General features: G+C 54.2%; 105 protein-coding genes and 2 tRNA genes (1 of these 107 running past the window's edge). 43 read left to right on the top strand and 64 right to left on the bottom strand.

Translation table 11 applies throughout. The annotated features are described in order from the left end of the window. A protein-coding gene (locus tag JKP81_RS15840; protein WP_200552472.1) for an MFS transporter crosses the window boundary here: on the top strand, positions 1 to 280 show its 3' portion. The gene continues 929 nt to the left of window position 1, outside the view; 280 of the gene's 1209 nt are visible here — the last part of the coding sequence; the start codon falls outside the window, past its left edge; its stop codon occupies positions 278 to 280. Further along, complete coding sequence (locus JKP81_RS15835; protein ID WP_200552471.1) at positions 277 to 642, top strand: DUF4440 domain-containing protein; 366 nt, start codon at positions 277 to 279, stop codon at positions 640 to 642. Before JKP81_RS15840 ends, JKP81_RS15835 begins: the two co-directional genes overlap by 4 nt. Positions 643 to 710: 68 nt before the next feature. On the opposite strand, the gene rpoS is transcribed toward JKP81_RS15835, so the two are convergent. The 13 genes from rpoS to cysG all read right to left on the bottom strand — a co-directional run bounded on the left by rpoS (position 711) and on the right by cysG (position 11991). Then, positions 711 to 1703 carry an RNA polymerase sigma factor RpoS gene (gene rpoS, locus JKP81_RS15830; RefSeq protein WP_002442472.1) on the bottom strand — a complete coding sequence of 331 codons (993 nt, stop codon included), beginning with the start codon at positions 1701 to 1703 and terminating at the stop codon, positions 711 to 713. Between the two features lie 124 nt (positions 1704 to 1827). Beyond that, a complete protein-coding gene (gene nlpD / locus JKP81_RS15825) occupies positions 1828 to 2952 on the bottom strand; it encodes a murein hydrolase activator NlpD (RefSeq protein WP_200552470.1) in 1125 nt (374 codons plus the stop codon). 115 nt (positions 2953 to 3067) lie between these two features. Further along, positions 3068 to 3694 carry a protein-L-isoaspartate(D-aspartate) O-methyltransferase gene (locus JKP81_RS15820; protein ID WP_017457717.1) on the bottom strand — a complete coding sequence of 209 codons (627 nt, stop codon included), beginning with the start codon at positions 3692 to 3694 and terminating at the stop codon, positions 3068 to 3070. Beyond that, on the bottom strand, positions 3688 to 4449 hold the full coding sequence (gene surE, locus JKP81_RS15815) for a 5'/3'-nucleotidase SurE (RefSeq protein WP_200552469.1): 762 nt from the start codon (positions 4447 to 4449) through the stop codon (positions 3688 to 3690). The genes JKP81_RS15820 and surE overlap by 7 nt, the downstream gene beginning before the upstream one ends. Next, positions 4430 to 5479, bottom strand: coding sequence for a tRNA pseudouridine(13) synthase TruD (truD, locus tag JKP81_RS15810; protein ID WP_200552468.1), 1050 nt, complete (start codon positions 5477 to 5479; stop codon positions 4430 to 4432). The genes surE and truD overlap by 20 nt, the downstream gene beginning before the upstream one ends. Further along, entirely contained in the window at positions 5476 to 5955 is a 480-nt protein-coding gene (gene ispF, locus JKP81_RS15805) for a 2-C-methyl-D-erythritol 2,4-cyclodiphosphate synthase (protein ID WP_017457714.1), read from the bottom strand. The genes truD and ispF overlap by 4 nt, the downstream gene beginning before the upstream one ends. After that, the gene (ispD, locus tag JKP81_RS15800) at positions 5955 to 6665 is read right to left on the bottom strand and encodes a 2-C-methyl-D-erythritol 4-phosphate cytidylyltransferase (protein WP_200552467.1); all 711 of its coding nucleotides are present in this window, start codon (positions 6663 to 6665) and stop codon (positions 5955 to 5957) included. The genes ispF and ispD overlap by 1 nt, the downstream gene beginning before the upstream one ends. Before the next feature lie 19 nt (positions 6666 to 6684). Next, positions 6685 to 7014 carry a cell division protein FtsB gene (gene ftsB, locus JKP81_RS15795; RefSeq protein ID WP_200552466.1) on the bottom strand — a complete coding sequence of 110 codons (330 nt, stop codon included), beginning with the start codon at positions 7012 to 7014 and terminating at the stop codon, positions 6685 to 6687. A 161-nt stretch (positions 7015 to 7175) separates the two neighbouring features. Then, a complete protein-coding gene (locus tag JKP81_RS15790; RefSeq protein WP_200552465.1) occupies positions 7176 to 7505 on the bottom strand; it encodes a DUF3561 family protein in 330 nt (109 codons plus the stop codon). 110 nt (positions 7506 to 7615) lie between these two features. Then, positions 7616 to 8221: an adenylyl-sulfate kinase gene (gene cysC, locus JKP81_RS15785; protein WP_200552464.1), complete on the bottom strand. Its 606-nt coding sequence runs from the start codon at positions 8219 to 8221 to the stop codon at positions 7616 to 7618. Beyond that, on the bottom strand, positions 8221 to 9648 hold the full coding sequence (gene cysN / locus JKP81_RS15780; RefSeq protein WP_200552463.1) for a sulfate adenylyltransferase subunit CysN: 1428 nt from the start codon (positions 9646 to 9648) through the stop codon (positions 8221 to 8223). The genes cysC and cysN overlap by 1 nt, the downstream gene beginning before the upstream one ends. Positions 9649 to 9657: 9 nt before the next feature. Then, positions 9658 to 10566 carry a sulfate adenylyltransferase subunit CysD gene (gene cysD / locus JKP81_RS15775; protein WP_017457708.1) on the bottom strand — a complete coding sequence of 303 codons (909 nt, stop codon included), beginning with the start codon at positions 10564 to 10566 and terminating at the stop codon, positions 9658 to 9660. 9 nt (positions 10567 to 10575) lie between these two features. Then, positions 10576 to 11991 carry a siroheme synthase CysG gene (gene cysG, locus JKP81_RS15770; RefSeq protein WP_200552589.1) on the bottom strand — a complete coding sequence of 472 codons (1416 nt, stop codon included), beginning with the start codon at positions 11989 to 11991 and terminating at the stop codon, positions 10576 to 10578. A gap of 236 nt (positions 11992 to 12227) precedes the next feature. Between cysG and JKP81_RS15765 the strand changes: the two genes are divergently transcribed. Continuing rightward, on the top strand, positions 12228 to 13262 hold the full coding sequence (locus JKP81_RS15765; RefSeq protein WP_200552462.1) for an aminopeptidase: 1035 nt from the start codon (positions 12228 to 12230) through the stop codon (positions 13260 to 13262). 112 nt (positions 13263 to 13374) lie between these two features. Here the strand turns inward: JKP81_RS15765 and rlmM are convergent, their stop codons facing one another. The 4 genes from rlmM to JKP81_RS15745 all read right to left on the bottom strand — a co-directional run bounded on the left by rlmM (position 13375) and on the right by JKP81_RS15745 (position 16397). Continuing rightward, positions 13375 to 14475 carry a 23S rRNA (cytidine(2498)-2'-O)-methyltransferase RlmM gene (gene rlmM / locus JKP81_RS15760; protein ID WP_200552461.1) on the bottom strand — a complete coding sequence of 367 codons (1101 nt, stop codon included), beginning with the start codon at positions 14473 to 14475 and terminating at the stop codon, positions 13375 to 13377. Continuing rightward, a complete protein-coding gene (locus JKP81_RS15755) occupies positions 14468 to 14863 on the bottom strand; it encodes a DUF423 domain-containing protein (RefSeq protein ID WP_020455036.1) in 396 nt (131 codons plus the stop codon). Before JKP81_RS15755 ends, rlmM begins: the two co-directional genes overlap by 8 nt. Positions 14864 to 14903: 40 nt before the next feature. After that, positions 14904 to 15818, bottom strand: a complete 915-nt coding sequence (gcvA, locus tag JKP81_RS15750) for a glycine cleavage system transcriptional regulator GcvA (RefSeq protein WP_017457703.1) — start codon at positions 15816 to 15818, stop codon at positions 14904 to 14906. A gap of 351 nt (positions 15819 to 16169) precedes the next feature. Then, positions 16170 to 16397 carry a YgdI/YgdR family lipoprotein gene (locus JKP81_RS15745; protein WP_017457702.1) on the bottom strand — a complete coding sequence of 76 codons (228 nt, stop codon included), beginning with the start codon at positions 16395 to 16397 and terminating at the stop codon, positions 16170 to 16172. 192 nt (positions 16398 to 16589) lie between these two features. On the opposite strand from JKP81_RS15745, the gene csdA reads away from it, so the two are divergent. Together csdA and csdE are read left to right on the top strand one after the other, a co-directional pair. Continuing rightward, complete coding sequence (gene csdA / locus JKP81_RS15740) at positions 16590 to 17798, top strand: cysteine desulfurase CsdA (protein WP_200552460.1); 1209 nt, start codon at positions 16590 to 16592, stop codon at positions 17796 to 17798. Beyond that, a complete protein-coding gene (csdE, locus tag JKP81_RS15735) occupies positions 17795 to 18244 on the top strand; it encodes a cysteine desulfurase sulfur acceptor subunit CsdE (protein WP_200552459.1) in 450 nt (149 codons plus the stop codon). The genes csdA and csdE overlap by 4 nt, the downstream gene beginning before the upstream one ends. Here the strand turns inward: csdE and tcdA are convergent. Then, a complete protein-coding gene (gene tcdA, locus JKP81_RS15730) occupies positions 18229 to 19041 on the bottom strand; it encodes a tRNA cyclic N6-threonylcarbamoyladenosine(37) synthase TcdA (protein WP_017457699.1) in 813 nt (270 codons plus the stop codon). The two genes, csdE and tcdA, sit on opposite strands and share 16 nt — an antisense overlap. A gap of 67 nt (positions 19042 to 19108) precedes the next feature. After that, the gene (gene mltA, locus JKP81_RS15725; protein WP_200552458.1) at positions 19109 to 20215 is read right to left on the bottom strand and encodes a murein transglycosylase A; all 1107 of its coding nucleotides are present in this window, start codon (positions 20213 to 20215) and stop codon (positions 19109 to 19111) included. 206 nt (positions 20216 to 20421) lie between these two features. On the opposite strand from mltA, the gene JKP81_RS15720 reads away from it, so the two are divergent. Continuing rightward, positions 20422 to 20498: transfer RNA gene (locus JKP81_RS15720), tRNA-Met, on the top strand. A gap of 51 nt (positions 20499 to 20549) precedes the next feature. Continuing rightward, positions 20550 to 20626, top strand: a tRNA-Met gene (locus tag JKP81_RS15715). A 79-nt stretch (positions 20627 to 20705) separates the two neighbouring features. Here the strand turns inward: JKP81_RS15715 and amiC are convergent. Beyond that, positions 20706 to 21959: an N-acetylmuramoyl-L-alanine amidase AmiC gene (amiC, locus tag JKP81_RS15710; RefSeq protein WP_200552457.1), complete on the bottom strand. Its 1254-nt coding sequence runs from the start codon at positions 21957 to 21959 to the stop codon at positions 20706 to 20708. Positions 21960 to 22185: 226 nt separating this feature from the next. Between amiC and argA the strand changes: the two genes are divergently transcribed. After that, positions 22186 to 23517, top strand: a complete 1332-nt coding sequence (gene argA, locus JKP81_RS15705; RefSeq protein ID WP_200552456.1) for an amino-acid N-acetyltransferase — start codon at positions 22186 to 22188, stop codon at positions 23515 to 23517. Between the two features lie 30 nt (positions 23518 to 23547). On the opposite strand, the gene recD is transcribed toward argA, so the two are convergent. The 12 genes from recD to rppH form a co-directional block, all read right to left on the bottom strand. Beyond that, on the bottom strand, positions 23548 to 25383 hold the full coding sequence (gene recD, locus JKP81_RS15700; protein ID WP_200552455.1) for an exodeoxyribonuclease V subunit alpha: 1836 nt from the start codon (positions 25381 to 25383) through the stop codon (positions 23548 to 23550). Continuing rightward, positions 25380 to 28928, bottom strand: a complete 3549-nt coding sequence (gene recB / locus JKP81_RS15695; RefSeq protein WP_200552454.1) for an exodeoxyribonuclease V subunit beta — start codon at positions 28926 to 28928, stop codon at positions 25380 to 25382. The genes recD and recB overlap by 4 nt, the downstream gene beginning before the upstream one ends. After that, positions 28909 to 31809, bottom strand: a complete 2901-nt coding sequence (gene ptrA, locus JKP81_RS15690; RefSeq protein ID WP_200552453.1) for a pitrilysin — start codon at positions 31807 to 31809, stop codon at positions 28909 to 28911. Before ptrA ends, recB begins: the two co-directional genes overlap by 20 nt. A gap of 153 nt (positions 31810 to 31962) precedes the next feature. After that, positions 31963 to 35334 carry an exodeoxyribonuclease V subunit gamma gene (gene recC / locus JKP81_RS15685; protein WP_200552452.1) on the bottom strand — a complete coding sequence of 1124 codons (3372 nt, stop codon included), beginning with the start codon at positions 35332 to 35334 and terminating at the stop codon, positions 31963 to 31965. Between the two features lie 12 nt (positions 35335 to 35346). Then, complete coding sequence (locus JKP81_RS15680) at positions 35347 to 35670, bottom strand: prepilin-type N-terminal cleavage/methylation domain-containing protein (RefSeq protein ID WP_200552451.1); 324 nt, start codon at positions 35668 to 35670, stop codon at positions 35347 to 35349. After that, positions 35655 to 36062 carry a DUF2509 family protein gene (locus tag JKP81_RS15675; protein WP_200552450.1) on the bottom strand — a complete coding sequence of 136 codons (408 nt, stop codon included), beginning with the start codon at positions 36060 to 36062 and terminating at the stop codon, positions 35655 to 35657. Before JKP81_RS15675 ends, JKP81_RS15680 begins: the two co-directional genes overlap by 16 nt. Further along, a complete protein-coding gene (locus tag JKP81_RS15670) occupies positions 36059 to 36622 on the bottom strand; it encodes a prepilin peptidase-dependent protein (RefSeq protein ID WP_200552449.1) in 564 nt (187 codons plus the stop codon). The genes JKP81_RS15675 and JKP81_RS15670 overlap by 4 nt, the downstream gene beginning before the upstream one ends. Next, complete coding sequence (locus JKP81_RS15665; RefSeq protein ID WP_200552448.1) at positions 36616 to 37077, bottom strand: prepilin peptidase-dependent protein; 462 nt, start codon at positions 37075 to 37077, stop codon at positions 36616 to 36618. The genes JKP81_RS15670 and JKP81_RS15665 overlap by 7 nt, the downstream gene beginning before the upstream one ends. Positions 37078 to 37261: 184 nt before the next feature. Further along, positions 37262 to 38056 (bottom strand): thymidylate synthase, encoded by a 795-nt coding sequence (gene thyA, locus JKP81_RS15660; RefSeq protein WP_200552447.1) that lies wholly within the window; start codon positions 38054 to 38056, stop codon positions 37262 to 37264. 6 nt (positions 38057 to 38062) lie between these two features. After that, positions 38063 to 38938: a prolipoprotein diacylglyceryl transferase gene (gene lgt / locus JKP81_RS15655; RefSeq protein WP_017457686.1), complete on the bottom strand. Its 876-nt coding sequence runs from the start codon at positions 38936 to 38938 to the stop codon at positions 38063 to 38065. 155 nt (positions 38939 to 39093) lie between these two features. Then, a complete protein-coding gene (gene ptsP / locus JKP81_RS15650; protein ID WP_200552446.1) occupies positions 39094 to 41340 on the bottom strand; it encodes a phosphoenolpyruvate--protein phosphotransferase in 2247 nt (748 codons plus the stop codon). A gap of 12 nt (positions 41341 to 41352) precedes the next feature. Further along, positions 41353 to 41883 carry an RNA pyrophosphohydrolase gene (gene rppH, locus JKP81_RS15645; RefSeq protein ID WP_017457684.1) on the bottom strand — a complete coding sequence of 177 codons (531 nt, stop codon included), beginning with the start codon at positions 41881 to 41883 and terminating at the stop codon, positions 41353 to 41355. A gap of 681 nt (positions 41884 to 42564) precedes the next feature. Between rppH and mutH the strand changes: the two genes are divergently transcribed. The 4 genes from mutH to JKP81_RS15625 all read left to right on the top strand — a co-directional run bounded on the left by mutH (position 42565) and on the right by JKP81_RS15625 (position 45574). Further along, entirely contained in the window at positions 42565 to 43260 is a 696-nt protein-coding gene (gene mutH, locus JKP81_RS15640) for a DNA mismatch repair endonuclease MutH (RefSeq protein ID WP_200552445.1), read from the top strand. A 65-nt stretch (positions 43261 to 43325) separates the two neighbouring features. Beyond that, the gene (locus JKP81_RS15635; RefSeq protein WP_017457682.1) at positions 43326 to 44039 is read left to right on the top strand and encodes a TerC family protein; all 714 of its coding nucleotides are present in this window, start codon (positions 43326 to 43328) and stop codon (positions 44037 to 44039) included. A gap of 146 nt (positions 44040 to 44185) precedes the next feature. Further along, complete coding sequence (ygdR, locus tag JKP81_RS15630) at positions 44186 to 44404, top strand: lipoprotein YgdR (protein ID WP_007370351.1); 219 nt, start codon at positions 44186 to 44188, stop codon at positions 44402 to 44404. 129 nt (positions 44405 to 44533) lie between these two features. Further along, positions 44534 to 45574 (top strand): NADP(H)-dependent aldo-keto reductase, encoded by a 1041-nt coding sequence (locus JKP81_RS15625; RefSeq protein ID WP_200552444.1) that lies wholly within the window; start codon positions 44534 to 44536, stop codon positions 45572 to 45574. 3 nt (positions 45575 to 45577) lie between these two features. On the opposite strand, the gene lplT is transcribed toward JKP81_RS15625, so the two are convergent. Then, positions 45578 to 46771, bottom strand: coding sequence for a lysophospholipid transporter LplT (lplT, locus tag JKP81_RS15620; protein WP_200552443.1), 1194 nt, complete (start codon positions 46769 to 46771; stop codon positions 45578 to 45580). After that, on the bottom strand, positions 46764 to 48923 hold the full coding sequence (gene aas, locus JKP81_RS15615; protein ID WP_200552442.1) for a bifunctional acyl-ACP--phospholipid O-acyltransferase/long-chain-fatty-acid--ACP ligase: 2160 nt from the start codon (positions 48921 to 48923) through the stop codon (positions 46764 to 46766). Before aas ends, lplT begins: the two co-directional genes overlap by 8 nt. Before the next feature lie 603 nt (positions 48924 to 49526). On the opposite strand from aas, the gene galR reads away from it, so the two are divergent. Beyond that, positions 49527 to 50531 (top strand): HTH-type transcriptional regulator GalR, encoded by a 1005-nt coding sequence (galR, locus tag JKP81_RS15610; protein WP_200552441.1) that lies wholly within the window; start codon positions 49527 to 49529, stop codon positions 50529 to 50531. On the opposite strand, the gene JKP81_RS15605 is transcribed toward galR, so the two are convergent. Genes JKP81_RS15605 through JKP81_RS15585 form a run of 5 tightly spaced genes read right to left on the bottom strand, consistent with a single transcriptional unit; the run spans position 50504 to position 54885 of the window. After that, positions 50504 to 50968, bottom strand: coding sequence for a GNAT family N-acetyltransferase (locus tag JKP81_RS15605; protein WP_200552440.1), 465 nt, complete (start codon positions 50966 to 50968; stop codon positions 50504 to 50506). The two genes, galR and JKP81_RS15605, sit on opposite strands and share 28 nt — an antisense overlap. Continuing rightward, the gene (locus JKP81_RS15600) at positions 50965 to 51738 is read right to left on the bottom strand and encodes a GntR family transcriptional regulator (protein ID WP_065370137.1); all 774 of its coding nucleotides are present in this window, start codon (positions 51736 to 51738) and stop codon (positions 50965 to 50967) included. Before JKP81_RS15600 ends, JKP81_RS15605 begins: the two co-directional genes overlap by 4 nt. Before the next feature lie 56 nt (positions 51739 to 51794). Further along, positions 51795 to 52112, bottom strand: a complete 318-nt coding sequence (locus tag JKP81_RS15595; RefSeq protein ID WP_020455064.1) for a PTS sugar transporter subunit IIB — start codon at positions 52110 to 52112, stop codon at positions 51795 to 51797. A 9-nt stretch (positions 52113 to 52121) separates the two neighbouring features. Continuing rightward, the gene (locus tag JKP81_RS15590; RefSeq protein WP_200552439.1) at positions 52122 to 53549 is read right to left on the bottom strand and encodes a glycoside hydrolase family 1 protein; all 1428 of its coding nucleotides are present in this window, start codon (positions 53547 to 53549) and stop codon (positions 52122 to 52124) included. 7 nt (positions 53550 to 53556) lie between these two features. Beyond that, a complete protein-coding gene (locus JKP81_RS15585; RefSeq protein WP_017457673.1) occupies positions 53557 to 54885 on the bottom strand; it encodes a PTS sugar transporter subunit IIC in 1329 nt (442 codons plus the stop codon). 275 nt (positions 54886 to 55160) lie between these two features. Here JKP81_RS15585 and JKP81_RS15580 point away from each other — a divergent pair, with 275 nt between their 5' ends. Next, positions 55161 to 56174, top strand: a complete 1014-nt coding sequence (locus JKP81_RS15580) for a LacI family DNA-binding transcriptional regulator (RefSeq protein WP_200552438.1) — start codon at positions 55161 to 55163, stop codon at positions 56172 to 56174. Here the strand turns inward: JKP81_RS15580 and lysA are convergent. Continuing rightward, complete coding sequence (gene lysA / locus JKP81_RS15575) at positions 56171 to 57433, bottom strand: diaminopimelate decarboxylase (RefSeq protein ID WP_200552437.1); 1263 nt, start codon at positions 57431 to 57433, stop codon at positions 56171 to 56173. The two genes, JKP81_RS15580 and lysA, sit on opposite strands and share 4 nt — an antisense overlap. A 123-nt stretch (positions 57434 to 57556) precedes the next feature. On the opposite strand from lysA, the gene JKP81_RS15570 reads away from it, so the two are divergent. Next, positions 57557 to 58483, top strand: coding sequence for a LysR family transcriptional regulator (locus tag JKP81_RS15570; protein WP_200552436.1), 927 nt, complete (start codon positions 57557 to 57559; stop codon positions 58481 to 58483). On the opposite strand, the gene JKP81_RS15565 is transcribed toward JKP81_RS15570, so the two are convergent. Next, positions 58480 to 59172, bottom strand: coding sequence for an aspartate/glutamate racemase (locus tag JKP81_RS15565; RefSeq protein WP_086873586.1), 693 nt, complete (start codon positions 59170 to 59172; stop codon positions 58480 to 58482). The two genes, JKP81_RS15570 and JKP81_RS15565, sit on opposite strands and share 4 nt — an antisense overlap. A gap of 169 nt (positions 59173 to 59341) precedes the next feature. Here JKP81_RS15565 and JKP81_RS15560 point away from each other — a divergent pair, with 169 nt between their 5' ends. The 6 genes from JKP81_RS15560 (at position 59342) to JKP81_RS15535 (ending at position 65727) form a co-directional block, all read left to right on the top strand. Further along, positions 59342 to 59668: a cupin domain-containing protein gene (locus JKP81_RS15560; RefSeq protein WP_017457668.1), complete on the top strand. Its 327-nt coding sequence runs from the start codon at positions 59342 to 59344 to the stop codon at positions 59666 to 59668. A 506-nt stretch (positions 59669 to 60174) separates the two neighbouring features. Next, positions 60175 to 61065, top strand: a complete 891-nt coding sequence (locus JKP81_RS15555; RefSeq protein ID WP_025263850.1) for a carbohydrate ABC transporter permease — start codon at positions 60175 to 60177, stop codon at positions 61063 to 61065. Next, entirely contained in the window at positions 61058 to 61960 is a 903-nt protein-coding gene (locus tag JKP81_RS15550; RefSeq protein WP_017457666.1) for a carbohydrate ABC transporter permease, read from the top strand. Before JKP81_RS15555 ends, JKP81_RS15550 begins: the two co-directional genes overlap by 8 nt. Positions 61961 to 61972: 12 nt before the next feature. Continuing rightward, positions 61973 to 63100: an ABC transporter ATP-binding protein gene (locus JKP81_RS15545; protein ID WP_200552435.1), complete on the top strand. Its 1128-nt coding sequence runs from the start codon at positions 61973 to 61975 to the stop codon at positions 63098 to 63100. A gap of 140 nt (positions 63101 to 63240) precedes the next feature. Then, positions 63241 to 64530, top strand: a complete 1290-nt coding sequence (locus tag JKP81_RS15540; RefSeq protein ID WP_200552434.1) for an ABC transporter substrate-binding protein — start codon at positions 63241 to 63243, stop codon at positions 64528 to 64530. A 66-nt stretch (positions 64531 to 64596) separates the two neighbouring features. Next, positions 64597 to 65727 carry an oligogalacturonate lyase family protein gene (locus tag JKP81_RS15535; RefSeq protein ID WP_200552433.1) on the top strand — a complete coding sequence of 377 codons (1131 nt, stop codon included), beginning with the start codon at positions 64597 to 64599 and terminating at the stop codon, positions 65725 to 65727. Between the two features lie 33 nt (positions 65728 to 65760). On the opposite strand, the gene JKP81_RS15530 is transcribed toward JKP81_RS15535, so the two are convergent. The 3 genes from JKP81_RS15530 to kduI all read right to left on the bottom strand — a co-directional run bounded on the left by JKP81_RS15530 (position 65761) and on the right by kduI (position 69155). After that, positions 65761 to 67179 (bottom strand): sugar porter family MFS transporter, encoded by a 1419-nt coding sequence (locus tag JKP81_RS15530; protein WP_200552432.1) that lies wholly within the window; start codon positions 67177 to 67179, stop codon positions 65761 to 65763. A gap of 317 nt (positions 67180 to 67496) precedes the next feature. After that, entirely contained in the window at positions 67497 to 68258 is a 762-nt protein-coding gene (gene kduD, locus JKP81_RS15525) for a 2-dehydro-3-deoxy-D-gluconate 5-dehydrogenase KduD (protein ID WP_086873579.1), read from the bottom strand. Positions 68259 to 68318: 60 nt separating this feature from the next. Next, positions 68319 to 69155: a 5-dehydro-4-deoxy-D-glucuronate isomerase gene (kduI, locus tag JKP81_RS15520; RefSeq protein ID WP_200552431.1), complete on the bottom strand. Its 837-nt coding sequence runs from the start codon at positions 69153 to 69155 to the stop codon at positions 68319 to 68321. Between the two features lie 500 nt (positions 69156 to 69655). On the opposite strand from kduI, the gene JKP81_RS15515 reads away from it, so the two are divergent. Continuing rightward, positions 69656 to 70831 carry an oligogalacturonate lyase family protein gene (locus tag JKP81_RS15515; protein WP_200552430.1) on the top strand — a complete coding sequence of 392 codons (1176 nt, stop codon included), beginning with the start codon at positions 69656 to 69658 and terminating at the stop codon, positions 70829 to 70831. 373 nt (positions 70832 to 71204) lie between these two features. Here JKP81_RS15515 and JKP81_RS15510 read toward each other — a convergent pair whose 3' ends face one another. The 5 genes from JKP81_RS15510 to JKP81_RS15490 form a co-directional block, all read right to left on the bottom strand. Then, positions 71205 to 71885, bottom strand: a complete 681-nt coding sequence (locus tag JKP81_RS15510) for a porin (RefSeq protein WP_200552429.1) — start codon at positions 71883 to 71885, stop codon at positions 71205 to 71207. Positions 71886 to 72360: 475 nt separating this feature from the next. Next, positions 72361 to 73542 (bottom strand): acetyl-CoA C-acetyltransferase, encoded by a 1182-nt coding sequence (locus tag JKP81_RS15505; protein WP_200552428.1) that lies wholly within the window; start codon positions 73540 to 73542, stop codon positions 72361 to 72363. Positions 73543 to 73699: 157 nt separating this feature from the next. After that, positions 73700 to 74512 carry a MetQ/NlpA family ABC transporter substrate-binding protein gene (locus JKP81_RS15500; RefSeq protein ID WP_200552427.1) on the bottom strand — a complete coding sequence of 271 codons (813 nt, stop codon included), beginning with the start codon at positions 74510 to 74512 and terminating at the stop codon, positions 73700 to 73702. Positions 74513 to 74530: 18 nt separating this feature from the next. Next, positions 74531 to 75199, bottom strand: coding sequence for a methionine ABC transporter permease (locus tag JKP81_RS15495; protein ID WP_200552426.1), 669 nt, complete (start codon positions 75197 to 75199; stop codon positions 74531 to 74533). After that, positions 75192 to 76214 carry a methionine ABC transporter ATP-binding protein gene (locus tag JKP81_RS15490; RefSeq protein ID WP_200552425.1) on the bottom strand — a complete coding sequence of 341 codons (1023 nt, stop codon included), beginning with the start codon at positions 76212 to 76214 and terminating at the stop codon, positions 75192 to 75194. The genes JKP81_RS15495 and JKP81_RS15490 overlap by 8 nt, the downstream gene beginning before the upstream one ends. A 395-nt stretch (positions 76215 to 76609) precedes the next feature. On the opposite strand from JKP81_RS15490, the gene JKP81_RS15485 reads away from it, so the two are divergent. Continuing rightward, positions 76610 to 77980 (top strand): cystathionine beta-synthase, encoded by a 1371-nt coding sequence (locus JKP81_RS15485; RefSeq protein ID WP_200552424.1) that lies wholly within the window; start codon positions 76610 to 76612, stop codon positions 77978 to 77980. A 10-nt stretch (positions 77981 to 77990) separates the two neighbouring features. After that, a complete protein-coding gene (locus JKP81_RS15480) occupies positions 77991 to 79133 on the top strand; it encodes a PLP-dependent aspartate aminotransferase family protein (protein ID WP_045512523.1) in 1143 nt (380 codons plus the stop codon). Positions 79134 to 79153: 20 nt separating this feature from the next. On the opposite strand, the gene JKP81_RS15475 is transcribed toward JKP81_RS15480, so the two are convergent. Next, complete coding sequence (locus JKP81_RS15475) at positions 79154 to 80482, bottom strand: sensor domain-containing diguanylate cyclase (RefSeq protein ID WP_200552423.1); 1329 nt, start codon at positions 80480 to 80482, stop codon at positions 79154 to 79156. Positions 80483 to 80506: 24 nt separating this feature from the next. Between JKP81_RS15475 and JKP81_RS15470 the strand changes: the two genes are divergently transcribed. After that, complete coding sequence (locus tag JKP81_RS15470; protein ID WP_200552422.1) at positions 80507 to 80869, top strand: hypothetical protein; 363 nt, start codon at positions 80507 to 80509, stop codon at positions 80867 to 80869. 488 nt (positions 80870 to 81357) lie between these two features. Here JKP81_RS15470 and JKP81_RS15465 read toward each other — a convergent pair whose 3' ends face one another. Then, on the bottom strand, positions 81358 to 83001 hold the full coding sequence (locus tag JKP81_RS15465) for an EAL domain-containing protein (protein ID WP_200552421.1): 1644 nt from the start codon (positions 82999 to 83001) through the stop codon (positions 81358 to 81360). Positions 83002 to 83568: 567 nt separating this feature from the next. Here JKP81_RS15465 and JKP81_RS15460 point away from each other — a divergent pair. The 9 genes from JKP81_RS15460 to oxyR all read left to right on the top strand — a co-directional run bounded on the left by JKP81_RS15460 (position 83569) and on the right by oxyR (position 96897). Further along, on the top strand, positions 83569 to 83961 hold the full coding sequence (locus JKP81_RS15460) for a hypothetical protein (protein ID WP_200552420.1): 393 nt from the start codon (positions 83569 to 83571) through the stop codon (positions 83959 to 83961). Positions 83962 to 84151: 190 nt separating this feature from the next. Continuing rightward, positions 84152 to 86269, top strand: coding sequence for a UDP-forming cellulose synthase catalytic subunit (bcsA, locus tag JKP81_RS15455; protein WP_200552419.1), 2118 nt, complete (start codon positions 84152 to 84154; stop codon positions 86267 to 86269). Next, positions 86259 to 88577 (top strand): cellulose biosynthesis cyclic di-GMP-binding regulatory protein BcsB, encoded by a 2319-nt coding sequence (locus JKP81_RS15450; RefSeq protein WP_200552418.1) that lies wholly within the window; start codon positions 86259 to 86261, stop codon positions 88575 to 88577. Before bcsA ends, JKP81_RS15450 begins: the two co-directional genes overlap by 11 nt. Continuing rightward, complete coding sequence (locus JKP81_RS15445; RefSeq protein WP_200552417.1) at positions 88574 to 92275, top strand: cellulose biosynthesis protein BcsC; 3702 nt, start codon at positions 88574 to 88576, stop codon at positions 92273 to 92275. Before JKP81_RS15450 ends, JKP81_RS15445 begins: the two co-directional genes overlap by 4 nt. A 12-nt stretch (positions 92276 to 92287) precedes the next feature. Further along, positions 92288 to 92749, top strand: a complete 462-nt coding sequence (gene bcsD, locus JKP81_RS15440) for a cellulose biosynthesis protein BcsD (protein WP_234455676.1) — start codon at positions 92288 to 92290, stop codon at positions 92747 to 92749. Between the two features lie 46 nt (positions 92750 to 92795). Beyond that, on the top strand, positions 92796 to 93755 hold the full coding sequence (locus JKP81_RS15435; RefSeq protein ID WP_200552416.1) for a sensor domain-containing diguanylate cyclase: 960 nt from the start codon (positions 92796 to 92798) through the stop codon (positions 93753 to 93755). A 34-nt stretch (positions 93756 to 93789) separates the two neighbouring features. Next, entirely contained in the window at positions 93790 to 94719 is a 930-nt protein-coding gene (gene galU / locus JKP81_RS15430) for a UTP--glucose-1-phosphate uridylyltransferase GalU (protein WP_234455675.1), read from the top strand. 42 nt (positions 94720 to 94761) lie between these two features. Continuing rightward, positions 94762 to 95772, top strand: coding sequence for a glycosyl hydrolase family 8 (locus JKP81_RS15425; RefSeq protein ID WP_200552415.1), 1011 nt, complete (start codon positions 94762 to 94764; stop codon positions 95770 to 95772). Between the two features lie 210 nt (positions 95773 to 95982). After that, the gene (gene oxyR, locus JKP81_RS15420) at positions 95983 to 96897 is read left to right on the top strand and encodes a DNA-binding transcriptional regulator OxyR (RefSeq protein WP_200552414.1); all 915 of its coding nucleotides are present in this window, start codon (positions 95983 to 95985) and stop codon (positions 96895 to 96897) included. Positions 96898 to 96953: 56 nt separating this feature from the next. On the opposite strand, the gene JKP81_RS15415 is transcribed toward oxyR, so the two are convergent. Next, positions 96954 to 97331 (bottom strand): hypothetical protein, encoded by a 378-nt coding sequence (locus JKP81_RS15415; protein ID WP_200552413.1) that lies wholly within the window; start codon positions 97329 to 97331, stop codon positions 96954 to 96956. A gap of 483 nt (positions 97332 to 97814) precedes the next feature. On the opposite strand from JKP81_RS15415, the gene JKP81_RS15410 reads away from it, so the two are divergent. The 3 genes from JKP81_RS15410 to JKP81_RS15400 all read left to right on the top strand — a co-directional run bounded on the left by JKP81_RS15410 (position 97815) and on the right by JKP81_RS15400 (position 99229). Further along, positions 97815 to 98531 carry a nitroreductase family protein gene (locus tag JKP81_RS15410; RefSeq protein ID WP_234455674.1) on the top strand — a complete coding sequence of 239 codons (717 nt, stop codon included), beginning with the start codon at positions 97815 to 97817 and terminating at the stop codon, positions 98529 to 98531. Between the two features lie 137 nt (positions 98532 to 98668). After that, complete coding sequence (locus JKP81_RS15405) at positions 98669 to 98914, top strand: type II toxin-antitoxin system CcdA family antitoxin (protein WP_200552412.1); 246 nt, start codon at positions 98669 to 98671, stop codon at positions 98912 to 98914. Between the two features lie 3 nt (positions 98915 to 98917). Beyond that, positions 98918 to 99229, top strand: coding sequence for a CcdB family protein (locus tag JKP81_RS15400; RefSeq protein ID WP_200552411.1), 312 nt, complete (start codon positions 98918 to 98920; stop codon positions 99227 to 99229). A gap of 56 nt (positions 99230 to 99285) precedes the next feature. Here JKP81_RS15400 and JKP81_RS15395 read toward each other — a convergent pair whose 3' ends face one another. After that, entirely contained in the window at positions 99286 to 100407 is a 1122-nt protein-coding gene (locus tag JKP81_RS15395; protein WP_200552410.1) for a cupin domain-containing protein, read from the bottom strand. A 64-nt stretch (positions 100408 to 100471) separates the two neighbouring features. Beyond that, positions 100472 to 101404, bottom strand: coding sequence for a LysR family transcriptional regulator (locus JKP81_RS15390; protein WP_200552409.1), 933 nt, complete (start codon positions 101402 to 101404; stop codon positions 100472 to 100474). A 103-nt stretch (positions 101405 to 101507) separates the two neighbouring features. Here JKP81_RS15390 and JKP81_RS15385 point away from each other — a divergent pair, with 103 nt between their 5' ends. Next, positions 101508 to 102575: an SDR family oxidoreductase gene (locus JKP81_RS15385; RefSeq protein ID WP_200552408.1), complete on the top strand. Its 1068-nt coding sequence runs from the start codon at positions 101508 to 101510 to the stop codon at positions 102573 to 102575. 240 nt (positions 102576 to 102815) lie between these two features. On the opposite strand, the gene JKP81_RS15380 is transcribed toward JKP81_RS15385, so the two are convergent. Together JKP81_RS15380 and JKP81_RS15375 are read right to left on the bottom strand one after the other, a co-directional pair. Further along, entirely contained in the window at positions 102816 to 103001 is a 186-nt protein-coding gene (locus JKP81_RS15380) for a hypothetical protein (protein ID WP_200552407.1), read from the bottom strand. Positions 103002 to 103130: 129 nt separating this feature from the next. Then, a complete protein-coding gene (locus JKP81_RS15375) occupies positions 103131 to 103706 on the bottom strand; it encodes an ABATE domain-containing protein (RefSeq protein ID WP_200552406.1) in 576 nt (191 codons plus the stop codon). Between the two features lie 139 nt (positions 103707 to 103845). Here JKP81_RS15375 and JKP81_RS15370 point away from each other — a divergent pair, with 139 nt between their 5' ends. Further along, the gene (locus tag JKP81_RS15370) at positions 103846 to 104727 is read left to right on the top strand and encodes an alpha/beta fold hydrolase (RefSeq protein WP_200552405.1); all 882 of its coding nucleotides are present in this window, start codon (positions 103846 to 103848) and stop codon (positions 104725 to 104727) included. Positions 104728 to 104767: 40 nt separating this feature from the next. Here JKP81_RS15370 and JKP81_RS15365 read toward each other — a convergent pair whose 3' ends face one another. Further along, positions 104768 to 105529, bottom strand: coding sequence for a class I SAM-dependent methyltransferase (locus JKP81_RS15365; RefSeq protein ID WP_200552404.1), 762 nt, complete (start codon positions 105527 to 105529; stop codon positions 104768 to 104770). A gap of 109 nt (positions 105530 to 105638) precedes the next feature. Between JKP81_RS15365 and JKP81_RS15360 the strand changes: the two genes are divergently transcribed. Then, positions 105639 to 106418: a helix-turn-helix transcriptional regulator gene (locus JKP81_RS15360; protein WP_200552403.1), complete on the top strand. Its 780-nt coding sequence runs from the start codon at positions 105639 to 105641 to the stop codon at positions 106416 to 106418. Between the two features lie 88 nt (positions 106419 to 106506). Here JKP81_RS15360 and JKP81_RS23635 read toward each other — a convergent pair whose 3' ends face one another. Both JKP81_RS23635 and cspA read right to left on the bottom strand, forming a co-directional pair. Continuing rightward, entirely contained in the window at positions 106507 to 106698 is a 192-nt protein-coding gene (locus tag JKP81_RS23635; RefSeq protein WP_071908221.1) for a cold-shock protein, read from the bottom strand. Positions 106699 to 106707: 9 nt separating this feature from the next. Continuing rightward, positions 106708 to 106920, bottom strand: coding sequence for an RNA chaperone/antiterminator CspA (cspA, locus tag JKP81_RS15350; protein ID WP_017457639.1), 213 nt, complete (start codon positions 106918 to 106920; stop codon positions 106708 to 106710). Positions 106921 to 107304: 384 nt separating this feature from the next. Here cspA and uxuA point away from each other — a divergent pair, with 384 nt between their 5' ends. The 3 genes from uxuA to JKP81_RS15335 all read left to right on the top strand — a co-directional run bounded on the left by uxuA (position 107305) and on the right by JKP81_RS15335 (position 111168). Next, positions 107305 to 108372, top strand: a complete 1068-nt coding sequence (uxuA, locus tag JKP81_RS15345) for a mannonate dehydratase (RefSeq protein ID WP_200552401.1) — start codon at positions 107305 to 107307, stop codon at positions 108370 to 108372. Positions 108373 to 108438: 66 nt separating this feature from the next. After that, positions 108439 to 109773, top strand: a complete 1335-nt coding sequence (locus tag JKP81_RS15340) for a gluconate:H+ symporter (RefSeq protein ID WP_200552400.1) — start codon at positions 108439 to 108441, stop codon at positions 109771 to 109773. A 186-nt stretch (positions 109774 to 109959) separates the two neighbouring features. Then, positions 109960 to 111168, top strand: a complete 1209-nt coding sequence (locus JKP81_RS15335) for an MFS transporter (RefSeq protein ID WP_200552399.1) — start codon at positions 109960 to 109962, stop codon at positions 111166 to 111168. Between the two features lie 56 nt (positions 111169 to 111224). On the opposite strand, the gene JKP81_RS15330 is transcribed toward JKP81_RS15335, so the two are convergent. The 5 genes from JKP81_RS15330 to JKP81_RS15310 all read right to left on the bottom strand — a co-directional run bounded on the left by JKP81_RS15330 (position 111225) and on the right by JKP81_RS15310 (position 114647). Beyond that, entirely contained in the window at positions 111225 to 111497 is a 273-nt protein-coding gene (locus JKP81_RS15330) for a GNAT family N-acetyltransferase (RefSeq protein ID WP_017457635.1), read from the bottom strand. An 11-nt stretch (positions 111498 to 111508) separates the two neighbouring features. Then, a complete protein-coding gene (gene yjdI, locus JKP81_RS15325) occupies positions 111509 to 111739 on the bottom strand; it encodes a 4Fe-4S mono-cluster protein YjdI (protein WP_017457634.1) in 231 nt (76 codons plus the stop codon). A 77-nt stretch (positions 111740 to 111816) separates the two neighbouring features. Further along, positions 111817 to 112311, bottom strand: a complete 495-nt coding sequence (locus JKP81_RS15320; protein WP_200552398.1) for an ATP-binding protein — start codon at positions 112309 to 112311, stop codon at positions 111817 to 111819. A 212-nt stretch (positions 112312 to 112523) separates the two neighbouring features. After that, positions 112524 to 113741 (bottom strand): flagellin lysine-N-methylase, encoded by a 1218-nt coding sequence (gene fliB, locus JKP81_RS15315; protein WP_200552397.1) that lies wholly within the window; start codon positions 113739 to 113741, stop codon positions 112524 to 112526. 108 nt (positions 113742 to 113849) lie between these two features. Then, positions 113850 to 114647 (bottom strand): hypothetical protein, encoded by a 798-nt coding sequence (locus tag JKP81_RS15310; protein ID WP_200552396.1) that lies wholly within the window; start codon positions 114645 to 114647, stop codon positions 113850 to 113852. Positions 114648 to 115343 lie beyond the last annotated feature (696 nt).

The raw sequence follows: 115343 nt of genomic DNA, 5'->3' as shown, positions 1-115343 counted from the left end.
GTGCAGCAGCACCGCGCAAAGCAGCGCCTTTTTGACGATTACCCATCATGAAATGCCCGATGCTAGCGCGCTGTGGAATCTTAACCGGCAACTGAGCTTCTTTCTCGGGACAACCTTGCTGGCGTTCGTGTTGAGCGCGTTACAGCATCTGTTTCCCCCCTTACTGGCCTGGCGCGGCACGTTTATTACCGCTGCCGCCTTTTCCTTGTTACCGCTGGTGGCCGCCCTGCGACTGAATAACCAACAAACTCTGCACTATCTGCATCAGGAGAAACCATGAAAGCCTATGTTACTGAAATTATTGACGCGCATATCGCCATCGAAAACTGGCTCAGCCGGGGTGAAGGTGAACTGGAGGCATTGATGGCGCGCTTTGCCGAAAACTTCTCCATGGTGACACTTTCCGGCGTATTTCTGGACTATGCGGCGCTTGCCGGTTTTTTCCAGGCGCAACGCGGTAGCCGTGCGGGGCTAAAGATTGTTGTCGATAACATCGAACCGCTGGCGGAGTGGGACGGCGGCGCGGTAATCGGCTATCGGGAAACGCAGGGCGAGCATGTGCGCTGGTCGACGGTGGTGTTTCAGTTTCAGCAAGGGCGCGTGTCGTGGCGTCATTTGCATGAGACGGCGCAGGCAGCGTAACGGCAAATAGAAAGCAAAGAAAAAAGGCCGCGTCATCTGCGAGCGGCCTTTTTGTCGTGAAATGGTGCTTATTCGCGGAACAGCGCTTCGATATTCAGCCCTTGCGTTTGCAGGATTTCACGCAGACGACGCAGACCTTCAACCTGAATCTGGCGGACACGTTCACGAGTGAGACCAATTTCGCGGCCTACATCTTCCAGTGTCGCAGCTTCATAACCCAGCAGACCGAAACGACGCGCCAGCACTTCACGCTGTTTGGCGTTCAGTTCGAACAGCCATTTAACGATGCTTTGTTTCATATCATCGTCTTGCGTGGTGTCTTCCGGGCCGTTGTCTTTCTCATCGGCCAGGATATCCAGCAGCGCTTTTTCAGAATCACCGCCCAGCGGCGTATCAACTGAGGTAATGCGCTCGTTGAGACGCAGCATACGGCTGACATCATCAACAGGTTTATCCAGCTGTTCGGCAATCTCTTCTGCGCTCGGCTCGTGGTCCAGCTTATGGGACAACTCGCGTGCAGTACGCAGATAGACGTTCAGCTCTTTAACAATGTGGATTGGCAGACGAATCGTACGGGTTTGATTCATGATTGCCCGTTCAATGGTCTGACGGATCCACCAGGTGGCATACGTTGAGAAACGGAACCCACGTTCCGGGTCGAATTTCTCAACGGCGCGGATCAGCCCCAGGTTACCCTCTTCAATCAGATCCAACAGCGCCAGACCACGATTGCTATAACGACGGGCAATTTTCACCACCAGACGCAGGTTACTTTCGATCATGCGACGGCGAGAGGCTACATCACCACGTAGCGCACGGCGTGCGAAATAGACTTCTTCTTCGGCCGTTAAGAGCGGGGAGTACCCAATTTCCCCAAGGTACAGCTGAGTAGCGTCTAAAACCCGCTGGGTAGCACCCTGCGACAACAGCTCCTCTTCAGCCAGGTCGTTATCACTGGGTTCCTCTTCTACTAAGGCTTTCTCATCAAAAGCCTCTACTCCGTTCTCATCAAATTCCGCGTCTTCATTTAAATCATGAACTTTCAGCGTATTCTGACTCATAAGGTGGCTCCTACCCGTGATCCCTGGGCAAAGCACCTGAAGACTACTCATTTTGCCGGCTGCAGCGGCATCTGCGCACGCTGCAACGACTCAAATGGGGAGCACTTCATTCACTTTGACCGATTTATCGCTGCGGCAAATAACGCAGCGGGTTTACGGATTTCCCCTTGTAACGAATTTCAAAATGCAAGCGTGTAGAACTGGTGCCGGTGCTACCCATGGTAGCGATTTTCTGCCCCGCCTTAACTTCTTGTTGTTCCCGGACCAGCATAGTGTCGTTATGGGCGTAGGCACTCAGGTAATCATCGTTGTGTTTTATGATGATCAAATTACCGTAACCGCGCAGTGCGTTACCGGCATATACAACGCGCCCATCTGCGGTCGCGACGATAGCCTGTCCTTTACTGCCCGCAATATCGACACCTTTATTGCCACCTTCGGTCGCAGAGAAGTTATCGATAACGTTGCCCTCAGTCGGCCAGCGCCATGATGCAATCGGCGAGCTGGTTGATGTACTGCTGGCAGTCGGTTCGGTTGAGCTTACAGAAGGAGCCGTAACAGGCGCTGTGACGATAGTCGCAGGCTTATTGTTCGGCAACATTTTGTTAGCACTTTGTTCACCTGAATCTTCAGAATACGTAATTGTCGGTTTCGAAGCAACCACTACGGTTGAATTTTGTGCAGGTTTTGAGACGATTCCTTGCGCAGAAGCATCGGCGCGAGTTATGGCGTTACCACCAGTGATTGGCGTACCGGATGCGTTGCCAACCTGTAATGTTTGTCCGACTTCCAGACCGTACGGGGCGGCAACGTTATTTCGCTGCGCGAGATCACGGAAATCGTTCCCGGTGATCCACGCGATATAAAACAGCGTATCACCACGTTTAACGGTGTAGGTGCTGCCGCCAGTGTAGCTGCCTTTAGGAATATTGCCATACTGGCGGTTATAGACGATATGACCATTCACCGTCTGAACGGGCTGCTGTGCGACGGGTTGGATCTGCGTCGGCTGAACGGCAGGACGCTGTACCGGCTGAATTTGCGGTTGCTGCGCGGACGTGCCAAGTTTTGGCGGCGGTGTGATTAACATACCGGAACTGGAATTATTACTGCTGGCGCTCTTCATGCCGCCAACGGAACTGACCGGGGCCGGAGCATTAGTGGAATTTGAACACCCTGCCAGCCAAAGTGAAACCAGTGATAATGCCGCAACACGGCTTACGGTTAATTTTGGGCTTCCCGCGCTCATTTATCCCCCAACAATATATAAATTACCAATGACTTAAAGATAACCGCGAACATTTACGGCAAATGTGCTCACCATACGCTGTTATCGCCTGAAAAACCCAGGAAAACTCTGTTTCTCAGGCCAGTTCGCCTTTCACCAGCGGAACAAAGCGTACGGCTTCAACGGTATCAATAATGAATTCGCTTCCCCGCCGACGAACCCGCTTCAAATGCTGGAGTTCATCGCCCACGGGCAAAACGAGAATACCGCCGTCATCAAGCTGCGACATCAGCGCAGCCGGGATTTCCGGCGGTGCAGCGGTCACGATAATGGCGTCAAACGGCGCACGAGCCTGCCATCCCTGCCAGCCATCACCATGACGAGTAGAAACATTATGTAAATCAAGCTGCTTCAGGCGGCGACGCGCCTGCCATTGCAACCCTTTGATGCGTTCAACCGAGCAAACATGATGCACCAGGCGCGCCAGAATTGCGGTCTGATACCCCGAACCGGTGCCAATTTCCAGCACCCGCGAGGCCGGCGTCAGTTCCAGTAGCTCGGTCATTCGCGCCACCATATAAGGCTGCGAAATGGTTTGCCCTTGACCAATAGGTAACGCGACGTTATCCCACGCTTTGTGTTCAAACGCCTCGTCGATAAATTTCTCGCGCGGCACTTGTGACAACGCCTCAAGCACCTGCTCGTTTTTAATGCCCTGCGCGCGTAATTGATTGAGAAGATCTTGTACGCGTTTGCTTACCATTGCCTGTTCACCCCGGCACGATCCAACCAACCCGACACCACATCATGCGCGCTGTAAGCGGTTAAATCCACATGCAGCGGCGTCACGGAAACATAACCTTCATCAACGGCGGCGAAATCGGTGTCCGGCCCGGCATCGCATTTCTCACCAGGCGGGCCAATCCAGTAGAGCGTGTTACCGCGCGGATCTTGCTGTGGAATTACCTGATCCGCCGGATGGCGGCTACCACAACGCGTAACGCGAATGCCTTTGATCTCATCCAGCGGCAGATCCGGGACGTTAATATTCAAAATACGGCCGGTTCGCAGCGGTTCGCGGCTTAACGCACGTAAGATGGAACAGGTGACCGCCGCGGCGGTGTCATAATGCGTGTGCCCGTTAAGCGACACCGCCAGCGCGGGGAATCCCAGGTGGCGCCCCTCCATCGCGGCGGCAACCGTACCGGAGTAAATGACATCATCGCCAAGGTTCGGCCCGGCATTAATGCCAGACACCACCACATCCGGGCGCGGACGCATCAGCGCATTAACGCCCAGATAAACGCAATCGGTCGGCGTGCCCATTTGGACGGCGATATCGCCGTTTTCAAAGGTAAAAGTACGAAGCGAGGATTCAAGCGTCAGCGAATTAGACGCACCGCTGCGGTTACGATCGGGAGCGACGACCTGAACGTCGGCAAACTCTCTAAGAGCCTTTGCCAGCGTCTGGATACCCGGCGCGTGGATCCCGTCATCGTTACTCAGCAATATTCGCATAATCACCCGATGTGTTGATAAGTTCCCTGACGACACTGGTGGCAAAACTGCCCGCCGGAAGCCAGAACCGTAATTCGACGGTGACGTCATCCCACCAGTTCCAGCTTAATTTTTGCGGGTAGAGCAGCATCGCGCGGCGCGCGGCTTCGACTTTCTCCCGCACCAGCAGCGCCTGTAGATCCGGCGTATCAGCAACCGCCTGTCGTTCAAACGCCAGCGCGTCACGCTGTGTGCCCCACTCACCGCTGCCTGGCAGCGACGCGGTAATCATCAGCGCTTTCGCCTCAACGCGCGTTTGCAGTTCCGCCTGCTCTTCACACGTTGCAACAAACCAGCTGCCGCGCCCCGCTAATTGTAGCGCATCACCGTCAACAACTTGATTAAAGTCTGTTTTTTTCAACCGCTCACTGACGATTTGATTAAACAACGCGCTACGCGCCGCCGACAACCAAAAACTGCGCTTGTTACGATCGCGCACCGGCGCATCGCTCTGCGCCCAGCGAAGCGCGCCTTGCAGGTTGCTGCCGCCGATGCCAAAGCGCTGAGCGCCGAAATAATTCGGAACACCTTTCTCCGTGATGGCCTGCAAACGCGCGTCAACATCCGCACGGTCGCTAACTTCGCGCAGTACCAGCGTAAACGCATTGCCTTGCAGCGCACCGAGGCGCAGCTTGCGCTTGTGACGGGCATACTCCAGCACTTTGCAGCCTTCAAGCTGAAAGGCGCTGAGATCGGGCATCGCGTTACCCGGTACGCGGGCACACAGCCACTGCTCAGTGACTGCGTGTTTATCTTTTTGCCCGGCAAAGCTCACTTCACGCGCGTGGATTTTAAGGAATTTGGCCAGCGCATCGGCCACAAAACGCGTATTGCAGCCATTTTTCAGGATGCGCACCAGAATATGCTCGCCTTCGCCATCAGGCTCAAAGCCAAGATCTTCCACCACCATGAAATCTTCCGGATTGGCTTTTAGAACGCCGCTTGCCACCGGTTTGCCATGCAAAAATGTCAGGTTATCAAAATCAGTCATTTCGCCGCCTTCACCAATAGCGCCACCGCTTCACAGGCGATGCCTTCGCCGCGACCGGTAAAGCCGAGTTTCTCGGTGGTGGTGGCTTTGACGTTGACATCATCCATATGGCAGCCGAGATCTTCAGCGATAAATACGCGCATCTGCGGAATATGCGGCAACATTTTCGGTGCCTGGGCGATGATGGTGACATCGACGTTGCCAAGCGTATAGCCTTTCGCCTGAATACGCCGCCAGGCTTCACGCAGCAGCTCGCGGCTATCCGCGCCTTTGAAGGCTGGATCGGTGTCCGGGAACAATTTGCCGATATCGCCGAGCGCCGCCGCGCCGAGCAGCGCGTCTGTCAACGCATGCAGCGCAACATCACCATCGGAGTGAGCCAGCAGGCCTTTTTCGAAGGGAATGCGCACACCGCCAATGATAATCGGGCCAACGCCTCCAAAGGCGTGTACGTCAAAACCGTGTCCAATGCGCATTATGCTTTCTCCTGGAGGTCTGCATGGGTCAAGTAGAATTCTGCAAGTCGTAAATCTTCGGGTCGGGTGACTTTAATATTATCCGCGCGTCCGGCGACCAGCTCCGGGTGAAAACCACAATACTCCAGCGCTGAGGCTTCATCAGTAATGACAGCGCCTTCATTCAGCGCGCGGGTCAGGCAATCGTGCAGCAACGGCAGCGGGAAAAACTGTGGCGTTAGCGCATGCCATAAGTCGTTGCGCTCAACGGTGTGAGCAATCGCGGTTTTACCGGGTTCGGCGCGCTTCATGGTGTCGCGCACCGGGGCGGCAAGAATTCCGCCCACGCGACTGGTTTCACTCAGCGCCAGCAGGCGGTTCAAATCATCCTGATGCAGACACGGCCGCGCGGCATCGTGCACCAGTACCCACTGCGCGCCCGAGGCGGCCTTCAGGCCCGCCAGCACAGAATCCGCACGCTCTGCGCCACCGTTTACCACGGTGATTTGCGGATGGCTGGCAAGGGGTAATTGCGAGAAACGTTCATCGCCAGGGCTGACCGCGATAATCACGCGACTAACGCGCGGATGGGCGAGCAACGCGGCGACCGCGTGCTCAAGAATGGTTTTATCACCGATGGAGAGATACTGCTTAGGACATTCCGTTTGCATGCGGCGGCCAAATCCGGCGGCCGGCACCACGGCACAGACGTCCGGGATCATTGCTGACATGTCGTGAGTCCGGGATTATTTAAGGTCTGTTCTGCGTATTTTGTGTGTTTTGCGCTGAGCCCGACGCGCGCTTTGAGGCGTCCGGCACCAGACGATAAAATGTTTCGCCCGGCTTCGTCATCGTTAATTCGTTGCGAGCGCGTTCCTCAATCGCTTCCTGACCGCCATTGAGATCGTCAATTTCGGCGAAAAGCTGATCGTTACGCGATTTTAATTTGGCGTTTGTCGCCTGCTGTGCCGCCACATCTTCGCTGACGCGGCCGTAATCATGCAGACCATTCTTGCCGAACCACAGCGAATACTGTAGCCAGACCAGCAAAGCCAGCAATAGCAGCGTTAGTTTACCCATCCTGCCCCCTGAAAAACGGCATCATCATCCCATAACTTTCCGTCAGACTCCACTCCAGCCGGGTGATGCCGCACAAGCGCCAGACTTTACCATAAATGTCTGTCGATCCGTAGCCGGACACATTGCCTTAATGAGCGTTACGGTTTGACGCAGGGATTGCGTTACCCCATCAGCCACATAAACAGCACGCCGAACATGGCGATCACCGTCAACAGTGTCGCCACGCTGCTGTAAACCAGCTTGCCATCGAGGAGCGAATGCAGCGCAATGCCGACCACAACGGATACGGGCATCAGGGCGAGAAAAAAAGGCCAGGTGTATAGAAAGAAAAATAGCGTATTGGAGCCGTAAATCATGAACGGGATGCCGAGCGCCAGCAGCCATGCGACAAAGCCCACAACCGCTCCAGGGAACGACCATGTGGTGGCTTCATCGGTGGTGGTCGTCAACGACTGCGACCGTGGAATGGTGATGTTCTGACTGTTGCGCATATCTGATCCTGTTGCCTGTACGACCGGTAACGGAAATACACACCCTCATTCAGGCGGCACAAACATCAACGCCGTGAAACCTGAAGATGGCGTGTATCGCCAGTACCGTCTCAGGATCTGATAATATCGCCCTGCCGGAGGAGGTCTAATAATTGGCTGACCAAATTTGTTACCAATTGTTCGCCGTCCAGGTGTACTTCCGGGGATTGTGGCGCTTCGTAAACTGAATCGATGCCAGTGAAGTTGCGAAGTTCACCCGCGCGCGCTTTCTTGTACAACCCCTTAGGATCGCGCGCTTCGCAGATCTCCAGCGGCGTATCAACAAACACCTCGATAAACCGCCCTTCTCCCAGGCGCTCGCGCACCATTTGCCGTTCGGCGCGGTGCGGCGAGATAAACGCGGTGAGTACGACCAGACCGGCTTCAACCATCAATTTGGCCACTTCGCCCACGCGGCGGATATTCTCTTTGCGATCGGCGTCGCTAAAGCCTAAATCGCTGCACAGCCCGTGGCGCACATTGTCGCCATCCAGCAAATAGGTGCTGACGCCCGCGCGGTGCAGCGCCTCTTCCAGCGCCCCCGCGACGGTCGATTTTCCCGAACCGGAAAGGCCGGTAAACCACAGCACAACCCCACGGTGACCATGAAGTTGCTCGCGCGCATCAGGCGTTACCGGATGCGCGTGCCAGACGACATTTTCGTCATGCTGCGCCATCACTTGCCTCCCAGCAGATCGCGTGCGCCCCAGTGCGGGAAGTGCTTACGAATAAGCTGATTCAGTTCCAGTTCGAACGCGCTGAACTCGGATGTGCTGGCCTGTTTCTGAACATGAACATCACGCACCATTCCTGCGCCAACGGTCACGTTACTCAGGCGGTCGATAAAGATAATGCCGCCGGTCACCGGGTTCTGCTGATAAGCATCCAGCGTCAGCGGTTCATCAAACGTCAGATCCACCAGCCCAATACCGTTAAGCGGCAACGTTTCTACCTGGCGCTGCGTCAGATTGTTGATGTCCACCTGGTAGTAAATGCCATCAACACGGGCGCGCGTTTTTTTGCCTGCCACTTTGATGTCATAACTCTGACCCGGTTGCAGCGGCTGTTCCGCCATCCACACCACATCCAGCGATGCGCCCTGCACCGCAGGCAGCGTTTCCTGCGCATCCAGAATCAAGTCGCCACGGCTGATATCGATCTCATCTTTTAGCACCAGCGTAATCGCTTCATCCGCTGCGGCTTCCTGTAAATCACCGTCAAACGTTACGATGCGGGCGATGGTCGACTCGACGCCAGACGGCAGCACTTTGATGCGCTGGCCGACTTTCACCACGCCGGAGGCGAGCGTACCGGAGAAACCACGGAAATCGAGGTTTGGGCGGTTCACATACTGCACCGGGAAGCGCATCGGCTGCGTATCCACCACACGCTGGATTTCTACGGTTTCCAGCACTTCCAGCAGTGTCGGGCCGCTGTACCACGGCATTTTCGCGCTCTGGCTGGCGACGTTATCCCCTTCCAGCGCCGACAGCGGCACAAAGCGGATATCGAGGTTGCCTGGCAGTTGCCCGGCAAAAGTCAGGTAATCCTGACGAATGTTGTCGAATGTCTCTTCGCTGAAGTCCACCAGGTCCATTTTATTGACGGCAACCACCAGGTGTTTAATGCCGAGCAGCGTGGAGATAAAGCTGTGGCGGCGCGTTTGATCCAGCACGCCTTTGCGCGCGTCGATCAGCAAGATCGCCAGATCGCAGGTTGACGCGCCGGTCGCCATATTACGGGTGTACTGCTCATGCCCCGGCGTATCGGCGATGATAAATTTGCGTTTTTCGGTAGAGAAATAGCGGTACGCCACATCAATGGTAATGCCCTGTTCGCGCTCCGCTTGCAGGCCATCTACCAGCAGCGCGAGATCGAGTTTTTCACCCTGCGTGCCGTGACGTTTGCTGTCGTTGTGCAGCGTGGAGAGCTGATCTTCGTAGATCTGGCGGGTATCGTGCAGCAGACGGCCAATCAGTGTACTTTTGCCATCATCGACGCTGCCGCAGGTTAAAAAGCGCAGCAGGCTTTTGTGCTGCTGGGCATGAAGATATGCTTCGACGCCGCCTTCATTGGCAATCTGTTGTGCAATCGTGGTGTTCATGGCGGCTCCTTAGAAGTATCCCTGACGTTTTTTCAGCTCCATGGAGCCGGCCTGGTCGCGGTCAATAACGCGCCCCTGACGTTCACTGGTCGTGGAAACCAGCATCTCTTCGATAATCTCCGGCAGCGTTTGCGCGTTTGATTCCACCGCGCCGGTCAGCGGCCAGCAGCCAAGCGTACGGAAACGCACCATCCGTTTTTCGATCACTTCACCGGGCTGCAGATCGATCCGGTCATCGTCGATCATCATCAGCATGCCGTCGCGCTCAAGCACCGGGCGTTCCGCCGCCAGGTACAACGGAACAATGTCGATATTTTCCAGGAAGATATATTGCCAGATATCCAGCTCGGTCCAGTTAGAAAGCGGGAACACGCGAATACTTTCGCCTTTGTTGATCTGGCCGTTGTAGTTATGCCATAGCTCCGGGCGCTGGTTTTTCGGATCCCAGCGGTGGAAACGGTCGCGGAAGGAGTAAATGCGCTCTTTGGCGCGCGATTTCTCTTCGTCACGACGTGCGCCGCCAAACGCCGCATCAAAACCGTACTTGTTCAGCGCCTGCTTCAGCCCTTCGGTTTTCATGATATCGGTGTGTTTGGCGCTGCCGTGTACGAAAGGGTTAATGCCCATCGCCACCCCTTCCGGGTTTTTATGCACCAGCAGTTCGCAGCCATAGGCTTTTGCGGTACGGTCACGGAATTCGTACATCTCACGGAATTTCCAGCCGGTATCCACATGCAGCAGCGGGAACGGGAGCGTACCTGGGTAGAAGGCTTTGCGTGCCAGATGCAGCATCACACTGGAATCTTTGCCGATGGAGTACATCATCACCGGGTTGGAAAATTCGGCGGCCACTTCGCGGATAATATGGATGCTTTCCGCCTCCAGTTGTCGCAGGTGAGTGAGTCGTTTTTGATCCATAACCATTCCTTAAGCCAGATTAATCACGGAGGCGTCGAACGCCTCCGTCGCTGTCGTATGCCGGAACCAGGCGAGTTCGCGATGCAACCCAACCACCTCGCCTACCACCAGCAGGGCAGGCATCGGGGCGGCTTTCGCCAGTTCCTCAAGTTGTTCTAATGTGCCGGTAGCAACGTGTTGATCCACGCGCGTACCGCGGGAAATCACCGCCACCGGCGTTGTTTCGTCACGCCCGTGGGCAATCAGCTGTTCGCTGATTTCAGCCGCCTTCATCGTGCCCATATAAATCGCCAGCGTCTGGCGGCTCTGCGCCAGTTGCGACCAGTCAAACGGCGCGCTGTCGGCTTTATAATGGCCGGTTACAAACGTAACGCTCTGGGCAAAATCCCGGTGCGTCAGCGGGATGCCTGCATAGGCTGTCGCACCCGATGCTGCCGTAACGCCCGGCACCACCTGGAAGGGAATACCCGCCTCAGCCGCCGCCTGTAGCTCTTCGCCGCCGCGTCCAAAGATAAACGGATCGCCACCTTTCAGACGCACCACCGTTTTTCCCTCGCGCGCCGCGTCCACCAACATGCGGTTGGTATCATGCTGCGCGACAGCGTGCGAACCGGCACGTTTACCGACGCAGATTTTTTCTGCATCTCGCCGCACCAGTTCCAGCACCGCATCGCTCACGAGGTGGTCATAAAACACGACGTCTGCCTGCTGGATAACCTGCAAACCCCGCAACGTCAGCAATCCGGCATCGCCTGGCCCGGCACCAACAAGAATGATTTCACCGCCCCCGGAACCCGGTTGCGCTAACTCTGCTTCCAGCGCTTTTTCCGCTGCCGGTTCGTCGCCCGCCGCCATCAGGCTGGCAAAACGCCCGCGAAAAGCCGTTTCCCAAAAACGACGCCGCTCATCGGTAGTACGACGAAACGCCTTGATGCGCGTCCGCCAGCGCCCGGCAACTTCTGCCATGCGTCCGAGATTTCCCGGCAGCAGCGCTTCTATCTTTTCACGCAGTAACCGCGCCAGCACCGGCGCGTTACCGCCGGAAGAGATAGCCACCAGTAACGGCGAACGATCCACAATCGACGGGAAAATAAAGGAGCACAGCGGTTGGTCATCCACCACATTCACCAGACGGTGACGCGCATTGGCGGCGTCGAACACCTGGCGATTCAGTGCTGAATCGTTGGTCGCGGCAATCACCAGGAAAACCGCGTCCAGCTGTGATTCGTCAAACTCGGTAGCCAGCCAGTGAATGGAGCGCGCATCGGCAAGTTGCTGCAACTGCGGTTCCAGCCGTTGCGCTACCACTTGCACATGTGCGCCAGCCCGACGCAAAAAAGCGATTTTGCGCGCGGCGATTTCGCCGCCGCCAATCACTAAAACGGGGCGGTCTTTTACAGCAGCAAATAACGGCAGGTAATCCACAACGCAGTAACTCACTCAAGGCCAGCAATAGAGGGACTATAGGGGGCGGTTTAGAACGAATGAAATTACGAATTGGAATGAGTAGTTCCGCAAAGGAATAACGCTTGTGCAAAGCAAATATCAAAAAGTGCTTAACATCAACATTTTCGGAAGGTTAAGAAGAAATGAAATTGTGTAAAGCGGGTCACAGTTTCATACTAAGCGCGGTAAAAATTCTGCTGCTTAAAGGACTCCCTATGTTTTCCGCATTGCGCCTCCGTACCGCTGCCCTGGCGCTCGGCGTATGCTTTATCCTCCCGGTTTCTGCCCGCACCGCTCAACCCGGCGACTTTGCAACTGAGCAGGCTCGTCACATTGCCACCCTGTTCCCGGGACGAATGACCGGCACCCCCGCTGAAATGCTCTCTGCGGATTACGTTCAGCAACAATTTGAACAAATGGGCTACCAGAGCGATATCCGTAAATTCAAAACCCGTTACCGCTATACGGCGAAAGATAACCAGCAGAACTGGCAAAACGTTACCGGCAGCACGGTGATTGCCGCGCATGAAGGCAAACTGCCGCAGCAGATCATTATTATGGCGCACCTCGATACCTACGCACCGCGCAGCGATGCGGATGTCGACAACAACCTCGGCGGTTTAACGCTGCAGGGTATAGATGATAACGCGGCGGCTGTAGGCGTGATGCTGGAACTGGCGCAAGCGCTGAAGCAGACGCCAACGCAATACGGTATTCGTTTTGTCGCCACCAGCGGCGAAGAGGAAGGCCAGCTTGGCGCAGAGAGTTATCTTGCACGAATGAGCGAAAAAGAGCGCAAAAACACGCTGCTGGTGATCAATATGAATAACCTGATCGTCGGCGACAAGCTCTACTTTAGCAGCGGGAAAAACACCCCGGCTTCAGTGCGCAAACTGACGCGGGATCGGGCACTGGCCATTGCCCGTTCGCACGGCATTCAGGCGCTGAGCGCCCCGGTCACAGCCACCAAAAGCAACCACAGCGCTAATGATGCGCAGGTGTTTGATCAGGCCTCTATTCCGGTGTTGTCGGTGGAAGCGACAAACTGGTCGCTGGGTCTGAAAGACGGCAACCAGCAGCGCGCTAAATCGAAAACTTTCCCGGAAGGCGTCAGCCACCATAATCCCCGGCTGGATAATCAGCAGTATATCGACCAGGCGTTACCGGGGCGCATTGAGCGCCGCAGCCGCGACGTGGTGCGAATCATGCTGCCGCTGGTGAGCGAACTGGCGAAAACCACCAAAAATTAACGCCAGCAAAGCTGGCGTTATCTTGCAGATTTCCCGCTCCCACCCCGTGCGCAAAAACCGAAACGAAAAGGCTTTTGCGCACAGGGTGCATTAGAGCGTGGTGAACCGACGGCTAGCGCTCGTCACGACGCCCACCTACAGCAGCCCACATTCTGCGCACATGCACCGTCACTTCTTCACGGTCATGATACAGCTGACGCGCCTGAATCTGTGCGGCGATGTTATGTTCATCCAGCTGCGCCTGAATATACGCCAGGTTGTTCGACACCTCTTCGTAGCGCTTTTTCATTGGCAGCTTGAGGTTGAAAATGGTTTCCCGGCACCAGCCATTAGTCAGCCATTGCGCCATCAGCGCGGCGACTTTCGCCGGTTTCTCCACCATGTCGCACACCATCCATGAGATGTTATTGCGGTTCGGGCGATAGCGGAAACCATCTTCACGCAGCCAGGTCACCTGGCCGGTATCCATCAGGCTTTGCGCCATCGGACCGTTATCCACTGACGCTACCCACATGTTGCGTTTCACTAGCTGATAGGTCCAGCCACCCGGACACGCACCGAGATCCACCGCGTACATACCATTTGCCAGGCGTTCGTCCCACTCGTCTGCCGGAATAAAGACGTGGAACGCCTCTTCCAGTTTCAACGTTGAACGGCTTGGCGCATCGGACGGGAACTTCAGACGCGGGATGCCCATATAGAACGGCGAGTTGTTATAGGAGTACGAATAACCGGTGTAGCAACAGCCCGGCGCAATAAAGAACACGTGAACGACCGGGCGCTTCACTGAATCGCTACGCGCCAGGATGCCCGCTTCCCGCAGCGCACTGCGCAGCGGAACGGTAAACTTGCGGCAGAACTTCATCAGCTCTTTACTTTCGTTGGTATCGGCCACTTCGACACGCAAATCGCCGCCTTTATCCACGACGCCCTGCAACATGCCGACGATCGGCGTAATGCGATCTTCCTGCGGTAAGTCGCGCAGCAGCTCGCCCACGACAAACATCTGGCGAGCAAAAATCAGCGAACTGAATGGCAGCTCGCGCGCCAGTTTGTCGGCGTCGTTTTCCTGATAGCACTCAAAAACAACATAACCCGCGTTCTCTTTCACACGCGCGAAACCGAACACCTCAAGGCGACCGGCTTTATCGGTAATTTCTGCTGCGCACTCTTTCTCAAAACCCGGGCGGCACAACAACACCACTTTATTCATGAACAACGCCCCTACGTTTCAGACGAATTGCGCCAACTAACATTAATGCCCAGCCGATGAGAAAACAGACGCCACCGACCGGCGTAACAAACGCCCACAAGCGTAAATGCGAGAGCGCCAGGCAATAAAGGCTGCCGCTAAACAACACGGTGCCGAACGCCAAAAAAACGCTGCTCCAGTAAAACCAGATGCTGATGCGGCGCTGCATCGCCACCGCAAGCCCAAGCACCGCGAGCGTGTGGAACGCCTGATATTCGAGCCCGGTCTGGATCCAACTCATCTCCACCACGCCCAAAGATTTACGTAACACGTGCGCGCCGAAAGCCCCCAGCGCGACAAACACAAAACCGCTTACCGCGGCAAAAATCAGCATAAAACGGCTGGTCATGTGAGTACCCTAAAAGTCATACGCGCCGTACGCGCGCGAATTATTGTTCGTAACGGAAACGGAACTTTTCCTGTTCGCTGGCCGCCTTTGCCAGGATCCACTGACGAAAGGCGGCTATTTTACCCAGTTCTGCCTGGCTGTCATGACAAACCAGATAAAACGCGTTCTTACTGACCAGAACATCATTAAACGGGCAGACCAGACGGCCTGCTTCAATTTCAGACTGCGCCATTACATTGTTGGCCAGCGCGATCCCCTGTCCATGGATGGCAGCCTGCAGCACCATAGAGCTGTGGCTGAAAATAGGTCCCTGCTGAACGTTAAGATTAAGACCTAACTGGCGCGTATAAGTTTGCCAGTCGCGACGAGAAGCGTCATGCAGCAAGGTGTGATGTGCCAGATCCTCTGGCTTTTTCAATGCTTTATCACCGGTGAGTAATAATGGCGAGCAGACCGGCAGCAAGTATTCTGCGTACAATTTTTCCACACGCAAGCCAGGCCAGTTGCCGCGACCGTAAAAAATCGCCACGTCGACATCGTCCGCCAGTTTGTCCTCTTCGCGGTCAACCGCCTGGATACGCACGTCGATTCCCGGATAAGCTGAGTTAAAGCTAGAGAGCCTCGGCACCAGCCATTGAATGGCAAAACTGGGCAATAAACTTACAGTGAGCGCGCCTTTTGCACTGCGTGCTTGTAGCTTTCGCGTAGCCTCATTGAGCTGGGAAAATATCTCTTTGATATCCTGAAAATAACTCTGACCTTCTTCGGTGAGCAGCAGCGAACGGTTGCGTCGACGGAACAATTTCAGGCCGAGAAAATCCTCGAGAGACTTGATTTGGTGGCTTACTGCGGCCTGCGTCACAAAAAGCTCATCGGCGGCACGAGTAAAACTCAGATGGCGGGCAGCGGCATCAAAAACACGTAATGCATTCAGTGGTGGTAATCGCTTGGACATGGTTATCAGGCTTAGATGTAAAGGCAATTTAACAAACAGGAAACAGTGTTTAACCTATTAGTTTTTTTTATCTGAGCCATTATAAATTGTCCGTTGAGCTTCTACCAGCAAATACCTATAGTGGCGGCACTTCCTGAGCCGGAACGAGAAGCTTTTTTTGGAATGCGTGTTCTGAAGGGCTTTTGGCTTACGGTTGTGATGTTGTGTTGTTGTGTTTGCAATTTGGTCTGCTATTCAGACCCCGGTAGCGACGCTACCCCTTTTTCACTTCCTGTACATTTACCCTGTCTGTCCATAGTGATTAATGTAGCACCGCAAGATTGCGGTGCTTTTTTTTGCCTGAAATCAGGGTTATTTCTCCAGCGCGACCATCTCTTTGACGTCGGTACGGTTGATCTGTTGCTCATTACCGTTGGCGTCTTTATAAGAGATCATGCCGGTCTGATCGTCGGTTTTCGGTTTACCTTCCGAAATAATCGTACGACCATCGTTGGTATGTAATGCATAGTTCGGGCTGGAACAGGCGCTCAGGGCAAAAGCAAAAGCACATGCAGAAATAATTGCGGCAGCCTTTTTCATCTTCTTCTCCTTCTGGCAATTAATGCTGTGAAATACTCTTCATGGAAGAGTCTCGAACGATTAACTAACACTATTCAGCATAACCTGCTTACCGAACTCTGCCAGGACAAACAGATAATTCCGATGGTTATCAACTGCCTTGCTACGACCGAAAAATTGCGCGACGATCTGAGGAATTAGATGAGGAATCGCATGAACGCATTTAACCCAGCGCACTTTCGCGCGCAGTTTCCGGCGCTTGCCGATGCGGGCGTCTATCTCGACAGCGCCGCTACCGCCCTGAAGCCGCAAGCCGTGATTGATGCCACGCAACAGTTCTACAGCCTGAGCGCTGGCAACGTGCATCGCAGCCAGTTCGCGCAGGCGCAACAGCTCACCGCCCGCTATGAAGCCGCGCGCGAACAGGTTGCTGCCCTCCTTAACGCGCCGTCCGGGAAAAATATCGTCTGGACGCGCGGCACCACTGAAGCCATCAATATGGTCGCGCAATGCTACGCCCGCCCGCGTCTGCAAGCCGGGGATGAAATCCTCGTCAGTGAAGCGGAACACCACGCGAACCTCGTGCCATGGCTGATGGTCGCGCAGCAGACCGGCGCAAAAGTGGTGAAATTACCGCTGGGTGCTGATCACCTGCCGGATATCGCGCTGTTACTGCAGTTAATTACCCCGCGTAGCCGGATCCTGGCGCTCGGACAGATGTCCAACGTCACCGGTGGCTGCCCGGATCTGGAACGTGCCATTACCCTGGCACATGCGGCAGGCATGGTGGTGGTGGTTGACGGCGCACAAGGCGTGGTGCATTTCCCGGCGAACGTGCAGCGTCTGGATATCGATTTTTACGCCTTCTCCGGCCACAAGCTATATGGGCCAAACGGCATCGGTGCGCTGTACGGCAAAGCGGAACTGCTCAATGAAATGACCCCGTGGCTCGGCGGCGGCAAGATGATTACCGAAGTGACGTTTGATGGATTCACCACGCAACCCGTGCCGTACAAGCTGGAAGCCGGGACGCCTAACGTCGCGGGGGTGATTGGTTTAAGCGCCGCGCTCGAGTGGCTGGATACGCTGGATATCGCCCAGGCGGAGAGCTACAGCCGAGGTTTAGCCACGCTTGCGGAGGAGCAACTGGCGCAGCGCCCGGGTTTCCGCTCTTTCCGCTGCCAGGATTCCAGCCTGTTGGCCTTCGATTTCGACGGTATTCACCACAGCGATATGGTGACGCTACTTGCCGGTTACGGTATCGCGCTGCGCGCCGGTCAACACTGCGCGCAACCATTGTTGGCGGCGCTGGGGGTCAGTGGTACGCTGCGCGCTTCATTTGCCCCCTATAATACGCAACACGATGTTGATGCGCTGATAGTCGCTGTTGATCGCGCGCTCGACATTCTGGGGGATGCATGACCAGCCCAGCTTTTGCCGGACATCCGTTCGGCACGGTGGTAACCGAAGAGACACTGCGCCAGACATTTGGCGCGCTCAACCAGTGGGAAGAGAAGTATCGCCAGTTGATCCTGCTCGGTAAGCAGTTACCCGCCGCAACAGATGAATTAAAAGCGCAGGCGCGGGAAATTCCCGGCTGCGAAAACCGTGTCTGGCTGGGTTCCACGCTCGGCGCGGACGGAAAAATGCACTTTTTTGGCGACAGTGAAGGCCGCATCGTGCGTGGATTGCTGGCAATTCTGCTCACCGCAGTAGAAGGCAAGCACCCGCAAGCACTGGTGGAAAACGATCCGCTGGCGCTGTTCGATGAGCTGGGCTTACGCGCCCAGCTAAGTGCGTCACGTAGCCAGGGGCTGGCGGCGCTGGCCGCCGCCGTGCAGGAAGCAGCGCGTCAGGCGCTGGCCTGACGTTCCGCTTTCGCCATCAATTTTTTCAGGGCATGGGAGACCGCGATAAAACCAAATGTCGCGGTCACCATGGTCGCCGCGCCGAAACCGGCAGCGCAATCCATGCGTTTTGGCCCTTCCGCCGTGCTTTTCATTGCACACACGGAGCCATCCGCCTGCGGATAAACCAGCGCTTCGGTGGAAAACACGCAATCCACGCCCAGCTTGCCTTTGCTGTTCTTGACCACGCCAAAATCGCTTTTTAACCGCTCGCGCAGTTTCGCCGCCAGCGGATCCTGAATGGTTTTCGCCAGATCGCTCACCTGGATCTGTGTCGGATCGATCTGCCCACCCGCGCCGCCGGTCGTTACCAGCGGGATCTTATTGCGTCGGCAGTAAGCAATGAGCGCCGCTTTTGGGCGCACACTGTCAATCGCGTCAATCACATAGCTGTAATCACGGCTCATTAACTGTGCGACGTTATCGGCAGTGACAAAATCATCGACCACCGTCACCAGGCACTCCGGGTTTATCTGGCGAATACGTTCCGCCATCACCTCGGCTTTCGCCAGCCCCACATTTTCACGCAGAGCATGGATTTGCCGGTTAGTGTTCGTCACGCAAACATCATCCATATCAATCAGCGTGATAGCGCCAATGCCGGTGCGCGCCAGCGCTTCTGCCGCCCATGAGCCAACACCGCCAATGCCCACCACACAGATGTGCGCGTCGGCAAACCACTGCAGCGCTTTTTCACCATACAACCGCGCGGTGCCGCCAAAGCGCTGGCGCCAGGCGTCACTGATTACTGCTGACATAAACAAACCTCAAGATGAAACGAAAGACCCTCTTCCGGAGCCGGAAGAGGGTGCGAGTGTAGCACACTCAGCCGCTGAACACGCCGCCGCCAGCGCCGGTTCCGGGGGCGTTTTTCAACACCCATACGCGGCCATAATGGTTGTACCATCCGGCGCGATGACCCGCATCCGGGCCAATGCCCTGATAAATATCAAAGTGCTGGCCTTTGATTGCGCCACCGACATCCAGCGCCACCATCAGGCGCAGTTCATATTTGCCGTTGAATTTGCCCTTGTTATCAAGCTGCGGCACTTCCGCCAGCAGCGTCGTGCCCGGCGGAATAATCGACCGGTCGGAAGCGACAGAAGCGCGACCGATCAGCGGCACCGCGCTGGCACCTTTTACCGGCGCCCAGGATTGCGGTTTAAAGAAGACGAACGAGGCGTTCTCTTCCAGCAACGCGCGAACTTCCGCTTCGCTGTGTTTTTCGCCCCATTCGCGAATCGCCTGCATCGACATATCTTCGCGCTTCACTTCACCACGGTCGATCAGCACTTTGCCGATGCTGCGGTAGGCGTGACCATTTTTTCCGGCATAGCTGAAGAAGTTAAGCGGGCTGCCGTCGCCAAAATCGATATAGCCGCTGCCCTGCACATCCATAATAAAGTTGTCCATCAGCGAGTTGCTGTACGCCAGCACATAGCTGTCGCTGAGCGCGCCGGCGTAGATTTCCGCGCGGGACGGCAGGCGGCCGCGTTTAGACGGCATACGGTAAATCGGGTACTGAAACTCGCCCTGGCGTGTATGTCGCGCCTGCACAACAGGCGTGTAATAACCGGTGAATTGCACGTTGCCATAGTTGTCGGTGCCTTCCATTTGCCAGGCGTCGAGGCCAAACTGGCGCAAATTACGCGTATCGCCACCGGACATCAGCCACGACTGAATCGCGTTATAGACGCCGCTCTGGCTGCCGTAGAGGCGCGGTGAGGCGCTACGAATTTGATTAACCTGCTCGGAGAAGTCTCCGGCATTGATTGGCGCACCTACGGCGTCAGGTTGATTGACCAGGGAAAAAGGCTGGGAAAATTTTCCGTCTTTATACTGTTGACCACGATCGGTCGGTTTTGAAGAGCAGGCCGCGAGAATTGCCACCATTGCGCCTGTGAGTGCGAACTTAACCCAACGTCCTTTCATTATCTCTCATCTTCTGATTAACCCGGAGCGGGGTGAAGATAACAAACCCCACCCGCTAATGAAATGCGCCAGCACGACTCGGCGCTAATTTAGTGCAAAAAATAAACGGATTGTATTGTTTTTACACATAATCCCGCCAATTATGCGATCCAGGCAAAAAAAAGGTTGCATCAATAAGTTTGCAGAGTATAGTGCGCATCCACGGACGCGGGGTGGAGCAGCCTGGTAGCTCGTCGGGCTCATAACCCGAAGGTCGTCGGTTCAAATCCGGCCCCCGCAACCAATTAAAATGTGAAGAAAAAAGTTTACATGACGGAAGTGTAAACAAGACGGACGCGGGGTGGAGCAGCCTGGTAGCTCGTCGGGCTCATAACCCGAAGGTCGTCGGTTCAAATCCGGCCCCCGCAACCAACACAATAAACACCTTAACAGGTGTTTTTTTGTTTCTGCGGTTCGCAAAAAGAAAATGGCGCTTTTCAGCGCCATTCTGTTATCCCCTTCTCGCCAGCGTCGCGCCATCCGCGAAGTAGGCTTTAATCCCTGCCAGAATCGACTCTGCCACTTCCTGCTGGAATTTCGCCGTCTTCAGCTTACGCTCCTCTTCCACGTTACTGATAAACGCGGTTTCCACCAGAATTGACGGAATATCCGGCGCTTTCAGCACTGCGAAGCCAGCCTGCTCAACCTGATTTTTATGCAGGTTGTTGATATTACCAAGCTTGTTGAGCACCGCTTTGCCAAACTTCAAGCTGTCGTTAATGGTTAACGACTGCACCATATCGAACATGGTGTGATCCAGATAGCGATCGCCGCTTTTGCTCACCCCACCGATTAAGTCCGACGCGTTCTGCGTTTCCGCAAGGTATTTCGCGGCGGTACTGGTCGCCCCTTTGGTCGACAGGGCAAAAACGGAAGAACCGCTTGGCTGTCGGCTGCTGAAAGCATCAGCGTGAATCGACACAAACAGGTCAGCGCGCTGTTTTTGCGCCTTAGCAACGCGCACTTTCAACGGAATAAACACATCCTCGTTGCGCGTCATATAGGCTTTCATATTGCTCTCTTTCTCGATCAGCGCATGCAGCCGACGCGCGATTTGCAGCACCACATCTTTTTCCCGGGTGCGATATTTTCCCGTCGCCCCCGGATCTTCACCGCCGTGACCGGGATCGAGCATGATCACAATTGGCCTGTCACGTCCGGCTCTCCCCGGTTTCGGGCCGCTCTCTGCGGGCGGTACCTGCTGCTCAAGATCGCCTTTGTTGTACTCTTCAAGCAGCGCCAGCAGCGGATCCTGCACATCTTTCGCATTCGCCGGGTAGAGATCCATCACCAGACGCTCTTTAAAACCGGCCACCGGCGCCAGTGCAAACAGCTGCGGCTTCACGTCCTGTTTCAGTTCAAACACCATGCGCACGGTCTGCGGATCGAACTGCCCTACCCGCGCGGATTTGATATAAGGATCGTCGCCACGGATCTGCGCGCCCATGCCTTTTAACACCGAGTTAAGATGCACACCTTCAAGATCCACCACCAGCCGGTCGGGGTTACTCAACGCGAACTGCTTATATTTGACGACATGGTTCGATTCCACCGTCACGCGCGTATAGCTTGACGCTGGCCAGACGCGAACCGCCACCACCTGGCTGACTGCAGCCAAACCAATTTGGCTCACGCTTAATAACCACATGGCCCCCGCGCCTTTTAAAAACCTGCGGCGACTCAGCGCTGATTGACTTCCCGACATGCTTCTCCCGAGCAATTTTTATATACGTAATAATATTCGTCAAAATTGACGGAAAACTTTAACGAATGATGCATAAACTGTCATCTATTAAAGGGTAAACATATGTCTGCCTGCGGGCTGCGGCGAGGAACATTTGTTATACGACTACAAAATTTGCACTTGCACGCGACGGCAGAAAAGAATAAAAATACACAATTTACGAATAATCATGCATTGAGGACAGGCCGTGGTAAAAGAGCGTAGAACCGAACTGGTGCAGGGATTTCGCCACTCCGTTCCCTATATTAATGCCCACCGTGGCAAGACGTTTGTCATTATGCTCGGCGGTGAAGCCATTGAGCATGAAAACTTTTCCAGTATTGTCAATGACATCGGCCTGCTGCATAGCCTGGGTATCCGGCTGGTGGTGGTCTACGGCGCGCGTCCACAGATTGACGCTAATCTCGCCGAGCACAACCATGAGCCGATTTACCACAAACATACTCGCGTTACCGACGCTAAAACGCTCGAACTGGTTAAGCAAGCCGCCGGGTTGCTGCAACTGGACATCACCGCACGTTTGTCAATGAGCCTCAACAATACGCCGCTGCAAGGCGCGCATATTAATGTCGTCAGCGGCAATTTTATTATCTCGCAACCGTTAGGCGTGGATGATGGCGTCGACTACTGTCACAGCGGCCGTATTCGTCGCATTGACGAAGAGGCGATTCACCGCCAGCTTGCCAGTGGCGCGATTGTGCTGATGGGGCCGGTGGCAGTTTCGGTCACTGGCGAAAGTTTTAATCTGACCTCGGAAGAGATTGCCACTCAGCTTGCGATCAAACTGAAAGCGGAAAAGATGATCGGCTTTTGTTCATCGCAAGGTGTGATGAATGATGAAGGCGAAATCGTTTCTGAGCTGTTCCCGAATGAAGCGCAGGCGCGCGTCGAGACGCTGGAAGCACGTGGCGATTACCACTCCGGTACCGTGCGTTTCCTGCGTGGCGCGGTCAAAGCCTGTCGCAGCGGCGTGCGCCGCAGCCATTTAATCAGTTATCAGGAAGATGGCGCATTGTTGCAGGAACTCTTCTCGCGCGACGGTATCGGTACGCAAATTGTCATGGAGAGCGCCGAGCAGATCCGCCGCGCCACGATCAACGATATCGGCGGGATCCTGGAACTTATCCGCCCGCTGGAACAGCAAGGTATCCTTGTGCGCCGCTCCCGTGAACAGCTGGAGATGGAGATCGACAAGTTCACGATTATCGAGCGCGATAACCTGACCATCGCCTGTGCGGCGCTTTATCCCTTCCCGGAAGAGAAAATCGGTGAGATGGCCTGTGTCGCGGTTCACCCCGATTACCGCAGCTCATCGCGCGGGGAAGTGCTGCTGGAGCGCATTGCGGCACAGGCAAGACAGATTGGCCTGAGCAAACTGTTTGTGCTGACGACCCGCAGCATTCACTGGTTCCAGGAGCGCGGTTTCACGCCAGTGGATATTGATTCCCTGCCGGAAACCAAAAAAGAGATGTACAACTACCAGCGCCGGTCAAAAGTGCTGATGGCCGATCTCACCTGAGCTTTCGCCCCCGCCTTCTGCGGGGGCTTTTTACATCCGCGAACGAAAGAGTGAATCCAGCCCGCTGCGCCGTTCAGTGCGGGTCGCAATCGCCTGCCCCAGCACGCGTTCATCGGCATACACCGACAAGCGATTACGGGCGCGGGTAATCGCGGTGTAAACCAGTTCACGCGTTATCACCGGCGCAATCTGTCCGGGCAGGATCAGTGCAGCATGATCAAACTCCGAACCCTGCGATTTATGTACCGTCATCGCCCACGCGGTATCATGCTCCGGCAAGCGGCTTGGCAACACCGGTTTGATCTCGCCATCCGGCATCGGGAACCAGACGCGGATCCCCTGCCCTTGATCCAGCGTGATACCAATATCGCCATTAAACAGCCCCAGTGCCGAATCGTTACGCGAAATCATCACCGGTCGCCCGTGATACCAGCGCGAATGCGCCAGCCGGGTAATCTGGTGCTGACGTACCAGCGCCAGCTCCAGCCGCTCATTCAGCCCGCTGACGCCAAACGGCCCTTCACGCAAGGCGCAGAGCAGCTGGTATTCGCCAAAGGCGGCAATCACCTCTTTCGGCCCGGCGTGGCTTCGCACCAATGAGAGAAAGCGCGCATAACCCGCCAGCGCATCGTCAATCATGCCCTGATACTCTTCCGCGCTGTTCAGGGCTTTACGCTCAATGTCAGCAAAGCCCTGGCTGAATACCGCTTGCATCGCGCGTTTATCGCCCCGGTTGACGGCGGCGGCGAGCTGGCCAATCCCCGAATCACTGCCAAAGCGGTAGCTTTTTTGCAGCAAACAGAGGCAGTCACGCAAGCTGCCTGCATCGGCAATACCTTCGGGAACTGGCGTACCTGTCAGACGCGACAATTGCGCTGCACGTTCAGCGCTATACCCGGCATTGACCCACGCACAGATATCACCCAGCACCGCGCCGGCTTCCACCGAAGCCAGTTGATCGCGATCGCCAAGAAAAATCACCCGCGCCCGAGAAGGGAGCGCATCGATTAACCGCGACATCATAGGCAAATCAATCATGGACGCTTCATCGACCACCAGCACATCCAGATGCAACGGGTTACCCGCATGGTGACGCATGCGCTGGCTGCCGGGCTGCGCACCAAGCAACCGGTGCAGCGTGCTGGCCTCATCCGGCAGCATCGCTTTTTGTCGTGCATCCAGTTGCAACTGGCGTAGCGCATTGCCCAGCGATTCGGTCAGGCGCGCGGCGGCTTTCCCGGTTGGTGCGGCAAGGCAAATACGGCACTTATCGCCGTCCACCGTCTGCACCAGCGCCGCGAGCAGTTTCGCCACGGTCGTGGTTTTTCCGGTTCCTGGCCCACCGGAAATCACCGAAATCCGCCGGGTAAGCGCTACGGCGGCGGCCACTTTTTGCCAGTTGATTTCTGTTCCCGACGAGGAGGGAAATAGCCTCTCGAGCGTCTGCGCCATTCGCGTTTCATCGATATCCTGCAATGGTGCCTGTGCGGCAAAAAACGCGGCAACCCGCCGCTCGTGGCACCACATACGGTTCAGGTAGAGGCGGGAATCGGTAAGAATCATCGGCGTAGCGGCTTCGCTTTCGCTCACCGCGGGCGAACTCAGTAAGACGTTATCCCAGTCATCCGGGTTGCCCGCGAGGGCGAATAACTCGCTAAACAGCGACGAGTCTTTGCCGTATATCTCCGGCGTAAGACGCGCGAGCGGCAGGCATACGTGCCCTTCACCGGTGTCATGGCTGAGCAACGCAGCAGCCAGCATCACGGCAGGTTCCTGCTCCGTGGCGACCGTCAACGCAAACTGCACATCCAGCGCGCGCAGCAGCTTTTGCTCCACCGCTTCCTGCAGCAAACTTTGCATACTCATGGCGCAACCTCCGGCGCAACGCCTGCGAACAGGTCGTCCATTTGTGTAATCAATTCAACATCAGGCCGGATAGTGAAAATCCCCTGCTGCGGATTTTGCGCATCCACGCCACGCAGGAAGAGATAAATCACGCCACCGAAATGGTGTTCATAGTCATACCCTGTAATGCGATGGCGTAAAAAGCGGTGCAACGCCAGGCTGTAAAGCTGGTACTGCAAGTCGTAGCGGTGCGACTGCATCGCCGCCGCCATGGCTGCTTGCGTGTAGGCTTCAGCGCTCTCGCCCAGCCAGTTAGATTTGTAATCCAGCAGGTAATAACGCCCGTTGTGGCGAAACACCAGGTCGATAAACCCTTTCAACATGCCGCGCACATCGCGAAAATCGAGCGGCGGGCAGCCAGCCGATAGCGGATCATAACGCCGGATGAGCTCATCCAGCGCCTCCGCGCTCAGCATGGCGCTAATCGGCAGGTAAAACTCCATCTCCACCTGCTTCTCTTTGTTCGTCAGTTGGCTCAGGGAAATGCCCGTTTGCGCCAGTGGCACATGTAACACTGTTTCCAGCCATCGGCTTAGCACTGGCTGCCAGTGTGCTTCGTAACCGCCCACCAGCAATTTCTCTGCAACCCAGGCGTCAGCGACCGGCTGCGTAAAATCCAGATCTTCAAACAAGCTGTGCAAAAATGTCCCTGGTGCCGCACCGCGTGGAAACTGGTGCGGCGTTAATACTGGCTCCTGCAACGCCTCTCGCTCTCCGGCTGCGTCGATATCCAGACGCGGCAACAGATCCTGAGCGATGCCATGAGCACGCTGCTGCAACCCGGAATAGCTGGTGACACGCCAGTCATCGCTGATGCGCCGCGTGATTTCACGCGCACTCAGCGTCGGTGATTCCGTTTGCGGCAGCTGCCAGCGCCCGGCGTCCGGCATTGACGGAATGCAAAGGGCAATATCGTCATTACACAATTCCTGTAAAACGTTACGTAGCGCTGCGGCATCCAGCGCTTCGCCTTTTTGCAGAAGCCGCCCCAGCGCGCTCTGGTGAAAATCACTGGCGCCGGTTTTTTCGCCACGACGACGAAACAGTGGGGCAACCCCCAGGCTGCAATGCCAGACCGAACGAGTCAAGGCCACGTACAGCAAGCGCAGGTCTTCGGCCAGACGCTCTGCTTCAGCCAGCGCGACACTCTCTTCGGCATGGCTGAGATCGAGCACGGCGGCAAAGGAGTCACGATCATGGTAAAAGCCCTGATCCTGAATGCGGAAATTGGCGATAAACGGCAGCCAGACCAGCGGATACTCCAGCCCTTTCGATTTGTGGATGGTGACAATCTGCACCAGGTGTTTATCACTCTCCAGCCGCAATTGCTCGCTCGAGGCGTTAGCATTCGGCTCAGCGATACGCTGCGCCAGCCAGCGGGTAAGCGCATGTTCACTTTCCAGTTGCGTACCCGCCTCCTGCAACAACTCGCTGATATGCAGGATATCCGTCAGCCGTCGTTCACCGCCGGGGGTTGCCAGTAAGTTTTCGGCCACCTGTCGCGCGCTCATCAGCCTGCGCAGCATCGCCATCACACCGCGTTTTTGCCACAGCTCGCGATAGCGGGAAAACTCTTCGACAATCTCATCCCACGCCAGCTCATTCTGGTTGAGCGCATCAATATCCAGCGCGGTAAGCCCCAGCAAGGAAGTCGCCAGCGCACTGCGCAGCGTACTTTCGCGCTCCGGCGCCAGCACCGCCTGCAAAAGCCACAGCAACTCCTGCGCTTCCGGTGTTTCAAAAACGCTGTCACGGTTGGAAAGGTACACAGACGGGATATTCAGTAACGTCAGTGCATCGCGGATAAGCGAGGCTTCATGGCGGCTGCGCACCAGCACGGTAATATCCGACGCTTTGACCGGCCGCGCGTTTTCCCCTTCATACAGCAGCGCTTCGCCCCGCAGCCCGGCGCTCAGCCAGTCGCGGATTTGTGCTGCGCATAACTGCGCCATAAATCCCTGATAATCCCCGACGCTTACGCCGTCACCCTCCATCAGCCACAGCTTCATCGCAGGCTGCGTTTCTCCCTGATACGCAAAGCGTAAGCCTGCGTTTTTGCCGGCTGCTTTTACCGGCAGGAACGGGATCTGGCGGAAAATGAAAGCGTCTTCCATCCGGCTGAAGAGCTGGTTGACGCTGGCAATCATGCCTGGCGACGAGCGCCAGTTGGTATCCAGCGTATAGCGGGCACTCACTTCATCGCGCGCTTTCATATAGGTGAAAATATCCGCGCCGCGAAACGCGTAGATGGCCTGTTTTGGGTCGCCAATCAGCAATAAACCGCAATCCGGCTGTTTCAACCAGATGCGGCTAAAAATACGGTACTGCTGCGGGTCGGTATCCTGAAACTCATCGATCATCGCAACCGGGAAACGGGTACGGATTGCCGCAGCCAACGCTTCGCCGTTCGGGCTTCGCAGGGCATCATCAAGGCGGCTGAGCATATCGTCAAAGCCCAGTTCACCGCGTCGGCGTTTCTCTTTTGCCACCGTTTCACGAATCTCACGCATCGCGCTGGTCAGCACCAGATCGTTAAGCGTCAATGACTGCGCCAGCAACTTTTCAATGGCGACAAAAAGCGGGTGTTCTGGCACAACGCCGTCAGGTTTTGTGCGTTCAGTAAGAAAGGACTGCGTGAATTTTTCCAGCGCGTCCGGCAACAGGTAACTGCGGGTCTCCTCCTGCGCCCAGGTGGAGATTTTCTCGATCCACTTCGCCTGGTTGCCACGGTTAAATTTACGCCGGTCAATACCGGAGTTTTCGAGCAGAGGCTCGATTTCATTAACACAAGCGCTCCACTGACGCTTCACCTCGCCAATCTGCGCAATAATTTGCTGATGGCGCGACGCCAGCGTTTCGTCTGCCGCTGGCGGCGTTTTAATTTGCGGCGCTTCCCCTTGCAGATAGCGATCGATCGCTTTCAGCAGATCCTGCGGTCCTTTCCACGAAGCATGGATAACTTCAGCAATTTCACGCGTCAGCGGGTAGCAGTGACGACGCCAGAAATCCGCACAGGCCTGGTAACGCAGTAACGACTCATCTTCCAGCAGTTGCAGTTCAAACAGCATGCCGGATTCGAAGGCATTCAGGCTCAGCATGCGCTGGCAAAAACCGTGGATCGTAAAGATGGCCGCTTCGTCCATTTGCCGCTCTGCCAGCAGCAGCCACTGTGCCGCCTGTTGCTTATCGGCAATCTCGTCCAGCAGACGGGCGTACAGCGGGTTATCGGTCGTTTCGCGCAGGCAAGCAATGCGCAGCTCATGGATGTTACTGCGAATGCGGCCGCGCAGCTCTTCTGTCGCGGCCTCGGTGAACGTCACCACCAGCAGTTCTTCAACGCTGAGCGGGCGCGGGTAGGCGGTGCTGCCGCCTAACCCTAATAGCAGCCGCAAATAGAGCGCGGCAATGGTAAAGGTTTTACCGGTACCCGCAGAGGCTTCAATCAGGCGCTCGCCGGTGAGCGGCAAGCGCAGGGGATCAAGGGTCTCAGCGGTCGTTTCTCTCATCTTTCTCGGTCATCTTCGGTAAGGTTTGCTGCAACGCGCTGGTGCTATCCCAGACCTTCCAGCCTTGCGGGCGGGCATAATCTGCTTTACCGCTCTGGCTACCGGAGATCTGCGACAGGATCGCCATACCTTGCGGCTCTACCACCGCCTGATGGAAGAAATCGGCAAGTTTTTGCGGCGTCAGCAGTTTTATCTGAGCGACTACTTTATCACGCGAATCGAAGCGCATATTGCCACGATCGAAATCTTTGCTGAGTTTGGAAGCTTCTTCACTTAACGTTTGCGGCGCTTGCGTAAGTTGCGCGATGACGCCCTGCTGAAGCTGCGCAAACTCTTCCGGCTTCATTGCCCGTAATTTCGCTTCTGCGGTGGGGAAGAATGCCTTGTAGCGCTCCCAGAGATAGGCTGGCTGCTTGTCGTTGCTTTGCAACAGGAATCCCATCCCCCACTGGCGACCTACGCTCATTGGGAAGGCGAACACGGCGTAACCCAGTTGTTCTTCCGTGCGCAGTTGGTTATAGAACCACGGCTGCACGATTTGCCCTAACATGGCGCTGTACGCCGAACTGCTGAACTCATCAAAACCGGTAGGTACAAACACCGCCGCGAGTGCGGAGTCCGTGCTGTTTCCCGCTTTTTCAAAGCTCACATTCTGCTGCTTGTCCACCACGACGTTCTGGTTTCGGCACCACACCGTACCGTTAGCGCCAAGCTGTTTTTGCACGTCATGAGCGAGGTCTTTCGTCTGCTGTTCGCTCAGGTTACCCACCACCAGGAATTCCGGACGCGCATTATTTTTCAGCGCATCGCGGTAGTGCAAAATATCCTGCAAGGTAATAGACGGCAGTAACGCGCGGCGCTCTTCACGCTGGAAATAGGGCACCTGCGATAACATCTGGATCGGCATGATTGCCTGATCGAACGCTTTGCCTTTTTCGGCGGAATCCATCATCTGCGCATACCAGGATTTGGCCTGGGCAAGCTGTTCTTCCGTCGGCGTATAGCTGAAATAACCCGCCAGCAGCGCCTGGAAAAGCTGCGGCAAACGCTGGGTATACCCGTTGGCGTTAAGCATTAAACCGTTATTGGCATTGGTGGAAAAACTGATGCCACCGACCGCAGCCTGATTGCTGAGCTGATCGAGTGCCAGCCCCGCCAGATAATCATTAAGGGCAAATATCACCTGGTTTTTCGCGCTATCCATCGCCTGCGGGTTACGCAACACCACGCTGACATCCGCTTTGGGCTCGTTGGCGAAATATTGGCTTGGCATATACACCACGCGCAGTGTCGGCTCATCGACAATCAGTTCAGGGTGTTCGTACTGCTTCGCTGGTTTTATCAGCGTGAAGTCGTCCGGAATGTAGGGATTCAACTCCGGAAATTTCAGCGCGATACGGCTCTGGCGCGTCTGCCAGTCGGCGTAAGTTTCCGGCGTGATCTTATTCACCTGGTAAGGTGCTTCAACAAAATAGGCCGTTTTATTGTGCGGCTCATCCGGGCTGATGTACCAGATACGCGCATTTTGCGGCGTCATCTCATCAAGACGAGCCTGCACTGCTTTGGCATCGAACCGATCGGCAATGTTAACCGAATCCAGCGTATGGGCGACAGGCACGCGGATCATGGTGTCCGCCAGCCACTCGACGTAATCCATATCGCGGGTAATAGAGGGATAGCGGAAATCGAGATTGAGAATATGTGCCAGCTCGTCGAAATAACGCTTATCAACGCCCTTTTCGCGCAACAGTTGCAGATAGCTGAAAATGGCGGCCACGACTTCGCCACGATTGGCCTGACCTTTATCGGTCAACGTTGCGGATATGGCCAGCACACCGCTGTTGCCATTCACCACCGGATCGGAATCACCGCGAATCCCTTCTACCAACCCCTGACTTTGTAGCCAGTCCGAGAGCGTGCCCGGGCTGCGGTTACCAATCAAATAGGTGATAAGCTCGTCCGTTTTGCTGCGAAAGGCGGCAGTATTGTTATCAATACGAAACTCCACACGCAGCACTTTACGCGGCACCGCCGGGACATAGTGGATGATGATGCCTTTCTGCGCGTCGGTCACCACGGGAACCGTGATGTCCGGCTTGTCGATATTTTTATTCGGTACACGGCCATACGTTTCGACGGCAATTTTCGCCAGATCAGCTAATGGACGGTTACTGTAGATCACCGCCTTCATCAGGTTGGCCGAGTAGTATTTATCGCGAAACGCCAGCAAAGCGGCATGAACAGGGCTGCCCGGCTTATCGCTCAGGGTTTCAAGGTTACCGCCGGAGAAGCGCGCGCCAGGGTGTGCCGGGTTGATGGTTTCCGCGCTGACCTGCGCCATACGCATACCGTCACGGGTACGGGCCATTGTCAGCTCGGCGTTGACCGCGTTGCGCTCGCGTGCACCATATTTTTTATCCAGCATGGGAGCGGCAATGGCATCGGCTAAACGGTCAACAGCCCCTTCCAGCGCATTGTTTTCCACTTCCAGATAATAAGCGGTGCGATAAGGCGCGGTGCTGGCATTGTGGCTGCCGCCATGCAGCTTAAGGAATTCGGCCAGACTATCGGGCTGCGGGTATTTTTTCGAACCCATCAGTGTCATGTGCTCAAGATAGTGAGCAAGGCCGGGGTGCGCATCCGGATCTTCCAGCGAGCCGACCGGCACTACCAGAGCAGAGAGCGATTTGACCGCCTGCGCGTCGGACACCAGCAACACGACCATGCCGTTATCAAGGCGTATCGCCTGATATTGACGGGTATCTTTGTCGCTCTTACGGATAGTTTCCTGAACAGGTTGCCAACCGTTGTCTGCCTGACTGAATGAAGCCCAGAGGGCAAAAAACAGGACGAAAGCTTTTAACCAGGTGCTGCGGGGCATTCACGAACCTCATCATTAACTTTTCCGGCTCGCCCAGGGATAATCGAGAAAGCCGGGTAAACCTGTGCTGGCTGAGCCAGCACTCTTGTTATATCAGTCCGTGACCGTCGCGCATGATAATGGATGCAACCACTTCGCGCAATTTTTATACAATCAATCGGACTGGTTGTGTCGATAAAGCGGTAACAGAAAACGCTGCGCTTGTTCGGTAATTTCAGCGTAATACTCAGGTTCAAGGGTTCGCCACAGGCGCTGATACCAGACATCATCGCCTTCACCGCGCACCACCATGTTGCCTTCATACGCCTGCAGGAATTTACTCTGCGCTTTTTGTAACGTCTCTTCGTCCTTTAACATGGCATCATTTGCCGCGTCATAACAGACTTTTATCCATGCGCCGCCGCTTTCCGGCAACAGCAGAAGCGGTTTCACCATGCCTTCCCGATAGCCTTCAATCAGCGTTGCCAGATATTCCCGCGCCTTATCAGCAGCTAGCGGGGGAAAACACCATTCGCCCTCTTTGCGAACGAACAAGCGGCTGGTGCCGGTGCCGCCGCTGGCACAATAGACAAGATGTTCCAGCCAAAGTTGCAGGCCTTGCGAAACGTTCAACAAGGCTGGACGCCAGCGCAATAGTCCATCTGGCTGCACACGCGGCAGCCATCCGGTGAGATGAACGCCTGCGCAATGCAGGTCAATTTCGAGGCTGTCAGAAGGCTGGCGATATTCAATAACGCGGTTAGCCAGCTCCTGCATCTCCTGACATTGAGATTCCCAGATAATTTCACCGAACGCCCCATAAGGCAGTACACCAGCCGCGCGGTAGCGGCGAAACAGCTTCTCTGCGTCTTGCTCTTCGACCAGCGTATTTAATATCTCCTGATTGAGTTGATAACGGCTCAGGCCATCAAGGATAAACGGCTCAGCATCCGGAATTTCACTCTCCTCCGGGCGGAAATTAACGCGCAGGCGCATCTGGAAAAAAGCGCGCACCGGGTGCGCCCAAAAACGCTGGAGCTGATCAACAGTGAGTGTCTCAAGCGGCACGTCATCCAGCGCTTGAATAAACTCGGCATGCGCCTGGCCCTGCGAACTCGCGGCCGGTAGCCAGTCGCGGACATAACTTTGCCACTCGTCAACCGTATAGTTTGCCGGATCAAACGGCATCCGCGTATGCAGATGCGTGATATGTGCCTTTACCCGCTGCTCGCTTTCGTCGCAGTTAAGCAATGCATCACCAGGCAGGTAGTGGCTCTGCCCAATGTAATCCACCAGCTCCTGCACCAACACCGAGGGAAAGCGCTCTTTATTATCCTGGATAGAGCGGCCGATATAGCTGATATAGAGCTGCTGTTGTGCAGAGTTAAGTGCTTCGAGGAACAAGTAGCGGTCATCATCCCGACGGCTGCGGTCGCCACGCTGCGGCTTTTGGCTCATCAGGTCAAACCCCAGCGGAGGCAGCGCACGAGGGTAGACGCCATCATTCATGCCCAGCAGACAGACCACTTTGAAAGGAATAGAGCGCATCGGCATCAGAGTGCAGATATTCACAGGCCCCGCGAGAAAACGCTGACTTATACGCTCCTGATCGAGGCGCTGAGCCAACTCGTCACGCAGTAACGAAAGCGGGATCGCTTCGTGGTAATTGGCACCAACGCCCTGCGCGATAATGTCCTGCCACTGCTGTTCAATCAGAGCCAGTGCGGCTTCTGTCTCCTGGTCTGGCAGGAAAAAGTCATTGAGCATGTCGCGGCAAACCGGGAGCCACTCCTCCAGCGGCCGCGCTTCAGACAGGCCGCGACGCCAGATGTTAAGCTGCATCAACAGTTCCGCCAGATGGCCGACTAACTCCGCGATAAGCCCGCTGGATTCGTCATACGGTAAAATCGACTGCCATTCACCCTGGCGGCTTTCCATCGCATAACCGAGCAGCATTCGCGTCAGGCCAAATTGCCAGGTGTGCTGCCCGGTCGGTGGTAATTCCAGCTCACGTACGTTGTCGTCGTCCATTCCCCAGCGAATGCCGGACTCATTGACCCATAAGCGCAGGTAACGTAGCCCCTCTTCATTGATGTTGAAACGCGCCGCCAGCACCGGAACATCCAGCAGCGCCAGCACATCTTCACTAACAAAGCGGCTGTCAGGCAGGGAGAGCAAACTGATAAAGGCCTGCAGCGCAGGATGAGCCTGCCGCGCGCGGCGGTCGGAAATAGCATAGGGAAGATAACGCTCACCAGTGGCGCTACCGAAAACCGCCTGAATATACGGGCTGTAGCTGTCGATATCGGCGACCATGACCACGATATCGCGAGGCGTCAGCTCAGGATCCTCTTCCAGCATCGTTAGCAGCCGGTCATGCAGAATCTCTACTTCTCGCTGCGGGCTGTGGCAGATATGCACCGTTACGCTGCGATCGTTGGGATCAAGCAGCCGTTTTTTATCACTGCGGGAAAACTCTTCTGCCGTTACTCCTGCAACCGCACCATTTTGCAGTTCCAGGATATCGTACTTAATGTTTCGCAGCAGCGAGCCGGGCGTAATATCGACGAAAGCATCCAGTTCTTCATAATGCTCCATGCCCGCCAGCAGGAAAATGTTGTCCCGCCCCAACTTGCCCCACGAAGCCAGCAAGGGATTACCAACATCCTGCTCACCATCGGCATTGAACAGACCTTCGGCGTTTTGTGTATCACGGAACAGGGGAAACTGTCGGTTTTCCCGGTGATGCCGACGATTACGGGTGATCAGTTTCGCCAGAAACGCCGGATCTTTGATGTCGCCCCAGTAGTAGCGACAGGGATTCGTAAATAAAAGATGGACATCAATATGCTTACCCAGCGCCTGAAGCGCTTGCAAATAGATGGGCGGCAGCGCGGAAATCCCACAAATAAAGACGCGCGAAGGCAAACCGGCGGGTCGCTGCGCAGCCGATTCAAGCTTATCGATAAAACGCTGATAGAGATTGGCGCGGTGCCAGTGTGGCTGCCCCAGCGCGGCAGTATGTTCCACCAATGCGCGCCACAGCGGTGCCTGCCAGCGCTGCGCTTCATCCAGCCCGTCGATCTGTTCACCCGCTTCCCATCGCGTCAGCCACTCCGGGCGGTAAACGAGATATTGATCGTAAAGATCCGCCACCCGTGAAGAGAGCTGGAAGAGTTTACGTTTGTCATCGTCGTCATTCAGATAATGGCGCAGCATGGTGAACGCGTCTTGCTCCAGCATGCCGGGCAGCAGCGACATGAGCTTCCAGCTCATGCTCTGTTTGTTAAACGCGCTCTCTTTCGGAATGCCGTCCAGTACGGTGACGAACATCTCCCAAATAAAGCTCGCTGGCAGCGGGAAGGTAATATTGGCGGCAATACTGAACTTCTGCGCGAGCGTCATTTGCAGCCATTGCGCCATGCCCGTGCTTTGTACCAGCACAACTTCAGGCTCAAAGGGATCGTCGAGCCTGTTATGCTCAACAATAAACTCCATCAATGCTTCCAGCACATCCAGACGATTGGAGTGGTAAACCCTTAACATAAGCGCTCCTGACTACTGACTGTTCGGACAAAATAATCGCGTCATTTTCCCCTGCCTGCCCGCCGGCGAACTAACGGTAACGTTGATGCTGACACATCCCCCGGTGGTTGTCTGCCCCCGCTGAACTTGCCAGCCTGGCGGTAACGATGATACTTCTGGTTGCGCCTGTTCCCAGGCGTAGCGCCATAGCTGTCGCCACTGGCTGGTGGATACAAACCCTGAGGCCATCGCACGATGATAACCGCCAAGCGCGGTAACAACCATCACCATTAACACCATAGCCAGCAGAACTTCGGTAAGGCTAAAGCCTCGTTGTTTATTTACGGCAACCGGCATAGCGCTTCCTCTTTCAGTGGACAAAAATCACTCCAGCCATGAGGCAAAAAACGGACCTGCGCCCCCTCCACACGCCCCAGATGCCACAGCGATGTTTTAGCGTTCGCGACAATCAGTAGCGCAGCCCCATCGGTAAAAACGCGTAAACAACTGCGAACATTTTGCCCGGCGCTTTGCTGGCACTGCTGCGCGGGCTGAGCAGGCCAGGTTTGATGACGCGCCCACTCCATGGCTGAAGAGATTTCCGCAGCATTGCGTATCCCCTGGTTTTCATTATTCACGCGCCAGATATGGCTGCTCAATTGCAGGTTTAAGCCGTGCAACATCAGGCTACCCAGCAGCAATAACAACAATACCAGCCCCATTGACGACATCCCTCGTTGCCGGTTCATAAATTGTACCCGGTCACGCTTAAATCAGCGGTAAAGGGTTGCCCGACATTCCCCGGAACACGCGCTGAGAGTGTGATCGCAAGCTGTGGCGCAAACCCCGGCGTCTGACGCTGAGCGACATGAAAACGCTCAATGCTCATTTGAGCAGGATCGGTAATTTTTTCCCAACCCCGGCCACTGCAGGATGTTGCTCCGCGCATGATTTCCAGCGCGCCACTTTGCAGCCGAAAGCCGGTTTGTTCCGGTTCACTGCTTCCCGATGACTCCCAGCGCCCATTGCTGTTGGCGTCCCACTGAGCAATAACACAATCGCCGCTACTACTGATAACCAGCGGCTGGCCACTACAGCTACCATTGCAATATCCCGCTCGCTGGAGATGTTTTGCGATGCCACGCAGTTGCAGCCAGAGATCGTCTTCCACCGTCTGGATACGCGTGTGCTGCGTTACTGCCAGCTGTAGCGCCGGTAAAAAACGGGCAGACGCCAGTAACAGCACGCTGCCGATTGCCATCGCCAGCACGGTTTCCAACAGTGAAAACCCTTTTTGCCTGTCTAACATAGATTCTCCGCTGATGGCTGACACATTCTGATCCTGCCCCATGCCGAAACCACCACTCGCCACTCCCCTGCACTGCTACGCAGCCGAATATTGCCGGGCCAGGCAGTGTTGCGCAGTCCAAAGAACCCCAGCGAAGGTGTCACATCAACTAGCGTGACGTCAGGCCATTGAGGCTGCAGTGAGTAAGCATTCTGCACAGCGCAGTTTTGCGACGGCGAATTCACCAGGCACCAGCGTTCGCCTTCGCGAATGCCGTATACCAGCTGCGAACGATTGTGTCCGTTGGCATCATCGCGCAGACGTTCAAGCAAATGTCGCACCTGCAACGCGGTTTGCCATAGCCGCTGCTGCGCCTGCCAACTCAGCCAGCCAGAGATACCCGCTCCGCTCAGGATAACAATCAGCACCATTGCGATGAGGGTTTCAATCAGGGTGAAGCCTTCTTCTTTTTTCATGGCGGCAGTGTGTCGTTAGCATGCATTCAGATCGAGGGGCAAACAGAGAGATTACGAGGCAGTACGAAAGAAATACATCACGTTGCAGTGAGTTGCAGAAGAGGCGGAAGCAGGGACGAAGAAACGATTATCGGGCAAAAAAAACCGGTACGTTGCCGCACCGGTTATGACATGTTGGTAGAAATCAGATAGCGACAGGTGCTTTGATGGCCGGATGCGAATCGTAGCCTTCGATTTCGAAGTCTTCGAAACGGTAGTCAAACAGCGAGCCAGGCTTACGCTTGATAACCAGTTTCGGCAGCGCACGCGGTTCACGGCTTAATTGCAGACGTGTTTGTTCCAGGTGATTGCTGTAAAGGTGGGTGTCGCCACCGGTCCAGACGAAATCCCCCGGTTGCAGATCACACTGTTGGGCCATCATATGCACCAGCAACGCGTAGCTAGCGATGTTGAACGGCAGACCAAGGAACACATCGCAGGAGCGTTGGTAGAGTTGGCAGGAGAGCTTGCCGCCCGCCACGTAGAACTGGAAGAAAGCGTGGCATGGAGCCAGCGCCATTTTGTCCAGCTCACCCACGTTCCACGCGGAAACAATAATACGACGTGAATCCGGGTCGTTTTTCAGCTGGTTAATCACAGTCGTGATCTGGTCAATATGGCGACCGTCCGGCGTTGGCCACGCACGCCACTGTTTGCCGTAAACCGGGCCAAGATTGCCCTCTTCGTCGGCCCATTCGTCCCAAATGGTGACTTTGTTTTCCCGCAGATAGGCAATATTGGTGTCGCCCTGCAGGAACCACAGCAGCTCATGAATAATTGAACGCAAATGGCAGCGCTTGGTGGTCACCAGCGGAAAGCCGTCCTGCAGATTAAAACGCATCTGATGGCCAAAAATAGACAGCGTGCCTGTCCCGGTGCGGTCGTTTTTCGGAGTGCCTTCATTCAGCACCTTTTGCATCAACTCTAAATACTGTTTCATGGTTCCTCAGGAAACGTGTTGCGGCGAACGATGGCGGTACGCCCAAATCATCATGATTGCGCCTGCAACGATCATCGGAATGGAGAGGATCTGCCCCATGCTGATGTATTGCACCCACTCGCCGGTAAACTGCGCGTCGGGCTGGCGGAAGAACTCAACGATGATACGGAACGCGCCGTAGCCAATCAGGAACAAGCCGGAGACCGCGCCGGTCGGGCGAGGTTTGCGAATAAACAAGTTAAGGATGATAAACAGCACAACGCCTTCCAGCGCCAGCTCGTAAAGCTGAGACATATGGCGCGGCAACATGCCGTAAGTATCAAACAGAGATTGCCACTCCGGATGTGAAGGCAGCAGCGCCATATCTTCCGCGCGTGAGCCAGGGAACAGCATGGTATAGGGGAATGACGGATCAACGCGTCCCCACAGCTCACCGTTGATAAAGTTACCCAGGCGTCCTGCGCCAAGGCCAAACGGGATCAGCGGAGCAATAAAATCGGAAACCTGGAAGAAGCTGCGTTTGGTGCGTCTGGCGAAGATAACCATCACCACAATCACGCCAATCAAACCGCCGTGGAAGGACATGCCCCCGTCCCACACGCGGAACAGATAAAGCGGGTCGTCCAGGAAAACCGGGAAGTTGTAGAACAGCACATAGCCGAGACGGCCGCCGAGGAAAACGCCGAGAAAGCCCGCGTAAAGCAGGTTTTCCACTTCGTTTTTTGTCCAGCCACTGCCCGGGCGATTCGCCCGGCGTGTTGCCAGCCACATCGCAAAAACGAAGCCCACCAGGTACATTAATCCGTACCAGTGGAGAGAAACTGGTCCAATGGAAAAAATCACCGGATCAAAGTCCGGAAAATGCAGATAGCCACTGTTCATCTGTCACCACAACTTGTTGTTATTCCGCCGAAAGTGGACAGCGGTTCACCTACGCGACCGCAATTGCTGGTCGCTCCAAAGCTGCGAATCATAGCATAAGGCACCGCGAGCGGGTGGCGGCGAAGTTGTAAAAGTTATGTATATCCCTGAGCCAGCTAAATTCCGCCGCGAATCAGGCCGCCCAACCCACGCCGTTCCATAAATGCGGCGATTTGATGGCGTACTTCGGTCGCCAGTTGCGCATCCAGCGTACGTCTCGCCAGCGTTTGCGCCTCTTCACAGTCAATGCGCCGTAGCAAATATTTAATGCGCGCCACTGAGCGTCCGTTCATGGAGAGATGGCGGTACCCCAGACCAATAAGCACGGCGACGCACATCGGATCACCGGCCATTTCGCCGCACAGACGGATATCAATACCTAACCGTTCTGATTCATCGGCAATCATCGCCAGCGCCCGCAGCACCGCCGGGTGCAAGCTGTCGTACATATTTGCCACGCGGGTATTGTTACGATCGACGGCCAGGATGTATTGCGTCAGATCGTTGGTGCCAATCGAGATAAAATCAACGCGGTTCGCCAGGTGCGACAGCATAAACACCATTGACGGCACTTCCAGCATCACACCGATACGTGGCTTAGGGATGGCGTAACCGATCATCTCTTCCACTTCACGCCCGGCGCGCTCAATCAGTCTGCGCGCTTCATCGATTTCGTCGATGCTGGTTATCATCGGCAGCAGAATACTAAGATTCCCGGTTGCCGCATTGGCGCGCAGCATGGCGCGCACCTGCACCAGGAAGATTTCCGGCTGGTCGAGGGTAATCCGAATGCCGCGCCAGCCAAGGCAAGGGTTCTCTTCGCTGATGGGCATATAAGGCAATTGCTTATCCGCGCCGACATCCAGCGTACGCAGCGTCACGGGCTTATCGTTAAACATCTGCAACATGCCCTGATATTGCGCCACCTGTTCCTCTTCGGACGGGAAACCGCTTTGCAACATAAACGGAATTTCGGTGCGATAAAGCCCAATTCCGTCGATGCGGTTGCCAAGTTTCTCTTCATGTTCCGGGCTTAAACCCGCGTTCAGCATCACCTTCACCCGCTCGCCGCTTTTTAGCTGCGCGGCCAGGTTAACATCGTCTTCGGCAAGGCGACTGAGTTCATTCTCTTCGCTGATAAGCCGCTGGTATTCCTGCAACAGCACCGGTTCAGGATCCACCAACAACTCGCCGCGATAACCGTCCACCACCAACATACGACGTTGCAGCACGGCGGGCTGAATATCGGCCCCCATTACCGTCGGGATGCCAAGCGCGCGCACCATAATCGCCGCATGCGAGTTTGACGCGCCATCGCGCACTACCACGCCCGCCAGCCTGTCGTGCGGCAACTCCGCAAGCGTGGTGGCGGAGAGTTCCTCGGCAACCAGGATAAAGCGCTCCGGCCAGCTGTTTGGCCCGGAAATGGAGTCATCGAGGTGGAATAACAAACGCTGACCCAGCGTGCGCAAATCCCCTGAACGCTCTTTCAGGTAGCCATCGCTAAGCGCTGCGAACTGTTCAGCAAAACTTTCAATAACGGTTTTTACCGCCCATTCGGCCACCACGCCCCTGTCGACTTCTTCAAACAGCTCACGGCGCAGGCGCGCGTCGGAAAGCAGGTGTGAATAGAGATCGAAAATTGCTGCCGTCTCTTTTTGTGCTCCGGCGGCGAAACGTTTGCTGTAACGGCGAAATTCATTGGCAGCTTCTTCCAGGGCTGCCGTGAGCCTTTCACGCTCAAGCGAGGTATCAAGCGTCGAGGCCGGATAAACCTGCTCCATTAACGGCAGCGTTTCATCGACCCAACCTTCAGCGATAGCAACACCCGGCGCTGCCGGCAAGGCGCGAATTCGCGTCTGCCGATACTGACCAAACAGCGCGTTTAACTGTGACTGGGAGAGAATGGCCGCCATCTGGGTGGCAAGCGTGACCAGAAAGGATTCTTCACTTTCATCGTACTGGCGTAGCTCACGCTGTTGTACCACCAGCACGCCAAGCAACTGGCGGCGCTGAATAATAGGTACGCCAAGAAAAGCGCGAAAGCGCTCTTCTTTAACAGCGGGGATATATTTAAAACTGGGGTGTTTTTGCGCATCCGCCAGGTTGATGGGTTCCGCCAGCCTGCCTACCAGACCGACAATCCCCTGATCGAATGCGAGCGTGACGGTGCGACCACGCGGCTTTTTTAAACCGCGCGTCGCCATCAGGTAATAACAACGCCGGTCGTGATCTGCGAGATAGACCGAGCACACTTCGGTTTCCATCGCCAGACAAACGTCGGTAACCAATATTTCCAGCGCTTCGTTAAGGCGTGGCGCGCTGGCGACTTTCTCAACTATTTCTCGCAGTCGGGTGAGCATAATATGGGTGGCTTAACCTCGTTTACGTCGCCAGGCAGGCGCACTTTGCGGCTTCGGAGGCGTTTCCTGAAGCGACATCACCGCGCTTGCAAACTCTTTCATCACCCGCCGGTAGACATCGCGTTTAAACGACACAACCTGGCGAACAGGATACCAGTAGCTCACCCAACGCCAGCCATCAAATTCGGGCGTACTACTGGTCTGCATGTTGATCTCACTGTCGTTACCGATCAACTGCAAAAGAAACCATTTTTGTTTCTGGCCGATACAAACCGGCTTTGTGTCCCAACGCACCAAACGTTTCGGTAACTTGTAACGCAACCAGTTACGCGTAGAAGCAAGGATACGAACATCTTTTCGACTTAAGCCCACTTCCTCGAACAGTTCCCGGTACATTGCTTGTTCCGGAGACTCGCCAGGGTTAATTCCTCCCTGGGGAAACTGCCATGAGTGCTGTCCAAAGCGTCTGGCCCACATGACCTGACCTTGTCGATTACAGATTACGATTCCAACATTTGGGCGGTAGCCATCGTCATCAATCACCGGACTACCTCAAAAAAAGTCTGAATAAAGCGATTGTTTCACACTCCCGGAAAACGGTAAACCACTCTATGACAGGGATACGAACGAATAACATTTGAATAACTCACAGTAATCATCAAAGTTATAAACAGAAAGCGATGCTGACGACGGTTTTTATTCACCTTTTCTGTGGATAGAGTTGTGAAAAAGTATGGAATTACCCAGGGAAAACCCGGAACAGTCTGAATAGACCCGTTCTACGCGAAATAAATAACATACAGAAATTCATGAAGTTAAATAGATTTCCAACCGATAACAGCTCCATAATGTGACGATCATCACCTTAAGGATCCTGGCGCTGATGAAAGATCGAACAGAGCCGAATTTATCCACAGATTATGCCAATAAGTTAGGCACATTTTGTGCAGAATTTCGATTTTCATCGCACGTCAAGGCTGTAAATCGAAACAGTAGTGGCACTTTTCCCCAGTTATCCCACTTTTCTGTGGATAACATGGTGTAAGATCCTGTTCATTGTCAGTGACCAGATTTGGAAAACCCAACACATAGTTGCGCAACTCACGAAAACCCTCTCTAAATTACCTTATAAATCATACGATTGCTCACACCATGCAGAAAAAGGTACACTGCCTGGCTACGGTGCAAAACTAGCGGTTACTTTTTAGACAAAAGGTTTTTAACATGTTCGCGTTGGCTCCTTTCACTTCACCGCCTGAAACAGAAGCGCAATTGTTGACCCAGGCGCAGCGCCTGGCGGGCTATACGCTCGGCGAACTGGCCGCGCTTGCAGGCTTGCCCGTTCCGCGCGATTTAAAGCGTGATAAAGGCTGGACAGGTGTTCTACTGGAGCTGTGGCTCGGTGCCAGCGCAGGCAGTAAACCCGAGCAGGATTTTGCCGCGCTGGGCGTTGAGCTAAAAACCATTCCGATCGATAACCTGGGACGCCCGCTGGAGACCACGTTTGTTTGCGTGGCTCCCCTTACCGGCAACAGTGGCGTCGTGTGGGAAACCAGCCATGTGCGACATAAGCTCAAGCGCGTCTTATGGATCCCTATTGAAGGTTCACGCGAGATCCCGGTGGCGGATCGACGCGTCGGATCGCCGCTGCTCTGGAGCCCAACTGCGGAAGAAGAGCAGCAGTTACGGCTCGACTGGGAAGAGTTGATGGACTTGATTGTGTTAGGCCAGGTGACCCGCATTACCGCCCGTCACGGCGAAGTTTTGCAACTGCGTCCGAAAGCTGCCAACAGTAAAGCGCTAACCGAAGCCATCGGCGAACATGGCGAAACCATTCTCACCTTACCGCGCGGCTTTTACCTGAAAAAGAACTTCACTGGCGCACTGCTGGCGCGTCACTTTTTGCTCTCACCACATTAAATTTTTGCCTAAGCCACAGCGGTGCTTATAATTAGCGCTTCTTTTTTTGGCAGGACTTTATAGAGATGTTATTTGCATGGGTAACCGATCCCAACGCCTGGCTCGCGCTCGGTACGCTGACGCTGCTGGAGATCGTTTTAGGGATCGACAATATTATTTTCCTCTCTCTGGTGGTTGCGAAGCTGCCTACCGCGCAGCGTAATCACGCTCGTCGGTTAGGTCTGGCTGCGGCGATGATCATGCGGCTGTTACTGCTGGCGTCTATCGCCTGGGTGACAAGGCTGACACACCCGCTGTTCAGCGTGTTTGATCACAGCGTTTCCGCCCGCGATTTGATCTTGTTCCTCGGTGGGCTGTTCCTTATCTGGAAAGCGAGTAAAGAGATCCACGAATCGATCGAAGGGGAAGAGGAAGGATTGAAGACCAATGTGCATTCGTTCTTTGGCGCGATTGTGCAGATTATGCTGCTGGACATTATCTTCAGTCTCGACTCGGTGATCACGGCGGTGGGGCTGTCCGATCATCTGTTCATTATGATGGCGGCAGTGGTTATCGCCGTTGGCGTGATGATGTTTGCCGCGCGTCCGATTGGCGAATTTGTTGACCGCCACCCGTCGGTCAAAATGCTGGCGCTGTCGTTTTTGATCCTCGTTGGCTTTACGCTGATTCTGGAAAGCGTCTCCATCCATGTACCGAAAGGTTACATCTACTTTGCCATGTTCTTCTCCATCGCGGTTGAAACGCTCAACCTGATGCGAAATAAGAAGAATCCGCTGTAAACAAAACGCTTCCTCAACCGGGGAAGCGTTTTTTAGCTTTAATCTGCCTTTAACCACTTTTTTCAGATTATCCTGCTTTTTCGTCTCCAGACAGCAAGTTATTACTAAACTTGTTGTCAGACGCATGCCACCAGAGGATCAGAACGATGAAGAAATGGGCAGTGATTATTTCCGCAGTGGGGTTAGCTTTCGCCGTTTCCGGATGCAGCAGTGATTATGTGATGGCGACAAAAGATGGCAGGATGATCCTGACGGACGGTAAACCAGAAATTGACGATGATACCGGGCTGGTCAGCTACCGCGATCAGCAGGGCAATAAAATGCAGATTAACCGCGATGACGTATCCCAGATTATTGAACGCTAAGAAATTGCTATAAAGGTCAGTCACCTGCTGGCCTTTATTTGATTTTTCTCTTTCCCTTTTTCCTCCCCTCTGCCATGTTTATATTCCTTTGTCAGCTCAACTGACGTTGTACTTTTAAGGAAGCCGGCTATGCAGTATCACCGTATCCCCCACAGTTCGCTTGAAATAAGCACCCTGGGGCTGGGCACTATGACGTTTGGTGAACAAAACAGCGAAGCCGACGCCCATGCACAGCTCGATTACGCCGTCAGCCAGGGCATCAACCTGATTGACGTTGCCGAGATGTACCCTGTTCCGCCACGTCCGGAAACGCAAGGTTTGACGGAAACCTATGTCGGCAACTGGCTGGCGAAACGCGGCAACCGTGAAAAACTGGTTATCGCCTCCAAAGTCAGCGGTCCAGGCCGCAACAACGACAGCGGTATTCGCCCGAATCAGGCGTTGGATCGCAAAAACATCCGCGTAGCGCTCGACGATAGCTTAAAGCGCCTGCAAACCGATTATCTCGATCTTTACCAGGTACACTGGCCGCAGCGCCCGACCAACTGCTTTGGCAAGCTGGGTTACAGCTGGGTTGATAGCGCACCGGTCGTGACGCTGCTGGAAACACTGGAGGTGCTGACCGAGTGCCAGCGCGCCGGGAAAATCCGCTATATCGGCGTTTCAAACGAAACGGCGTTTGGCGTGATGCGTTATCTGCAATTGGCCGAGAAGCATGAGCTACCACGCATCGTGACAATTCAGAACCCGTACAGCCTGTTAAACCGCAGCTTTGAAGTGGGTCTGGCGGAAGTGAGTCAGTATGAAGGTGTTGAATTGCTGGCTTATTCTTGCCTGGCGTTTGGTACGCTAACCGGCAAATACCTCAACGGTGCGAAACCCGCTGGCGCACGCAACACGCTGTTTAGCCGCTTTACGCGTTACAGCGGTGAGCAGGCGCAAAAAGCGGTCGCGGCGTATGTGGATATCGCGAAGCGCCACAATCTGGATCCGGCGCAAATGGCGCTGGCTTTCGTGCGGCGTCAGCCCTTTGTCGCCAGCACCCTGCTGGGCGCGACGACGATGGAGCAACTGAAAACCAACGTGGAAAGTTTGCATCTCGATCTCAGCGCAGACGTGGTGGCTGAGATCGAAGCGGTGCATCAGGTTTACACCTACCCGGCACCATAACGATTAACGGCGGCGCTGCCAGATCCACAGCGCCGCAATTGCCAGCGCGAAAATCACGCCAAAGCCAACGCCGGTACCAATTACCGGTACGCCCGCTTTCACCGCCAGCGAGTACAGGCCCAGCATCAGCAACATGGCCATGTTTTCGCCGAGGTTCTGCACCGCAATCGCATTGCCCGCGCCAACCGACTCTTTACCAATGGCTTGCAACAGCGCGTTCAGCGGCACCACAAAGAAACCGCCCAACATGCCGATCAACATCAGCACGCCGTAGGCTGGCAGTAACGCGTGTTGTAAGGAGAACAGCACCACCGCCACACCAATAAGAATGCCGGCAGGCATACAACGCGCCACGGTTTCCAGTGTAACCAGCTTCGCCGCCAGCCCGGCACCGGCCACAATACCCACAGCGACCATCGCGTTAAGGTACGTTGGCGTCGCGTTATCCGTGATCCCAAGCGCCACTGGCACCCACAGCACCAGCAGGAAACGCAGCGTCACGCCCGCGCCCCAGAACAGACTAGTCCCGACCAGAGAAAAGCGCGTTTCACCGTTGCGCCACAGGCTTTTACAGGCGGTGAAGAAGCTGGACGTCATCGGTGTAAAGCGCCAGGATTGCCCCGGACGTGCAGCAGGCAGCTTCGGGATCAGCAGATTGGCGATCACCGCGCCCGCATACACCAGCGCACAAACGCCGAGTGCTACCAGCACATGCCAGTCGGCCAGCACACCGCCAGCCATCGAGCCGAGTAAAATGGCGGCGATGGTCGACGATTCCATCAAACCATTCGCTTTCACCAGCTTATCGCCGGTAGTGATTTCGCCAAGAATGCCGTACTTCGCCGGGGAATAGGCTGCCGCGCCCACACCTACCAGCAAATAGCCAACAAAGGGATTGATGCCGACGCAAATACTCGCCGCGCCAATCAGTTTCAGGCCGTTGGCAAACATCATCACCCGGCCTTTGGCGAAGCTGTCGGCGACCTGCCCGACAAAGGGTGCGAAAAGAATGTAAGCGCCCACAAACACCATCTGCAAAATCGGCTGGCTCCAGTCGGGATAAAACTCCGCTTTCAGCAGCGCCAGCGTGGCGAAGAGCAGCGCATTGTCGCCAAACGCGGAGAGAAACTGCGCGGCAATCACCGCCATCATCCCGCGCGACCACAGCGAGGAGTTAGTGCTTACTGACTCATGCATCTGTCGATTCTTCCTCTTCAATCATCCTTTTCAGGGTCACAAAATCAGGTTTGCCACTGCCCAGCACGGGCAACTGTTTCAGGAAGCGAATATCGCGCGGTACGGCAAGCTCCGGCACGCCTTGCGCCCGCGCCTGCTGTTGCAGCTTATCGCGCGTCAACTCGCTGTCGGTGGTGAACATCACCAGCGCCTCGCCTTTGCTGGCATCGCTCTTGACCACCGTGGCATGCAGTTTTTCCGGCGACACCGCCAGCGCCAGTTGTTCGACAATCTCCAGTGAGATCATCTCGCCGGCGATTTTGGCAAAACGCTTCGCCCGCCCCTGAATCTGCACAAAGCCCTGCTCATCGAAACGCACGATATCGCCGGTGTCATACCAGCCCGCTTCCATGTCGCCATTGATATTTTCCGCGGCTGGCGCTTCCAGCACGCCAGGATTTTCCACACGCAGATAGCCGGTCATCACGTTGGGCCCTTTCAGTTGCAGGCGACCGCCGTCTTCAATGCCCGGCACCGCCATTAACCGCGCATCCATCCCCGGTAAAATCCGCCCGACAGTGCCGGGTTTTGCCGCCATCGGCACGTTAATGGAAACCACTGGCGCACATTCGGTCACACCATAACCTTCAAGGATGCGCAGACCAAATTTGTCCTGCCACAGCTGGCGGGTGCTATCCTGCAACTTTTCAGCTCCGGCCACCACATAGCGCAAACGGAAGAAATCATACGGGTTGGCAAAACGCGCATAATTGCCAAGGAATGTCGAGGTGCCAAACAGCACGGTGCAGTTACGGTCATACACCAGTTCAGGAACAATGCGGTAGTGCAGCGGGCTCGGATAAAGGAACACCTCCGCACCGGTGAATAACGGCGTGAATAACCCCACCGTCAGACCAAACGAGTGGAACAGCGGCAGCGCCGACATAAAGCGGTCATTGGCGGTGAAATCCGCGATGGTTTTGATCTGCTCAACGTTCGCCAGCAAGCTTTTATGGCTATGCACCACGCCCTTCGGATTGCCCTCAGAACCGGAGGTGAAGAGGATCAGCGCCGGGTCTTCCGGTTTTTGCGGCAGTTGCGCTTTTAATGGCGTCAACAGATGGCGGAAAATCCACAGCTTGTCTTCCCTGGTGACATCGCCTTTCAGATCTTCCAGGTAAACCCAGCGCACCTGGGTGAGTTGCTCCGGCAGATGCCACAGCTTGCCTTTATCCATAAACGTACGGGATGTGAAGATGGTTTTGATCTGCGCTGCCGTAATCGCACTACTTAACCCTTTCACGCCGGCGGTGTAGTTCATCATCGCCGGAATGCGTGCACGCGCAACCGCGCCGAAAATCACCGCCGCGCTGATCCCGGCGTTTGGCAACATCAGGCCGATTTTCTCGCCCGGCGCGCTGTATTTATCCAGGATACGGGCAACAAACAGCGATTTGGTCAGCAGCTTGCGGTAGCTATCCGGGGTGAAATTGATGTCTTCAACACAGTGCTTATTGGCACCATAGCGATACTGCGCGGAAAGCAACGCTTCGAACAGGGTTTCGCGCGGGCGCACAGCCATGCGCGCTTCCATCATGATTTGGTGCAGCATCTCACCCGCCAGCTTGCGACGGTCACGCGCACGCGGCGCATCCGGCATCGGTAAATGCGTAGGCGGCAAAATATGCAAAGTAATACGTGGGAACAGGCGCTGCTTTACCAGCCCTTTAAGGCGGCTGAAGTAGGTTAGCTCCGCGCCATCAATACGCAGTGGGACCACCGTCGCACCCGATTTTGCCGCCACAAACCCAGCCCCGTCGTAAATTTTCATCAATGATCCGGAAACCGAAATACGCCCTTCCGGGAAAATCACCACCGGGCGCCCCTGTTCCACCAGCCGCACCAGGTGCTTGATCGACATCGGCTTGGTCGGATCCAGCGGCACGAAATCAATAATCGAGCTAATCCAGCGCATGTACCACTGGCTGCTGATAGAGGTGTAGACCGCGAAAACCGGGCGCACCGGCAGGAATAACGCCAGCAAAATGCCATCAATAAAAGAGACGTGGTTAGGGGTAATGAGCACCCGTTCGCCTTGCAGCGCCTGCGTGTTGCCGGTCAGTTGTACGCGAAACAACACACGGAACAGGCCGCGGAAAAAGCCCAGTAGCATTTCAACTCCTTTTGCCAGTAAATTAAGCACGTTATCAAATTGTGGCAGATTACATGAGAAGTGCGGCGGGTTAAAACGTGGGCGAAAAAAAACCTGCGCGTCCGCGCAGGTTGGTGCTAGAAATGAGTACGAAAAGCGTACCGAATAAATCACCAATCAATACCTCTGGGACCTTGATTGTCGCGTGCGGCACCGCGCCTCACCAGCGGGAAAAAGCAAGAGAGTGAGCCGAAGTGAAACGAGGTGTGTCCATTCGCGATTACTGTTACAGAGTTAGGTAAAAAAAAACCTGCGCATCTGCGCAGGTTGGTGTAATTCGAGTGTGCAACCCTGGGGGCCGCGTTCACCTATCAATACCTCTGGGAGTTCTACTCTGTCACGGGGGGATACCTGCCACCAGCAGACAATCGAAACAGCCCTTCGCAAAGTGTAACTAAAGGTTGTGCCTGAATTACTTTGCAATTTCCCGCGTGTAACGTTTTCACTGATTTCCTTCGCGTCAGCTCACGTTTGCAGATACCTGCCGGGCAGCTTCCTTGATTACACATCTCTTTTCCGTAACACTATGCAGCGTGTAAACGCTTACCCAAAGGAAGGTGCGTAATGGCGACTATCAAAGATGTCGCGCGGCTGGCAGGAGTTTCGGTCGCAACGGTTTCCCGCGTGATTAACGACTCGCCAAAAGCGAGCGAATCCTCGCGCCAGGCGGTGCAAAGCGCAATGGATGCGCTCAATTACCACCCGAATGCCAATGCCCGCGCGCTGGCGCAACAGTCCACCGAAACCGTAGGTCTGGTGGTGGGCGACGTGTCGGATCCCTTTTTCGGCGCAATGGTGAAGGCTGTCGAGCAAGTTGCTTCAGCCACCGGGAATTTCTTGCTGATTGGCAACGGCTACCATAACGAAGAGAAAGAGCGCAAAGCCATTGAGCAACTGATTCGCCACCGCTGCGCGGCGCTGGTCGTGCATGCCAAAACCCTGCCTGACGATGAACTCGCTTCGCTGATGAAACAGATGCCGGGCATGGTGTTAATCAACCGCATTTTGCCAGGGTTTGAACAGCGCTGTGTGGCGCTTGATGACCGTTACGGTGCCTGGCTGGCCACTCGCCATTTGATCCAGCAAGGCCATACGAAAATTGGCTATCTTTGCTCCAACCACGCGATTTCTGATGCGGAAGATCGTCTGCAAGGCTATTACGACGCGCTAAAAGAGAATGGTTTGCCCTGCAACGACCGGCAGGTGACGTTTGCCGAGCCGGATGAGAGCGGCGGCGAACAGGCGATGACCGAGCTGCTCGGTCGCGGGCGTAACTTTACCGCCGTCGCCTGTTATAACGATTCTATGGCCGCGGGGGCGATGGGTGTGCTGAATGATAACGGCATTGAGGTGCCGCGTGAGATTTCCCTGATTGGGTTCGATGATGTATTGGTGTCGCGCTATGTTCGCCCGCGCTTAACCACCGTGCGTTACCCGATTGTCACCATGGCAACGCAAGCCGCTGAACTGGCGCTGGCGCTGGCGGAAAACCGCCCGCTGCCGGAAATCACTTACCTTTTCAACCCAACGCTGGTGCGTCGTCATTCGGTGATTGCGCCGCAAGAGTAGCGATACAGGTGCACGGTCTTGTGCGGATAGTCGAGACCGTCGCCAATGTAGCGCCAGCCAAAACGCTCGTAAAAATCGCGACACGCCGAGTAAAGATGCAGCTCATGAAAACCCATCGCTTTCGCTTGCTCAATCACATGACGCTGTAACTGCCCGGCCACCCCCTGCCCGCGAGCGCTCTCTTTCACATATAGCGCCGCCAGCCACGGGAACAGATCCTGGCGGCTGATTAAATCGCAGCGCCACAGCCCGACGGTGCCCAGCAGTTGCTCCCCATCAACCAGAACAAACGTCAGTGGCAACTGCCCGGGCGTCTGGCTGTGCGCGATAATAGAGGCGAAAAAATCACGCGGCAGCGAGTCGCCAAACTCACGCCATAACCAATCCACCACCTGCTCTGCAAAGTGTGGCGCGTCGTAAAGGGGAATAATCTTCATACGATCTTTCCCTGAAAAATCGGTACTGATTCAAACAGGTAGCCGTCAAAGTCAGGAGCATCCTCGTCTGAAAGCTCCAGCAGGCTCTTTTTGACATTTTCCAGGTGCTGCCACATCGCTTGCCAGGCGCCCATCACATCGCGGCGACGCAGCGCTGCCAGCAGGGTCTGCCGGTCACCCAGCCATTTCAGACGATAGGGACGGCTGGCGATATGCACGTTGAATTGTTGCCACAGCGGGCTGCTGTCCATGTGATGCCAGATACTCTCCACCGTCGCCAGCAGCATCTGGTTTTGCGATGCACCCGCCAGCACAAGGTGGAACATTTTGCTGTTGTCCTGCGAGGTATCGTTCATCGCGATGGCGCGCTGCTCTTGCTCAAGAATGCGCCGAAGATTGTCGATATCCGCGCGCGTCGCCATTTTGGCGGCAAAGGCGGCGATATTGCTCTCCAGCAACTGACGCGCCTGTAAGATCTCAAACGGGCCAACATCGCTACTTAAAAAGCGCTCCTCTTCGTTTTCATGCTCCTGCGGAATACGCATCACATACACGCCGGAGCCCTGGCGAATATCCACCGTGCCTTGCAGTTCAAGCATCAGCAGTGCTTCACGCACGATGGTACGGCTAACGCCATATTTTTCGGCGATATTGCGCTCCGGCGGCAGGCGGGAACCCACGGGGTAATGCCCCTGGATTATCTGCTCGCGTAAATCTTCGCCAATCTCCTGGTACTGTTTTTTTTCCGGCGGGACGACGGCCTTCTCCACAATATCACCTGCAAGTCTGAGTTATCGCGCAGGCCGGGGCGCCCGGCCTGTCGGCGCTATCTTACCAAAGCCAGCGCCTGATCGAGAACTTTCGCGCCGTTTAAGGTGCCGTAAGCCACCGAATCGATCACATCAATCGGAATGCCATATTCGTCAGTCAGTTTTTTATTCTCCGCCAGCTTAAAGCGCACCTGCGGTCCCAGCAGCACGGCGGTTATCTCGGTGGCATAACTTTGCAACTCGTCGCGCAGGGATTGCTCGGCAATGGCGTAGATCTTCAGCTCAAGGCCGCGCTCCGCCGCCGCTTTTTCCATTTTGGTCACCACCAGCGATGTGGACATCCCGGCGGAGCAGCACAACACAATACGTTTCATGGTGGCTCCTTATTTCCATCCGTCATCAATAGTCAGGGTCAACTGGCGTTCATCGCGCAGCTTGCGAAACCAGCCGGCAGACTTTTTCGCCCGGCGGTCACGGTTGTTTTGCAGGTCAATCTCAATCAGGCCATAGCGGTTTTTAAACGCGTTCATTGGCGAAACGTTATCGGTAAACGCCCACAACATGTAACCCTGGCAGTTCGCGCCCGCTTCTCTGGCGCGCAGCGTCTGGTATAAATGCGCGGCAATAAAATCAATGCGGTACTCGTCCTCAATGGTGCCCGCCGCGTTGCGAAACTGTCCTTCGTTCTCAATGCCCATGCCGCTTTCGGCGACAAACCACGGAATGTTGCCGTAGTCGTTTTTGATGCGCATCGCCATGTCATAAATGATCTCCGGCAGGATCTCCCAGCCGCGAGATTTGTTCATTTTTCTGCCCGGCAACTCAAAAGGCTCGTAGTAGTACGCCGGGTGAAAAGGTGTTTCCGGGTGCCAGGCGCGCGACGGTGCTTTTACCCGGTGCGGGTAATAAAGGTTAATGCCCAGCTCATCGACGGTGTTATCGCGGATAATCGCCAGCTCTTCCTCACTGTAATCCCACTGTACCTGGTGTTTTTCCAGCAACGGGAACAGCTCCGGTGGATAGTGGCCTTTCACCATCGGATCAAGAAAGACGCGGTTATAGAACAGATCGTAGCGCTCGGCGGCCAGCACATCGTGCGGCGCGCGTGAACGCGGATAAGTGACTTCCGGGTTGAGAATGCAGCCCACGGTGCCCTGATAACCCTTCTCACGAAACAGTTTCACCACTTTCGCGGTGGCCAGGTTTTTATGGTGATTCCACTGCATCCAGGTGCCGGTGTTCTGCTCATAAGGCCAGCGCAGCGCATCCAGGTAGACGCGGGTTTGCACCACAATCGGCTCGTTAAAGGTGAACCAGCGGGTCACTTTTTGATGAAAACGCTCAAACACCTTTTCGACATACAACAGATACAGCTCAACCACTTTTTTTGACGCCCAGCCGCCGTAGGTTTCCAGCAAATAGCCCGGCAGTTCGTAATGTTCCAGGCAGATCATCGGCACAATGCCGTGGCGCTGCATCTCGTCAAACAGTTCGTCGTAATAGGCGGCATAGCGTTCATCAACCACGCCGTTTTCATAATCGGTGAGAAAGCGCGACCAGTTGATCGAGGTGCGATAGTGGGTCAGCCCCGCCTGTTTCATCAGTTGCACATCTTCACGAAAGCGCTGGTAAAAGTTGGTCGCCACCGCCGGGCCGTAGCCGTCGTGCCAGACGTGACGATCGTTTTTGTACCAGAGATCGGGCCAGGAATCCTGGCCCTCCCGCTTGTCTGTCCAGCCTTCGGTTTGCCAGGCTGAGGCCGCCGCGCCCAGAATAAACGACGGCGGTATGGCAATTGTTTTCGTGCTCATGACATCCTCAGGCGTTGTTAGTGGCTTCGGCTTGCAGCTGCGCTTGTTCGGCGCGGCGAGAAGCAATTTTCACAAACGGCAGATAGATAATGACGGAAGTGATAATGCAGATAAGCTGCGTTACCACCGCGCCCATTGAACCGGCGGTCGACAGCCAGGCGTTGATCAACGGCGGCGTGGTCCACGGCACCATCACCACTGCTTTGCCGGCAAAACCGGTCACCGTGGCAAAGTAACCGATCGAGCCGGTCACCAGCGGGGTGATGATGAACGGGATCGCGAGGATCGGGTTGAGCATGATCGGCATACCGAAAATCACCGGCTCGTTAATATTAAATACCCCAGGCCCGATGGAGAGTTTGGCGATCTCTTTCATCTCTTTACGCTTGGTGGCGATCATCACTGCGATCAGCAGGCCGATGGTTAAACCCGAGCCGCCGATACTCATATAAACGTCCCAGAACGGCATGGTGATGATATTCGGCACCTCTTTGCCCTGCTCAAAGGCGCTCATATTGACGGTGATGGCACCCAGCAGCAGCGGTTCGCGAATAGGCTTAATCATCTGGTTGCCGTGAATACCGATAACCCAGAACAGTTGCGCCACAAACATCAGTAGTAAAATGCCCGGCAGGCTTTGCACCACGCGCTCCAGCGGCTGCTGCACTACCTGATAAACGGCGTCATACAGGTACATGCCGGTCACCTGGTGGAAAACAAAACCGAAGGTGGCAATTACCGTGGTGGTGATGATCGCCGGGATCAGCGCGGAAAACGACGCGGAGACGTTGGGCGGCACGGTGTCCGGCATTTTTATCTTCAGCCCGTCGCGGTTTTCCAGCCAGCAGTAAATTTCCACCGACAAAATAGCGATAAACATGCCGAGGAACAGGCTACGGGTATCGGAGAACTGGCGCAGCAGCACGTCTTTCACCACGTGCATCTGCCCGTCTACCAGCATTTCCACTGTGGTTGGCGTGACGCAGATAAAACAGATCACCGCCAGCAAACCGGGAAACAGCGTCTTAATGCCGTTGATACGCCCGAGCTCAATACCGATTAAGAACACCGCGCCAATGTTAAGGAAGTTCAGCGTGGCGTAGTTAATCGCACTGGTAATCGGCTTCAACGCTGCGAGAAAGGAGAGTGACTGGAAGCTGGCGAGGCCATTTTTTGGATCCAGCACCATGTTGGAGATCAGGACAGAAAATGCGCCGACGATGATCACCGGCATCAGGGTAATAAACGACGCTTTGATCGCCATGATATAGCGATAGCTGTTGAACTTTGTCGCAAAACTACCCAGAGAATCGATGAGCTTTTCTTGTAGGGCCATGAGTTAACACCTCAGTAAAGGGGCTTTTTTATCGATGCAGGGATACAGCACAGTCCCATTTGGCATACCAAAAATAGCGATGCGTGGCGGAAAGTTCTGTGACGAGCCTCCCAACCCGCTTACTGGTATTCCAAAACGAGACGAAAGCCAACATTGGCATACCACCTTACCGTTAGCAGGGATTTCCGATACTTAGCGCAAACCGTAACGGCTGGCCTTAACCCGTGAAATGAGTGTGGTAAACTGCGTTTCATTACGCGAAACGAGAACTCGTCATGGTCACAATGCTGGATGTCTCACTGCGCGCGGGCGTTTCGAAAGCAACGGTTTCCCGCGTGCTGAATGGTACGGGTCAGGTAAAAGAGAGCACCCGCAATCAGGTTTTTAAGGCGATGGAGGAGCTGGATTATCGCCCCAACTTTCTTGCCCGCTCGCTGGCAAACCGCACCAGCAACAGCATTGGCCTGGTGGTGTCCAGCTTTGACGGTTTTTATTTTGGCCGCTTATTGCAGCAGGCGTCGCGCCAGGCGGAATTACACGGCAAGCAGCTGATTGTCACCGACGGTCACGATACGCCCGAACGGGAAGAGCTGGCGGTGCAGATGCTGGCAGACAGGCGCTGCGACGCCATTATTCTTTACACCCGCTTTATGAGCGAAAAAGCGATCTTAACGCTTATTGACGCCACGCCAATGCCGCTGATTGTCATCAACCGCGAGCTCTTCCAGGCGCATGATAAATGTGTGTTCTTCGAGCAGCAGGACGCGGCCTTCCAGGCTGTGGATTACCTGATTACACAGCATCACCGGGATATTGCCTGTATCACCGCGCCGATCCACACGCCGACCGGTAAAGCACGGTTGATGGGTTATCGCAAGGCGCTGGAAAAACACGGCATTCGCTGGGATCCGGCCAAAGTGAAATACGGTGACTCGACCATGACGCGCGGGTATGAACTGTGCCAGCAGATGTTGCAGGAAGGGGTGAAATTCAGCGCGCTGTTCGCCTGTAACGACGATATGGCGCTGGGTGCCTCAAAGGCCATCTGGCAGGCGGGTTTGCGTATTCCGCAGGATATTTCGCTGTTCGGCTTTGATGACGCACCAAGCGCCCGCTGGCTGGAGCCGGGCCTGTCGACGGTCTATTTGCCGATCGACAACATGATCACCACCGCGATTGATCAGGCGATCAAACTGGTGAACAACGAACAGATCGCCGCGATCCCACCGTTTACCGGCACGCTGGTGTTGCGTGAATCGGTCGCGGCGGGACCGGGCAGTAAGGCTTAGAGCAGCTCCAGACCGATCAGCTCTTCGATGGTCTGGCGGCGGCGAATCAAGCGCGCGACGCCGTTATCGAATAACACTTCCGGCAGCAGCGGACGGCTGTTGTAGTTTGATGACATTGACGCGCCATACGCTCCCGTATCGTGCAGCACCAGATAATCCCCGGCTTTCACTTCCGGCAGCGCGCGGGTTTCCACTTTCCCGCCCTCCTGCTGGGTAAAGACATCGCCGGATTCGCACAGCGGCCCGGCAACCACAGTATCAATCAGTGGCGCATGGCGAAGATCGCGCCCATCGGCGGCCAGCGCCGTAATGTGGTGGTAGCTGCCGTACATTGCCGGGCGCATCAGATCGTTAAAACCGGCGTCGATCAGCACAAAGTGGCGGCTGCCCATGTTTTTCACGCTACGCACTTGTGAAACCAGCACGCCAGATTCCGCCACCAGGAAACGACCCGGTTCGATCTCCAGCTTCACCGCATGCCCCAGATGTTTGGCAATTTGCTCGCGCGCCGCGTTCCACAGCCCGTAATAATGCGCGGTATCCACCGGCTCTTCCCCTTCATGATAGGGAATCGACAAACCGCCGCCTGCGGAAATTGCCTGCAGATCCTGGCCAAAATCGACCACCTGGCGCACCATCGCGCCGCACACCTGCTCCAGATGGCCATAATCCACGCCGGAACCGATATGCATATGAATGCCCGCCAGTTTCAACTGGTAGCGTTGCATTACCGCCAGCGCATCCGCCAGATCGCTGTACCAGATGCCATGCTTGCTGTTTTCGCCGCCCGTGTTGGTTTTCTGGCTATGACCGTGACCAAAACCAGGGTTAACGCGTAACCACACGCGATGACCCGGCGAGACCGCACCAAGCTGTTCCAGCATATCCACCGAACCGGCGTTCACGGCAATACCCAGTTCGCTCACCCGCGCGATGGTCGCGTCATCCAGCACATCGGCGGTAAAGACAATATCGTCCGGGTGCGTTTGCGGATCGTAACCCGCTGCCAGCGCACGTTCGATCTCACCGAGCGAAACGGAATCGACCTTCACGCCCTGCTCACGCATCAGACGCAGAATATGAATATTCGAACAGGCTTTTTGCGCAAAGCGCACCACGTCGAAGGCGCGCAGTTTGGCGATTTGCGCGCGAATGATTTGCGCGTCATAACCCCATACCGGGCAGCCAAATTCAGCAGGTAAGCGCAGCAGATTAGCGGCGTTAAGGTCGGTTTCAGTCTGGTGTAATGAGCGTGGCATGATGACTCCGGGCAACAAAATTTTTACTGATTACGCCACAGCACGAAGAGAATAAAAAATATCGTTTTATCGCAACTCTATGCAAAAATGATATGGATAACCTGCTGAAACCGGATCCCGCCCATGCCCGCTGTCAATCTGCGCCATATCGAAATCTTTCACGCCGTGATGACCACCGGCAATCTGACGGAGGCCGCCGCACTGCTGCATACCTCGCAACCGACGGTGAGCCGCGAGCTGGCGCGCTTTGAAAAAGTGCTGGGGCTGAAACTGTTCGAGCGCACGCGCGGGCGTTTACAGCCCACGGTGCAAGGATTGCGGTTATTCGAAGAGGTGCAGCGTTCCTGGTACGGGCTGGACCGGATTGTCAGCGCCGCCGAAAGCCTGCGTGAGTTCCGCCAGGGTGAGTTGTCCATCGCCTGCCTGCCGGTATTTTCTCAATCTTTTTTACCGCTGCTGCTGCAACCATTTCTGGCGCGCTACCCGGATGTCAGCCTGAACATCGTGCCGCAGGAGTCGCCATTGCTGGAGGAGTGGCTGTCAGCGCAGCGACACGATCTGGGCTTAACCGAAACGCTCAGCACTCCGGCAGGCACCGAACGCACGCCACTGCTCACCTGTAATGAAGTCTGCGTCATGCCGCAGAATCATCCGCTGGCGTGCAAAGCGGTATTAACACCGGCAGATTTTCAGGGCGAGAATTACATTAGTTTGTCGCGCTCCGACAGTTACCGGCAGTTGCTGGACGCGCTGTTTAATGAACATCAGGTGAAGCGGCGCATGGTGCTGGAAACGCACAGCGCCGCCTCGGTATGCGCGATGGTACGCGCCGGGGTGGGGATTTCGGTGGTGAACCCGCTGACCGCGCTGGATTACGTAGCCAGCGGTGTCGCCGTGCGTCGTTTCAGTATCGAAGTGCCGTTTACGGTGAGCCTGATCCGCCCACTGCACCGCCCCGCTTCTGCGCTGGTCGAGGCGTTTACCGCCCATTTGCAGGCAGCCATGCCGCTGGTTAGCGGGCCGCTGGCTGCCATACTGGGCGAACCTTAAGAGAGCATAAAGTCCACCGCATCGGCGGCATGCAGCGCCGCCGTATCAAACACCTTAATCGGGCAGTGAGTTTCCGGCAGCAGCAGACCAATCTCGGTGCAACCGAAAATCACCCCTTCCGCGCCTTCGCCAGCCAATTTTTTGATTAAATTGACAAAATAGTAGCGAGACTCATCGGTGAAGGTTCCCAGACAGAGCTCACTAAAGATGATGTCGTTAATGCGCTCGCGATCTTCCGGGCCCGGCACGGAGGTTTCGATGCCAAACTGTTTCTCCAGGCGGCCACGGTAAAAATCCTGCTCCATGGTGTAGCGCGTGCCGAGCAACGCGACATTGCGCATGCCTGCGTTTTCGATCGCCCGCCCGGTCGCATCAGCAATATGCAGGAACGGAATATGGCAGCGCTCTTCTATTTGCCCGGCGACTTTGTGCATGGTGTTGGTACACAGCACAATCGCCTGCGCGCCCGCCTGCTCCAGACCCGCCGCCGCCTGGGCCAGGATCTCACCGGCTTTATGCCACTGTGCGGTCGCCTGGCAGGTCTCAATTTCATGGAAATCCAGGCTGTGCAGAAGCAAGCTGGCGGAGTGCAAGCCGCCGAGACGAGCTTTCACGCCCTCATTAATCAGGCGGTAATAAGGAACGGTTGATTCCCAGCTCATACCGCCCAGCAGTCCTATCGTTTTCATCGCTTGTCTCCGTCTGGTTTAGCGCTCAGTCAATCAAAGTTGTGATCGACTTTCAACTTCTCTGGCCTCGCGTTTATTTTTATAGAACGCTGAGATAAGTTATTTTGAAACAACGTTTCATCATTTACTCTATCGTAATCACTAACGATACCTACTACAGGACACTACGATGTTTATCTTCCATAAAGACACTCAGCTTGATGACCTGGGCAACGGCGTTAGCCGCCGTATTCTTGCCCATGACGGCAAAATGATGGCGGTCGAAGTTATGTTCGAACAAGGTGCCATCGGCCCAATGCACAATCATCCTCATGAACAACTTACGTACGTTTTATCCGGCGAGTTCGAATTTACCATTGGTGATGAGAAACATATCGTCACCGCAGGCGATACACTTTATAAGGAACCGCACATTATGCACGGATGTGTGTGTTTAAAAGCCGGAACGCTGCTCGATACCTTTACACCAGTACGTGAAGATTTTTTAAAACGTTGATCGCGCCCTTAAATAGTTAACGCCTCCCATAATTAGGGGGGCGTTTTTATTTCCAGGCCAATAAGAATAGTTCGCCGGATAATCGTTTAAATATCCAATGATTTCATTTCGCAATATTTAATACGTTAGGCTGTTACCCAAATCGTTACGCTTACTGGCGATAAACCCGCTGTTTTTCGACAAAAATGACACCCACCTCACTTTATTGAAACATCGTTTCGACTTCGATCACATTTCACGAATTAATCGAATGACGCCAATTCAAAACGCAATAAAATATTTTAAAACGACGTTTCACAAACCAAGAACGTAAGTTCGCAGGATTTTAAAACCCGGAATATCGTGAGTAATTTCCAGTGGTTAAAGTTTCAAAACGCATTGATTCAATTGATTATTGTGATCAAGCGCACGCACAGAGCCTGTTTTAACCCTCTGACGCCCATGCGGCGGAGGAAAAAAGTTAATCTCCGAATCCGTATTACACATTGTTCGCCAGGTAGGTATGTATGAATGAAAACAGACTACTGGGATTGGCCTGGATATCGCCCTACGTTATTGGGTTGATAGTCTTTACGGCTTTCCCATTCATCTCATCGTTCTTTCTCAGTTTTACTGAGTATGACCTGATGAGCCCGCCGGTATTTAACGGCATTGAGAATTATCGCTACATGTTTACCGAAGACACGCTCTTCTGGAAATCAATGGGCGTAACGTTCGCGTATGTATTTTTGACAATCCCGCTGAAGCTCGCCTTCGCGCTGGGGATTGCCTTTGTGCTCAACTTTAAACTTCGGGGCATCGGTTTTTTCCGTACGGCTTACTACATTCCGTCCATCCTCGGTAGCTCCGTGGCGATCGCCGTACTGTGGCGCGCACTGTTCGCTATTGATGGCCTGCTGAACAGCTTTATCGGCGTGTTTGGTCTGGATCCGATTAACTGGCTCGGCGAACCGTCGCTGGCGCTGATGTCCGTCACCCTGCTGCGCGTCTGGCAGTTCGGCTCCGCGATGGTCATCTTCCTCGCCGCGCTGCAAAACGTGCCGCAATCCCAGTATGAAGCGGCGATGATCGATGGCGCCAGCAAATGGCAGATGTTTATGAAAGTTACCGTGCCGCTGATTACGCCGGTTATTTTCTTCAACTTCATCATGCAGACCACACAGGCGTTCCAGGAATTTACCGGCCCGTATGTCATTACCGGCGGCGGCCCGACCTATTACACCTATCTGTTCTCGCTCTACATCTACGACACCGCCTTCAAGTATTTCGACATGGGCTACGGTGCGGCGCTGGCCTGGGTTCTGTTCCTGGTCGTGGCGGTCTTTGCCTCCATCGCCTTTAAGTCTTCGAAATACTGGGTGTTCTACTCTGCCGATAAGGGAGGCAAAAATGGCTGATATCCAACATCTCACGCCGGGCATGAAAGAAGCCGAACGTGAAGTGGCGCGCACGCTGCGCCGCGAAAAAATCAGCGCATGGATCCGCTATACGATCCTGCTCTTTGTCGGCCTGTTAATGCTCTACCCGCTGGCGTGGATGTTCTCGGCGTCGTTCAAACCGAACCACGAGATCTTCACCACGCTGGGGCTGTGGCCGACCCACGCCACCTGGGACGGCTTTATCAACGGCTGGAAAACCGGCACCGAATACACCTTCGGGCATTACATGCTGAACACCTTTAAGTATGTAATCCCAAAAGTAATTTTGACCATTATCTCTTCCACCATTGTGGCTTACGGCTTTGCCCGCTTTGAGATCCCGTGGAAGAACTTCTGGTTCGGTACGCTTATCGCCACCATGCTGCTGCCAAGCACCGTGCTGCTGATCCCGCAATACCTGATGTTCCGTGAAATGGGCATGCTCAACAGCTATATGCCGCTGTATCTGCCAACGGCGTTCGCCACCCACGGTTTCTTCGTCTTTATGTTGATTCAGTTCTTACGCGGCGTGCCGCGCGACATGGAAGAAGCGGCGCAAATCGACGGCTGTAACTCCTGGCAGGTGCTGTGGTACGTGGTGGTGCCAATCCTGAAACCGGCGATTATCTCCGTGGCGCTGTTCCAGTTCATGTGGTCAATGAACGACTTTATCGGGCCGCTGATTTATGTCTACAGCGTGGATAAATACCCGATCGCACTGGCGCTGAAAATGTCCATCGACGTCACCGAAGGTGCGCCGTGGAACGAAATTCTGGCAATGGCGAGTATCTCCATTCTGCCGTCCATCATTGTCTTCTTCCTGGCACAGCGCTACTTCGTACAGGGCGTGACCAGCAGCGGAATTAAAGGTTAAGAGGGAAGTATCATGGCTGAAGTTATTTTCAACAAACTGGAAAAGGTTTACTCCAACGGCTTCAAAGCGGTACATGGTATCGACCTGAAAATTGCCGATGGCGAATTTATGGTGATTGTCGGCCCAAGCGGCTGCGCCAAATCCACCACGCTGCGTATGCTGGCAGGCCTTGAAACCATCAGCGGCGGCGAAGTGCGCATCGGCGAGAAGATCGTCAACAACCTCGCGCCAAAATCACGCGGCATCGCGATGGTGTTCCAGAACTACGCCCTTTACCCGCACATGACAGTGCGTGAAAACCTCGCGTTCGGCCTGAAACTCAGCAAGATGCCGAAAGATGAGATCAACAAACAGGTCGATGAAGCGGCGAAAATCCTGGAGCTGGAAGAGCTGATGGACCGCCTGCCGCGCCAGCTTTCCGGCGGTCAGGCGCAGCGCGTGGCGGTTGGCCGCGCGATTGTGAAAAAGCCAGATGTGTTCCTGTTTGACGAACCGCTGTCGAACCTGGACGCCAAACTGCGCGCCTCAATGCGCATCCGTATTTCCGACCTGCACAAGCAGTTAAAGAAATCCGGGAAACCGGCCACCACGGTCTACGTCACGCACGATCAGACCGAAGCAATGACCATGGGCGACCGCATCTGCGTGATGAAGCTCGGCCATATCATGCAGGTGGATACTCCGGACAACCTCTACCACTTCCCGAAAAATATGTTCGTGGCGGGCTTTATCGGCGCGCCGGAGATGAACATCAAACCGGCGAAAATTGTAAAAAAAGCCGACCAGCTGCACATCACCGTCGGTCATGAAACGCTGGCGCTGAACGCTTATCAGCAGGAGAAAGTCGCGGATTACGCCGACAAAGAGGTGTTCTTTGGCGTGCGCCCGGAGTTTGTCTCCGTTTCTGATGAGCCTTATAGCGACGATTGCGGCTCCGGCGATCTGGTGCGCGTCGAGAACATGGGTCACGAGTTCTTTGTTTACCTGAAAGTTGGCGACTACGAACTGACCGCACGAATTCCTTCAGATGAAGCTAAGCCAATGATTGCAAAGGGGCTTCACCGGAAGGTGTACTTTAAGTTTGATATGAATAAGTGTCATATTTTTGACGCGAAAACTGAACAGAACATTTCTTTATAACTACGAAATCATTCGCGATGCCCCGAGGCGGCCAGTCGGTGTATCCCGGCGCTTACGCAAGTAAGTAGCCGGGATACATCAGCGCAGCCACCAAAGGGGCACCTGAAGAATGAAATTTAAACAAACGTTGGAGTATAAAAATGAAAAAAGTGCTTACCGGCGCCATCATCTCCGCAACTCTGGGCATGTGCGCTGTACCCGCAACCGCCGCTGATAATGTTGATCTGCGTATGTCCTGGTGGGGGGGCAACGGTCGTCATCAGGTCACCTTAAAAGCGCTGGAAGAGTTTCATAAACAGCATCCGGACATTACCGTTAAATCTGAATACACCGGTTGGGACGGCCACCTCTCCCGTCTGACCACGCAAATCGCGGGCGGCACCGAGCCGGACGTGATGCAGACCAACTGGAACTGGCTGCCGATTTTCTCCAAAAATGGCGACGGTTTTTACGATCTGAACCAGGTCAAAGACATAGTCGATTTAAGCCAGTTCGATGCCAAAGAGCTGCAATCCACCACCGTTGACGGCAAGCTGAACGGCATTCCAATCTCCGTCACCGCACGCGTGTTCTACTTCAACGACGAGCAGTGGAAAAAAGCGGGCGTCGCCTTCCCGAAAACCTGGGATGAGCTGTTAGCGGCGGGCAAAACCTTTGAAAGCAAGCTCGGCAAACAGTACTACCCGGTCGTGCTGGAGCACCAGGATACGCTGGCGCTGCTGAACTCCTACATGGTGCAGAAATACAACATTCCTGCCGTGGATGAAAAAGCGAAGAAATTCAGCTACACCAACGAGCAGTGGGTCGAATTCTTCCAGATGTATAAAAAACTGGTCGATAGCCACGTAATGCCGGACGCGAAGTACTACGCGTCGTTCGGTAAGAGCAACATGTATGAAATGAAGCCGTGGATCGAAGGTGAATGGGCGGGTACTTACATGTGGAACTCCACCATCACTAAATACTCCGACAACCTGAAGCCGCCAGCCAAACTGGTGCTGGGTGACTACCCGATGCTGCCGGGTGCGAAAGACGCAGGTCTGTTCTTTAAACCCGCACAGATGCTGTCGATCGGTAAATCCACCAAGCATCCGAAAGAGGCGGCCCAGGTAATCAACTTCCTGCTGAACAGCAAAGAAGGTGCTGAAACGCTGGGTCTGGAGCGCGGCGTGCCGCTGAGCAAAGCTGCGGTGCAAACGCTGACCGCCAATGGCGCGATCAAAGAGGCCGATCCGGCGGTTGCGGGTCTGCGTCTGGCGCAGTCACTGCCGACCAAGCTCTCGGTATCGCCTTACTTTGACGATCCGCAGATTGTTGCCCAGTTCGGTACCGCAATTCAGTACATCGACTATGGCCAGAAATCCGTTGAAGAAACCGCAGCCGACTTCCAGCGTCAGGCTGAGCGTATTCTGAAACGCGCCATGCGCTAAGGTTTTACCGCAATGACATACCCTGCCCGTTCGCGGCAGGGTATTTTTTTATCTAAGGAGCAGGTAATGGCAAAGGGGAAAAAAGTCTCTCTCACCTTCCGCAGCCAGAAAGACGACAAAACCGGGCATGAGGTTATCCGGCTGACGCCGCCGCATATTATTTGTCACCGTAACTACTTCTATCAGAAATGCTTTACCCGGGACGGCGAGAAACTGATTTTCGGCGGCGCGTTTGAAGGCCACTGGAATTACTACTTGTTGGATCTCGCTAACCGCGAAGCGACACAGCTCACCGAAGGTGCGGGAGACAACACGTTTGGCGGTTTTTTATCTGCCGATGACAGCGCGCTGTGGTATGTGAAAAACACCCGCGAACTGCGCTGCGTGGATTTGCAGACGCTCGAAGAGCATATCGTCTACGAAGTCGACGATGAGTGGGTGGCGTATGGTACCTGGGTCGCCAACTCCAGTTGCACCAAACTGGTCGGTATCGAAATCAAAAAGAGTGACTGGCAGCCGCTCACCGACTGGCAAAAATTCCGCGATTTCTACTTCACCAACCCCGAATGTCGCCTGATCCGCATTGATCTGCAAAGTGGTAAACGTGAGACCCTGTTGCAGGAAAAACGCTGGCTTGGCCACCCGATTTATCGCCCGTTTGACGATAACACCGTGGCGTTTTGCCACGAAGGCCCGCGCGATGTCATTGATGCGCGTATGTGGCTGATTAACGAAGATGGCAGCAACCTGCGCAAGGTGCGCCAGCACAAGCCGGGCGAAAGTTTTACCCATGAATTCTGGGTGCCGGACGGCTCCGCGCTCTACTACGTGGCGCACCAGGAAAACGATCCGCGCCGTTATCTCTACAGCGCGGATCCCAAGACGCTGGAAAACCAGCAGTTGATGGCAATCCCGCCCTGCTCACATCTGATGAGTAATGAAGACGGCAGTCTGGTGGTCGGTGATGGCGCGCCGCATCACACCGGGGATATCCACCTTAACGATCCGTTTATCTGGGTATTTGACATTCATAGCGGCGAACAGAAAGCGATTTGCCAGCATAACAGTAGCTGGAAAGTGCTGGATGGTGACCGCCAGGTCACGCATCCGCACCCGTCTTTCTCGCCAGATAACCAGTGGGTACTCTACACTTCCGATGCCGAAGGCATGCCCGCGCTCTACCTCGCGCGGGTGTAATTTTGCCCTCTCCCGCAAGGGAGAGGGATGTTGTTACACGCCGATATTACGCAGTTTTTCACCTGACATCAGACGGCGCTCGATATGTTCCAGCGTGACGTTTTTGGTTTCCGGGATCAGCCAGAAAGTGACGCCGACAAATGCCAGATTCAGCGCGGTATAGAGCCAGAAGGTGCCCGCCGCGCCAATCGCGTCCAGCAACGTCAGGAAGGTTGCTCCGATGATCATGTTCGACACCCAGTTAGTGGTGGTGGAACAGGTGATGCCGAAGTCGCGGCATTTCAGCGGCTGGATCTCCGAACACAGGATCCACACCACCGGCGCGGCGCTCATCGCATAACCGGCAATACAGATCATCGTCATACCGACGGAAAGCCAGGATAACCCGCTCGATGCAGTGCCGTTATCAAACTGCATCAGGCAGTAGCCGAGGATCAAGGTGCCGATCGCCATTACGCTGAAACCAATTTTCAGCGCCGGTTTGCGTCCGGCTTTATCCACGGTAAATACCGCGATAAAGGTGGCAAACATAAAGGTCAACCCCACCACCAGCGTGGCGATCATCTGCTGTTCAGTGGTAGTAAACCCGGCCATTTTGAAGATGCGCGGCGCGTAATACATGATGATATTCATGCCGGTGAACTGCTGCATCGCCTGCAATAACATGCCGAGGAAAACGGCGCGGCGCACGTTGCGGTTAGCTTTAAACAGCTGGAAACCGCCCTGTTTCAGTTTCAGGCTTTCGCGGATTTCATTAAGTTCTTCGCGCGCTTTTTCCGAGGTATCGCGCAGCATACGCAGCACCTCTTCCGCTTCAATATGCCGCCCTTTTTGCGCCAGCCAGCGCGGGCTATTGGGCAGAAAAACCACCAGAACAATCAGCAACACCGCCGGCAACGCCAGCACACCGAGCATCGCCCGCCAGTTGCCGCTGTAGCTAAACGCAGTATCCGACAGGAACGCCAGCACAATGCCCAGCGTGACCATTAACTGGTACATGCTGATCATCTTGCCGCGCACGTTTTCGCTCGCCATTTCAGAGAGATACAGCGGCGCGGTATACGAAGCAATGCCGACTGCAACCCCGAGCAGCACGCGGGAAAGCAGCAGCACTTCCACGCTGGCGGCAAACGCGGAACCGAGCGAGCCTGCGACAAACAACACCGCGCCCACCATTAAGCTGTATTTGCGCCCAAGGCGGAAAGAGAGCCAGCCATTAAACAGCGCGCCCAGCGCCGCGCCCAGCATCATGCTGCTCACCACCCACTCCTGCAAACGGCTGGATAAGGTGAAATGGTCGGTGATAAACGGCAGCGCACCGGAAATCACCCCAATATCGAGACCAAACAACAGCCCGGCGACCGCTGCCGACACCGAGACAAACAGATTCATACGCCGGGTATCACGCAGCGCGCGCGGTAAAGCTACAGAGTCAGTACTGATAGAAGCCATGTTTTCCTGCCTGCACAGAATAAGTCGTCTTATGAAAGTAAGTCAGCGGCGAGTCAAAGCGTCAGTGCGTAACTCGCGAAGATATGGATAAATACGCTGTGGCATAGTGTTTTGTGATGGAGTTTACAATTTTGAAAATATAGTTTAAGCACTAAACTAATTTTAACTTATTTATTTTAAAGGATATTTAATAAATAGCCTGCGAATTAAGACAAAAGGATATGGATTTTTCTATTCAACAGATATGGACAATTAATACGCAGATATAAAAAAACCTGCCCGTGGGCAGGTTTCGTATGCAGTCAATGCGAGGCGAATTAACGCGCCAGCCAGCCGCCGTCAACAGCAATGGTGTAGCCGTTGATGTAGTCAGACGCTTTCGAAGACAGGAACACGACCGGCCCCATCAGATCGCTCGGCAAACCCCAGCGGCCCGCCGGGATACGGTCGAGGATCTCGGCGCTACGCTGCTCATCGGCACGCAGCTGCTGGGTGTTGTTGGTCGCCATATAGCCCGGCGCAATAGCGTTAACGTTGATGTTGTGTTTCGCCCACTCGTTCGCCAGCAGACGCGTCACACCCATCACGCCACTTTTTGACGCGGTGTAAGACGGTACGCGGATGCCGCCCTGGAAAGAGAGCATGGACGCGATGTTGATGATCTTGCCGCCGTTACCCTGCGCGATGAAGTGTTTTGCCGCCGCCTGGGACATAAAGAATACGCTCTTAATGTTCAGGTTCATCACGTCGTCCCAGTCTTTCTCGCTGAAGTTGATCGCGTCTTCACGGCGGATCAAACCGGCGTTGTTTACCAGAATGTCGATTTTGCCAAACTCAGCGACCGCGCGCTCCAGCAGCGCGGGAATGCCGTCGATCTGACGCAGATCGGCAGTCAGGCTAAGAAAACGACGGCCCAGCGCGGTCACGCGCTCAATGGTTTCTGTTGGTTCAACGATGTTGATACCGACGATATCGCAGCCCGCTTCCGCCAGGCCCAGCGCCATACCCTGGCCCAGACCGGTGTCGCAACCGCTTACTACCGCAACCTTACCTTGAAGAGAAAATGCATCCAGAATCATGTTTATTCCTTAATCTATCAGCGCCTGTGTTGGACAGGCATGGTTTTATGCTGCCCGCTATTAGCGCAGATCTTTTACAGCGACGTGATCCATGTCATCAAAGACCTGGTTCTCACCCACCATCCCCCAGATGAAGGTATACGCACGCGTACCAACGCCTGAATGGATTGACCAGCTGGGAGAAATGACCGCCTGCTCGTTATGCATCACAATGTGACGCGTTTCCTGCGGCTGCCCCATCATATGGAATACGCAGGCGTCTTCTTCCATATTGAAATAGAAGTACACTTCCATGCGGCGCTCATGGGTATGGCACGGCATCGTGTTCCACAGGTTGCCCGGCGCAAGCTCGGTCAGCCCCATGCTTAACTGGCAGGTTTCCAGCACGTCCGGCACGAAATATTTGTTGATGGTGCGGCGATTGCTGGTCAGCGGATCGCCAAGCGTTACTGGCGCAACATCGGCTGGTGTCACTTTTTTTGTTGGAAAGGTGGTGTGTGCGGGTGCGCAGTTGTAGTAAAACTTGGCCGGTTTCGCGCTATCTATGCTGGCAAAAACCACCTCTTTGGCGCCTTTTCCAACATATAACCCATCGCGATGACCAATTTCATAACAGTGACCGTCCACGGTGATGGTGCCCGGGCCGCCGATATTAATCACGCCCAGTTCGCGGCGCTCAAGGAAATAGGTCACGCCAAGCTGTTTACCCACTTCGCCACCGACAGAAACGGTTTTATTCACCGGTTTAATACCGCCGACGATAATGCGATCGATATGGCTGTAAACCATGGTGTATTCGTCATCAGCGAATACTTTTTCGACTAAAAACTCATTGCGCAGGCCCTGGGTATCCAGCGTTTTCGCATGCGCACTGTGGATGCTTTGTCTGACTTCCACAATAACCTCCGAAGTAAATTTTGACCGAAACGTCACTCAACGAAACGCAGAAACAGTGTTCCGTTTCTTCATTACGCGCATCTTATCCCGGCTAAAACATGTTTTCAATCTTGAATAAAACAACGTTTCAATTTTTCTGCTACTTATTATTAAATCTGTAAGTGCGATCACGATTGTTTGGCGTTGACAGCGCCTCATCACCGGTCAGGCTATGAGAATAGTTTTAAATAAAGCATAGCAAACAATAAGTTAAGGCTGTCTTTGAGTTTTGACTGCTAATCAGCAATTTTTGTGTTTAAAATCAAAGCCCGCTGCCGCAAACGCTTTTTCACTTCGCATTAATCCGCCCCACAGACGTTGTTTTCTTATAAAGTGCGTCAGCAATCACACATATTGAAACGACGTTTTGATAAATTGACACTCTATTTTTAAACTTGTAATCATCTGTGGTCATCATTGGGGGCGCAACTTTCCCACCGGACCATCTAAAGGAGTGAAATATGGCGAAAGGCATGCGGGTAAAACTCAATTACGCAATCAGCCGCGATCCGGATACCGGCGCGGAAATCACCCGCTTAACACCACCGGAAGTGACCTGTCATCGAAACTACTTCTATCAGAAGTGTTTTTTCAACGATGGCAGCCACTTGTTATTTGCCGGTGAATTTGATGGCCACTGGAATTATTACCTGCTGGATATCGCGAAAGCCGAAGCTGTGCAGTTAACAGAAGGCGCGGGTGATAACACCTTTGGCGGTTTCCTCTCGCCGGATGACAGCGCTTTATATTATGTGAAGAACGATCGCACCCTGCGGGAAGTGAATTTGCAAACGCTCGCCGAGCGCGAAATTTATCGCGTACCGGACGAGTGGGTCGGCTACGGCACCTGGGTGGCAAACAGCGATTGCAGCAAACTGGTTGGCATTGAGATCGCCGCCAGCGACTGGACGCCGCTCAATGACTGGAAACTGTTCCACGACTTCTTCCATAAAGGCCCGCACTGCCGTTTGTTGCGCGTGGATCTGCAAAGCGGCGAGAGCAGCGTGATCCATGAAGAGAAGAACTGGCTGGGTCACCCGATTTACCGCCCGTTCGACGATAACACCGTGGCGTTTTGCCATGAAGGCCCGCACGACCTGGTGGATGCGCGGATGTGGCTGGTCAATGAAGACGGCAGCCATGTACGCAAAGTAAAAGATCACGCCGAAGGTGAAAGCTGCACCCACGAATTCTGGGTGCCGAACGGCTCCGCGCTGGTGTACGTCTCTTACCTGAAAGGCAAACAGGGACGCATGATTTACAGCTTCAACCCGGATACCGGCGTGAACGACGCGGTAATGCCAATGCCGGCGTGCTCTCACTTGATGAGCAACTTCGACGGCACCTTACTGGTCGGCGATGGTTCCGGCACGCCGGTAGATGTGAAAGATACCAGCGGTTACACCATTGATAACGATCCGTATTTGTATGTTTTCGACGTGGCGAAAAAAGCCTATTTCCGCGTGGCACGCCACGATACCTCCTGGGCAACGGTTGCCAACAGCCGCCAGGTAACGCATCCGCATCCGTCGTTCACACCGGACGACAGTGCGATTCTGTTTAGTTCCGATAAAGACGGCAAACCGGCGCTTTATATCGCGAAACTTCCTGAGCAACGCGTAATGTTGCAAGCATAAACTTTGAGTTAGTGTTTCTGTAACTGGCCTTGCCCTCCTCCTGGGGGGCTTTTTTTTTGTGCCGTCCATGTCCGTCCTACTTTGAGTCACAGATATGTTGGCCGCCTTACTCGCCCCAGTCACTTAAGTGTGTTGGCTGTCTTACTTTTCGCTACAGGTTCGTTACTGACCTTCTTTGGACTTTTGAACAGTGCTTTTTGCATTTACTCAGGTCTGCCCTGAATAATGCGAGTCACAGGAAGGCGGCAACGCAGCGAGCTCCTGGGAGCTTACTGAAGTAAATGACTGAGGCGAGTATGACGGGCATAAATATAAAAAACCCCGGCCAACGGCTCCGGGGTTTTCGTGAGGGTAACACAGGTATTTCAGACAATCAGAAAGAGTAAGCCACACCGAGGCGGAAACGGGTCTGGCGTTCGTCGGTGCTTTTCACACCCACGTTGCCCACTTCCACATACGGAGACCAGTTTTTATCCAGTTTGTACGCCACTTTGGCGTTATATTCGTTGGAATAGGTTTTGTTGTTTTCACGAATAACATCTTCGGTGCTCTTCGCGTAAACATAGTTCAGCTCAATGCGGTAGTCGCCCATCGCCCAGCCTACCCAGGTATCAAATTTGTTGACCTTGTTATCAACGGTGCTTGAATCCGGGTTACGTGTGTATTCATAACGATAACGGCCTGCAATATAAACGCCGTTATCAAAGCTGTATTGCACGTGAAGATACGGTTTATAGATGGAGTTGGTATCTTTACTTTCGATATTAAAGCCCGGTGTTAACGCAAAATTCTTGGTCGCAGCCCAGCGCCAGTTAATAGACTCTTCGTGGCCGTTACCCACGATTTCCGTTAACGGTTTGTCGGCGTCATCGCCGCCAGACTTCCATTTCGCTTCAACACCGAAACCTACGCCATTGTCGAAGCGGTGAGAAACCGCTACGCGATCGGCGTTGGAACCGCTGTCAATGTATTCGTGACGTAAATCCACGGTGACGGCTTGTGAAGCAAAGGAAGCGCCAAGGAGTGAAGCAAGAGCCAGAGTTTTCTTAAACATGAGATTACCTCAATAATTAAAATTATGTTCCATTTTTATGGAATTCTATTTTATTTTTTTGGTAACTTTATTTTAGTGATCGCGATCGTAAATATTTGTATGGAACGGAACTATGTATAACGGCGTGATGAATATCAATATATTTTCCCTTTACCGCCAAATTAATATGATAAAGATCACACCAATTTTCTATTAACGGTTAGCTTACAAAGTTAAATACAAATAAAAAACACAAACTAAAACAGTGATCTACAAAATCAATCAGCAAATAATAAGCAGGCTTATCGCTTGCATTTCAAATTGTAACGGAGGAAATAATAGTAAATCAGGTTGTTGCAGAAGTGTTTTTTAATAACGCAGGATAATCATTAGAGCGAGGCATTGAAGTTTTAATTTAATTGAAACGGCGGCTGGGATGTTAGTCACAAACAATAAAGCCTTCCGGGTGGAAGGCTTTATTTAACTTAAAGTGAGATTAATCGCGTTCGATTGCTAACGCCACACCCTGGCCGCCACCGATGCATAAGGTTGCCAGCCCTTTACGAGCCTGACGTTTTTGCATTTCATGCACCAGCGAAACCAGAATACGGCAGCCGGAAGCGCCAATCGGATGGCCCAGCGCTATCGCCCCGCCGTTGACATTCACCCGTTTCTCATCCCATTCAAGGATTTTACCGACCGACAACGCCTGCGCTGCATAAGCTTCGTTCGCTTCAATCAGATCGACATCATCAAGTTGCCAGCCCGCACGCTCAAGGCAGCGGCGCATGGCATAAACCGGCGCAATACCCATTAACGCCGGGTCGACGCCGACGCTGGCAAACGCACGGATGCGCGCCAGCACCGGTAAATTCAGTTCCTGCGCTTTTGCTTCGCTCATTACCAGCACTGCCGCCGCACCGTCATTGATGGGTGAGGCGTTACCGGCGGTGACGGAGCCGCTTTGTTCAAAAGCGGGCGCGAGTTTCGCCAGCGCTTCTGCACTCGGGTCGGTGCGCGGTTGTTCGTCGGTATCAATAACCTGCGTCTGACCTGCTGCATCCACCGCGCTTACCGGCACGATTTCATCGCGAAAACGCCCGGAATCGATAGCGACACGCGCTTTGTGCTGTGAGCTTAACGCCCATTCATCCTGGCGTTCACGGCTGATGCCATATTCACGCGCCAGGTTTTCCGCCGTTACGCCCATATGATAATCGTTGAAGGCATCCCACAGCCCGTCATGCACCAGGCTATAGATGAGCTGGCTGTTGCCGAGCTGCGCACCGGTGCGACTGTCGGTCAGCACATGCGGCGCACGGCTCATATTCTCCTGACCACCGGCGATCACCACATCGGCTTCGCCGCACTGGATCGCCTGCGAAGCCAGGTGCAGGGCTTTCAGCCCGGAGCCACAGACATCATTAATGGTGATTGCTGAAACCGTATTCGGCAGGCCGCCTTTGATCGCCGACTGCCGCGCAGGGTTTTGCCCGGCGCCTGCTGTCAGCACCTGGCCTAAAATCACTTCGTCGATATCTTGTGGCTGCACGCCGCTACGCTCAATCAATGCGCGCACCACCTGGCAGCCCAACTCAACGGCAGAGAGGCGTGACAACGCGCCCTGAAAACAGCCGATAGGCGTGCGAACCGCGCCGACTATCACGACATCTTTCATCTCTACCCCCACAGTTGTTCAACCCGGCAATAGTAGTGCATTGTTAACAAGTATTAACTCGATTGTTTAAAATTGGTGAGATTAGTCACAGCGAAAGTCACAGGCGGGAAAGCAGCAGAGGATTGCGCGGCCAGCAAGGCCGCGCAGAAGGGGAAAATCAGTTGTTAACCGGGATCACCGCGCCTTTATATTTGGTGCGGATCCAGTCCTGAATCTCTTTGGAGTGCAGCACGTTCACCAGCGCCACGATATCTTTTTTCTTCTCGTCGCCACGGTGCACGGTGATGATGTTGGCATACGGGTTGTTTTCACCGCTTTCCACCGCGATCGGATCGTGAACCGGATCCAGACCGGCATCAATCGCATAGTTGGCGTTGATCACCACCGCATCGCCTTCATCGTTGTTGTACATTTGCGGCAGCAGTGCTGCTTCGACGTTCGGCAGGAACTGCAGTTTTTTCGGGTTATCGACGATGTCATCGATACGCGCCGTCACTTTGTCGATACCCGGTTTCAGCTTGATGACACCCTCTTTTTCGAAAATAGAGAGAATGCGCCCCTCTTCAGACACCGCGTCACGCATGATGATTTTTCCGCCCTGCGGCAGATCTTTCAGCGATTTGTATTTTTTGGAGTAAATACCAATCGGCTCAATATGAATGGCGCCTGCGCTGACGAAATCATAGGTTTTGTCGCCCGCGTGGTCTTTGATAACGCTCTTCAGGTACGGAATGTGCTGGAAGTAGTTCGCATCCAGTTCGCGGCTGGCCAGCGCCGTGTTCGGCAGGATGTAGTCCTGGAACGGTTTAATTTCCAGATCAATTCCCTGTTTCGCCAGAATCGGTTTCGCTTGCTCAAGGATTTCGGCGTGTGGCACGTTTGACGCGCCCACGGTCAGCGTATCCGCCCAGGAGGAGAAGCTCAGCACGCTGAGGGTGGCTGCGGCAATCAGTGTCAGTGTTTTTTTCATGATGTTGGTTTCCAATAATTATCGTTTATCTAACAGAGAAGTAATCACGTCGCCGCAGAACTGGATAATGAAGACGATGATAAGAATGGTCACCGTCGCCACCAGCGTGACGTCGTTATGGTTCCGCTGGAATCCTTCCAGATAAGCAAGATTGCCCAACCCGCCAGCGCCGATAACCCCGGCCATGGCGCTGTAGCTCACCAGCGCAATCAGCGTCACGGTAATGCCGGACACCAGCGCTGGTGATGATTCGGGCAGTAACACCCGAAATACCAGTGTGCTCAACCGCGCGCCCATCGAGCGCGTCGCCTCAATCACCCCTTTATCCACTTCGCGCAGCGCAATCTCGACCAGACGCGCATAAAACGGCGCGGCACCGACGATAAGCGCAGGCAGCGCGGCGTTCGCGCCAAGAATGGTGCCAACGAGGGTTTTGGTAAACGGGATCAGCAGCACAATCAAAATGATGAACGGAATAGAACGGAAGACGTTCACCACAATCGAAATCACGCTATATAGCATGCGGTTCTGGAACAGGCCGCCGCGCGCGGTGAGAAACAGCGCCAGACCGAGCAAAATCCCCAGCACAAAGGTCGCCGCGCCCGACAGCGCCGTCATATACAGTGTCTCTTGCGTCGCCGCCCAGAGTTGCGCCCATTTCAGGTGCGGAAAGAGGGAGTCAGCCATGTGTCACGACCTCGCTTTCAATATCCGTCTTGCTCAGATCCGCCAGGATATTGTTCAGTTGTTCCGGGGTCGCCTTCACGTTCACCCATAATTGTCCAAATACGCCGTGTGCGGTTTGCGACATCTTGCCGTGCAAAATGTTAAACGGCAGACCATAGCGCAACGCCAGTTCGCCGACGATCGGCTGGTGCGTGCTGTGGCCGGTAAAGGTCAATTTAATAACCGTACCGTCCAGCTCGCTGTTCAGTTCCGGGTTGAACGCCTCTTCTTCTTTATACTGGCTCACCTGGCGCACAAACTGTTTGGTGATCGGTTGCTGCGGATGGGTAAAGACGCTCAGCACATCGCCCTCTTCCACCACTTTGCCGTTCTCCATCACCGCCACGCGGTCGCAAATCTTGCGCACCACATGCATTTCATGGGTGATCAACACAATGGTCAGTTTGAAACGGCGATTAATATCGAGCAGCAAATCGAGGATCTGATCGGTGGTTTGCGGATCCAGCGCCGACGTAGCTTCATCACACAGCAGCACATCCGGGTTATTCGCCAGCGCGCGGGCAATGCCAACACGCTGCTTCTGTCCGCCACTTAACTGCGACGGGTAAGCCTTTTCGCGCCCTTTCAGCCCGACCAGCTCAATCAGTTCTGCCACGCGGGCATTAATCTGCGCTTTTGGCGCACCGGCAATTTGCATCGAAAACGCGATGTTTTCGCTCACCGTGCGCGACCACAATAAATTGAAGTGCTGAAAGACCATGCTGATCTTCAGCCGCGCCTGACGCAACGTTTCCCCGCGTGCGGCGGCGATGTCCTGGCCATTAATGACGACGCTGCCGGAAGTGGGTTTTTCCAGCCCATTCAGCAAGCGAATCAGCGTACTTTTCCCGGCGCCGCTGTAGCCGATAATGCCGTAAATCTGCCCCTGCTCAACCGTCAGATTGACGCTGTCGACGGCGGTAATCGATGCCTTTCCCTGGTCGAAAATCTTGGAGATATTCCTGAGGACGATCATGCGTTGGTGTTTCCGTATGGCAGTTTAGCAGTATGGATGTCCAGACGATAATAATCAGCCGCAGTTATAATTCAAATAACCAAATGGACATTACTTATAACTAAACACGCTAACAGCGGTGGAACAGGGGTTTTGACGATAAGACTTTATTTCGCATTACATTGCCGAAAAGTGCATAACAGTGACGCACCTGAGGGGAAAAGTGCCTGAAATCAGCGCAAAAAACCGCTTTTCTGGCAATCAATCCATCCAGACGACTGCATGGCTCGCCATCCTGACGGCTAAACAGCGTTTTATATTTCCATTCGTTCTAAACGCCGAATAAAGGTTCTTTAAACAGGCAAAATGACAGACCTATCATCCGCACATCACGAATGTTTACGGGTGAATCTACAATGTCAGTCTTCCATTCAGTAACCGAATTGATCGGTCAAACACCGCTGTTGCAGTTACATAAACTGGCGAGCGGGCCATGCGAATTATTTCTCAAACTGGAAAACCAGAACCCTGGCGGCTCGATTAAAGACCGGGTCGCGCTGTCGATGATTAACGAAGCCGAACGCCTTGGTTTGCTCGCCCCTGGCGGCACAATTATTGAAGCCACCGCCGGTAACACCGGGCTGGGGCTGGCGCTGATCGCTGCGCAAAAGGGCTATTCACTGGTGCTGGTGGTGCCGGACAAAATGAGCCGCGAGAAGATTTTCCACCTGCGCGCACTGGGTGCAAAAGTGGTACTCACCCGTTCAGACGTGAACAAAGGCCACCCGGCTTACTATCAGGATTACGCGCGCCGCCTGGCACAAGAGACGCCGGGCGCGTTTTACATCGACCAGTTCAATAACGACGCCAACCCGCTGGCGCACACGTCGACGACCGCGCCCGAACTCTTTGAACAACTGGACGGCAAAATCGACGCCATCGTCGTAGGCGTGGGCTCCGGCGGCACGCTTGGCGGGCTGCAAGCCTGGTTTGCTGAACACTCGCCGCACACCGAATTTGTGCTGGCCGATCCGGCCGGTTCGATCCTCGCCGATCAGGTGGAGCATGGCCGCTACAGCACGCCCGGCTCCTGGCTGGTTGAAGGCATCGGCGAAGATTTTATTCCACCGCTGGCGCACATCGACGGCGTGCGCAAAGCCTTCCGCATTACCGATCGCGAAGCCTTCGCCACCGCCAGAGCACTGCTGCAACAGGAAGGAATTTTAGCGGGATCGTCCACCGGGACGCTGCTCAGCGCGGCCCTGCGTTACTGCCAGGCGCAAACCACGCCAAAACGCGTGGTGACGTTCGCCTGCGATAGCGGTAACAAATATCTGTCGAAGATGTTTAACGATGACTGGATGCGCCAGCAAGGTTTGCTCACGCGCCCTTCTAACGGCGACCTCACGGATTTTATCGCCCTGCGCCACGACGAAGGGGCCACCGTCACCGCCGCACCAGAGGATAGCCTCGCCGCCGTGCTGGCGCGCATGCGCCTGTACGATATTTCGCAACTGCCGGTGCTGGAAAACGGCCAGGTGGTGGGGATTGTCGACGAATGGGATCTCATAAGCCACGTGCGCGGCGACAGTACGCGTTTCGCGTTGCCGGTAAAAGCGGCGATGACCCGCAACGTCGAAATCCTCGATAAACACGCGCCGGAAAGCGCGCTGTACGCCATTTTCGATCGCGGCCTGGTGGCGGTGATTGCCGACAACGATCGCTTTATTGGCCTGATAACCCGCAGCGATGTACTGACCACCTGGCGCAACCGTCTTGAACAATAAGGAAAATAAAATGAAAACACTGGCAACGCAGAGCGTCCACAGCGGCGCATTCAACGACCAACACGGCGCGGTGATGCCGCCGATTTACGCCACCTCCACCTTCGCGCAGCCTGCGCCGGGGCAACACACCGGCTACGAATATTCGCGCAGCGGCAACCCGACGCGCCACGCGCTGGAAACGGCGATTGCCGAACTGGAAGGCGGTACGCGCGGTTACGCGTTTGCTTCCGGCCTCGCCAGCATCTCCACGGTGCTGGAACTGCTGGATAAAGACAGCCATCTGGTGGCGATTGATGATGTTTACGGCGGCACCTATCGCCTGATTGAAAATGTGCGTCGCCGCAGCGCCGGATTACAGGTGAGCTGGGTAAAACCGGACGATCTCGCTGGCCTCGAAGCCGCTATTCGCCCCGACACGCGAATGATCTGGGTAGAAACGCCAACCAACCCGCTGCTGAAGCTGGCGGATCTGGCGGCGATTGCCGCTATCGCCAAACGTCACAATATTCTCAGCGTGGCGGATAACACTTTCGCGTCGCCGGTTATCCACCGCCCGCTGGAGTTAGGGTTTGATATTGTGGTGCATTCGGCCACGAAATACCTGAACGGGCACTCCGATGTGGTTGCCGGTTTGGCCGTGGTCGGTGATAACCCGGCGCTGGCCGAAAAACTCGGTTATCTGCAAAACGCCGTCGGCGGGGTGCTCGATCCGTTCAGCAGTTTCCTCACGTTGCGCGGCATTCGCACCCTTTCCCTGCGCGTGGAGCGCCACAGCAGCAACGCGCTGGCCCTCGCCCGCTGGCTGGAACAGCAACCGCAGGTCGAGAAAGTGTGGTTCCCTTGGCTGGAATCGCACCCGCATTATCAGCTGGCGCGCAGGCAGATGGCGCTGCCGGGCGGCATGATTTCAGTGGTCATCAAAGGCGACGATGCGCGGGCGACTGAGATTATCAATAAGCTGAAACTGTTTACGCTGGCGGAAAGCCTCGGCGGTGTAGAGAGTCTGGTGAGTCAGCCGTTTAGCATGACTCACGCATCAATTCCGCTTGAACAGCGTCTGGCAAACGGCATCACACCGCAGTTGATCCGCCTGTCGGTGGGTATTGAAGATGAACAGGATCTGATTGCTGACTGGAAAAACGCGCTGGCGTAATCATCTGAACCGGGGAGCCATCAGGCTCCCTGCGACGTTAACGGGTTGTCCCACGCGGATACCACCTGGTTGCGGCCCTGTTTTTTCGCGGCATACAGCGCCGTATCGGCCCGATGAATAAGACCACTGGCAATCATATGCAGCGGTTTACCTTCAAAGTGCACTTGCCCGGCCTGCAATGTCGCCACGCCGATGCTGATGGTCAAAAAACCGGTCGGGCTGGCCGCGTGCGGCACACTAAGCGCGTTGATATTGCCACGCACATCTTCGGCGACATTCATCGCCTGCATCAGGTTCGTCCCCGGCAGAATAATCAGAAACTCTTCACCGCCGTAACGGCTGACGTTATCGCCGCTGCGCAGGGGGGACGCGGTGAGCGTACGGGCAACCAGGCGCAGGCAATCGTCCCCGGCCTGATGTCCCTGGGAATCGTTGTAGTTTTTAAAATAATCGATATCCGCCAGACACACCGACAGCGGGAAATCATCCTGCAAGGCGCGGGAGATCTCGCTCAGCAGGCACTCATCCATATAGCGCCGGTTAAACAACCCGGTCAGGTGATCGTGTTGCGCGTACTGTTGTAATATTTTATTCGCGCTGGCGAGCTTGTGTTCCGCCTGGCGACGTTCGGTGATATCGACCCACGTAACCGACAACCCCACCACCATATCCATGGCGTCATGTACCGGTACCGCCTGAATATCGTAACAGCGATCGCGCCAGCCCAACTCACGAGACGGCAGCGCCTCGCCCTTATCCGCCAGCGCGAAATCCGTCAGGAAAAAGGGCCAGTAATCAGGCATTAAACGCTGAAAGTGATCCTCTGTTTCCAGCGCCTCACCCAGCAATTTCGCCATCGCCTTGTTGGACATCACCAGACGCCCGTGGCGGTCAATCATGCACAGCGCTACCGGCGTGGTTTCGTAAATGGTCTCCAGTTGCAGCACCCGTTCGCCGAGGTTGGAGATGTTGCGATCGATACCGCGATAACCGCGCAACTCGCCCTGCTCATCAAACAGCGGGATGCCGCTGGTTTCCAGCACCACAATGCTGCCATCGGCGCGTTGATTACGGTTGACCAGGCCAGAAAACGCACGCTTCTCCGCCACAATGGCACCAAACGCGCCCGCCACGCGTTCCGCTTCGCCCGGCGGCATAAAATCAAAAGGGGTTTTGCCAATCACCTTGTCGGGCGGTACGCCGAGTAATTCCGTTACCACGTCGGAAGACCACGTATAGCGTCCCTGCGCGTCAACTTCCCACACCCAGTCAGAATTGTTGTGCAGCAATTCGAAGAGATGTTTTGCATCTTCTTCCCGGTGATCCAGCCGTTTTTTTTCATTATTCATGGTTTCTGTTCCGCATGGCCCGCTATGCGCGCAACAACTTGCCTGGTCAGCGTGGTGAAGGCAAGAAATATTCACCACAAAAATACATCTATCTGTTTTGCTAAGCTGCGCGCTAAGCCAATGAAAGTGAATAAGATTAACACGCATTTTGGGAGATTTTTTACCCACATCCCTGTTTCAGAGAACCGGTTTTGCGCCTGCTTACCCTGTCTTTTTATCACCAGAAGTAATGATAGCCACACTGTACACGATTTCGTCAGGCTTTTTCATGCGCTGTTTGTTTTATCTCGCAGCAATCTGGCCAGAACTCGCGATTTATTTATCATCACCTTAATGACAATAAAAAATTATAGAGCGCGTCTATTTAAAGGAATTAATTTACCTTAAGGTAAATTACTCATGGATTTTTTAAATTTTCCGGTTAATATATTTTCTCTTCGCCGATTATTGTCATTGATATGTCTCGCTCAAGGCAATAACTATATATAAAAATGAATTAATTAATATTATCTATAAAATAAAAATAACGTTACCGCATTAATTTCGGCGGTACAGTCACAACACGTTTTTCATCACGTACGCCGCGCCGCAAGGCCTGGTACGGGTTTGTTATCAGCGCAGGGTAATAACAACAATGAACAGCGATAGCAGCACAAATAAAACCACCAGCACCAACCCGGCGCGTCAGGCGCACCGTCAGATGTCGTGGGGGATGTTATTCTTTTGCTTATTTCTGCTGATATTGAAATTATTTAGCTGAATCGGCAGGATGGATAATAAATAAAATAATCCCCCGATAACGGGGGATATATTCCGGCTCGCCACTCCTTGCAAGCCTGGGCCACTGCTGCTACCTTGCAAACTCACTTCTTTTATTATTGCGCTGCATGTCGGCTTTGTAACCACCCGGCCAACGCCGAGGCATTTAACGCCCGCGAATAGAGATATCCCTGGGCGATATCGCACTGCAAATCCCGCAACTGATTACGCTGCTGTTCGGTTTCCACTCCTTCGGCTACCACCGTCTGGTGCAGGCTTTGACCGATTTTCACCACCGTGGTGGCAATGGCTTTCATTTTGCTGCCTTCGCTGAGATCGCGCATAAAACTTTGATCGATTTTCAGCTCAGTCATTGGCAGGTGCGCCAGGCGCGACAGGCAGGAGAAGCCGGTGCCGAAATCATCCATCGACAGGCCAACGCCCAGCTCGCGTACGGCGCAAATCACTTCCATCGTTTCCGGGCGCTTATCCATCATCACCCCTTCGGTGATCTCAATGGTCAGGCTGCTGGCCGGGATCCGGTACTGCCGCAACAGATAATTGATATAGTGCGGCAGGCTGCTGTTATAGAAGTTAATCGGTGAAAGATTTACCGACACCACCGGCACGTGAATGCCGTTGCTGCGCCACTCCGCCATCTGGCGGCAAGCTTCATGGAGCGTCCAGCGACCAATGGCCTCAATCTCGCCGGTCTCCTCGGCCAGAGCGATAAATTTTCCGGGGGGAATATCGCCAAGAACCGGATCCGTCCAGCGCGCCAGCGCTTCAACCCCATAAAGCTCGCCATTCTTCAGCCATATTTGCGGTTGATAGTGCAAATGCAGCAGGTTACTGGCAATGGCGAGCTTTAACGCCGCCGCCAGTTTTAACCGTTCCTGATCGACCTGGTTCATCTCCGGGCTGAAAAACAGATAACCGCCGGAGGCCGCCGCTTTCGCCAGGTGCGAGGCGTGGTTGGCATGTTTAAGCAGGCCATCGCGTGAGACACCGTGATCCGGGTAGACGCTGATGCCGGTACTGACCGTCACATTCAGCGCCAGATCGGCGACATTGAACGGCATACGGAACAGCGCCTGGATTTTCTGCGCAATACTGGTGGCTCGCGTGTAATCACAGTCCGGAATCACCAGCACAAAGGCGTCGCTATCGGCGTGGCTGACAAAGCCCTGACGCGAAAACTCGCTCAGCAGACGTTGCGCTATCGCCACCAGTACGTTGTCCCCGGCGGCGTAACCAAGCGCATCGTTCACATCTTTAAAATGGTCGAGATCGAGAAAGAAAAACGCGGCACGCTGGTGAATATCACCTGCGATCATCTGATCAATATACTGATGCAACGCGCTGCGATTGGGCAGCCCGGTTAAACGATCAAACGTGGAAAGCTTAGTCACGCGCTCCTGATCGATATGCACCACAACGCGGCAAGGCGCGCGGCCGCCTCTTGCGCCTTCATAACTGATGGTCGCCGCCAGCGAGGTTTCTTCCCCGGTAGAGGAGATCACCGTCAGCGCGCGTTCACTTTCCATTTCGCCGGGCAACATATCCAGCGCGCCAAATAACGGAATGGTCGAGGCTTTACAGCCCAGCACTGAAATACGTGGGTAGCCCCATAATTTCTCTGCCGCGCGATTAAAGAAAAACACGGTTTCCGTACTGTCCAGCAGTACGACAGCATCGTGAACATTTTCGAGTGCGGCAAGCATATTCTCAGAGCCGAAAATATCATTTTCAGAATGCATAATCTTTTTTCTTAAAGAAGAGTTCGGCAACATCCTAATTGAAAGTAATAACAGGTTCAATATCATCCAACCGGAATATTATGCAGCCACATCATTTATAGAAAACCTCAATAAATAAACATTTATTTATCGTTAAAGAAACCTCAGCAGATGCCGATTAATTAAAAACGATCAAAAAAACGAAGAATTGTGGAGTAATTATGGAGATTTTAATTATACGTGCTCATTAATAAAAATAATGACGTAACGCACAGTGATAATATTCACCTCTTTTCCCTCGCCATCCCGCGTGTTTAGCGGCCCTAACGCAACACACAGCAATAAATAAACGCTGCATTCATAGATGCATGTAATAAATGACTGGCTATTTATCGATAACGTCACTTGACCTTAACTGACCGCCACCGACAGTATATAAGGAAATTCTCATTTAAAGCGGAATGCGGAAATTAATATTAAGACACACCGTCCGCTTTAACGCGAAACCCTGTTCGCGAATAAAAGAGAAAACAACAACCGCGTGCTTATATTAGCGCATATTCAACACATCGGAGTCAGGCAAATACTATGTATGATGATTTAGGTTCTTTGGCTGAAAAACTGAAGATGTCCGGTGTTTCTTTCCAGGAAATGAGTGATGAAGATGGTGCAACAATGCAAGCAGTAACCACAACAGCAGCCACATCCGGGGTCAATGACGACATACAGGGCGCCGCGCTTGCGGCAACACCGGCGAGCCACAAAGAAGCCAACCAGGCCAGCGCACCGGCAGGCGTTCCGGCTAACACCCTTTCCTGGCCTAAAAATAAACCGGTACCGGTGCCCGCCCCTGACGCGTTTAGCACACCGGCTAACGGTATCCTGGAGAGCGTGGCCGCCCTTCACCGCCCGGCGGATGTAGACGTTCGCGAGCGCAATCCAGTCCGGCTGGATATGTTATTTTCCGTCATTGGCAAATAATACCGCTCTGCCATGTGAGATCTTCACCTGGTAATAATAACGCACGATTTTTCATGGCCTGCGGCCCGGTAAACAGTAGCGATTTTTAACTGGCCGGATAAATCTGTCTCGTCATGAATTTTAACTGGTAACCGGCAGACAATGTCGTACCGGTATGCCTTTATTCTTTTCTGTGCAAGATGATAACAACATGAAAAAAATCATCGGAATTATTTTCACGCTGATGCTGCTGTTATTATCGCTGCTGGTAGTGATTACTCCCATGAGCAGCGATAAACAATACCTCTTTGGCCTTAGCGTGATGGCAGCGGTATTTATCCTGGGAAGAGTGAAAAGCAAAAAAGCCGTACTGGCAATGCTTTCCCTCTCCGTATTGATGTCGACACGTTATATTTGGTGGCGCGCCACGACAACGCTGCATTTTGATTCGACGGTAGAGATGCTGCTCGGCAGTTTACTGTTTGCTGCGGAAATTTACTCGTGGACGATTTTACTGCTGGGTTATATTCAAATGGCGTGGCCATTAGAACGCCCGATTGCGCCTTTACCGGCAGATAAATCAACCTGGCCGACCGTCGATATTTATGTCCCCTCATATAATGAAAGTCTTGAGGTTGTTCGCGATACGGTTCTGGCGGCGCAGTGTATCGAATATCCGCAAGATAAAGTGAAGGTTTATATTCTTGACGACGGAAAGCGCGATGAATTCCGCGATTTCGCCGCGGAAGCGGGCGTTGGGTATATTACCCGCCCGGATAACAGCCACGCCAAAGCCGGTAATCTCAACCACGCGATGACCATCACCCATGGGGAGCTTATCTGCGTGTTCGATTGCGACCACGTGGCAACGCGCGTGTTCCTGCAAGCCACGATTGGCGAGTTTTCCCGTGACGATAAACTGGCGCTGATCCAGACGCCGCACCACTTCTATTCGCTCGATCCATTTGAGCGCAACCTGACCGCGGCAAAGCGCGTTCCGCACGAAGGGGCGCTGTTCTACGGCCCGGTGCAGCAAGGCAATGACAACTGGAACGCCACGTTCTTCTGCGGCTCCTGTGCGGTGATCCGTCGTAGCGCGCTCAATGAAGTCGGCGGCTTTGCCGTGGAAACCGTGACTGAAGATGCGCATACCGCGCTGAAATTACAGCGTCGCGGCTGGAACACCGCGTTTCTGGATATTCCGCTGGCGGCGGGGCTGGCAACCGAGCGTCTGGCGCTGCATGTTAACCAGCGTATTCGCTGGGCGCGCGGCATGACGCAGATTTTCCGTATCGACAACCCGCTGTTAGGCCGTGGCCTGAAGCTGACGCAGCGCATCTGCTATCTCAACGCCATGCTGCACTTTCAGTATGGCCTGCCGCGCGTGGTCTTCCTGACCTCGCCGCTGGTGTTTATGTTGTTCAATCTGAACATTATTTCGTCGTCGGCAACGTTGATTTTCGCCTATGTATTGCCGCACCTGGTGCTGTCAACAATGGTCAACTCCCGCATTACCGGGCGCTACCGCTACGCGTTCTGGGGCGAAATTTACGAAACGGTGATGGCGTTCCACCTGATTCTGCCTACCTTGCTCAGCCTGATTTCACCACGTCTGGGCAAGTTCAACGTCACCGATAAAGGCGACCTGACCGACCGCGATTACTTTGACGCACACACGGTGCGCCCCTTGATCATCACCACCCTGCTGATGGTGGGCAGCATGATCTGGGTTGGCGTGCGCTACTTTATGCATGATTACGCCGGTATCGATCCGCGCGTGATCCTGTTCAACATCGCCTGGGGCACGTTCAGTACCATTATTTTGCTGGCCTCCATTGCGGTGGCGAAAGAGACCAAACAGATCCGCAAAACCATCCGTATTTACGCCCGCTTGCCGGTCACCGTGCTGTTCTCTGACGGTTCAAAAATGAAGACCCGCACCTTTGATATCTCGATGGGCGGCGCACGCGTAGCACTGGTAAAAGGCGAAGATATGAGCCACAAAACCCCGGTGCAAATTGAGCTGGGGCTGGGCGGCGAAATCGCCCATGTACCGATTCGCGCCGCCGGGACTGGCGTGGGCGATCTCCGTCTTGAGTTCGACACCGTGGCACTGAGCGAGCGCCGTAAGCTGGTGCGTGTGGTGCTCTCCCGCGCCGATGCCTGGTATCGCCCGCCGCATGCGCCAGACCGCCCGCTGGTATCGTTTATGGGAATTTTGCAGTGCGTGTATGAGCTGTTCTTTGGCCGCAAAAAATCCGTGAGTGGCTTTAACAGCCAAATGTCCACCGTGGCGAAAAAACAGGAAGAGGTTAACAATGCGCTTTAACCCCTTCACCCTGGCCGCCTTACTGGTGGGCGGCTTCAGCCCGCTCTGCGCCTTTACGGCCCAGAACGACGCGCTGCCGGAATTACCCCTGCCGGTCACGCTGCAAGACGCAAAACCGCAGCCGCAACCGACACCCGTGGCGGGCAGCAGCAACCAGGATATTGCCAGCACACTCAGCTTTGGCGATATGGGCGCAACCGGCGGTTTAACGCTCAGCGGTCAGCAGTTGCAAAACGGCGTGTCGTTCAACTTGCCGGGCGATCTGGTAATAACCAACGCGCATATCAATTTAAATGTGCAGGTTAATCGCAGCGATGTGAGCGGTGAAAACCTGCAATTGATGCTAAACGGCCAGCCGCTTGGCGCGATTCCACTCGATCAATTGCAGCAGGATAAAGGGGCCTGGAGCCTCGATGTGCCCGCGTCAATGATTGCCTCCAGCAATAACCTCAGCTTCCAGCTAAAAACCGGCGACGACATTATTAATAACGTCTGGAGCTGCCAGCGTGCATTACCCGCAGATTACAAAGTGACGTTGCAGCCGGAATCGTCGTTGAATTACCAGGGCTTATGGCTGAACGTGCGCAAAACCCTCGGCACATTCCCGCGCCCGTTCTTTGATGTGAAGCAGACCAAAGACCAGACCATTAGCATTGCTTACCCGGCTTCGCCAGATGCGGATGTACTCACCGCGTCGGCAATTGTCGCCTCGCAGTTTGGCGCATTGAGTAACGGCAAACCCAGCCGCTTTGAGGTGCAGTACGACACTCTGCCTGCGGGCAATGGCATCCTGATTGGCAAACCCGGTCAGACCATCGGGGGCGTTACCATTTCGCAGAGCAACGGCGCGGCGTTGCAGGTTATCGATAATCCGCAAAACCCGGCCTATAAGCTGCTGATCGTCAGCGGTCATAACGACATGCAGCTGCGCCAGGCCGCCTGGCGGCTGAACATACCGGCGCTGCCGGACAGCGACACGCTGGATGTTCCTGCCCTGAAAGTGGCACAACGCGCGGCTTATGATGCTCCGCGCTGGATCAATACCGAGCGTCCGGTGGCTATACGTTCCTTGCTCAACGATGAAGGCGCGCTGGTGGCGCACGGCGTCTGGCACGGCGAAAATCAGTTGCCGTTTCGCACCGCGCCGGATCTGTTCTTATGGGACGGTTCTGCCGTTCCCCTGCACCTGAACTACAGCTTTGCGCAGAAAAACTGGCTCGACGATCAAGCGTCGTTTCTCAATGTCAGCCTGAACGGCGAGTTTTTAAAACGCCTGCCGGTGAGCAAAGAGGGGTTACTGGCGCCAGTGCTGGCGACATTCGGTCTGTCGCACCGCCAGCAAAGCGCGGTGGTAAACATTGACCCACGGGCGATCCTCGGCAACAACCAGCTTGGCTTCTGGTTTGGCTTACAGGCGCAGAAAAATGCCCCGTGTAACGCGCTGGCGGATGAGAACATTCAGAGCCGCATTGACGGTGACTCGACACTCGATTTCAGCCGCGCCTGGCACTTTGGCAAGCTGCCCAATCTGGCCTGGTTTAGCAGCGCTATGTTCCCGTTCACTCGCCATGCCGACCTGGCACATACCACGGTGCTGATGTCTGCGCGCCCGTCCGCCGAGGATATCGCGCTGCTGCTAAACCTGATGGCGCAAGCCGGGCACGATACCGGCGTGGGCGTCAATTACCTGCACCTGTACACCGGCATGCCGGGGCAGGAAGAGGCGCAAGCGCAGCTTGCTGACAGCGACATTCTGGCGATTGGCAGCCTGAGCAACCGAGAGCTGCTTGCGCCCCTGCTGCAAAGCAGCGCTTTTACGCTCAACGAAAACACGCTCGAAGTGATGACCGCCAGCGTGGTCAACCGGGTGCTGTCACTGCTGAGCGGCGACCAGCCACGCACGGACATGGACGCTGCCGAATACCTGCTTGATACCAACCAGTGGCGTGGCCTGCTGAGCCTGCGCTCGCCGTGGAACGCGCAACGCGTCGTCGTGATTGCCACCGGCACGGACAACCAGCAACTGGCTTTACTGCCAGCGGACATGAGCAAACCGGCGTTTCTCGCCAATGCCAGCGGGGACTTCACCGCCATCAGCAATGCGGGCGACGTGCGAAGCTGGCGCGTGGGCGAGCAGTTCACCAGCGGCAATCTGCCGGGCTACATGAAAATTTTGTGGTTTGCCAGCGAGCACATCTTCTGGCTGGTCATCCTTGCCTGCCTGATTGCCGCCGTCACCGGCCCGATGTTGTTTAACGCGTTACAGCGCCATGCCTACCAACGCTTGCAGGATAAGACGAAGAAATGAATACGCGTAAACCACTGACGCACGCCTTTTATCTGCTCTGCCTGCTGGGGGCTTGCCACCCGGCGGTAGCGGCGGAAAGCACCGATGCGAACGCCAATGACGCGGCGGTGAAAAAACTGCTGGCACAGGCCAGTTACTGGCACAGCAAAGCTCACGACGAAATGGCTATCGAAGCGCTGCAAAAAGTGCTGGCGGCAGATGACAAAAATATCGACGCCATGTATCTGCTGGCGCTCTACTCGTTGCAGCAAGGCAATATTCAGCAGTCGGAAATCTGGCGGAAAAAAATCGCCGAACTCTCGCCGCAAGATCCGCGCCTCAACGCACTGAACAGCGCCAGCACGCTGCGCAATATCCCGCAGGACAAGCTCACTGCGGCCCGCCAGCTGGCAAGCCGTGGGCAGATTAAAGAGTCGATTGCCGCCTGGCGCGCGCTGTTTAACGGCAACCCGCCGCCGGACGATGTGGCGCTGGAGTATTACCAGACGATGGCAGGCGACAGCGCCAGCTGGTCAGAAGCGGTTGCCGCGATGCGCCAGCGCGCCAGCGTGATGCCGGATGATGTGCCGACCAGACAGGCGCTGGCGATGGCGCTTACCTACCAGGAGCCGACGCGCCGGGAAGGGATTGCGCAGTTGAGTCGCCTTGCGCCGGACGATAAAAACGCCGACAAAGCGCTGCAACAAGCGCTGCTGTGGCTCGACGCCAAAGCGGGCGATCTCCCGGCCTACACCGCGTATGCGCAGCGCCACCCGGAAGATAGCGCGCCGATGGATCACTACCGCAAAAGCGTGGAGGGAGATGCCACCAAAGCCGGGTTCGACGCGCTAAACGGCGGCGATTTGGGCGGCGCGAAAGATAAGTTTGCCGAAGCGCTGCAAACCCGCGCCAATAACGGCAACGCGCTGGCCGGAATGGGTTACGTCGCGCTGCGACAGAATAATTTCAGCGATGCGGAAAAATTCCTGCGCCGCGCCTCCCAGGAGGACACCACCAACCCGAACAGCGTGCAATGGGCGAAAGACGCTGATAACGCACGCTTTTACGGCGCGCTCGGCCAGGCGCGCAGCCTGAGCCAGAAAGGCAGCTACGATCAAGCGCTGGCAAGCCTTGAGGGCAGTAATACTCACGACGACAGCCAACAACTGGCGGCAGAGATGCTGCGCGCCGACATCCTGCGCCGCCAGGGAAAATTGCCGCAAGCGGAAGAGGTTTATCGCAAGCTGCTGGCCGAACGCCCGCAAAATACCGATATCCGCACTGGCCTGTGGTGGGTATTAAAGCAGCAAAACAAGCAAACCGAAGCGGACGCCATGCTGCGCACCCTGCCCGCCAGCCTGCGCACCCGCTTTGCCGCCGTCGGCGATAACGGCGACGGCGAACGCAAAGCCGCGCAGTCGGCACTGGAGGCGGGCAACAGCTCACGCGCGATGCAAATTTTACAGGCGGCGTCCGGTAAATATCCGCAAAACGTCTGGCTGCAACTCGACTATGCGCGCGTCCTGCGCAAAGCCGAACAGAAACAGCAAGCCGCAACGGTGATGGCTGCCGTTACCACACGCAATAACACCAGCAAAGAGGCGCTGTATGCCGCTGCGGTTTTCGCCGCCGAAGAGAGCGACTGGTTACGCGCGCAAAGTCTGCTCGCCCGCGTACCGCGCAGCAGCTACAGCGCCGATATGACAGCGCTCAGCACGCGCGTACAAACCAACCAACAACTGGATATTGCCCGTAACTATTTACGGCTCGGTAATGCTGCTGCCGCGCGTAACTCGCTGCTGGCGCTGCAACGTAACCCGCCGCAAACGCCGGTCGATGTTGGCCGTCTGGCAGAACTGTTAATGCAAAGTGGTGACAGCAGCGGCGCGCTGCAATTAGTGCGGGAAAACCAGGCACAGGGGCTGCACGGTTCGGTGGTCGATTACGCCGGGCAGATCCGCGTACTCAATCAGGCCGGACAGTTCGCCGAAGCGGAGAGCATTCTCAACGCCCCGGCACTGCAAAACGGCACCAGCCAGCAGGAGATGAACAATATCCGCACCGGCAGCCTGATCGCCCGCGCCGACCGCCTGCGGGAAAAAGGACAAATTGGCAAAGCGTGGAATCTGCTCATGCCGGAGCTGCAACGCAACCCGACCAATACGGATTTGCTGCTGGCGGTGGGACGCATTTACCAGGCCGATCACATGGATGACAAAGCCACTGAGATCTACCAGTACGTGCTGCGCAAATCCCCGCGCGATAAACAGGCGCTGACCGGGCTGGTAAACCTGGCGCTGGCGCGTGGCGATAACGATGCGGCGCGCCGGGCGTTCTCCACGCTTGAGCCGAGCCAGGATGCCGATTACATGCTGCTGGCGGCGCGTGTCGCCGCCGCTAATGGTGAAAACCAGCGCGCCATGTCGCTGCTGCGCACCGCCCAGTGGCGTCTGCAACAGGGGGATGAGAACGACAATGACGAACTCAGCGCCGTGATGTCCCTGCCCTCGCCGACGCGCCAGGCGCAGTTAACGGCAATGAGCGGCATCAACAGCATGATGCGCGATTTACAGGAAAAGAGCGCCACATGGACCAGCGCGGGCGTCTCGCTGCGTAGCCGTAATGGAGAATCCGGCCTTGGTGCGCTGGATGAAGTGCAGGCGCCGATGATCCTCTCCGGTGCCATTGGCGACGCCACGCGCCTGAGCCTGAATGTCACACCGGTATCGCTCAATGCGGGAGAGATGTCTGGCGAGGCGGCGAACCGCTTTGGTTCCGGGGCGCTGGAGCATGCGGAAAAACTGGCGGAAGCGGCGGCAAGCACCTCAACTACCACCAGCTCGACGAATGCCGCTTCTCAGGGCAGCCAGCAGGCGAACGGCGTTGCCGCCAGCCTCAGCATGAGCGGCGACAACTATAAGCTGGATATCGGCAGCACGCCGACCGGCGGCGAGTTCACCCGGCTGGTAGGCGGCGTGGAGTGGAGCCCGAAACTGACACAAAACAGCTCGCTGAACCTGAAAGCAGAACGCCGGGCGGTGACCGACAGCCTGCTCTCTTATGTCGGCGTGAAGGATAAAAGCACCGGTGAGAGTTGGGGCGGCATCACCCGCAATGGCGTGTCGGCACAATTCGCCTGGGACAACGAGTTAATCGGGCTTTACAGCAAGTTAGGTTTCGACACCTATGTTGGCACCAACGTACCGACCAACCACGCGGTGAGCGCGCAGGCGGGCAGCTATTTACGTCCGTGGAAAACCGCCGACAGCGAGCTGAAAGTCGGGGTTAACGTCAACTACATGAACTTTGACCGTAACCTCAGTTACTACACGCTCGGCCAGGGCGGTTATTTCAGCCCGCAAGATTTTATGGCGGTTTCGCTGCCGGTCACGCTGACGCGCCATCTTAACGACTGGGATCTGACGCTCAACGGCGCGGTGGGTTACCAGTCTTACAAACAGAGTAAGAGCGACTATTTCCCCGGCCACAGCAGCCTGCAGTCGCAGTTAAACAGCTACGCCAGCGACGATGACGATGTGGATGCGGTTTACAAAGCCACCTCGAAAAACGGCATTGGCTACACGTTGGGCGTAGATGCGCGCTACCACCTCAGCGATAACCTGGCTCTGGGTGCGAACTTAGGCTATGACACCTTCGGCAGTTATAACGAAGGTAAAGCGTTGTTTTATTTCAAATATTACGTCGATCAAGATAAATAACCCGTGGGACAGATGATGTTTAGCAATCAGGACACTTATTTACAACGCAATTATCAGGCTGGCTGGCATGACCTGGTGTATCTGTTTTTTAACGAATACACCGAAGGCCGTGGCGATAAAGATCCCGACGCCCTGAGGCGTATCGGCCAGATGATGGCTCAGTGGTATCCCATTGATAGCGCCGCCACGGTGAGCGAACTGGAAGCCAGCATTAACCGGGTGCTGGAACTGTTCAACTGGGGCTTTGTGAAAATGGCACCGGCGCAGCGCGAACTGATCCTGCTGCATTGCGCCTGGCCGCACGCGCCGGAGTACCGCGACGAAGCGGGCTGGCGCCGCGCCAGTGCGTATGTGCTGGAAGGAGCCTACTCCCAGTGGCTGGTATCGCAGGGTGCGGGCAACCAGGTACCGGTACGCTGGAAAGACAACGCCACGGAAGATGTACTGATTTTCCGCTACGCCATCGGCGAATAAGTACACAAAGGCATGAAAACTCTATATCAACGATCAGGTGATCATCATGGTGAATGAAATTATGGTTTCAGGCAGGAAACTTGAAATCGAAGCCGTTAATTATATGGAGGATAATGCCTTTGTTTCGCTGGTGCTCGACACCGCCGGGCGACTGATTCACGCCAGCCCGTTCTTTTATCAGCTCACCGGCTTTACGCCGGATGAAGTGACAGGCCAGGTGCTATTTCAGACCGCGGGCGACGAAGCGGAAATCTCGCTGACGGCGGCGATAAATATTGCCAAAACCACTGGCGATAATTGGCAGGGAGAAATATCCCAGCGTAAAAAGAGCGGTGAAATTGTCTGGCTCGATACCCGCTTAATGCCTAAGCGAGATGAGCGCGGTGAAATATTCGCGTTTATTTTGTTGGGCTTTGATATTACCCGGCATATGGCGATTCGCGAGAAATTACATTTTCGCGCTCACAACGATGCATTAACCAAAACGCTAAATCGCCAGGGCTACTATATTCGCAGCCGTAAGAAAATCCGCGCCGCCAATGCGCGCGGGGCGCAGATTGTGGTGGCGATCCTCGATCTCGATAATTTTAAAAACATTAACGACGACCTGGGTCACGCCGCCGGTGACGAAGTGCTGCGCTGTTTTATCAGCCGGGTGAAACAGTGCATTTCTCGCGGCACGCTGCTTGGCAGGCTTGGCGGCGATGAATTTGCGCTGACGTTCATTGAAGGCGTCGACGAACCCGCGGGTCGCGGCGTGTTGCAATTAATTGTCGAAGCCACCCGCCAGCCGATGTATTTGCAATACCTGCAACAGACGGTGGAATTATCGGTCAGTATTGGTGTTGCCAGTTATCCTGAACATGGACCGAATTTTTCTTCCATTTTAAAAGCCGCCGATACCGCCCTTTATAAAGTGAAGGCGCGAGGTGGTGATAATTATATTAACTACCAGGTTCCAGGCATTAATGAATCGGGTGGCATCATTAACACCGTTGTGTGTTGATATTTAAACAGCAATAAAAAAACAGGAAATAACTATGTTAAAGGCTGTAATCCCAGTGGCAGGCCTCGGCACGCGTATGCTTCCGGCAACCAAGGCTATTCCGAAAGAGATGTTACCCATCGTCGATAAGCCGCTTATCCAGTATATCGTGCAGGAGTGTTACGCCTGCGGGATCCGCGAGATCGTGCTGGTGACGCACTCGTCTAAAAACGCCATTGAAAACCACTTCGACACCTCTTTTGAGCTGGAGTCGCTGCTGGAATCGCGCGTGAAAAACCAGCTGCTGGAAGAGGTGCGCACCATCTGCCCGGCAGGGATGAACATTATGCATGTGCGCCAGGGTCAGTCGAAAGGTCTTGGTCACGCGGTGCTGTGCGCCGAGCCGCTGATTGGCGATAACGATTTTGTCGTCGTGCTGCCGGATGTGCTGATCGACGATAGCCAGTGCGATATGGCGCAGGACAATCTGGCAGCGATGATCAGCCGCTTTACCACTACCGGCGCCAGCCAGTTAATGATCGAGCAGGTTAATCACGACGATGTTTCACGTTATGGCGTGGTGGATTGCGGCGGTGAAAACCTGCCCGCCGGTGGTTTTGGCCAGGTACAGGGCATGGTGGAAAAACCGCCGGTCGATGAAGCGCCATCTGATATGGCGGTGGTCGGTCGCTATGTGTTGTCGAAAGCGATTTGGCCGCTGCTGCATAAAACGCCGGTAGGCGCTGGCGGCGAAATTCAACTGACCGATGCTATCGCTATGTTGCTGACCCGCGAGCCGGTTGAAGCCTATGCCCTGACCGGCAAATCACACGACTGCGGCGACAAAATTGGCTATATGAAAGCGTTTGTGGAGTACGGCCTGCGCCACGCCGCGACCGGCCCGGCTTTCCGCCACTGGCTGCAGCATGAACTGGCGCTCAAGCCGGTGGCTGAGGTCGTTGAGCGCATCGCTGAAGCGGTGTAACGCCTGAGCACGTAACTGCCTATCTCTACCACAGGAAATCTCATGTTAAGAACCACCTGGCTCATGCCGTGTTTGTTACTGTCGCTGGCCATGACCGCTTTTTCAGCCCACAGCCAGGACAGTAACTGGGTGCTATTTAAGCAGAATTACCTGAGCCAGGATGGCCGCATTGTTGACCATGAAAATGGCGATATCAGCCATTCGGAAGGTCAGGGATATGGCATGTTACTGGCGGTAATAAACGACGATCCCGCCACGTTTGAAAAAGTGTGGCGCTGGACGCGCAACACCTTATTACGTCCGTCGTTGTGGCTGTTTGCCTGGCGTTACGATCCGAAGGCGCAGAAAGTGACCGATGAGAATAACGCCAGCGACGGCGATACGCTGATTGCCTGGGCCTTATTGCTGGCCGGTAATAAATGGCACGATCAGAGCTACCTGACGGCTTCGGATAATATTCAGGATGCGCTGATCAATTGCCTGATTATTGAGCAAGATTCCCGCTTGCTTATGTTGCCGGGGCTGAGCGGTTTTACCAAAGACGACGGCTACATTGTTAACCCCTCTTATTTTATTTTTCCGGCGTGGGAGAGCTTCTGGCGGCAGCGGCATAATGAGATTTGGCTTAAGTTAAAAAGGTCGAGTCTCGAATTGCTCAATAAAGCGCGCTTCGGTAAGCCGCAACTGCCCAGCGACTGGATTTTTGTTAAGAATAGTGGTGAAGTCATGCCTGCCGAAAACTGGCCGGCGCGATTTGGTTATGACGCGATTCGCATTCCGCTGTATCTAAGCCTCAGCGATACGCAAACGCATTCGATGGAGAATTTCCGTCATTATTGGGCTAATTATGCCCGCAGCACCACGCCTGCGTGGGTGAGTGTCTCCGACGACGAACGGGCGAGTTACGCGATGTCCGGCGGCATTCTGGCAGTGCGTGATTTAACGATGGACGACTATCAGCAAATGGATACATCTGTACGATCGGGCGAAGGTTATTATTTGTCCGTGTTGCACATGTTGTCGCTTTTTGCCGTCTCATTAAAAACGAAATAGTGGTAAAGCAGCAGTGCCGGCGCGGGATTGCGCAGGAGTCAGGCAGGAAGCTTCAAGCGCGAAATTAATAATAAAAACCATCAAATCTCATGTGCAAACATGAGGGGGAAAACCTGATGACTGAGTTGAAAACAATCACACGTCATTTGCACAGCACATTGTTACAGGCGGGTTCTCAGCAGAACGGAAACTTGCGCCCCGGGGAACACAATGAACATCCGTAATCTTGAGTACCTTGTCGCGCTGGCGAAACATCGCCATTTTCAGCGCGCTGCCGAGGCCTGTAATGTCAGTCAGCCAACGCTCAGCGCCCAGTTACGCAAACTGGAAAATGAGCTGGGCTTGCAGTTACTGGAACGTACCACGCGTAAGATCCGTTTCACACAAACCGGGTTGCGACTGGTTGAGCAAACCCAGGTGGTGCTGCGCGAAATTGAAGCGCTGAAAAATATGGCCAGCAGCAGCCATTATCAGAACCTGATGCAGACGCTGGATGTCGGTATTATTCCGACGCTCGCACCCTATATTTTTTCCCATCTCAATACGGTGTGCCGCGAAAATTTCCCGGAAATCGAACTGGAAATTCACGAAGCGCAAACCAACCAGTTGCTGCATATGCTGGAGTCGGACGCCATTAAATGCGCGATCATGACCTCCAATAAAGACACCAGCAAATATGTCGAGCTGCCGCTATTCGACGAACCGCTGGTGCTGGGCGTAAGCCATCAGCACCCCTATTCGCGAATGAACGAAATCGATATGGGGCATCTGAAGAATAACAAGATTTTGATGGTGGATGACGGCAACTGCCTGCACAGCCAGGTGCTGCGTTACTGCTATCAATTTGAGCTGGAGCCGGATTCACGCTTTGTCGCCATGCACCTGGAAACCCTGCGGCGCGGCGTGGCGTTTAATCGCGGCGTCTCTTTCTTTCCGCTGCTTTCCACGCAGCAGGGCGGCAACGAGAATATTCGTTATATTCGCTGCGTGAGCCCGGAGCCAAAACGTAAAGTGGTGCTGATTTTCCATCGCAGCGATCCGATGCGCAAGAAATATGAAATTCTGCGCAACGTCATTGCCCGCTATATGGAACGTTACCTTCTCGATTACAACGTTATGGCGTGAACTTAACCGCGCGGTTGTGGAATAGTCGCCGCCCGGCCTTTTTAATTTCACGACAATCACGCATCATGCGTGGTTGTCGTTTTTGCCATTAACCCCTGCATAATCTCGTCCGGCAATAACTTGCCACGGTGATACATCTCTTCAATAGCAAGCCACAGGCTGACCAGCATGATTGTATAGTCGGCAATCGGCGCAGGCGCATTCAGTTCTGCCATAAAAGGAAAGCGTGCAAGTAACTGTTCACTGTTTTCCGTGGTCACCGCGCCGTGATAATAGGGTGCAGCGAGCAGGCGGTACGCTTCCGATTCAGCAACAGACGAGGCCCAGGATAAACGCACCGCAATAGTCTCTACGAAAGGCGGGATCGGGATATTTTGCGCCGCCTGCGGATCCGGGGGCAAAGGCAGGTCCTGACCGAATGATTGAGTGTTCATTTTTTTCCTCGATGCCTGGCGAAACTCTATTCATCGACCAGTCTGGAAAATACTTTAGGAATATTATTTAAAATAGAGAATAACAGGAAAATTAGCTATGCGGATCGTCTTAAAACGTTAAAAAAATCATATAAAGCAAAAGGTTAATTCATGATCAATTATTGATGCCATCGATCTAAATATCCATTTTTCATTTATTTTATAAATTAAACGCCGCCTTGCTCAGGTTATTGTTGAATATTATTGAGCTTATTCCACCTGCAAGATGAAAATCTATCACATAATGAAGAAATGTGAGGTTCAGGATTATCTCAACAGCCTTGCTCTTTTCACATCATTACGATATGGATGCCGTGATACCTCTTTTTTTTGCGCCAAATACCACGCTTTCTTTCATCTATTTGAAGGATGGAAATGCTCTGGCCTATGCTCTGATCATGACACTTTTAACCCCACTGACGCTCATGACAGGAGCCGCACCTGATGGATCCGTTTCAGCAAATATTAAAATCAACGCTCGCCCGCACCGATGACGCTCCACCGGCCATCAAGCCCCAGGCATTGCTGGAAGCGGAGTTAAAACCGAGGATTGCCCACGTTGCAGTGGACGACTTCCTCTCGCTCGCCAAAGCGCGCAGAACTATTTATACCCTCGGCAAAGATTTGCCCATCGCCGAAGACGAGGTGGTGGAAATCATTAAAGAGGCTATCCGACAGGCGCCGTCGGCGTTTAACTCGCAGAGTTCGCGCGCGCTGATCTTGCTCGGTAAAGAGCACGATCGTTTCTGGGAGATGGTGCGCGATCAGCTGCGCAAAGTGATCCCGGCGGAGAGCTTTCATGCCACCGCCGATAAACTCGACGGTTTTGCCGCTGCGGCCGGTTCCGTGCTGTTTTTTGAAGATCAGGAAGTGGTCACTCACATGCAACGCCAGTACATCGCTTATGCCGATAATTTCCCCGTCTGGTCAGAACAGAGCAGCGGAATCGCCCAGTACGCGGTGTGGCTGGCGCTGGCGGAAAAGAGCATTGGCGCGAATCTGCAACACTACAACCCGTTAATTGATCTCGATGTTCGCGCCGCGTGGCAGATCCCGGAAAGCTGGAAGCTGCGCGCAGAAATGAATTTTGGTTCAATTGTCGCTGCCGCTGACGAAAAGAGCTATATCGACGACGATAAGCGCTTTATCGTCGCGAGATAACGATATTGATAAAGATATTGTCCGCTGAGCGGGCAATTCTTTTTCTCCGCCACGTATTGGTATTGTACAAATTTTGGCTAGATGGCATGCAAACACCTGCGTATACTACACACATCCATACACAGGAGGGGGACGTCATGCCTGCTACTGCAACTAAACAGCGAAACAAGCAAAATGTCAGCGTGACCGTCGAGCGCGACCTACTGGAACAAGCGCGCAAAGAAGGCATCAACCTTTCGCAAACGCTGGCGACCGCCTTGCAAGGTGAACTGCGCAATCTGGCAGCTGAGCGCTGGAAGCGCGAAAATGCCGACGCCATTGCCGATTTAAATGAGTTTATTGCCGAACGTGGCCACTTCTCGGATGAACACAGGAAGTTTTAATCCATGCAATATTCGGTTTATCGGAACAAAAGTAACAGCCGGAATTTCCCGTTTCTGCTGGATGTACAGAGCGATATTATCGGTAGCATGAACTCGCGGGTGGTGATCCCGCTCTGCCCACTGGCGGATTACAAAGATCGCCGCCGGGTTGAGCGGTTAAATCCGGTACTGGAGATCGAAGGGAACTCGTATTTGTTACTGACCCACGATCTTGCAGGCGTCAGCCTGGCGATTTTGGGTGAAGAGGTTTGCAGTATGCGCGCGCAGCGCGACGTTATCCGCAACGCGATGGATTTTATTTTTGACGGGATTTGAAGTGACTGAACATCTTAAATGCTCAGTCACTTTCTTGCTGGAAACACGAATAAATTTTACTCGTCGAAGTACCAGTAACCCTGATTAACCAAATCGGTCAGTTCCTGGGCAAAAGCCGGGTTATCCAGCGCGTTGCCCAGTTCTTTAAGGCCGATAATGGTGTAGCGACACAGCGCATCGGCGGCTTGCGCATCGGCCGTGTCCAGATATTCGCTATTGATAAAGACACTGCCGTCAACGTTTAACACACGCAAACCGCTAAGACGCGTCAGCACCTGCCCCTCTTTTAGCGCATCGACAATTTCCTCAACGCGGTAATCGTCTGGCTCCGGTGCGACATCCAGTTCGTGGCGCGGCGTGGAGATAAAGCTACCAAACCACTGTTTGAAATGCTCCGGCTGGCTAACCAACTCGATCATCATATTACGCACGCGCTCCAGCTCGTACGCTTCTACCCGGCCCGGGTGTTCGCGACAGGTTAAATCCGGGTCGCTGTAGTGCTCATTCCCGAGATCGTTTTCCAGCGCGTAGTCAGCAAAGCTGCTGATCAGATCGCGACCGTTCGGGCTACGGAAACCAATGGAGTAGTTGAACGCTTCCTGATGAGTAAAACCGTCGTGCGGGAATCCTGGCGGAATATAGAGGATGTCGCCCGGCTCCAGATCTTCATCAATGATCGGCGGGAATGGATCAACATGCAGCAGCGCCGGGTGCGGGCAGAACTGGCGCATCGGCAGTTTATCGCCCACCCGCCAGCGGCGGCTGCCCATCCCCTGAATAATAAACACGTCGTACTGGTCGATATGCGGGCCAACGCCGCCGCCCGGCACGGAGTAGGAGATCATCAGGTCGTCAAAACGCCACTCCGGCAACACGCGAAACGGTTTTACCAGTTCGGCTGATGGCATATGCCAGTGGTTGACTGCCTGCGCCAGCAGCGACCAGTCTTTTTCGCCTAAATGATCAAACGACTCAAACGGGCCATTCCACGCCTGCCACTGACCATTCACATGGCTGACAATGCGGCTGTCGACTTCCGGCTCCATCGCCAGCCCGGCCAGTTCGTCTGGCGTAATCGGGTCGACAAAATCCGGGAACGCGCGTTTCAGGACAACAGGTTTCTTTTGCCAGTATTTTTCAAGAAATTCCGGCCAGTTGAGGTTGAGTTGGTAAGCCATAAATCACACCAGTGAGAAGGGAAACGGGGCTGATTATAAAGAGAGTCAGCGCCCTGGCGCCTTGTCATTGGTCAAGTGCTGGTGCGGCTAGCGGCGGAGAGATCTCCAGCGCGCCGAGCGCCATCAGTAACGCATCCACTTTTGGTAATAGCTGCTTGCGGCGCGGCCACACCAGCGTAAGCGCCAGCCCGTGCGGTTGGCATTGCGGCATAATCACCTGCAACTCGCCGCGCTGCACGTGCTCATGCACCAGCCATGTCGGCATCTGCCCAACGCCCAACCCGGCGCAAAGCGCCTGAACTTGCGCATCGACATCGCCGAGCGCCATGCGATACGGCACGCTGCGCCACTCCGGGTGCCCGTCGGCGGTGGTAAATAACCACGGCTTGGTACTGCCATCCACTCGCTCATAAAGAATGGCCCGGTGCTGCATTAGCTCCGCCTCTTTTTGTGGCGTCCCGGCGCGTTGCAGGTAATCGGGCGCGGCGCAGAACACCATCTTTTCACGACCAATTTGTCGGCACCCGAGCGACACGGGCAGATCGACGGTTTGCCCGATGCGTACAGCTACATCGATCCCCTCATCGAACAGATCCACAAAACGATCGGAGAAAGTCAGGCTAAGATCAATTTCCGGGTGCTGCTGACAAAACGGGATCAGCAGCGGCATTACGCCCAGCCGCCCGTAGGTGTTTGGCACGGCGAGGCGCAACCGCCCGGAGGGAATGGTGCGATGTGCCGCCAGCACCGATTCGGCTTCCGCCAGCTCCTCCAGGATGCGAATGCAGGTCTGGTAATACGCGTTCCCGGCATCGGTGACTTCAAGGCGACGCGTGGTGCGCTCCAGTAAACGCGACCCCAGCCGCGCTTCCAGACGGGCGACGCTTTTACTCACCGCCGAGCCGGTCAGATGCAGGCGTTCCGCCGCTGCGGTAAAACTCCCCTCTTCGACACTGGCAACGAAGGGGACGATATCTTTCAGACGTTGATCGCTCATGACATTAGTGAATTTAAGTTGCGAATGATGTGAATTAATACCAGAGATAAGAAATTAATTCTCCATTAGCCTGTGAGATAGACAAAACGTAGAGGAACATCTCATGCAGAAAAAAGCATTAATTGTCGGCATCAGCGGCGTGATTGGCCGTGCGCTGGCAGAAAAACTGTTGGCAGAAGGCTGGCAGGTTACTGGCTTATCTCGCGGGCGCGGCGTGGTTCCGGCGGGCTGCACCAGCCTGACGGCGGATTTAACCGATGCGGCGGCAGTCAACGAAGCGCTGAAAAACGAGAAACCCGATGCGCTGTTCTTTAGCGTCTGGGCGCGTCAGGAGAATGAAAAAGCCAATATTCGCGTCAATGGCGCGATGGTGGAAAATGTCATTGAGGCGCTGGGCGAGCGCCTGGCCGGGGCGCATGTCGCGCTGGTCACCGGCATGAAACACTATCTTGGCCCGTTCGAAGCCTACGGCAAAGGCAATGTGCCGGTCACACCCTTTCGCGAAGAGCAAGGCCGCCAGGACGTGGATAACTTCTACTATGCCCAGGAAGATGAAGTGTTCGCCGGAGCGAAAAAATACTGTTACCGCTGGAGCGTACATCGCCCGCACAGCATCATCGGCTATGCGCTCGGCAACGCCATGAACATGGGGTTGACGCTGGCGGTTTACGCCACGTTGTGCCGCGAAAAAGGGTGGCCGTTTATCTTCCCCGGTTCACCTGAGCAGTGGAACGGTGTCTCCGATGTGACTGATGCCGGTTTACTGGCGGAACAACTGAGCTGGGCGGCGGTGAGCGAAGGTGGTGCGAACGAAGATTTTAACGCAGTGAATGGCGATGTGTTTCGCTGGAACTGGTTATGGCCACGGCTGGCAGCCTATTTCGGCATTGAAGCAGCCGCGTTCCCGGCGAGCATGATGCCACTGGAAGGGCGCATGCAAGAAGCGCAAGCCGCATGGACGGAGATTGCGGGCAAGTATCAACTGGCAGAAGCGGACATCGGTAAACTGGCCTCCTGGTGGCATACGGATGCCGATCTCGGTCGCCCGATGGAAGCCTTCGCCGACATGAGCAAAAGCCGCAAAGCCGGCTTTACCGGTTATCGCAGCACGCTGGATTCCTTTACCGCGCTGTTTGACCGCCTGAAAGCGGAAAACATTATCCCGCGCTAGGCCAGTAATTTGCCCGGCGGCGCTGGCGCCGGGCATTTCCTCAATTACATTTCTATGCCATCTGCGAGCCTGCTCCAGTACAACCCGCCTCGATCCCCTGCCCTTTCACCTACCGTGCCTGCACGCTATATCTGGCGGCGATATTGTTATGCCACAAAGCGACAATTTTGCGCAGCGGAGCCCGGCAAACCGCTAAAAAGCATCCCGTGACTGGCGTTAGTCGCGGTGAGATAGGAAATATCACCCCTGTTGATTTGGGTGTTGAGGCAGTGCCTGGCGCATTTTCAATTGGCGAAACCCGCTTTGCCGGAAAAATATGCAGGTAGACAACGCGTTGGCGCAGCCTGCGCCATAAAAGATCCAACAGCGTCGCAGCACCAGCACCAGCACCAGCACCAGCACCAGCACCAGCAGAGATTGATTCATTAGTCCTCAAACCATAAGTAAATTTATAACAGCGACTTATGCGCAAATTTACTTTCGGGCAGGCACTGCGTGAGGCTATGGTGCCAAAGTATTTATGTCACCGAGGCTTATTCACCGTTGGGTCATGGCTTAATTACTTTTGGCGCGGAATCGGGCTACCTTTGCCCGGTTGCCGCACAACGCCATGCTGCACCAGCGGCGGCGATGCGCTTTGGTCTTATCGTAAAACCACAATGTGCAATCCGGATGCTCGCACTGGCGGATATAGTCAAACTGCCCGTTTGCCAGCAACGCTGCCGCCTGTTCTGCGACCGGTGCCAGCGCTTGCTGCGGCGTATCAAGCAGATAAACGCGCTGCGTTTGCAGCGAGCCTTGTTCATCAACCACGAGGCGTAAGTGGCTTTGCGCCTGCGCCAGCCAGCCGTTCAGCGCATCCAGCGACAGTTCCCGTCCGTGCTTTTTCTCTTCAACAAGCTGGCGAATCAACGCACGCAACTGGCGCGCTTTAGCCAGCAACTCTCCCGGCTTTGCCATCGCGTTAACCTGCAACCCGACATGCTGTAGCCACTGACGCACATCGTCATCGGACTGCCAAAAATCATGCGGCGATTTTTCCGCCATCGCCAGCGTGTTGATAAAATCCAGCGCCTGATCTTCGGCAATAAACCACGGGCCTTCCGCGCCGGGTAACATGGCTGCTGTCATCGTTGTTCTCCCCCGTTTTTCATTCACTCGCCCATTGTAACCGATAAAATATATTTTACACAGTTACACTCTTTCGCCATACTCAGCCTCGAAGTAACCCTATAAATTAACTTTTAACGGTTTCGAAAGAGGTGACGATATGGCCGCCAATACGCATTTCCCGGTTCGCTATCAGTATGCAGACGCCGATGGCGTGAAGATGTTTTACCGTGAAGCAGGTAACCCGGAAAACCCGGTATTACTGCTGCTGCACGGTTTTCCGAGCTCTTCGCATCAGTTTCGCGAACTGATCCCGCTACTGGCAGATAAGTTTCACCTTATCGCTCCGGATCTGCCCGGCTTCGGCTTTACCGAAGTCCTCGCTGAACGCGATTACAGCTATAGCTTTGACGGGCTGGCAAACACGCTGATTGCCTTTGTCGATGCGCTGAATCTGCAACGTTTCGCCATGTATGTTTTTGATTACGGGGCACCGACCGGATTGCGGCTGGCGCTGCATTACCCGCAGCGGGTAAGCGGGTTTATTTCGCAAAATAGCAATGCGTATCTGGAGGGTTTAGGTGACGCATGGGCGCCGGTTCAGGCTTACTGGCAGGCGCCGACCGCGGAAAATCGCCAGATTGTTCACGATACGATCCTCAATCTGGAAGGGACAAAATGGCAGTACCTGCACGGCGCACGCGATCCTGAAACTGTCGCACCGGAAGGTTATCAACTGGATACACTACTGATGGAGCGTCCCGGAAATAAAGCGATCCAGTTGGATCTGTTTCTCGATTACGCCAACAACCTGAAGCGCTACCCGGAGTTTCAGGCCTTTTTCCGCACCCACCAGCCACCCGCGCTGATTATCTGGGGCGAGCACGATCCGTTTTTTATCCCACCAGGCGCGCACGCTTATAAACGCGATAACCCAAATGCGGTGGTCGAGCTGCTTGATACCGGGCATTTCGCGCTGGAAACCCATGTCGGCTACATCGCGCAACGCATTCGTGACGTGATCGGTAACGCGATTGGCTAAGAAACCGGTGCGCCCCGCGTGGTGGGCGCACCGGTTTTGCTTACGCGCGCGTCTGAAACATCAGCGTGTCGGACGTAAACGAGCCATCGTCGCCAATGAGAAAGTGCGCTTTCACTTCGTCCGAGGTTTGGTTTTGCAGGTAGCGGATCGCCGCGCGCAATACCTCCGGCGTGTTCATGCGTTCCACCCAAGAGTGATATTCCAGCGCCAGCCGATCAGAAACCATCTTCTCAACCAGCATGCCGCTTTGCTGCGTCATTTGCAGCCACTCGGCCGGGGAGTAATTACGTACGTGGGACGGATCGCGCAGTACTTCAATGGTTTGCAACCAGATATCCAGCACCGGGCGGCCGGGCGAGGCGATATCCATCAGGATAAATTTCCCGCCGGGTTTCAGCACACGTTTTACTTCGCGCAGCGCCAGTGCCACATCATGCCAGTGGTGCGCCGAGTAGCGGCTGATCACCACGTCAAAGGTATTGTCGGCAAAGGGCAGCTTTTCCGCCGCGCCGTGTGCAGTAGTGATGTTGTGTAATTGACGATCGCTCGCCGCCTGGCGCACTACCGCCAGCATTTTTTCCGACAAGTCATACGCCGTCACCTCGCGCACCACACCTGCGGCGGCAAAACTGGCATGCCCGGCACCGCAGCCTAAATCCAGCAGCGAGTCATCCGCATCAGTACTCAGCCACTCGACCAGCCGCACTAAATCTGCGCCTTGCGCATGCACCTGGCTTGTCAGGTACGCCTCGGCCTGGTCGCCGAACTGCTTTTTTGTTAACTCATGATGATTAACTGCCATTCTCTTTTTCCTTTTTTAGCACGACAAAAAGTTGCTCTTTGGCGACTATACGACCGCATTTATAGGGGTACAATATGTGTACTTATACTGGTATTAAAGAGTACCACCCATGGAAAGTAACTTATTTGCCGGGCCGAAAACCCTTGGCGCTTTTTTGCGATCGCAGCGGGAAAACACCGCGCCTGCGGATATTGGCTTGCCGGCGCAAGGGCGACGGCGCACGCGCGGGTTGCGGCGGGAAGAAGTGGCGCAACTCAGCGGCATCAGTACCACCTGGTATACGTGGATTGAACAAGGGCGGGATATTGTCGTGTCGCCGCAAACCCTGTCGAATATCGCCAGCGTGTTAAAAATGACCGCCGCTGAGCGCAAATATTTGTTTCATCTCGCATTGCAAAACGATCCGCAGGAAGAGCACGTCATCACTGTCGAACCTGCTGTGCTGGCCACGGTGAATCAGATGGCCTGCCCCTGCTATTTGCTGGATTTGACGTGGAATATGCTGGCGTGGAATAAACCCACTGAGGCACTGTTCAGCGGCTGGCTGGATAACGACGCCCAACCGAACATGATGAGTTTTATGTTTCGCCATCCGCTGGCGCAAACGCTGGTTGCCAACTGGGAAACACGCGCCAGCCGGATTGTCGCCGAGTTGCGCGCGGACGCGATGCACTACCCGCACGACCAGGGGCTGAACCAGTTTGTGCAGAGCCTGAGTAATGATAGCGAACTGTTTCGCGCGTTCTGGTCGCGCCAGCAAGTGGTGGTACGTGAGGGCGGCGAGCGCGTTTTTCATCATCCGCAACAAGGTGAGTTGCACTACCGACAGATGACCTGGCAGTTAACCAGCAACCGTTCGATCAAAATGATTATGTTAATGGACGAGTAATGCGGATGCGGGTTGTGTATATCGCGGAAACAAATGGAGTTTATTGCTAAAAATAAAAAAACAGGTCAGAAAACTGACCTGTTTTTTATTATTTACGGAATTCCAGTGGTGCCTGGCTGCTGGCCTGAACCAATGCGGCGATATTATCAAATGTGGTCATTGCTGATTTGCAAAAAATACATTTGGCACCTGCCGGATTTTTCTCAGTCATATCAAAACTGGAAATTCGGTATTGCGACCCGTGGCAGCACGGGCAGCGAAAATGAATATGATTAATAATTCTAAATCCTTAGCGCGGAACCACGTTGGCCGCAGCCGGACCTTTCGGGCCGTTCTCAATAGTAAACTCAACCTCTTGATTTTCTTCAAGAGTACGGAATGCATTGCTCTGGATAGCGGAGAAATGTACGAATACATCTTTGCTGCCGTCTTTCGGAGTAATGAAACCGAAGCCTTTCTCAGCGTTGAACCATTTAACGATACCGTTCATTTTAGTAGACATACTTGTTACCTTCTTTTTGTTCGCCGAATGCGGCAGTAATGGTCTGAGACATTATTTTTTATCAGAGTGTAAAGCGAAGACCCAAAAAGAAGTAGCAAGGAGGTACTTAGAGATGAGAAAGACTTTAGTGAACTGCTGGAGATAATGATTTATCAAACCGACGACGCATTAACGCATGGTTGCTTTGACAGCGCAAGCACTATTTTAAAAATATTTGTCAGTAAAACGTTATCAGCAGATTAACGCGCTGATCTGTTTGCTTCTCAGAGTTTCGCTCCCGGCAAAGGGGTTTGTGTGAAGTGGATCGCACAAATGCGCTTACCATCCGGCTATTATCAATACTAGTATGGTAGTTAAGCAAAACGTTTAGAGGTGGTAATGAGCATGCAAATGACAATGCGCTGGTTTGGTCCAGTTGAAGACAAAATCCCGCTGGAGCACATCCGGCAAGTTCCCGGCGTCGAAGGTGTCGTTGGCGCGCTTTATGATGTTCCGGTTGGCGACGTGTGGCCAAAAGAGAAAATCCGCTTGCTTGCCGGGCAGGTACATCAGGCCGGTTTAAAGATGGAAGTCATTGAAAGCGTTAATATTCATGATGATATCAAAATTGGTCTGCCCAGCCGAGAGCAGTTAATTGCCAACTACCAACAAACTATTCGCAACCTGGCGGAAGTCGGCGTGAAGGTGATTTGCTATAACTTCATGCCGGTTTTCGACTGGATGAAAACCGACATGAACTACGTTCTGCCAGACGGTTCACTCACCATGGCGTTCGAGAAAAAAGGCATCGATAAAACTCTCGATGAAGTCGTAAAAGAGGTGCTGGGGAATTCCAACGGTTTCGCCCTGCCCGGCTGGGAGCCAGAACGTCTGGCAAAAGTGCAGGAATTGTTCGCCAAATATAAAGATGTCGACGACGCGAAATTGCGCGCAAACCTGGTGTATTTCCTTGAACGTATTATTCCAGTGTGTGAAGAAGTCGGCATTAAAATGGCAATCCACCCGGACGATCCGCCGTATTCTATTTTTGGCCTGCCGCGTATTGTAAAAAACCGCGACGATCTCGACTGGATTTGTAATGCGGTGGATTCAGAGGCCAATGGTATTACATTATGCACCGGTTCCATTGCTGAAGATCCGGATAATAATGTCTACCAAATCCTCGCAGAATTTACTCGCCGCAAACGTATTCACTTTGCCCACGTAAGAAATATTAAGCTCATTAAAGATAAAGATTTTTATGAGTCTGCGCATTTATCCCGCTACGGCTCGCTTGATATGTTCCAGATAATGAAATCACTCTACGATAACGGCTTTGATGGCTATATCCGCCCCGACCACGGGCGCTTTATCTGGGGGGAAACCGGGCGTCCGGGCTACGGGCTCTATGACCGAGCCCTCGGTGTCACCTACCTGCACGGCTTGTGGGAAGCGCTCGAAAAACAACATTAATCAAATGTCATTCAGGCCGGTGGCTCCACCGGCTTTCATTTAAGACAAATCCGTAAGGTATTCTCTATGTCCCCGCTATTAGCGCTATTTTGGGTGCTGGTTGGTATTGCACTCCTGGTCGTTATGAATCTTAAATATAAATTCCACAATATTTTCGCCTTACTGATCGCAGGGATATTTGTTGCGATTATGGAAGGTATTCCGCTGGATAAAATTGTTACTGTTATTCAGGACGGTTTGGGAAGTATTCTCGGCCATCTTGCGTTGATTATTATATTTGGCGCTATTATCGGTAAATTCATGACAGAATCCGGCGCCAGCCAGCGTATTGCAGATAGCGTAATTGAACGCTGCGGTACGCGTTTTCTTTCGGTTGGGCTGATGTTTATCGGCGTTATTTTTGGCATCGCCATGTTTTATGAAGTGGCATTTCTGATTGCAATGCCGCTGGTGTTGAATATCGCCAAAAAAGCCAACATCCCATACATGAAACTGGTCGTGCCGACGGTAGTTGGCGCAACCATGGGGCACAGCCTTTTCCCGCCGCAGCCAGGCCCGGTGGCGCTTATCAGTGCATTCAACGCCGACATCGTGCAAGTCTATCTGTACGGCATTTTAGTGATTATCCCGGCGCTATTTTGCGCAGGCATTCTGCTGCCCAAATACCTACCGGGTATTAACGCAATTCCGTTGAATTCGCTGCTGAAACCGGTCGAAGAGAAAACCGCGCAGGATCTGCCGTCGTTTAGCATCAGCATTCTGATCCCGCTGATCCCGGCTGTGCTGATGATTGTCGCGTCGATTATCAAAGGATTAATGCCTGCAGGCTCGGAGCTGGTAAAAGTCTGCACCTTCTTTGGCAGCGCGGAAATCAGCATGCTGTTAGCCACGCTGGCGGCAATCTGGTTTCTTGGCATCAAGCGTGGGATGTCAGCGGAAGGTGTCACTTACTGCGCCAGCGACGCGATAGCGAAAATCGCCAATGTGCTGTTTGTCATCAGCGCCGGCGGCATTCTGAAACAGGTGATTGTGGTTTCCGGCGTGGGCAACCATATCGTGGACATTATGAGTCACGTCCCGCTGTCGCCGTTCATTGTGGCGTGGATAATCACAGCGATAATCCGCATTCTCACCGGACAAGGCGCCGTCGCCGCCATTACCTCGGCGGGTATCGTCGCACCGATGGTCAGCGCGTTTCACCTCAACCCGGCACTGATGTGCCTGGCCGTTGCCTGCGGCAGCAACACCATTACGCTGATGTACGACGGCGGTTTCCTGCTGTTTAAAGAGACGTTCGGCATTTCGATGAAAGACACCTTCAAAACCTGGGGGCTGCTGGAGTTAATTAACTCGGTGGTCGGCTTAGGTATGGTTCTGCTGCTCAGCCTGTTTATCGCGTAGCTGATAAAAACCACCGGGGACACGGATGTGCCCGCCCGCTTCTCTTTCGCGAAAAGGGATGTTACGTTTACAGGTCTCTGCAATTCATCAGGCTCGCCAATGTAACGACATTTTCTTTGTGAACACACCCTTGCACCGTGCGCTGTATGCCGCACGCGGTTTTCTGTTTACGTGAGAATGTCGACAATGAACACATTATTGATGGTTCTGGTGCGCGCGCTGCGCCAGCACCGCTGGCTGTGCTTGTTTGGTAGTGCCTATCTTTTTTCTTCTATCGGCAACGGGTTAACGCAAACCCTGATCCTGGGTCAGTTATTACGCTGGCATGCCTCGCCGGCAACGCTCACGCTGAGCTACATGCTGGCCACGCTGCCCGGTTTTTTTGGCAGTTTATTAGGGGAATACGGTTGTCGGCGTGTCTCGCCGCTGCGTTTACTGTTGCTGTGCGAGCTGATTGGCCTCGCCGGGTTGCTGTTCCCCCTCTACGGTTTGTTGGCGCACAGCATTCCCGCGCTGCTTGCTGTGCAATCGATCGAAGCATTTGTCACGGGTTTATCCTGGCCTGCCATGAGCCTGGTTTTTAAACGGGGCTTAAGCGCAAACGAACTGCCTGCGGCGACCAGCATGGAAACGGTGATTTTCGCCTCTCAGGTGCTGTTGGGCACAGGCGTCGGTGTTGTCCTTTTTGACCGGGTATCACCGATGACGCTGCTGTCCATCGATGCCATCAGCTTCGTGTTCTCTACGCTATTGCTATGCGCCACGGCACGTTACCTGCCGCCGGCCAGCCATGAGGATCACCCCGAAAAGACGGTAACCCTGCGCTGGCATCATTTACCGGTCATACAAAAACGCAGCTTGCTATTGTTACCTGCCCTTGCCGCCGTTGGCGCACCGGCAATGGCGCTGCTCCCGGCGCTGATACAACAAATGCGTCCCGCAGAAGCCACCGACCTTGCGCTGCCGCTTATCTTTGCGCGCAGTCTGGGCCAGCTTTGTGGCCCGCTGCTGCTAAAGGCCGATAACCTCAAACGCTATGCCAGCCACAACCGTTATCTGGTCGGTTGTTTACTGGCCTTTCTGGCGGCTTACTGTGTGCTGCCGGGGTTAACGTCCTATCCTGAAACCGCGCTTCTCATCATTTTTGCCGCGCATCTGGCGTCTAATATGGTCTTTGCTGTCGGGACATTCGGCCTGTTGCACAATTTTCATGCCGATGCCGTGCCCACCGCCACGGCAAAAGTATGGCGCTGGCAATCATGCTGTGCCGCCGTGGCGACACTGATTGCCGCCTTACTGGCAGCAAAATGGGGTGCAGCGCAGGCGTTATATATGGTTTCGTTCAGCACGCTGGCGCTGGTGATGATGGTGCTGATTCGCTATCGCCACGAATAAGAGAAGAGACCAGAAGGATCTTAAACGGGAAATACCGGCAGCGCCGGTATTTTTATTTACGCACGGATATCGTCATATTCGCGTGTATTATCAAATTCGTGTTTGGCAAAGGGGCACAGCGGGATGATTTTACGGTTTTCCGCACGCATCTTTTCTACCACGCGGGCGACCAGTTGCTTACCTACGCCTTGCCCTTTAAGGCTCGGGTCGACATCGGTATGTTCAATAATGCTTAAATGATCCCCGGTGGGAACGAAGACGATTTCGGCAACCTGCGTTCCCTGGGCGTCATTCACATAAAACTTGTTGTGGCCTTCCAGAATTTCCATGGTTTTCTCACTTAGTTGTGGCGGTACTTCAGCGCACCGCTCGGGCAGGTATCAATGACTTTCACCACCGTTGCGACATCCACTTCGTCGGGAATGATCCACGGTTTGCGTTTCAGGTTAAAAAGCTTCGCGCTGCCGCGCACGCAGTTTCCCGCATGCTGACAGACCGCCGTATTGAAATAAACATCAATCTTTTCACCCGTATAGACGCGGTAACCCGCGTCCAGCAGTTCCTTATCCATGACATTGCCTCTGTTCTTTTTTGGTGTTGGAAAAGTAAGCATAGCCGCTCTACTTTTACGCACCCTCCGGTGTTTTATCAATAACGAACGATACGAAACCCTTCTTGTTCAGTCGGTTCGACAAAGTAACGGGTAATAAGCGCAAACTGCTCGTCGGTGGCGGCAAAATCATGGTCGCCTGCGGCATTTCGTTGACGTAAGCGCGCTTTGCAAATCTCATCGTCAACTGACAAGTAGTGCAACAAATGCGGCGCACCGGATTCGTTAACAATCGACATCATCCACTGGCGGCTGGCCAGCGTGTTGGCGGGAAAATCGAGAACCACATTGACGCCTGCACGCAGCAGCGCGATAGCGTGCGGCTTGATGGCGGATTTTAATTTAGCGGAGTAGAAAACGTAGTCTTCGACGGTGGTCATCGCGTCCTTAAATAACAGCGACAGCCAGCTATCTTCGCTCAGCACCACCGTGCATTGCGTTTTTGCCAGCTCGCTGGCAAGCGTCGATTTACCCGATGCGATTTTGCCGCACAGAAGATGCAGTGTTGCAGGAGAAGCGGAACAAACATTCATAAAATAACCTCGCAGGTTGCTGCCAGCAAGGCCCCGCCGTGCTGGCGGGAAAATGGACGAACGTTATCCCACCGGTCGATTGACGGTGCGAATAATGCTCGCAATAAATAAATAGGGTGAATATTTAACAGTCATGCTGGCAACGTAGCAGCAAACCTTCTCCGTTGCCAACGGTTTTGTCTTTGTGAGGCTTATAGCACGCCCCATCGTTGTTAACCGATCAACAGCAGACAGGAGAGATCATCACCGCCATTGATCGTATCGATCGCGGCATCCATACGTTTGTTGATGGTACTGTTATGCATGGTTTTTTCAGAAAAACTGGCGATCGTTTTCATCACCAATGTCTGGTCTATCTCAACATGCAGCGACTGTACGCTGAGGAACGTTTTGAGATAAAAATAATCCATAACAATGCGATAGAACTGGCGCAAGATTGTCGCCATATTCGTGCCGGGAAAATCGCTTTCATAGAGCTTGTACAGCAAGTAATTTCTCAACACATGCGGCTCGCCCAGACAGGAATTCTTGCACAATTGCTCCCACTGCTGATCAAGAGCAGTAAACTTCTCACTCAGCACCGATGCTTTCGTCTCTGATGTAATTGACAGATATTCAGCAACTTGCAGGTGACCTTGCGATATCAGCGGATCGCGCGAAGCGTATTTCGCCACATGTTTACCCATCACGGTTAACGCATCGACTTTCATACTGGCCGCACGAGCGGTATTTTGCGCACGAAGCAACGTTCGACCATTCTGTAATTCATCGTTAAGCCCTGAATAAAAGTTTTCCACTTCAGCCAGGTTATTCTGCAGATCAAAGTTGAGCATTTGCAGATAGAGAATAAACTGCACCAGCGCCATCAAATTCTCTTCAATATTGTTGCTCTGCGCCTGAGCCAGATTCCAGGCGAAAAGATGGATCAGTTGGCTCACCTGGTCTCTCGGTTTTTGCTGCTCCAGTAACTTTGCTTTTGAGCGGGCTACCAGCGTTGTTTTCTCTTGCAGCAGCATGCTTTGCGGGTCGAAAAGCACCTGGCGTACCACTTCCGGGCAGGAGAGCGTCATGCTAAAGCGCACTTCATCGGCATATTTGCGTACACCACGCGGGTAGGTTGAGCATGTAGGGGATAACGCTTTTTCTCCTAAATCACGGTGAACCATGCAAAGCCGATTTTCATCAACAAACGGGCACTGCTTATCCTCATTCAATTTAATGACCGAATATTCATTTTTGCCGTTATGAACCGGAATTAAATTCTCTTTCGCAATGGCTGCAATAACAGGATTGGATGAGGACAGATAACGTTGATGCGTTTTCTTATCAATATTTATTTTCCAGCTACGGCAGCATGAAATTAAACAATCCGGGCCAACGCATTTGAATTTATCAAAGAAAACAGGTGTCACTGTTTTATGGTGTCGCATAATACATTCTTTATAAATGAAAAGCAGAAAGTTACACGACAAAAGTGAATATCTATAGCTGCATAAGCGCGCACTACATTCAGCATTTCACCACATGGTTCCGCGCGCTTAAATTCCAGCGGTTAGCTCCATCTGCGAAATGACATTTCCACTGTCGTTAAGATTCTGCTCAACAGAGGCAATATCGTTGCGCTCATTGCCAGACGCTTTCCCCTCTTCACGCATTTTGCTTTTAATCAGCGACAGCAGCGATTTTAGCTCCCGGAGCGCTTCTTTCAGGGAACGCGCGTCTTCCTGCCGCTGGCTGGCGTTTTGTAGCGTATTGATAACGTTATCGATAGTAGATTGTACGCCCGCGACCTCTTCTGATTTCTCTTTTTCGGTCGGATTTTCTTTGTCGCTAACTTCAGCGTCAGAGGCGGCCTGCGCCTGCGCTTTTACGGCAGATTCATCGCTTTCACCAGTAGAAGCCTGGGCTGCGCCAGAAGCGTTAGCATCGGCACTGGTTCCTGAACCGGTGTTATCACTTTGCCCAAGTTGCGAAGCGAGTTGTCCAAGCTGAGATGACAGCTGTTTGAGCTGTTTCATAATGTAGCCCCCGGAGCCGCCAAACAACATGACCAGCGCTTTCAGGCGGGCGATTTCCCGTTTCAATGCCTCAAGTTTGGCGCGCGCATTCGCTTTGCTGTTTTGCGCATTTTCCTGCGTAAAACGTTTAAGCGTATTGAGGTTTTCCTGCAAATTTTCGTAATACTCTTTCGCCTGTGGGCTGAGCGTCACGATGCTGGCAGGCGTGGCGTTAACGGTTTCATTGGTGCGGGTGGTTTCCTGAGCACGAGCCGTCCCTCCTTTGGCAGAAGAGGTTGCGTAAAGATCGAGAGAGCCAGCAAAAGTGGGGCGAAGCATGCGCAATACTCCTGAAGTCCATTGATCATATTAACGGCAGCAGCGCATAAAACTTTACGCGTAAAAACGTGATGACCGGCGCTTGTGGTCTAACAGAAAACCTAACGCATCAATTGAAATGTCTATTCTGATGATATTTAAAAATCAGAATTTAACGTAAGCATATTCTCTATAAAAATCAGGACACGTGTTTGTAGAATAATCCACCGACAGGAGAGTGAACAAACCAAACTCAAAGGAGAGAAATATAATGGAACAATAACTGATGAAATACGTCGCTACTTTATATTAATCAGCCGACTATTAGGGCGGTGCAATTAGTGGTTATCTGAATGGTTAGGATGAAAATAACAGGTAAATCGAAATGCTTTATCCGGACTGCATAACCATGATCGCGCGCTTTTATATAGCATCAATATTAATTAGTGCATTATCTTATGGAACAACGAAAATAATACAAAGATATACCCAACAATAAGGCAATCGGCATTGAAATCAGTAATGCCGTGGTTGCCACATCTCCCGGAGAAAAGAGGTTTAGACTCACATCTTTTTTATAAAGTGTTCGCACCAGCCCTGAATCGCCACGGATAATCTAGACACTTCCGAGCCGTTGATAATACTGGTTTTCATATTCTGTCGGTGACATCTGTTCGCTAGAACCATGCCGACGCTTACTGTTATAAAACATTTCGA

Origin of the sequence: Kosakonia sp. LAM2021 (assembly GCF_016620385.1) — a bacterium.
GTDB classification, from domain to species: domain Bacteria; phylum Pseudomonadota; class Gammaproteobacteria; order Enterobacterales; family Enterobacteriaceae; genus Kosakonia; species Kosakonia sacchari.
This window is presented reverse-complemented; position numbering and strand designations above follow the sequence as displayed.

What these genes read in the sequence shown, in the direction of transcription:
- JKP81_RS15835 (WP_200552471.1), top strand. Translation starts at nt 277, where the DNA reads ATGAAAGCCTATGTTACTGAAATTATTGACGCGCATATCGCCATCGAA.
- rpoS (WP_002442472.1), bottom strand. Translation starts at nt 1,703, where the DNA reads ATGAGTCAGAATACGCTGAAAGTTCATGATTTAAATGAAGACGCGGAA.
- nlpD (WP_200552470.1), bottom strand. Translation starts at nt 2,952, where the DNA reads ATGAGCGCGGGAAGCCCAAAATTAACCGTAAGCCGTGTTGCGGCATTA.
- JKP81_RS15820 (WP_017457717.1), bottom strand. Translation starts at nt 3,694, where the DNA reads ATGGTAAGCAAACGCGTACAAGATCTTCTCAATCAATTACGCGCGCAG.
- surE (WP_200552469.1), bottom strand. Translation starts at nt 4,449, where the DNA reads ATGCGAATATTGCTGAGTAACGATGACGGGATCCACGCGCCGGGTATC.
- truD (WP_200552468.1), bottom strand. Translation starts at nt 5,479, where the DNA reads ATGACTGATTTTGATAACCTGACATTTTTGCATGGCAAACCGGTGGCA.
- ispF (WP_017457714.1), bottom strand. Translation starts at nt 5,955, where the DNA reads ATGCGCATTGGACACGGTTTTGACGTACACGCCTTTGGAGGCGTTGGC.
- ispD (WP_200552467.1), bottom strand. Translation starts at nt 6,665, where the DNA reads ATGTCAGCAATGATCCCGGACGTCTGTGCCGTGGTGCCGGCCGCCGGA.
- ftsB (WP_200552466.1), bottom strand. Translation starts at nt 7,014, where the DNA reads ATGGGTAAACTAACGCTGCTATTGCTGGCTTTGCTGGTCTGGCTACAG.
- JKP81_RS15790 (WP_200552465.1), bottom strand. Translation starts at nt 7,505, where the DNA reads ATGCGCAACAGTCAGAACATCACCATTCCACGGTCGCAGTCGTTGACG.
- cysC (WP_200552464.1), bottom strand. Translation starts at nt 8,221, where the DNA reads ATGGCGCAGCATGACGAAAATGTCGTCTGGCACGCGCATCCGGTAACG.
- cysN (WP_200552463.1), bottom strand. Translation starts at nt 9,648, where the DNA reads ATGAACACCACGATTGCACAACAGATTGCCAATGAAGGCGGCGTCGAA.
- cysD (WP_017457708.1), bottom strand. Translation starts at nt 10,566, where the DNA reads ATGGATCAAAAACGACTCACTCACCTGCGACAACTGGAGGCGGAAAGC.
- JKP81_RS15765 (WP_200552462.1), top strand. Translation starts at nt 12,228, where the DNA reads ATGTTTTCCGCATTGCGCCTCCGTACCGCTGCCCTGGCGCTCGGCGTA.
- rlmM (WP_200552461.1), bottom strand. Translation starts at nt 14,475, where the DNA reads ATGAATAAAGTGGTGTTGTTGTGCCGCCCGGGTTTTGAGAAAGAGTGC.
- JKP81_RS15755 (WP_020455036.1), bottom strand. Translation starts at nt 14,863, where the DNA reads ATGACCAGCCGTTTTATGCTGATTTTTGCCGCGGTAAGCGGTTTTGTG.
- gcvA (WP_017457703.1), bottom strand. Translation starts at nt 15,818, where the DNA reads ATGTCCAAGCGATTACCACCACTGAATGCATTACGTGTTTTTGATGCC.
- JKP81_RS15745 (WP_017457702.1), bottom strand. Translation starts at nt 16,397, where the DNA reads ATGAAAAAGGCTGCCGCAATTATTTCTGCATGTGCTTTTGCTTTTGCC.
- csdA (WP_200552460.1), top strand. Translation starts at nt 16,590, where the DNA reads ATGAACGCATTTAACCCAGCGCACTTTCGCGCGCAGTTTCCGGCGCTT.
- csdE (WP_200552459.1), top strand. Translation starts at nt 17,795, where the DNA reads ATGACCAGCCCAGCTTTTGCCGGACATCCGTTCGGCACGGTGGTAACC.
- tcdA (WP_017457699.1), bottom strand. Translation starts at nt 19,041, where the DNA reads ATGTCAGCAGTAATCAGTGACGCCTGGCGCCAGCGCTTTGGCGGCACC.
- mltA (WP_200552458.1), bottom strand. Translation starts at nt 20,215, where the DNA reads ATGAAAGGACGTTGGGTTAAGTTCGCACTCACAGGCGCAATGGTGGCA.
- amiC (WP_200552457.1), bottom strand. Translation starts at nt 21,959, where the DNA reads ATGTCGGGAAGTCAATCAGCGCTGAGTCGCCGCAGGTTTTTAAAAGGC.
- recD (WP_200552455.1), bottom strand. Translation starts at nt 25,383, where the DNA reads ATGAGTATGCAAAGTTTGCTGCAGGAAGCGGTGGAGCAAAAGCTGCTG.
- recB (WP_200552454.1), bottom strand. Translation starts at nt 28,928, where the DNA reads ATGAGAGAAACGACCGCTGAGACCCTTGATCCCCTGCGCTTGCCGCTC.
- ptrA (WP_200552453.1), bottom strand. Translation starts at nt 31,809, where the DNA reads ATGCCCCGCAGCACCTGGTTAAAAGCTTTCGTCCTGTTTTTTGCCCTC.
- recC (WP_200552452.1), bottom strand. Translation starts at nt 35,334, where the DNA reads ATGTTAAGGGTTTACCACTCCAATCGTCTGGATGTGCTGGAAGCATTG.
- JKP81_RS15680 (WP_200552451.1), bottom strand. Translation starts at nt 35,670, where the DNA reads ATGCCGGTTGCCGTAAATAAACAACGAGGCTTTAGCCTTACCGAAGTT.
- JKP81_RS15675 (WP_200552450.1), bottom strand. Translation starts at nt 36,062, where the DNA reads ATGAACCGGCAACGAGGGATGTCGTCAATGGGGCTGGTATTGTTGTTA.
- JKP81_RS15670 (WP_200552449.1), bottom strand. Translation starts at nt 36,622, where the DNA reads ATGTTAGACAGGCAAAAAGGGTTTTCACTGTTGGAAACCGTGCTGGCG.
- JKP81_RS15665 (WP_200552448.1), bottom strand. Translation starts at nt 37,077, where the DNA reads ATGAAAAAAGAAGAAGGCTTCACCCTGATTGAAACCCTCATCGCAATG.
- thyA (WP_200552447.1), bottom strand. Translation starts at nt 38,056, where the DNA reads ATGAAACAGTATTTAGAGTTGATGCAAAAGGTGCTGAATGAAGGCACT.
- lgt (WP_017457686.1), bottom strand. Translation starts at nt 38,938, where the DNA reads ATGAACAGTGGCTATCTGCATTTTCCGGACTTTGATCCGGTGATTTTT.
- ptsP (WP_200552446.1), bottom strand. Translation starts at nt 41,340, where the DNA reads ATGCTCACCCGACTGCGAGAAATAGTTGAGAAAGTCGCCAGCGCGCCA.
- mutH (WP_200552445.1), top strand. Translation starts at nt 42,565, where the DNA reads ATGTTCGCGTTGGCTCCTTTCACTTCACCGCCTGAAACAGAAGCGCAA.
- JKP81_RS15635 (WP_017457682.1), top strand. Translation starts at nt 43,326, where the DNA reads ATGTTATTTGCATGGGTAACCGATCCCAACGCCTGGCTCGCGCTCGGT.
- ygdR (WP_007370351.1), top strand. Translation starts at nt 44,186, where the DNA reads ATGAAGAAATGGGCAGTGATTATTTCCGCAGTGGGGTTAGCTTTCGCC.
- JKP81_RS15625 (WP_200552444.1), top strand. Translation starts at nt 44,534, where the DNA reads ATGCAGTATCACCGTATCCCCCACAGTTCGCTTGAAATAAGCACCCTG.
- lplT (WP_200552443.1), bottom strand. Translation starts at nt 46,771, where the DNA reads ATGCATGAGTCAGTAAGCACTAACTCCTCGCTGTGGTCGCGCGGGATG.
- aas (WP_200552442.1), bottom strand. Translation starts at nt 48,923, where the DNA reads ATGCTACTGGGCTTTTTCCGCGGCCTGTTCCGTGTGTTGTTTCGCGTA.
- galR (WP_200552441.1), top strand. Translation starts at nt 49,527, where the DNA reads ATGGCGACTATCAAAGATGTCGCGCGGCTGGCAGGAGTTTCGGTCGCA.
- JKP81_RS15605 (WP_200552440.1), bottom strand. Translation starts at nt 50,968, where the DNA reads ATGAAGATTATTCCCCTTTACGACGCGCCACACTTTGCAGAGCAGGTG.
- JKP81_RS15595 (WP_020455064.1), bottom strand. Translation starts at nt 52,112, where the DNA reads ATGAAACGTATTGTGTTGTGCTGCTCCGCCGGGATGTCCACATCGCTG.
- JKP81_RS15590 (WP_200552439.1), bottom strand. Translation starts at nt 53,549, where the DNA reads ATGAGCACGAAAACAATTGCCATACCGCCGTCGTTTATTCTGGGCGCG.
- JKP81_RS15585 (WP_017457673.1), bottom strand. Translation starts at nt 54,885, where the DNA reads ATGGCCCTACAAGAAAAGCTCATCGATTCTCTGGGTAGTTTTGCGACA.
- JKP81_RS15580 (WP_200552438.1), top strand. Translation starts at nt 55,161, where the DNA reads ATGGTCACAATGCTGGATGTCTCACTGCGCGCGGGCGTTTCGAAAGCA.
- lysA (WP_200552437.1), bottom strand. Translation starts at nt 57,433, where the DNA reads ATGCCACGCTCATTACACCAGACTGAAACCGACCTTAACGCCGCTAAT.
- JKP81_RS15570 (WP_200552436.1), top strand. Translation starts at nt 57,557, where the DNA reads ATGCCCGCTGTCAATCTGCGCCATATCGAAATCTTTCACGCCGTGATG.
- JKP81_RS15565 (WP_086873586.1), bottom strand. Translation starts at nt 59,172, where the DNA reads ATGAAAACGATAGGACTGCTGGGCGGTATGAGCTGGGAATCAACCGTT.
- JKP81_RS15560 (WP_017457668.1), top strand. Translation starts at nt 59,342, where the DNA reads ATGTTTATCTTCCATAAAGACACTCAGCTTGATGACCTGGGCAACGGC.
- JKP81_RS15555 (WP_025263850.1), top strand. Translation starts at nt 60,175, where the DNA reads ATGAATGAAAACAGACTACTGGGATTGGCCTGGATATCGCCCTACGTT.
- JKP81_RS15550 (WP_017457666.1), top strand. Translation starts at nt 61,058, where the DNA reads ATGGCTGATATCCAACATCTCACGCCGGGCATGAAAGAAGCCGAACGT.
- JKP81_RS15545 (WP_200552435.1), top strand. Translation starts at nt 61,973, where the DNA reads ATGGCTGAAGTTATTTTCAACAAACTGGAAAAGGTTTACTCCAACGGC.
- JKP81_RS15540 (WP_200552434.1), top strand. Translation starts at nt 63,241, where the DNA reads ATGAAAAAAGTGCTTACCGGCGCCATCATCTCCGCAACTCTGGGCATG.
- JKP81_RS15535 (WP_200552433.1), top strand. Translation starts at nt 64,597, where the DNA reads ATGGCAAAGGGGAAAAAAGTCTCTCTCACCTTCCGCAGCCAGAAAGAC.
- JKP81_RS15530 (WP_200552432.1), bottom strand. Translation starts at nt 67,179, where the DNA reads ATGGCTTCTATCAGTACTGACTCTGTAGCTTTACCGCGCGCGCTGCGT.
- kduD (WP_086873579.1), bottom strand. Translation starts at nt 68,258, where the DNA reads ATGATTCTGGATGCATTTTCTCTTCAAGGTAAGGTTGCGGTAGTAAGC.
- JKP81_RS15515 (WP_200552430.1), top strand. Translation starts at nt 69,656, where the DNA reads ATGGCGAAAGGCATGCGGGTAAAACTCAATTACGCAATCAGCCGCGAT.
- JKP81_RS15510 (WP_200552429.1), bottom strand. Translation starts at nt 71,885, where the DNA reads ATGTTTAAGAAAACTCTGGCTCTTGCTTCACTCCTTGGCGCTTCCTTT.
- JKP81_RS15505 (WP_200552428.1), bottom strand. Translation starts at nt 73,542, where the DNA reads ATGAAAGATGTCGTGATAGTCGGCGCGGTTCGCACGCCTATCGGCTGT.
- JKP81_RS15500 (WP_200552427.1), bottom strand. Translation starts at nt 74,512, where the DNA reads ATGAAAAAAACACTGACACTGATTGCCGCAGCCACCCTCAGCGTGCTG.
- JKP81_RS15495 (WP_200552426.1), bottom strand. Translation starts at nt 75,199, where the DNA reads ATGGCTGACTCCCTCTTTCCGCACCTGAAATGGGCGCAACTCTGGGCG.
- JKP81_RS15490 (WP_200552425.1), bottom strand. Translation starts at nt 76,214, where the DNA reads ATGATCGTCCTCAGGAATATCTCCAAGATTTTCGACCAGGGAAAGGCA.
- JKP81_RS15485 (WP_200552424.1), top strand. Translation starts at nt 76,610, where the DNA reads ATGTCAGTCTTCCATTCAGTAACCGAATTGATCGGTCAAACACCGCTG.
- JKP81_RS15480 (WP_045512523.1), top strand. Translation starts at nt 77,991, where the DNA reads ATGAAAACACTGGCAACGCAGAGCGTCCACAGCGGCGCATTCAACGAC.
- JKP81_RS15475 (WP_200552423.1), bottom strand. Translation starts at nt 80,482, where the DNA reads ATGAATAATGAAAAAAAACGGCTGGATCACCGGGAAGAAGATGCAAAA.
- JKP81_RS15470 (WP_200552422.1), top strand. Translation starts at nt 80,507, where the DNA reads ATGCGCGCAACAACTTGCCTGGTCAGCGTGGTGAAGGCAAGAAATATT.
- JKP81_RS15465 (WP_200552421.1), bottom strand. Translation starts at nt 83,001, where the DNA reads ATGCATTCTGAAAATGATATTTTCGGCTCTGAGAATATGCTTGCCGCA.
- JKP81_RS15460 (WP_200552420.1), top strand. Translation starts at nt 83,569, where the DNA reads ATGTATGATGATTTAGGTTCTTTGGCTGAAAAACTGAAGATGTCCGGT.
- bcsA (WP_200552419.1), top strand. Translation starts at nt 84,152, where the DNA reads ATGAAAAAAATCATCGGAATTATTTTCACGCTGATGCTGCTGTTATTA.
- JKP81_RS15450 (WP_200552418.1), top strand. Translation starts at nt 86,259, where the DNA reads ATGCGCTTTAACCCCTTCACCCTGGCCGCCTTACTGGTGGGCGGCTTC.
- JKP81_RS15445 (WP_200552417.1), top strand. Translation starts at nt 88,574, where the DNA reads ATGAATACGCGTAAACCACTGACGCACGCCTTTTATCTGCTCTGCCTG.
- bcsD (WP_234455676.1), top strand. Translation starts at nt 92,288, where the DNA reads ATGATGTTTAGCAATCAGGACACTTATTTACAACGCAATTATCAGGCT.
- JKP81_RS15435 (WP_200552416.1), top strand. Translation starts at nt 92,796, where the DNA reads ATGGTGAATGAAATTATGGTTTCAGGCAGGAAACTTGAAATCGAAGCC.
- galU (WP_234455675.1), top strand. Translation starts at nt 93,790, where the DNA reads ATGTTAAAGGCTGTAATCCCAGTGGCAGGCCTCGGCACGCGTATGCTT.
- JKP81_RS15425 (WP_200552415.1), top strand. Translation starts at nt 94,762, where the DNA reads ATGTTAAGAACCACCTGGCTCATGCCGTGTTTGTTACTGTCGCTGGCC.
- oxyR (WP_200552414.1), top strand. Translation starts at nt 95,983, where the DNA reads ATGAACATCCGTAATCTTGAGTACCTTGTCGCGCTGGCGAAACATCGC.
- JKP81_RS15415 (WP_200552413.1), bottom strand. Translation starts at nt 97,331, where the DNA reads ATGAACACTCAATCATTCGGTCAGGACCTGCCTTTGCCCCCGGATCCG.
- JKP81_RS15410 (WP_234455674.1), top strand. Translation starts at nt 97,815, where the DNA reads ATGGATCCGTTTCAGCAAATATTAAAATCAACGCTCGCCCGCACCGAT.
- JKP81_RS15405 (WP_200552412.1), top strand. Translation starts at nt 98,669, where the DNA reads ATGCCTGCTACTGCAACTAAACAGCGAAACAAGCAAAATGTCAGCGTG.
- JKP81_RS15400 (WP_200552411.1), top strand. Translation starts at nt 98,918, where the DNA reads ATGCAATATTCGGTTTATCGGAACAAAAGTAACAGCCGGAATTTCCCG.
- JKP81_RS15395 (WP_200552410.1), bottom strand. Translation starts at nt 100,407, where the DNA reads ATGGCTTACCAACTCAACCTCAACTGGCCGGAATTTCTTGAAAAATAC.
- JKP81_RS15390 (WP_200552409.1), bottom strand. Translation starts at nt 101,404, where the DNA reads ATGAGCGATCAACGTCTGAAAGATATCGTCCCCTTCGTTGCCAGTGTC.
- JKP81_RS15385 (WP_200552408.1), top strand. Translation starts at nt 101,508, where the DNA reads ATGCAGAAAAAAGCATTAATTGTCGGCATCAGCGGCGTGATTGGCCGT.
- JKP81_RS15380 (WP_200552407.1), bottom strand. Translation starts at nt 103,001, where the DNA reads ATGAATCAATCTCTGCTGGTGCTGGTGCTGGTGCTGGTGCTGGTGCTG.
- JKP81_RS15375 (WP_200552406.1), bottom strand. Translation starts at nt 103,706, where the DNA reads ATGACAGCAGCCATGTTACCCGGCGCGGAAGGCCCGTGGTTTATTGCC.
- JKP81_RS15370 (WP_200552405.1), top strand. Translation starts at nt 103,846, where the DNA reads ATGGCCGCCAATACGCATTTCCCGGTTCGCTATCAGTATGCAGACGCC.
- JKP81_RS15365 (WP_200552404.1), bottom strand. Translation starts at nt 105,529, where the DNA reads ATGGCAGTTAATCATCATGAGTTAACAAAAAAGCAGTTCGGCGACCAG.
- JKP81_RS15360 (WP_200552403.1), top strand. Translation starts at nt 105,639, where the DNA reads ATGGAAAGTAACTTATTTGCCGGGCCGAAAACCCTTGGCGCTTTTTTG.
- cspA (WP_017457639.1), bottom strand. Translation starts at nt 106,920, where the DNA reads ATGTCTACTAAAATGAACGGTATCGTTAAATGGTTCAACGCTGAGAAA.
- uxuA (WP_200552401.1), top strand. Translation starts at nt 107,305, where the DNA reads ATGCAAATGACAATGCGCTGGTTTGGTCCAGTTGAAGACAAAATCCCG.
- JKP81_RS15340 (WP_200552400.1), top strand. Translation starts at nt 108,439, where the DNA reads ATGTCCCCGCTATTAGCGCTATTTTGGGTGCTGGTTGGTATTGCACTC.
- JKP81_RS15335 (WP_200552399.1), top strand. Translation starts at nt 109,960, where the DNA reads ATGAACACATTATTGATGGTTCTGGTGCGCGCGCTGCGCCAGCACCGC.
- JKP81_RS15330 (WP_017457635.1), bottom strand. Translation starts at nt 111,497, where the DNA reads ATGGAAATTCTGGAAGGCCACAACAAGTTTTATGTGAATGACGCCCAG.
- yjdI (WP_017457634.1), bottom strand. Translation starts at nt 111,739, where the DNA reads ATGGATAAGGAACTGCTGGACGCGGGTTACCGCGTCTATACGGGTGAA.
- JKP81_RS15320 (WP_200552398.1), bottom strand. Translation starts at nt 112,311, where the DNA reads ATGAATGTTTGTTCCGCTTCTCCTGCAACACTGCATCTTCTGTGCGGC.
- fliB (WP_200552397.1), bottom strand. Translation starts at nt 113,741, where the DNA reads ATGCGACACCATAAAACAGTGACACCTGTTTTCTTTGATAAATTCAAA.
- JKP81_RS15310 (WP_200552396.1), bottom strand. Translation starts at nt 114,647, where the DNA reads ATGCTTCGCCCCACTTTTGCTGGCTCTCTCGATCTTTACGCAACCTCT.